85 protein-coding genes and 1 pseudogene are annotated in these 109,230 nt (G+C 70.5%); 33 read left to right on the top strand and 53 right to left on the bottom strand.

The features are described from left to right. Positions 1-906: 906 nt before the first annotated feature. From Vgi01_RS23310 to Vgi01_RS23295, 4 genes are all read left to right on the top strand, one after another. The gene (locus Vgi01_RS23310; protein WP_233197097.1) at positions 907-1,368 is read left to right on the top strand and encodes a hypothetical protein; all 462 of its coding nucleotides are present in this window, start codon (positions 907-909) and stop codon (positions 1,366-1,368) included. A 155-nt stretch (positions 1,369-1,523) separates the two neighbouring features. Next, positions 1,524-2,138, top strand: a complete 615-nt coding sequence (locus Vgi01_RS23305) for a class F sortase (RefSeq protein WP_204292367.1) — start codon at positions 1,524-1,526, stop codon at positions 2,136-2,138. 74 nt (positions 2,139-2,212) lie between these two features. Further along, positions 2,213-2,821 (top strand): histone H1, encoded by a 609-nt coding sequence (locus Vgi01_RS23300; RefSeq protein WP_204292366.1) that lies wholly within the window; start codon positions 2,213-2,215, stop codon positions 2,819-2,821. A gap of 133 nt (positions 2,822-2,954) precedes the next feature. Continuing rightward, positions 2,955-3,374 (top strand): YchJ family protein, encoded by a 420-nt coding sequence (locus tag Vgi01_RS23295; protein ID WP_204292365.1) that lies wholly within the window; start codon positions 2,955-2,957, stop codon positions 3,372-3,374. A gap of 12 nt (positions 3,375-3,386) precedes the next feature. On the opposite strand, the gene Vgi01_RS23290 is transcribed toward Vgi01_RS23295, so the two are convergent. Then, the gene (locus Vgi01_RS23290; protein WP_204292364.1) at positions 3,387-4,679 is read right to left on the bottom strand and encodes an MFS transporter; all 1,293 of its coding nucleotides are present in this window, start codon (positions 4,677-4,679) and stop codon (positions 3,387-3,389) included. A gap of 649 nt (positions 4,680-5,328) precedes the next feature. Further along, a pseudogene (locus Vgi01_RS23285) lies at positions 5,329-5,974 on the bottom strand (mechanosensitive ion channel family protein); the annotation flags it as partial. A gap of 171 nt (positions 5,975-6,145) precedes the next feature. On the opposite strand from Vgi01_RS23285, the gene Vgi01_RS23280 reads away from it, so the two are divergent. Further along, entirely contained in the window at positions 6,146-7,720 is a 1,575-nt protein-coding gene (locus Vgi01_RS23280; protein ID WP_102660901.1) for an FMN-binding glutamate synthase family protein, read from the top strand. A 117-nt stretch (positions 7,721-7,837) separates the two neighbouring features. Continuing rightward, positions 7,838-9,025, top strand: a complete 1,188-nt coding sequence (gene dinB, locus Vgi01_RS23275) for a DNA polymerase IV (protein WP_102660900.1) — start codon at positions 7,838-7,840, stop codon at positions 9,023-9,025. A gap of 66 nt (positions 9,026-9,091) precedes the next feature. Here dinB and Vgi01_RS23270 read toward each other — a convergent pair whose 3' ends face one another. The 12 genes from Vgi01_RS23270 to Vgi01_RS23215 form a co-directional block, all read right to left on the bottom strand. Beyond that, positions 9,092-9,757, bottom strand: coding sequence for a hypothetical protein (locus Vgi01_RS23270; RefSeq protein WP_204292362.1), 666 nt, complete (start codon positions 9,755-9,757; stop codon positions 9,092-9,094). A gap of 172 nt (positions 9,758-9,929) precedes the next feature. Next, positions 9,930-10,523 carry a hypothetical protein gene (locus tag Vgi01_RS23265; RefSeq protein WP_204292361.1) on the bottom strand — a complete coding sequence of 198 codons (594 nt, stop codon included), beginning with the start codon at positions 10,521-10,523 and terminating at the stop codon, positions 9,930-9,932. Positions 10,524-10,677: 154 nt separating this feature from the next. Then, positions 10,678-12,516 carry an AMP-dependent synthetase/ligase gene (locus tag Vgi01_RS23260; RefSeq protein WP_204292360.1) on the bottom strand — a complete coding sequence of 613 codons (1,839 nt, stop codon included), beginning with the start codon at positions 12,514-12,516 and terminating at the stop codon, positions 10,678-10,680. A gap of 332 nt (positions 12,517-12,848) precedes the next feature. After that, positions 12,849-14,075, bottom strand: coding sequence for a M50 family metallopeptidase (locus tag Vgi01_RS31180; RefSeq protein ID WP_204292359.1), 1,227 nt, complete (start codon positions 14,073-14,075; stop codon positions 12,849-12,851). Further along, positions 14,072-15,121, bottom strand: a complete 1,050-nt coding sequence (locus tag Vgi01_RS23250) for a thiopeptide-type bacteriocin biosynthesis protein (protein WP_239089123.1) — start codon at positions 15,119-15,121, stop codon at positions 14,072-14,074. Before Vgi01_RS23250 ends, Vgi01_RS31180 begins: the two co-directional genes overlap by 4 nt. Next, positions 15,114-17,957 carry a lantibiotic dehydratase gene (locus Vgi01_RS23245; protein WP_204292357.1) on the bottom strand — a complete coding sequence of 948 codons (2,844 nt, stop codon included), beginning with the start codon at positions 17,955-17,957 and terminating at the stop codon, positions 15,114-15,116. The genes Vgi01_RS23250 and Vgi01_RS23245 overlap by 8 nt, the downstream gene beginning before the upstream one ends. Then, on the bottom strand, positions 17,954-19,582 hold the full coding sequence (locus Vgi01_RS23240; protein ID WP_204292356.1) for a SagB family peptide dehydrogenase: 1,629 nt from the start codon (positions 19,580-19,582) through the stop codon (positions 17,954-17,956). The genes Vgi01_RS23245 and Vgi01_RS23240 overlap by 4 nt, the downstream gene beginning before the upstream one ends. A 10-nt stretch (positions 19,583-19,592) precedes the next feature. After that, positions 19,593-21,551 (bottom strand): TOMM precursor leader peptide-binding protein, encoded by a 1,959-nt coding sequence (locus tag Vgi01_RS23235; protein WP_204292355.1) that lies wholly within the window; start codon positions 21,549-21,551, stop codon positions 19,593-19,595. An 89-nt stretch (positions 21,552-21,640) separates the two neighbouring features. Continuing rightward, the gene (locus Vgi01_RS31470) at positions 21,641-21,826 is read right to left on the bottom strand and encodes a thiazolylpeptide-type bacteriocin (protein ID WP_102658261.1); all 186 of its coding nucleotides are present in this window, start codon (positions 21,824-21,826) and stop codon (positions 21,641-21,643) included. Positions 21,827-21,903: 77 nt separating this feature from the next. Next, a complete protein-coding gene (locus tag Vgi01_RS23225) occupies positions 21,904-22,122 on the bottom strand; it encodes a thiazolylpeptide-type bacteriocin (RefSeq protein WP_102658262.1) in 219 nt (72 codons plus the stop codon). Between the two features lie 181 nt (positions 22,123-22,303). Continuing rightward, positions 22,304-22,486, bottom strand: coding sequence for a hypothetical protein (locus tag Vgi01_RS23220; protein WP_102658263.1), 183 nt, complete (start codon positions 22,484-22,486; stop codon positions 22,304-22,306). Positions 22,487-22,541: 55 nt separating this feature from the next. Next, entirely contained in the window at positions 22,542-24,683 is a 2,142-nt protein-coding gene (locus tag Vgi01_RS23215; protein WP_204292354.1) for a TOMM precursor leader peptide-binding protein, read from the bottom strand. Positions 24,684-25,130: 447 nt separating this feature from the next. Here Vgi01_RS23215 and Vgi01_RS23210 point away from each other — a divergent pair, with 447 nt between their 5' ends. From Vgi01_RS23210 to Vgi01_RS23200, 3 genes are read left to right on the top strand one after another with little or no spacing between them, the layout of a single operon-like run. Next, positions 25,131-26,087: an ABC transporter ATP-binding protein gene (locus Vgi01_RS23210; RefSeq protein WP_204292353.1), complete on the top strand. Its 957-nt coding sequence runs from the start codon at positions 25,131-25,133 to the stop codon at positions 26,085-26,087. Further along, positions 26,084-26,926 carry a DUF2705 family protein gene (locus Vgi01_RS23205; RefSeq protein WP_204292352.1) on the top strand — a complete coding sequence of 281 codons (843 nt, stop codon included), beginning with the start codon at positions 26,084-26,086 and terminating at the stop codon, positions 26,924-26,926. The genes Vgi01_RS23210 and Vgi01_RS23205 overlap by 4 nt, the downstream gene beginning before the upstream one ends. A 22-nt stretch (positions 26,927-26,948) precedes the next feature. Next, positions 26,949-27,170: a hypothetical protein gene (locus Vgi01_RS23200; protein WP_204292351.1), complete on the top strand. Its 222-nt coding sequence runs from the start codon at positions 26,949-26,951 to the stop codon at positions 27,168-27,170. Between the two features lie 39 nt (positions 27,171-27,209). Here Vgi01_RS23200 and Vgi01_RS23195 read toward each other — a convergent pair whose 3' ends face one another. The 8 genes from Vgi01_RS23195 to Vgi01_RS23160 all read right to left on the bottom strand — a co-directional run bounded on the left by Vgi01_RS23195 (position 27,210) and on the right by Vgi01_RS23160 (position 34,993). Next, positions 27,210-27,920: a gluconokinase gene (locus tag Vgi01_RS23195; RefSeq protein ID WP_204292350.1), complete on the bottom strand. Its 711-nt coding sequence runs from the start codon at positions 27,918-27,920 to the stop codon at positions 27,210-27,212. Then, the gene (gene manD / locus Vgi01_RS23190) at positions 27,910-29,139 is read right to left on the bottom strand and encodes a D-mannonate dehydratase ManD (RefSeq protein ID WP_203221015.1); all 1,230 of its coding nucleotides are present in this window, start codon (positions 29,137-29,139) and stop codon (positions 27,910-27,912) included. Before manD ends, Vgi01_RS23195 begins: the two co-directional genes overlap by 11 nt. Positions 29,140-29,161: 22 nt before the next feature. Then, positions 29,162-30,121 carry a sugar kinase gene (locus Vgi01_RS23185; protein WP_239089120.1) on the bottom strand — a complete coding sequence of 320 codons (960 nt, stop codon included), beginning with the start codon at positions 30,119-30,121 and terminating at the stop codon, positions 29,162-29,164. Next, a complete protein-coding gene (locus tag Vgi01_RS23180) occupies positions 30,118-30,756 on the bottom strand; it encodes a bifunctional 4-hydroxy-2-oxoglutarate aldolase/2-dehydro-3-deoxy-phosphogluconate aldolase (RefSeq protein ID WP_239089119.1) in 639 nt (212 codons plus the stop codon). Before Vgi01_RS23180 ends, Vgi01_RS23185 begins: the two co-directional genes overlap by 4 nt. A gap of 2 nt (positions 30,757-30,758) precedes the next feature. Continuing rightward, the gene (gene dgoD, locus Vgi01_RS23175; RefSeq protein WP_102658272.1) at positions 30,759-31,907 is read right to left on the bottom strand and encodes a galactonate dehydratase; all 1,149 of its coding nucleotides are present in this window, start codon (positions 31,905-31,907) and stop codon (positions 30,759-30,761) included. Positions 31,908-31,912: 5 nt separating this feature from the next. After that, positions 31,913-32,728, bottom strand: a complete 816-nt coding sequence (locus tag Vgi01_RS23170) for a carbohydrate ABC transporter permease (protein WP_102658273.1) — start codon at positions 32,726-32,728, stop codon at positions 31,913-31,915. Continuing rightward, positions 32,725-33,627, bottom strand: coding sequence for a carbohydrate ABC transporter permease (locus Vgi01_RS23165; RefSeq protein ID WP_199180204.1), 903 nt, complete (start codon positions 33,625-33,627; stop codon positions 32,725-32,727). The genes Vgi01_RS23170 and Vgi01_RS23165 overlap by 4 nt, the downstream gene beginning before the upstream one ends. 118 nt (positions 33,628-33,745) lie before the next feature. After that, the gene (locus tag Vgi01_RS23160) at positions 33,746-34,993 is read right to left on the bottom strand and encodes an ABC transporter substrate-binding protein (protein ID WP_233196827.1); all 1,248 of its coding nucleotides are present in this window, start codon (positions 34,991-34,993) and stop codon (positions 33,746-33,748) included. 179 nt (positions 34,994-35,172) lie between these two features. Here Vgi01_RS23160 and Vgi01_RS23155 point away from each other — a divergent pair, with 179 nt between their 5' ends. Further along, positions 35,173-35,937, top strand: a complete 765-nt coding sequence (locus Vgi01_RS23155) for a FadR/GntR family transcriptional regulator (RefSeq protein WP_223165704.1) — start codon at positions 35,173-35,175, stop codon at positions 35,935-35,937. Between the two features lie 6 nt (positions 35,938-35,943). Here the strand turns inward: Vgi01_RS23155 and Vgi01_RS23150 are convergent, their stop codons facing one another. Then, on the bottom strand, positions 35,944-36,291 hold the full coding sequence (locus Vgi01_RS23150; RefSeq protein WP_204292348.1) for a hypothetical protein: 348 nt from the start codon (positions 36,289-36,291) through the stop codon (positions 35,944-35,946). Between the two features lie 126 nt (positions 36,292-36,417). Here Vgi01_RS23150 and Vgi01_RS23145 point away from each other — a divergent pair, with 126 nt between their 5' ends. Together Vgi01_RS23145 and Vgi01_RS23140 are read left to right on the top strand one after the other, a co-directional pair. Continuing rightward, positions 36,418-37,056: a CG0192-related protein gene (locus Vgi01_RS23145; protein WP_204292347.1), complete on the top strand. Its 639-nt coding sequence runs from the start codon at positions 36,418-36,420 to the stop codon at positions 37,054-37,056. A 93-nt stretch (positions 37,057-37,149) separates the two neighbouring features. Beyond that, a complete protein-coding gene (locus tag Vgi01_RS23140) occupies positions 37,150-37,776 on the top strand; it encodes a DUF6518 family protein (RefSeq protein ID WP_204292346.1) in 627 nt (208 codons plus the stop codon). Positions 37,777-37,882: 106 nt separating this feature from the next. On the opposite strand, the gene sigJ is transcribed toward Vgi01_RS23140, so the two are convergent. Further along, positions 37,883-38,767 carry an RNA polymerase sigma factor SigJ gene (sigJ, locus tag Vgi01_RS23135; protein ID WP_204292345.1) on the bottom strand — a complete coding sequence of 295 codons (885 nt, stop codon included), beginning with the start codon at positions 38,765-38,767 and terminating at the stop codon, positions 37,883-37,885. A gap of 235 nt (positions 38,768-39,002) precedes the next feature. On the opposite strand from sigJ, the gene Vgi01_RS23130 reads away from it, so the two are divergent. Beyond that, a complete protein-coding gene (locus tag Vgi01_RS23130) occupies positions 39,003-39,779 on the top strand; it encodes an SDR family oxidoreductase (protein ID WP_204292344.1) in 777 nt (258 codons plus the stop codon). A gap of 66 nt (positions 39,780-39,845) precedes the next feature. Here Vgi01_RS23130 and Vgi01_RS23125 read toward each other — a convergent pair whose 3' ends face one another. Then, entirely contained in the window at positions 39,846-40,547 is a 702-nt protein-coding gene (locus Vgi01_RS23125) for a CBS domain-containing protein (protein ID WP_204292343.1), read from the bottom strand. 222 nt (positions 40,548-40,769) lie between these two features. On the opposite strand from Vgi01_RS23125, the gene Vgi01_RS23120 reads away from it, so the two are divergent. The 4 genes from Vgi01_RS23120 to Vgi01_RS23105 are packed head-to-tail and all read left to right on the top strand — an operon-like array spanning position 40,770 to position 43,281. After that, complete coding sequence (locus Vgi01_RS23120; protein WP_204292342.1) at positions 40,770-41,168, top strand: YbaB/EbfC family nucleoid-associated protein; 399 nt, start codon at positions 40,770-40,772, stop codon at positions 41,166-41,168. Continuing rightward, on the top strand, positions 41,155-41,475 hold the full coding sequence (locus Vgi01_RS23115) for a type VII secretion target (RefSeq protein ID WP_102658281.1): 321 nt from the start codon (positions 41,155-41,157) through the stop codon (positions 41,473-41,475). Before Vgi01_RS23120 ends, Vgi01_RS23115 begins: the two co-directional genes overlap by 14 nt. Then, on the top strand, positions 41,472-42,788 hold the full coding sequence (locus tag Vgi01_RS30820; protein ID WP_239089118.1) for a WXG100-like domain-containing protein: 1,317 nt from the start codon (positions 41,472-41,474) through the stop codon (positions 42,786-42,788). Before Vgi01_RS23115 ends, Vgi01_RS30820 begins: the two co-directional genes overlap by 4 nt. Before the next feature lie 4 nt (positions 42,789-42,792). Further along, complete coding sequence (locus Vgi01_RS23105) at positions 42,793-43,281, top strand: hypothetical protein (protein ID WP_102658282.1); 489 nt, start codon at positions 42,793-42,795, stop codon at positions 43,279-43,281. Positions 43,282-43,391: 110 nt separating this feature from the next. Here Vgi01_RS23105 and Vgi01_RS23100 read toward each other — a convergent pair whose 3' ends face one another. Beyond that, entirely contained in the window at positions 43,392-44,393 is a 1,002-nt protein-coding gene (locus tag Vgi01_RS23100) for a CehA/McbA family metallohydrolase (RefSeq protein ID WP_204292341.1), read from the bottom strand. A 242-nt stretch (positions 44,394-44,635) separates the two neighbouring features. Between Vgi01_RS23100 and Vgi01_RS23095 the strand changes: the two genes are divergently transcribed. The 4 genes from Vgi01_RS23095 to Vgi01_RS23080 all read left to right on the top strand — a co-directional run bounded on the left by Vgi01_RS23095 (position 44,636) and on the right by Vgi01_RS23080 (position 47,885). Next, the gene (locus Vgi01_RS23095) at positions 44,636-45,568 is read left to right on the top strand and encodes a hypothetical protein (RefSeq protein ID WP_204292340.1); all 933 of its coding nucleotides are present in this window, start codon (positions 44,636-44,638) and stop codon (positions 45,566-45,568) included. A 61-nt stretch (positions 45,569-45,629) separates the two neighbouring features. Further along, the gene (locus Vgi01_RS23090; protein ID WP_102658285.1) at positions 45,630-46,067 is read left to right on the top strand and encodes an ABA4-like family protein; all 438 of its coding nucleotides are present in this window, start codon (positions 45,630-45,632) and stop codon (positions 46,065-46,067) included. A gap of 10 nt (positions 46,068-46,077) precedes the next feature. Further along, positions 46,078-47,262, top strand: a complete 1,185-nt coding sequence (locus Vgi01_RS23085; RefSeq protein WP_204292339.1) for a sensor histidine kinase — start codon at positions 46,078-46,080, stop codon at positions 47,260-47,262. Beyond that, positions 47,259-47,885 (top strand): response regulator transcription factor, encoded by a 627-nt coding sequence (locus Vgi01_RS23080; RefSeq protein WP_204292338.1) that lies wholly within the window; start codon positions 47,259-47,261, stop codon positions 47,883-47,885. The genes Vgi01_RS23085 and Vgi01_RS23080 overlap by 4 nt, the downstream gene beginning before the upstream one ends. A 26-nt stretch (positions 47,886-47,911) precedes the next feature. On the opposite strand, the gene Vgi01_RS23075 is transcribed toward Vgi01_RS23080, so the two are convergent. Next, a complete protein-coding gene (locus Vgi01_RS23075) occupies positions 47,912-48,409 on the bottom strand; it encodes a hypothetical protein (protein ID WP_102658287.1) in 498 nt (165 codons plus the stop codon). Next, positions 48,399-50,201, bottom strand: coding sequence for a RyR domain-containing protein (locus Vgi01_RS23070; RefSeq protein ID WP_204292337.1), 1,803 nt, complete (start codon positions 50,199-50,201; stop codon positions 48,399-48,401). The genes Vgi01_RS23075 and Vgi01_RS23070 overlap by 11 nt, the downstream gene beginning before the upstream one ends. A gap of 314 nt (positions 50,202-50,515) precedes the next feature. Here Vgi01_RS23070 and Vgi01_RS23065 point away from each other — a divergent pair, with 314 nt between their 5' ends. Then, positions 50,516-52,687 (top strand): ATP-binding protein, encoded by a 2,172-nt coding sequence (locus Vgi01_RS23065; RefSeq protein WP_204292336.1) that lies wholly within the window; start codon positions 50,516-50,518, stop codon positions 52,685-52,687. Between the two features lie 69 nt (positions 52,688-52,756). Here the strand turns inward: Vgi01_RS23065 and Vgi01_RS23060 are convergent, their stop codons facing one another. The 3 genes from Vgi01_RS23060 to fxsA are packed head-to-tail and all read right to left on the bottom strand — an operon-like array spanning position 52,757 to position 57,790. After that, on the bottom strand, positions 52,757-53,746 hold the full coding sequence (locus Vgi01_RS23060) for a hypothetical protein (protein WP_204292335.1): 990 nt from the start codon (positions 53,744-53,746) through the stop codon (positions 52,757-52,759). 11 nt (positions 53,747-53,757) lie between these two features. Next, positions 53,758-57,612, bottom strand: a complete 3,855-nt coding sequence (gene fxsT / locus Vgi01_RS23055) for an FxSxx-COOH system tetratricopeptide repeat protein (RefSeq protein ID WP_204292334.1) — start codon at positions 57,610-57,612, stop codon at positions 53,758-53,760. Next, a complete protein-coding gene (gene fxsA / locus Vgi01_RS23050) occupies positions 57,599-57,790 on the bottom strand; it encodes an FxSxx-COOH cyclophane-containing RiPP peptide (RefSeq protein WP_158244897.1) in 192 nt (63 codons plus the stop codon). Before fxsA ends, fxsT begins: the two co-directional genes overlap by 14 nt. A gap of 266 nt (positions 57,791-58,056) precedes the next feature. On the opposite strand from fxsA, the gene Vgi01_RS23045 reads away from it, so the two are divergent. From Vgi01_RS23045 to Vgi01_RS23035, 3 genes are read left to right on the top strand one after another with little or no spacing between them, the layout of a single operon-like run. Further along, entirely contained in the window at positions 58,057-59,256 is a 1,200-nt protein-coding gene (locus Vgi01_RS23045; protein ID WP_204292333.1) for an FxsB family cyclophane-forming radical SAM/SPASM peptide maturase, read from the top strand. Beyond that, a complete protein-coding gene (locus tag Vgi01_RS23040) occupies positions 59,253-60,566 on the top strand; it encodes an HEXXH motif domain-containing protein (RefSeq protein ID WP_204292332.1) in 1,314 nt (437 codons plus the stop codon). The genes Vgi01_RS23045 and Vgi01_RS23040 overlap by 4 nt, the downstream gene beginning before the upstream one ends. A 35-nt stretch (positions 60,567-60,601) precedes the next feature. After that, a complete protein-coding gene (locus tag Vgi01_RS23035; protein WP_204292331.1) occupies positions 60,602-61,384 on the top strand; it encodes a hypothetical protein in 783 nt (260 codons plus the stop codon). A 32-nt stretch (positions 61,385-61,416) separates the two neighbouring features. Here the strand turns inward: Vgi01_RS23035 and Vgi01_RS23030 are convergent, their stop codons facing one another. Continuing rightward, positions 61,417-62,037 carry a CGNR zinc finger domain-containing protein gene (locus Vgi01_RS23030; RefSeq protein WP_204292330.1) on the bottom strand — a complete coding sequence of 207 codons (621 nt, stop codon included), beginning with the start codon at positions 62,035-62,037 and terminating at the stop codon, positions 61,417-61,419. A gap of 88 nt (positions 62,038-62,125) precedes the next feature. Here Vgi01_RS23030 and Vgi01_RS23025 point away from each other — a divergent pair, with 88 nt between their 5' ends. After that, positions 62,126-63,340 carry an MFS transporter gene (locus Vgi01_RS23025; RefSeq protein WP_204292329.1) on the top strand — a complete coding sequence of 405 codons (1,215 nt, stop codon included), beginning with the start codon at positions 62,126-62,128 and terminating at the stop codon, positions 63,338-63,340. Between the two features lie 12 nt (positions 63,341-63,352). Here Vgi01_RS23025 and Vgi01_RS23020 read toward each other — a convergent pair whose 3' ends face one another. Beyond that, the gene (locus Vgi01_RS23020) at positions 63,353-64,903 is read right to left on the bottom strand and encodes an NAD(P)/FAD-dependent oxidoreductase (RefSeq protein WP_204292328.1); all 1,551 of its coding nucleotides are present in this window, start codon (positions 64,901-64,903) and stop codon (positions 63,353-63,355) included. A 64-nt stretch (positions 64,904-64,967) separates the two neighbouring features. Between Vgi01_RS23020 and Vgi01_RS23015 the strand changes: the two genes are divergently transcribed. Next, positions 64,968-66,287 (top strand): hypothetical protein, encoded by a 1,320-nt coding sequence (locus Vgi01_RS23015; protein ID WP_239089117.1) that lies wholly within the window; start codon positions 64,968-64,970, stop codon positions 66,285-66,287. A 58-nt stretch (positions 66,288-66,345) separates the two neighbouring features. Here the strand turns inward: Vgi01_RS23015 and Vgi01_RS23010 are convergent, their stop codons facing one another. After that, positions 66,346-66,909, bottom strand: a complete 564-nt coding sequence (locus Vgi01_RS23010) for a dihydrofolate reductase family protein (RefSeq protein ID WP_204292327.1) — start codon at positions 66,907-66,909, stop codon at positions 66,346-66,348. 58 nt (positions 66,910-66,967) lie between these two features. Further along, positions 66,968-67,999, bottom strand: coding sequence for an RNA polymerase subunit sigma-70 (locus tag Vgi01_RS23005; RefSeq protein WP_204292326.1), 1,032 nt, complete (start codon positions 67,997-67,999; stop codon positions 66,968-66,970). Positions 68,000-68,183: 184 nt separating this feature from the next. Between Vgi01_RS23005 and Vgi01_RS23000 the strand changes: the two genes are divergently transcribed. Further along, a complete protein-coding gene (locus tag Vgi01_RS23000) occupies positions 68,184-68,699 on the top strand; it encodes a Uma2 family endonuclease (RefSeq protein WP_239089116.1) in 516 nt (171 codons plus the stop codon). Between the two features lie 37 nt (positions 68,700-68,736). Here the strand turns inward: Vgi01_RS23000 and Vgi01_RS22995 are convergent, their stop codons facing one another. Then, positions 68,737-69,222: an NAD(P)H-binding protein gene (locus Vgi01_RS22995; RefSeq protein WP_204292325.1), complete on the bottom strand. Its 486-nt coding sequence runs from the start codon at positions 69,220-69,222 to the stop codon at positions 68,737-68,739. Positions 69,223-69,342: 120 nt separating this feature from the next. On the opposite strand from Vgi01_RS22995, the gene Vgi01_RS22990 reads away from it, so the two are divergent. Both Vgi01_RS22990 and Vgi01_RS22985 read left to right on the top strand, forming a co-directional pair. Beyond that, the gene (locus tag Vgi01_RS22990) at positions 69,343-69,765 is read left to right on the top strand and encodes a MerR family transcriptional regulator (protein ID WP_204292324.1); all 423 of its coding nucleotides are present in this window, start codon (positions 69,343-69,345) and stop codon (positions 69,763-69,765) included. After that, positions 69,758-70,474, top strand: coding sequence for a hypothetical protein (locus Vgi01_RS22985; protein WP_204292323.1), 717 nt, complete (start codon positions 69,758-69,760; stop codon positions 70,472-70,474). Before Vgi01_RS22990 ends, Vgi01_RS22985 begins: the two co-directional genes overlap by 8 nt. Before the next feature lie 81 nt (positions 70,475-70,555). Here the strand turns inward: Vgi01_RS22985 and Vgi01_RS22980 are convergent, their stop codons facing one another. The 3 genes from Vgi01_RS22980 to Vgi01_RS22970 all read right to left on the bottom strand — a co-directional run bounded on the left by Vgi01_RS22980 (position 70,556) and on the right by Vgi01_RS22970 (position 73,589). Then, positions 70,556-71,845, bottom strand: coding sequence for a serpin family protein (locus Vgi01_RS22980; protein WP_204292322.1), 1,290 nt, complete (start codon positions 71,843-71,845; stop codon positions 70,556-70,558). A gap of 133 nt (positions 71,846-71,978) precedes the next feature. Further along, positions 71,979-72,872 (bottom strand): hypothetical protein, encoded by an 894-nt coding sequence (locus Vgi01_RS30815; protein WP_239089115.1) that lies wholly within the window; start codon positions 72,870-72,872, stop codon positions 71,979-71,981. Positions 72,873-73,049: 177 nt separating this feature from the next. Next, positions 73,050-73,589, bottom strand: a complete 540-nt coding sequence (locus Vgi01_RS22970) for a PadR family transcriptional regulator (RefSeq protein WP_102658304.1) — start codon at positions 73,587-73,589, stop codon at positions 73,050-73,052. Positions 73,590-73,642: 53 nt separating this feature from the next. On the opposite strand from Vgi01_RS22970, the gene Vgi01_RS22965 reads away from it, so the two are divergent. After that, positions 73,643-74,779, top strand: coding sequence for a serine hydrolase domain-containing protein (locus Vgi01_RS22965; RefSeq protein WP_204292321.1), 1,137 nt, complete (start codon positions 73,643-73,645; stop codon positions 74,777-74,779). Between the two features lie 306 nt (positions 74,780-75,085). Here the strand turns inward: Vgi01_RS22965 and Vgi01_RS22960 are convergent, their stop codons facing one another. Beyond that, positions 75,086-77,929, bottom strand: coding sequence for a DEAD/DEAH box helicase (locus Vgi01_RS22960; protein WP_204292320.1), 2,844 nt, complete (start codon positions 77,927-77,929; stop codon positions 75,086-75,088). A 133-nt stretch (positions 77,930-78,062) separates the two neighbouring features. On the opposite strand from Vgi01_RS22960, the gene Vgi01_RS22955 reads away from it, so the two are divergent. Next, positions 78,063-79,055, top strand: a complete 993-nt coding sequence (locus Vgi01_RS22955) for a metallophosphoesterase family protein (RefSeq protein WP_204292319.1) — start codon at positions 78,063-78,065, stop codon at positions 79,053-79,055. 3 nt (positions 79,056-79,058) lie between these two features. Further along, positions 79,059-83,306 carry an AAA family ATPase gene (locus Vgi01_RS22950; RefSeq protein ID WP_204292318.1) on the top strand — a complete coding sequence of 1,416 codons (4,248 nt, stop codon included), beginning with the start codon at positions 79,059-79,061 and terminating at the stop codon, positions 83,304-83,306. Positions 83,307-83,590: 284 nt separating this feature from the next. Here the strand turns inward: Vgi01_RS22950 and Vgi01_RS22945 are convergent, their stop codons facing one another. The 13 genes from Vgi01_RS22945 to Vgi01_RS22885 all read right to left on the bottom strand — a co-directional run bounded on the left by Vgi01_RS22945 (position 83,591) and on the right by Vgi01_RS22885 (position 109,145). Continuing rightward, positions 83,591-87,007, bottom strand: a complete 3,417-nt coding sequence (locus tag Vgi01_RS22945) for an ATP-dependent DNA helicase (RefSeq protein ID WP_204292317.1) — start codon at positions 87,005-87,007, stop codon at positions 83,591-83,593. A 782-nt stretch (positions 87,008-87,789) separates the two neighbouring features. Continuing rightward, complete coding sequence (locus Vgi01_RS22940) at positions 87,790-89,343, bottom strand: serine/threonine-protein kinase (RefSeq protein ID WP_204292316.1); 1,554 nt, start codon at positions 89,341-89,343, stop codon at positions 87,790-87,792. A gap of 78 nt (positions 89,344-89,421) precedes the next feature. Continuing rightward, entirely contained in the window at positions 89,422-91,041 is a 1,620-nt protein-coding gene (locus Vgi01_RS22935; protein WP_239089114.1) for a serine/threonine-protein kinase, read from the bottom strand. A 41-nt stretch (positions 91,042-91,082) separates the two neighbouring features. After that, a complete protein-coding gene (locus Vgi01_RS22930; protein ID WP_204292315.1) occupies positions 91,083-93,050 on the bottom strand; it encodes an N-6 DNA methylase in 1,968 nt (655 codons plus the stop codon). A 10-nt stretch (positions 93,051-93,060) separates the two neighbouring features. After that, the gene (gene drmC / locus Vgi01_RS22925; protein ID WP_204292314.1) at positions 93,061-93,831 is read right to left on the bottom strand and encodes a DISARM system phospholipase D-like protein DrmC; all 771 of its coding nucleotides are present in this window, start codon (positions 93,829-93,831) and stop codon (positions 93,061-93,063) included. Beyond that, the gene (gene drmB / locus Vgi01_RS22920) at positions 93,828-95,723 is read right to left on the bottom strand and encodes an MrfA Zn-binding domain-containing protein (RefSeq protein WP_204292313.1); all 1,896 of its coding nucleotides are present in this window, start codon (positions 95,721-95,723) and stop codon (positions 93,828-93,830) included. The genes drmC and drmB overlap by 4 nt, the downstream gene beginning before the upstream one ends. Continuing rightward, positions 95,723-99,544 carry a DISARM system helicase DrmA gene (gene drmA, locus Vgi01_RS22915; protein WP_204292312.1) on the bottom strand — a complete coding sequence of 1,274 codons (3,822 nt, stop codon included), beginning with the start codon at positions 99,542-99,544 and terminating at the stop codon, positions 95,723-95,725. The genes drmB and drmA overlap by 1 nt, the downstream gene beginning before the upstream one ends. Then, positions 99,544-103,542 carry an Eco57I restriction-modification methylase domain-containing protein gene (locus Vgi01_RS22910; RefSeq protein WP_204292311.1) on the bottom strand — a complete coding sequence of 1,333 codons (3,999 nt, stop codon included), beginning with the start codon at positions 103,540-103,542 and terminating at the stop codon, positions 99,544-99,546. Before Vgi01_RS22910 ends, drmA begins: the two co-directional genes overlap by 1 nt. Continuing rightward, complete coding sequence (gene drmD / locus Vgi01_RS22905) at positions 103,539-106,676, bottom strand: DISARM system SNF2-like helicase DrmD (protein ID WP_204292310.1); 3,138 nt, start codon at positions 106,674-106,676, stop codon at positions 103,539-103,541. The genes Vgi01_RS22910 and drmD overlap by 4 nt, the downstream gene beginning before the upstream one ends. Before the next feature lie 262 nt (positions 106,677-106,938). After that, the gene (locus tag Vgi01_RS22900) at positions 106,939-108,054 is read right to left on the bottom strand and encodes a tellurite resistance TerB family protein (protein ID WP_204292309.1); all 1,116 of its coding nucleotides are present in this window, start codon (positions 108,052-108,054) and stop codon (positions 106,939-106,941) included. A gap of 197 nt (positions 108,055-108,251) precedes the next feature. Further along, positions 108,252-108,425, bottom strand: coding sequence for a hypothetical protein (locus tag Vgi01_RS22895; protein WP_204292308.1), 174 nt, complete (start codon positions 108,423-108,425; stop codon positions 108,252-108,254). 82 nt (positions 108,426-108,507) lie between these two features. Next, positions 108,508-108,879, bottom strand: a complete 372-nt coding sequence (locus Vgi01_RS22890) for a hypothetical protein (RefSeq protein WP_204292307.1) — start codon at positions 108,877-108,879, stop codon at positions 108,508-108,510. Next, positions 108,876-109,145 carry a hypothetical protein gene (locus tag Vgi01_RS22885; protein WP_204292306.1) on the bottom strand — a complete coding sequence of 90 codons (270 nt, stop codon included), beginning with the start codon at positions 109,143-109,145 and terminating at the stop codon, positions 108,876-108,878. Before Vgi01_RS22885 ends, Vgi01_RS22890 begins: the two co-directional genes overlap by 4 nt. Between the last annotated feature and the right edge of the window lie 85 nt (positions 109,146-109,230).

The raw sequence follows: 109,230 nt of genomic DNA, 5'->3' as shown, positions 1-109,230 counted from the left end.
GGGGGGAAGGTTCACCGGCTCACACGCGGGACGGGGAACCCATCGCGGGGCCCCGGGGGGACCCCTTCGCGGCGGCGGGACCATGCACAACCACTGACCGAGGGCGGTGATTCCCGGAGGCCGGATCACACCCGACCACAGGCGCGTCACGGGGGCCCTGCTTGGTCAGCCACCCGATACAACGCCATCCGGCGGGCCCACATTCCGGCCCGCACCCGCCAGGCTCAGGCCCGGCGCCTTCCTCGGTCGTTCAGACGTGTTCAACGACCCGCAGGCCACGCCCATTCCCCGCCGATTCCACCGGCGAACCGGACATCACCTCCCATCGTGACCCCCACAGCCAAACCGGACCTGAGCTGATTTGCTCATTGAGCCCACACCACCTGCCCACCCTCAAACGCCGCGCGGACCGGCCCCTGGGGAAAGGCAGTGATGGGCCACGCACGGCCACGCGGCCGCCAGGCGGCCTGGTGAGCCCTAACCATTACGCCGAAATTGCGGGGTCCGGGGCGGCGGGAAACCGCCATTCCGGCGTAACGGAGTCGATCATCGCGATGAACGCGTGGGGGATCGTGCGGATCGAGGCGGACATAAGGGCATTCCCGCGCGGCAGGCGCACAGACGCGGGTGGGGTGGCTGAGGGCGTGCAGGACGGGTCGGGCGGCGCAAGCGGGCCTGCGGGGTGGGCGGGATGCGGAGTGGGCGAGGGGTGTGTCCGGGGCGGCGAGCGGAGGACTCGGGACGTTAACGGGGATTTCTCATTTTCATCGGATCGGGGGGCAAGGCCCCCTAGTGTTGGGCACACCGGTGCTAGTCGCGGAGTTGGCCACCCGAGCAGCGTCCTACGTAGTCAGCGGACGAAAAGTGAGGGAAGCGCGTATGAAGGCAACAAATGTTCTCGTACCAGTGGCGGGTGGTATCGCTCTCGGGGCGCTGCTGCTGCCGGGCACCGCACTGGCTGACACCACCGTGTCGCCGTCGACCACCCCGGTCGGGGGGACTGTCGTGCTCACCGCGACCAACTGCAACCCGAACTCCGGCGATGCGATCTTCCACGTCACCGGACCCGACCGCGACCAGAATGTCCGGTCCACCACCGCTGCGGCCGGCGGCGGGTTGAGTGCCGAACTGTTCACCGCCGGTTTCACCCTGGGGACGTACACCGTGGCTGCCACCTGCGGCGACGGTACGGCCGACGGTAGCGCGACCTTCACGGTCACCCCGATCGGCGGCGCGCAGGCCGGCGGTCGGACCGACACCGGCGGCGGGACCCTGGCCGCCGGGGCGACTCTGCTCGTCACCTCGCTCGGCGGCGCGGTCATCCTGGCCCGACGCCGTCGTCACGCGGCCGAGGCCGCGACGCTCTGAGCGATCAGACTCCGACGACGGGTGCCCGCGCCGCAAGCCCCGGCACGGGCACCCGTCCGCGTGCCAGCACCCGCGAAAGCACGGCCGAGCACCGGCCCGCCAGTGGCGATGAGCAGTGCCGCCAGGGCCAGCCCGAACACGGGAGGTACGAGACGATGCGGGGGTACCGGCTCGGTCGCCTTCTGGTGACGCTGTCGGCGGTGGCCGGGCTCGCACTGGTCGGTGTCGGTGTGGCGCGGTTGCCGCCCCGGCCGCCGCAACCCGACGCCGCAGGTGTGCTGCCCGGGGCGGTGGCCGCGCCGCGTCTGTCGCCGTTGCCGCGCGCCGACCCCGTCGAGGTCCGGATATCCCGCATCGGCGTACGCGCACCACTGATTGCGGTCGCCGCCGACCCGGCCGGGGCGCTGGAGGTGCCCCCGTTGGACCGACCCGGCGTGGCCGGTTGGTACTCCCCCGGTGTCAGCCCCGGTGAGATCGGCAACGCGGTGCTGGTGGGCCATGTCGATGCTCCGGGCGGGCCGGCTGTCTTCTTCGACCTGGGACGGTTGCGTCCCGGCGACACCGTCCACATCGCCCGGGCCGACGCCACCGTGGTCCGCTTCGCCGTCGACGGTGTCGTGGCGTACCCGAAGGACGGTTTTCCCACCGACCTGGTGTACGGCCCGGGCGCCGTCGCCGGGCTGCGCCTGATCACCTGCGGCGGCCGGTTCGACCAGGACAGCGGCGAGTATGTCGACAACGTGATCGTGTTCGCGACCCGTACGGCGTGAGGCGCTACGGTCGCGTTTGACCGGCCCGGTGTCGGGAAGACCGTGCGTCCACGGCAGATCCCGAGGAGCGACGAATGGCGGACGCAGGACGAGCCAGGAAGCACACCGCGGCGCGTAAGGTTCCACCGCCGGCCAAGGTGGCGGCGAAGAAGGTGGCGACGGCGACGAAGCGGGCCACCGGAGCCACGGCCGCGAAGTCCCCGGGCGGGAAGCCGACGCCGACGACCCCGCGCACCGCCCGCAAGAAGGCGGTCTCCGCCACGGCCACGCCGACCCGTCGGCCCACCGCCAAGGCGACGGCGGCGAAGAAGACCACCACCCCGAAGACCGGCAACGCCGCGAAGACGGCACCGGCGGTCAAGAAGGCAACGGCGGTCAAGAAAGCAACAGCGGTCGCCAAGAAGGCCTCGACAGCCACGCGCGCCCCAGCGAAGAAGACGTCGACGGCGAAGAAGACGTCGACGGCCACCCGGGCGACGGCGAAGAAGGCGCCGGCCGGTAAGGCCGCCGGCGCGACGGCACCGGCGCAGAAGACGACCACGAAGAAGGCGGCGACGCGCAAGAGCACCGCCTCCCAGGCGGCGGCGTCCCGGTCCCGTAAGGCGAGCACGACCCCGGCGAAGAAGGCCACGACGATGGAGTCGTTCGGAAGTCGGCGCGGTGCGCGTACCGGATCGCGCTGACCGAGGCCCTCGGGACCCGCGCGTACGCGAGCCTCGGTGATCTCCGGGACCCGCAGCGATCGGCACGAGCCGGCGTCGCCCGACGGCGTACCCCGGCGTGCCCCGCTGCGGCGGGCGCGGCGAGGATGGCGGCATGGCCAGACGAGACAGCAGACAGCCGCGACGGGCCGTGACGGTGGGAGTGTGTCCGTGCGGGACGGGTCTGCCGTACGGAGACTGTTGTGGGCGGTTGCATTCCGGTGAGGCGCAGGCCCCGACCGCCGAGGCGCTGATGCGATCCCGGTACGCCGCCTTCGCCGTCGGCGACGCGGACTATCTGCTGCACAGCTGGCACAGCAGCACCCGGCCGGCGCGGCTGCGCCTCGATCCCGGCCAGCGGTGGACCGGCCTCGAGATCGTCGCCACCGAGCAGGGCGGGTTGTTCGACAGCACCGGCACCGTCGAGTTCCGCGCCCACTACCGCGACGGTGTCGGTGCCGGATCGATGACCGAACGCAGCCGCTTCGTCCGTGAGGACGGCCTCTGGGTCTACCTGGACGTCGACAAGCCCTGACCGCCCGCCCCTTCACACCACGCTCGGTGCCGACGCCTCCGGCCGTGACCGACGGGACGGGGGCCGGCCACCGCCGAGCATCAGCAGGGCGATCAGCGCGTACGGCAGGGCGGCGAGCGCGAAGGCCACACCGTTGCTACTCACGGTGGCGACCACACCGAAGCCGATGTACACGACGATGGTGATCACCTCGGTGGCCATGCCGGCCAACGAGGTGACGGTGGCCCGTCGGGGGCCGCTGATCCGCGCCTGCAACCGCGCGTCGGCCAGCACCGAGGCGAGCTGAAATCCGCAGAACGCCCCTGCCAGCAGCACGAAACCGGCGGGGTGCCGCAGCAGCGCCCCGCCGGCCAGGGCCGCCGCCGACCCAGCCAGCAGCAGGGCGTACCCACGGGTGGACAGCCGCTCGCCGGCCGGGGCGAGCAGGCCGCCGATCACCTGGCCGAGCGCGAGGAGCAGAAGCAGCAGCGGCACCGTGGTCAGGGCGACGCCGGTGTCTCGGGCCAGCAGCGGGGTGTACTCCTCCAGCGCACCCCAGGTCGCCGTCACCACCGCGACCAGCAGCACCCCGGCGCGTACCCGCCGATCCCGGCGGGCCTCGGCGAGGCCGCCGCGCAGACCCTGCCACCAGCCGGGCTCGTCGGCCGGGTCGGCCGGATCACGGTGCTGCGTCGGCACGACCGGGGCAGCCGGGACAGCCGGGGCAGCGACGATGAGGGTGTCCGTGGCTGCGGCCTGGTGCTCGGGGAAGCGGGTGGCCACGGCGGCGGCGAGCAGGCAGGCCGCGACGCTGGCGAGGCCGACGGCGGGATAGCCGCCGTGCCCGAGCACCGGCCCGGCCAGCAGGATCGACGCGAGTACGCCGACCGTGCCGGCGGTGCGGGCCCGGCCGATGGTGCGGGCGTAACGCTGGGCGAGACCGAGGTGATCGAGTTCGTCGAAGACCAGCGCTTCGAGTGCCCCGGAGGCGAGCGCGCCACCGGCGCCCCAGAGCACGAACCCGAGCGCGAACGCCGGATAGGACGGCACGAACGTCCACAGCGCGAACCCGGCGGCGGTGCACAGCGGCGCGAGGCAGAGCAGCAGACGGCGGGAGGTGGCGTCGGCCCACGCGCCGGAGGGCACCTCCAGGGCGATGCCGGCCACCGACCAGATCACGAACAGCGAGGAGATCTGCCCGACCGACAGGCCGCTGTCGGCGAACAGCAGGGCGTACACCGGATAGAGCAGGACCAGGTCGGTGAGGAACGCGTACGCGTAGAGGGTGGTCGCCAGACGGCGGCCCCCGGCGATGGTGAGAATCATGAGGCCTTCCGGGTGGGACGGGACGACGGACGCCGGTGTTGCGGCGTCCGCAGGCGGCCCACGGCCTCGGCTCGGGCATCAATGTCGCCAGTTCATGGCGGCGATGGTAGCCGGTGGGAAGGTGTGTCGGTGCCCCGGTGCAGTACGCGGGACGGGGCCGTGAAGGACCCCGTCCCGCGTACGCCTCAGCGGCGTGGCTCGTCGTCGGGCCGGGGCAGCACGATTGTCGACTCGCTGTCGTCGGCGGTGCGTTGGGTCGGCACCTCGGGCGTCGACGTGGTGACCTGGGTCGTCTCCGGGTCGTCGTCCTGGCGAGGCAGCGTCGTCGTCGGGTCGCTGTCGATGCCGGCGGTGTCGACGATCTGGGTGGCCTCGGGGTCGTCTCGGCGGGGCAGGGCGGTCGTGTCGTCGTTGGTGCCGGGGGCGGTGACGATCTGGGTGGCCTCCGGGTCGTCGTAGCCGGGACGGTCACCGAAGGACGCGGCGGAGGTGGTCGCGGTCGGAGCGGTGAAGGTCGGCTCGGTGACGTTCGTGGGCTCGGTGACGATGCCGGCGGCCGGGGCGACGGGTTCGGCCGGGCGTTGCTGGGCGTCGCGGCGGGTGGCGGAGTAGGCGCGGGCATGCTCGGTGATGGTCCGCGTCTCCTGCTCGGCGCGGGACAGCCAGGACTCCCAGCGGCTCTGCATGGGCCGCACCAGCCCGCCGCCGACCCCGACGACCAGGATGCCGCCGACGGTGGCGAGCACAGCGATCAGCACCGGAGTGGTCACGGCGGTGGCGACCCCGATCTGGTTGAGGGCGGCGATGATGCCCAGACCGAGGATGAACGCCGAGGCGATGGTGGCCAGCAGCCGGCCGTACGACAGGCCGCCGAGCGCCCCCGAGATGATGTCCTTCACCGCGCTGGCGATCGCTGCCGCGACGACGACGATGACGATCGCGACGAAGGCGCGCGGCAGCCAGGCGATCACCCCGGCGATCAGGTCGGAGATCGGGTTCGGTCCCCAGATGCCGAAGGCGAGGTAGAGGGTGAGCAGCAGGACGCCGTAGTAGGCCAGTCGGGCGACGATGTCGCTGGCGTCGTACCGGGAGTTGGCCAGCGCCCGGCGGATGCCGCCACGCTCGACGGCGCGGTCGAAACCGACGCGTTCGAGCAGCCGGTCCGTGAGCTTCAGGACGGCCTTGGCGATCAGCCAACCGGCCACCAGGATCGCCACGAAGGCGACGGCTCGGGGCAGGAAGAGCAGTATCGAGCGGAGGGTCTCCCCCACCGCGTCACCGAAGTTGTCTCGCATCGGATGGTCCTCCACAGGGGGCGGGTGATACGTCCGGCCCGACCTACCCGGGTGGCATACGGGGGAAACGTTCCCCGTATCGGTGCGGAACGGACCTGCGGAACAGGCTGCGGGACCCTGCTGCGGGGACGCAGGCGTTTGGCCAGGCCGGGCGGCGGAAAGAGTGGCGGGATGAGATGGGCCCGTCACGCCGTACCCGCAGCCGTCGCCGCGCTCGCCGCCGTCGCCACCCGCGACCTGTTGCAACGCGAACACGCGTTGCGACGCAACTTCCCCCTGCTCGGTCGGGCCCGCTACCTGCTCGAAGCGATCGGGCCGGAACTGCGGCAGTACATCGTGGCCGGCAACAACGAGGAACGGCCGTTCACCCGCGACCAGCGCCGCTGGGTGTACGCCTCGGCCAAGCAGCAGAACAACTACTTCGGCTTCGGCACCGACAACGACATCGAGTTCACCCCCGGCTATCCCGTGATCAAGCACCGTACGTTCGGTCGGGCGGTACCCGCGTCCACGCCGACGCTCGGGCACGAGGTGCGGCTACCGTGCGCCAAGGTGCTCGGCGCGGCCCGGGGACGCACCCGCGCGTTCCGACCGGAGTCGGTGGTGAACCTGTCCGGGATGAGCTTCGGCTCACTGTCCGGGCCGGCCGTCGAGGCGTTGAACCGGGGCGCGGCGATCGCCGGGTGCCTGCACAACACCGGCGAGGGTGGACTGTCGCCGTACCACCGGCACGGCGGTGAGCTGATCTTCCAGCTCGGTACCGCGTACTTCGGTTGTCGTGACGACCGGGGCCGGTTCGACCTGGCCCGCCTCAAGGACGTGGTGGCCGGCGCGCCGGTACGGGCCCTGGAGATCAAGCTCAGCCAGGGTGCCAAGCCCAGCCTGGGCGGGCTGCTGCCGGCGGCCAAGGTGTCGGCGGAGATCGCCGCGACCCGAGGCATCCCGGTCGGAAAGGACTGTGTGAGTCCGTCCCGACACGCCGAGTTCTCCGACTGCGACAGCCTGCTCGACTGGGTGGAGCTGCTGGCCGCCGAGACCGGCCTGCCGGTCGGCATCAAGTCCGCTGTCGGTGACCTCGACTTCTGGACCGAACTGACCGACCTGATGCGCGACACCGGCCGGGGCGTCGACTTCGTCACCATCGACGGCGGCGAGGGCGGTACCGGCGCCGCGCCACTGATCTTCACCGACTCCGTGTCGCTGCCGTTCCAGCAGGGCTTCACCCGGGTCTACGCCACGTTCGCCGAACGTGACCTGCACGAGCAGGTGGTCTTCGTCGGCTCCGGCAAGCTGGGCCTGCCCGACAACGCGACTGTCGCCTTCGCGCTCGGCTGCGACATGGTGGCCGTCGGTCGGGAGGCGATGCTGGCGATCGGCTGCATCCAGGCCCAGAAGTGCCACGCCGACAGCTGCCCGACCGGGGTGGCCACCCAGAACGCCTGGTTGACCCGGGGTCTGGACCCGGCCTCCAAGGCGGTCCGCGCCGCGCACTACGTCAAGACGCTGCGGCGGGACCTGCTGAAGGTCGCCGAGGCGTGCGGCGTCGAACATCCCGGCCTGATCGACACCGATGCCGTGGAGATCCTCGGCGGCCGGACCACCTCCACCCCACTGCGCGAGGTGTACGGGTACCGCCCGCAATGGGGACTGCCGTCCGCGGCCGACCGCGCCGCCATCGCGGACCTGATGTCGCAGGAATCGCCGCAGGGCGGCAGCGCCACCCCGTCCCCGACCGCGCAGACCTGACCGTCATCCGCCGACGCCCGAGGGGCCGTGGAGCCTGTGAGTCGCTGACAGGTCTGGCCGGGGGTAATTCACGGCAGGTCAGCCCCGCTTTTAGTACAGGTGTGCGATGATGGCGGGGTGTCGGGCGAGGCCACCATCCTGCATGCCGACCTGGACGCGTTCTACGCCTCGGTCGAGCAGCGCGACGATCCACGACTACGCGGCCGGGCGGTGATCGTGGGCGGTGGGGTGGTGTTGGCGGCCAGCTACCAGGCCAAGGCCCGGGGCGTACGCAGCGGAATGGGCGGCGCGCAGGCGCGCCGGCTGTGCCCGGACGCGGTGGTCGTACCACCCAGGATGGCCGCCTACAGCGCCGCCAGCCGGGCGGTGTTCGAGGTCTTCCGGCAGACCACTCCGCTGGTCGAAGGGCTCTCCATCGACGAGGCGTTCCTCGACGTCGGCGGTCTGCGCCGCCTGGTCGGTCCACCCGAGACGATCGCGGCCGGGCTGCGCCGGGCGGTACGCGAGCAGGTCGGCCTACCGATCACGGTGGGCGTGGCCCGGACGAAGTTCCTGGCCAAGGTCGCCAGCGGGGTGGCCAAGCCCGACGGCCTGCTGGTCGTCGCACCGGCCGGGGAGTTGGCCTTCCTGCATCCGTTGCCGGTCGAGCGGCTGTGGGGAGTCGGGCCGGTGACCGCCGACAAGCTCCGCCAGCACCGGATCCGTACCGTCGGTGACGTGGCCCGCCTCGGCGAGGCGACGCTTGTGTCGTTGCTCGGGCCGGGTGCCGGGCGGCACCTGCACGCGCTGGCGCACAACCGCGACCCCCGGCCGGTGCAGGTCGGCCGGCGTCGCGGCTCGATGGGTGCGCAACACGCGCTGGGCCGCTCGGGGCGGCGCCCGGCCGAGCTGGAGGCGATCCTCGCCGGCCTGGTCGACCGGGTCACCCGGCGGCTACGGTCGGCCGCCCGCACCGGACGCACCATCACCCTGCGGCTGCGTTTTGCCGACTACGCCCGGGCCACCCGCTCCCACACCCTGGCCAAGGCGACCGCCGACACGCCTGTCGTGCTCGGCGCCGCCCGCGGTCTGCTGCGGGCGGCCCAGCCTGAGATCGAACGCCGCGGCGTCACGCTGATCGGTGTCGCCGTCGGCAACCTGGGCGACGGGCACGTCCAGCTCACCCTGCCCTGGGACCGCGACCCGACGGCCGAGTTGGACGCGGCCGTCGACGCGGTCCGCGAGCGTTTCGGTTCCACCGCCCTGACCCGGGCGGTGCTGCTCGGTCACGACGCCGGCCCGGAGATGCCCCTGCTCCCGGATTGAGCCGGACGCGCTTCCCGTCGATCGGGCGCAGGACCGATCACTCCGGGCCGGTTCGCGTGGCAGGTGTCAACCCGGCGTCATGGCATGGCCGGACAGCTGCTGGTCGGGGCAGGGACCGGCGGACGGCGTGGTGTTGATCCGCCTCGGTGAGGCGGGTCGCCAGAGCAGGTCGACGCGGGGCCCGTCCGGCCGTACCAGCTGGTGGTGCCTGCGGTAGCCGAGGCGTTGGTAGAGCCACCGATCGGCGTCGCTGTACAGGTCGGCGTAGATCGGCAGGCCGAAGGTGTCCATCAACCGGTGACTGCCGGCGAGCACGGCCGCAGCCTGACTCGCCCGCTCCGTGTCCGGCGGCGCCGCGAGGATCGCCAGGTGGTTGTGCGGCTCCTGCGGATGACACGCGCCGAGGGCCCGGTCCAGCCGGCGGAAGCGGTCCGCGTGCCCGCCGCAGGCGTCCTTGATGCGCTCGCCGTAGCGCGACGGCGGTGGGATCGGACGATAACGGTGGAACCAGACGGTGGCCGCCGCACCATCGGTGAGCAGGAACGCGTCGCCGAACAGCAGGGCGTGTTCGACCCAGATGCGTGCCGCGCCAGCGAGCACGGCGGGACGCCGCCGCTCGTCGGGCACCAGCCACGCACCGAGCGCGGTGGGGGCGACGGTGGCGGTCACGAGGTCGACGATCCAGTCGATGTCACGCCAACGGGCGCGTTTGACAGGCGGGGATTGGTGCATGGGAACTCCTGGTGAGACGAAAGTCCGAGTGACACGGTGGGCCGGTCCGGCCGCGCGCACCGGCGTGGCCGGACCGCCGGGGAGGCGGGGTTGCGGTTGCGCAGGCGTCAGACGCCGCGTCGGCCGACCGGCAGGGGCACGGCGGCGCAGGGGTACGCGGCGGCTGCCCCGGTCAGGCCGGTCGGCTCCTCGGGCGAGGGGATCGGGACGGCCGTCGGGTGGCCCGGACCCGACGGGTCAGTTGGCTACGCGCCGGCGGCGGCGCCCACGCGGCCGGCCCCAGGTCGGCAGCGCTGCCGTGGGAGGTTCGCCGGGAGTCGAGCCCGCTCGACGCGGGTGCCGGGGACAGCGGTGCCAGCGGCACGTACTCCGCCCCCTGGTGAGACGAATGGGCGACGCTCCGCCCACCCGCCAGCCAGTACGCGGCCACCTGATACACGGACAGGTCGCCGTCGAGACCGACGGTCAGCTGCGTGGCGATCCTGGCGACGTCAGGCTCGTCGGCGGTCACGTCCGGCACGGAGGACGGTGCCGGCTCACCCGTCTGGGCCGTCTGCAGCGGGCCGGCGGGCGGCGGCACGGGCGGCGCGCCGTCGCGCAGTGGTGGCCCGGCAACGTGGGCGAACCCCACCGCCGACATCTCGGCGACGTGGGCGACACCGACCGCCGCGACTTCGTGGACACCCCAGGCGCAGCCGACGACGACGGTCAGGAGTCCGAGCCGCAGCAGGCTGCGCCTCAGCCACCCCCGCCGTCGATCCGTCACCGACTTCTCCATGCCGCCAGCCAACAGATGCGAACGCACCTTAACCTGCCGCGACGGCCCGACCACACAGCGTCCGGCGTGTCGTCTTTGCGCAGGTCCGGATGGCGGGACATCCCGGTGGCACGCCCGTCCCGTGGGCGCATGGCCCGGTGGGTCAGTGAGGGCGGAACAGGGCGGTGACCTCGTCGGCGAAGTGGTCCTGCACCGCGTTCCGTTTGATCTTGAGGGTGGGGGTGAGTTCGCCGTCGACCTCGGTGAGATCGCGGGGCAGGATCCGGAAGGTCTTCACCTGCTCGGCGCGCGACACCGTCCGGTTGGCCCGATCGACCGCGTGTTGGATATCGGCGCGCAGGTGTGGATCGTCGCGGAGCGTGGCCAGCGCCGCGCCGGGGTGCCCGTGCTCGTCGCGCCACCGCTGCCACGCCTGCGGGTCGAGGGTGACCAGCGCGGCGACGTACGGCCGGCCGTCGGCCACCAGCATCACCTGGCTGATCAGGGGGTGCGCCCGGATGCATTCCTCGATCGGCGCCGGGGCGATGTTCTTGCCCGCCGCGGTGACCATGATCTCCTTGGTCCGGCCGGTGATGCGCAGATAGCCGTCGTCGTCGAGCCGACCCAGATCGCCGGTACGCAGCCACCCGTCGTCGGTCACCGCTTCCCGGCTGGCCTCCGGGTTGTTCCAGTAGCCGGGGAATACCAGCTCACCGCGCACGAGGACCTCGCCCTGGTCGGAGACGCGGATGCGTACCCCGGGCAGGGGGCGGCCGACCGTACCGATCCGCATCGCCGACGGCAGGTTCGCCGCCACCGCCGGGGACGTCTCGGTCAGGCCGTACCCCTCCAGCACGGTGATGCCCACGCCCCGGAAGAAATGCACGAGCCACTCCCCCGTCGGTGCCCCGCCCACGATGGCCATCCGGCACCGTCCGCCGAGCGCGGCGCGCATCCTGCGGTACGCGACCACGTCGAACAGCAGGCGCGCCAGGCGCAACGGCAGACCCGGCCCACCCGGCCGGTCGAGGGCTCGGCTGTAGCGCAGGGCCGTCCACTCGCCGAGGCTGAACAGCGTCCCCCGGTGGGAGTCCTCGGCGGTACGCCGCGCCTGGTCGTGCAGCTTCTCGAACAGCCGCGGTACGGCGAGGATGAAGGTGGGCCGGAACCGGCGCAGCTGGTCGAGTACCGCTGACATGTCGGCGCTGTGCACCATCGTGGCCCGGGTGCGCACCATGCCGACCTGGATCAGCCGGGCGAAGGCGTGTGCCAGCGGCAGGAACAGCACCGTCGACGCCCCCGGGTGCAACAGTTGCGGCAGGACGGCGGTGGCGTTGCCGATGTCGGCGGAGATGTTGCGATGGGCCAGCATGCAGCCCTTCGGCGGGCCGGTGGTGCCGCTGGTGTAGACGATGGTGGCGAGGTGGTCGCCGGTCACCGCGTGCCGACGGGCGTCGACCGCCGCGGAGTCGACCGCACGCCCGCGGGCGGCCAGCGTGATGAGGTCGCCGGTGTCGATGCGCCAGGTCTGGCGCAGCACCGGCAGCTCCGGCAGCAGCCCGTCGACCGTGGCGGCGTGATCGGCCGTCTCCACCACGCAGCCGACCGCGCCGGAGTCGGCGAGGATCCAGCGGATCTGGTCGGGGCTGGAGGTGTCGTAGATCGGTACGGTGACCGCCCCGATCGACCAGAGCGCGTAGTCGACGAGTGTCCACTCGTAGCGGGTGCGGCTGAGCAGGCCGATCCGATCACCGCCGACGATCCCGGCGGCGATGAGGCCACGGGCCAGCGCCAGCACGTCGTCGCGGAACTGCCGGCAGGTCACCGGCAGGGCGCCACCGTGGCCGGAGCGTCGTACCGGCCAGGAGCGGGGGTCCGGGTCCGGGCGGATGAACTGCACCGCGTCCGGATCCTCGGCCGCGTTGCGCCACACCTGTTCGGCCAGGCTGCCGTCCTCGCCGCTGACGATCGGCTCAACCGCTGTCTCCCGCACGCCCGCCATCACGTCCTCCGTAACGCCGCCCCCATGCTCCCCCCGCCCACCCCCACCCCACCCCACAAACCCAAAAACCCACCCCCACGCCCCCAGTCCCGCCCTCGCCCCGCCCCCGCCCCGTCCGCCCTGCTCCGCCTCGCCCCGCCCCGCCCCGCCGATCTTGCACTCTTGGTCGCTGATTCGCGGCGTTTGGAGGGGTATGCCCCGACGGAAAGTGCAAGATCGCCGAGGCGGGGGGCGGGGCGGGGCGGGGCGGGGGCGAGGGCGGGATGGGGGGCGCAAGGTCGGCGCGCCTGGGAGGGGTGGGGTGGGGTGGGTCAGGGCGGAGCGGGGGTGGGTCAAGGGGTGGGGGTGGGGCGGCGGCGGGTCAGGTGGGTGATGAGGGTGGCCAGGAGGATGGCTTCGGTGGTGAGGATGACTACCGCCCAGGTGGGGGTGAGCCAGTTGGCGAGGGTGGTGTACCAGTAGCGGATCAGGAAGGTCAGGACGGTGCCGGCCAGCAGGACGGAGGTCAGGCCGTACAGGGTGAAGGCCGCCCGGTCGCGGGGTCGGTAGCCCGCGACCGCTCGCGGGCCCTGGCGCAGCAGGCGGCCGTAGAAGCGGTACGAGTCGGCGCGCAGGTCGGCGAGGTTCAGGGTGTGACTGAGCATGTGGTAGCCGTCGAGGCGCAGGAACGGCACCAGGTTGATCGCGGCGGTGGCGGTGCCGAACAGCAGCATCGTGCCGGCCAGGTCGTACAGCACCCCGGGTGATCCCCAGAGGCGTACCGCGGCGAACGGCACCAGCGCCAGCATGCTGACGAAGACGCCGGCGAACGCGGTGGCCACCCGTCGGCGTGGGGTGAACAGCACCACGTCGTCGACCTTGCAGTACGGGGCGATCATCGGCAGCCGCCACATCACCCCGATCTCGGTGACCCGCCCACCGAAGTGTCGGCAGGTCAGACCGTGCGCGCACTCGTGCAGGAAGACGATCAGCCAGGTGACCGCCACCGCGACCACGATCGCCAGCAGCGGACGGCCACCGACCCCGCCGGCCAACTCCGGCAGGTGCCACACCACGTAGCCGGCGACGGCCAGCGCCACCGCCAGCGCCGGCACCACGAACCACCAGCTGAACACCGGCCCCAGCCAGGGCAGCACCCGGTCGAACAGCCGCTGCGGATCGAACAGCGGCAGCCGACCCGACAACAGGCCGCGTTTCGCCTTCGCCGCGCCCCCGCCCGCTGTGGCGGCGAGCGCGGCGAGGGCGTCCGGGTCCGTCGCGCCGTGCAGCAGTTGCCGCTTGTGCAGCATGCCGAACAACTGCTGCCAGTTCTCCGGCCCGAGCCGACGCTGATAGGCGGTGGCGTACTCCTCGGCCAGGTCGTCGAGGCTGCGGGTGCCGTCCATCCGCGACATCAGGAAGTGCTCGCGTGGCCCCACCCGGTAGTACCAGCCGGTTTCCGGGTCCTTGACGTGGTGCACGAGCTTGCCGTCGCGCCACATCCCCGGGCCGAGCACGATCCCGGTCCGCAGCCGGGGCCGGGCCCAGGTGGCGGCCTGGCCGGCCTCGACGGTGGTCATCGGGATCCGGCCGGCGCCGGCTCGTCGAGCAGTGCGGCCCGCATCAGGTACGACAGGTAGATCTCGTCGAGGATGCTCACGCCGAGCCGGTTGTTGGTCATGTGCAGGTACGAGCTGAGCACGATCGGTACGACCGCGTCGAGATCCTCGACCACCCGTGGCTCGGCATCGCCACGCTGGAAGACGAGTTTGCCCTGCCCGGCCAGGGCGACCACCCGGTCCCGCAGTTCCCGGCAGTGCACCGCCCAGCGACCCTCGACCCCGGTGGCCTGAGCGGACGCGGGGCCCCGTGCCGCCGTCCGGATGGCGGCCAACCGATCGCGCAGCGCGGCGTCCATCCGCCGATAGCTGGTATCGAAGCTGGCGTGGTACTCGTCGCTCGGTTCGGAGTACGAGACCTCCCAGAAACGGCGGTACTCGTCGAGGAACTCGGCGATGCGCCGGTCGTCGTCGAGGAACACCGCGCACAGCATCATGCCCAACTGCGCCGACAGGCCCAGCAGCACCGGCCGTACGTGCACGTTGGTGGTGGCCAGCAGGTCCAGCACCACGTCACTGGAGTGCTCGAAGTGCCACTCGGCCAACTCGATGCCAGCCGGGCCGCCGTAACGGCCGTACTCCCGCTCGTACGGGATGTGGTGGTAACTGTTGTTCGCCCGCATCGGCATCCGACCGGTCGCGCCGTACTCGGCGTCCCAGCGTTGCTGGCCGTACTCGGCCAGGAACATCTGCTTGTACAGGTCGCCGAGCCCTTCGCTGTCGACCTCGTACAGGGCGGGTCGGCGGCGCAGGAAGGCAGCGATCGCCTCGTCCACCCGCGTCCGCACCAGCTGCGGGTCCACGCCCGGTGCGGGCAGCACCCGCAACCGGATGTGCGGGCCCTCCATCCAGTACTTGATGAAGAAGTACCTGCTGATCAGCCCTTCCTCGCGCAACTCGTCGACAAGCGGTCGTACGCCCTCCACCAGCATCGGGTTGGCGTTGCTGGCGTAGAACACGTGGACGCTGAGCCAGCCGTGGTCCACCGGCGACGGATAGTCAGTCACGGTCCACTCCCCCTCGGACACCGTTGAGTTCAACTGTCAGTTCGGTCACGTACGAGCCGGACGGCGTGCGTACCATCTGCTCGTCACGGTCCGGCAGCATCTCCACGAGCACCAGCCGGCTGCCCGCCGACCGGCTCATCGCGTCCAGCAGTTGCAGGCACAGGTAACTGTCGAAGTCGACGTAGAGCGGCTTGTGCTCCGGCCGACCACCCGCCGCCGCGCCACCACCGGCCGCGGCACCACCGGCGGCTGCCTCACCGTCGGCGGCCGGGGCGGGGGCCAGGCGGGTGCCCTCCGGGGTGGCGAACACCCGACGCGGCAGGTTGTTCTCGCGCCGCCACCGCTGCCAGGACAGGAACCAGTCGGCGTCGTCGACCTGCGGGGTACGCGCGGGCGGCAGGTGGTCGGGGTGCAGCTTCCACATCCGCCGTTGCAGCACCAGGTCGCCGTGCACGATGCGGGGGTAGCCGATCATGCCCCGGTCGGGCAACGGCACGTCGGTGCCGGCCCACAGGTCCGGCTGGGCCATCCCGAGGTGCGCGAAGTTGAGCAGCACCTGCTGCACCTCGGGCAGCGCCATCGGCAGCAGGAAGCCCAGGTAGACCGGAATGACCTCGGCGTCGAGCCGACGGGAACGCAGCAGCAGCCGATCGGTGAGCGGATCATGTTCGACGCTGAGGTCGTCCATGTGGATCTGCTCGGCCTCCGGCCGGAAGCTGATCTCCCCGGGGCAGACCAGTTCGTACGGGGTGACCGCCGGGTGCAGGTTGAGGTTCGTGGCGTCGTACCCGCCGCGCAGTTCGGCGAGCACCGCACCGGCCGGCTGCAACCGGGCCAGCTCGGTGCGCAGCGCCCCGGCCAGGTCCTCGGCGGCGAACAGGTGGGCGAAGCGGGAGAAGAGCAGCGTCATGCCGGAGTAGACCCGGTTGACCACCACCCGCTGCCGGTCGCCCTGGTCGGCGAATTGGAGGAAGAAGGACCGCGGGTCGAGGGTACCGAGGGTGGCCGGCACCATCGCGGCCACCTCGGTCATGAACGCCTCGTCGAGCACCATCTCCTCGGCGTCGGCCGGCAGGTCGGCGTACGCCTCGTTGACCCGCCGGGCCACCTCGATGCGCGCGTCGTCCAGGGCGGTGATCTCGTCCTGCCGGAACCAGTTCTCCTGCCGGACGTAGGTGTTGTCCGCGTCGAACGCCCGGCGGCGCATCGCCCGCCCGGTGTAGTGCTCGAAGAAGTCCTGCTGGAACTCGTGGGCGAAGCTGAGCAGGTCGTCGCAGCGCCCCCCGACGCCGTAGCGGGCCTTGAAGAAACCCTTGGTGACCACTCGACGGGGCAGATTGACGTCGAAGACCGGCATGATCTGCGCGAGCGCCCGCAACCCGGGCAGCACCGTACGCTCCCACTGGTCCCGGTCGGCGGTGACCGGCGCGTCGGTGCGCAGCGTGGCGTCCTCGTACACCAGGGTCCGGGGAGCGGGCACGTCGGCGCGGCCGAGGTCGGTGTGCGCGGCGACCAGCTCGTGACGGATCTGGGCCAGCGCGGCACGCCGACCGTCGATGTCGGCGCCCGGATACCCGGTGGCCAGCCGGTTGACCGCGGCGACCCGCTCGGCGAGCCGGTCGGCCCACGGGCGGTCGATGGCGCGCAGCGCCAGCCGGTAGCCCTCCGCCGGGTCGTCGGCGTGGATGTCCAGTTGCAGGTTCGGCACCACCAGCAGACCGACCCGCAGCAGGTGGTGCAGGTACTGCTCGACCTCGTCCGCGGGACGGCCGGCGGCGGTCAGCTCGGCGGCCAGGTCGGCCAGCCGCCGCACCCGACCGCCGTCGAGCGCGGCCAGGATGTCGTGCAGGACCTGCCCGGTGGGCAGCACGAACAGCGACTCGTGGATCGACTCCAGGGTGATCGCCGCGTCGCCGTCCTCCGAGCTGGTCCGGCGTCGCCGCAGATAACGCAGCCGGCCCCGCTCGATGCGCCAGCCGGTGGTGACGGTGACCGGCAGGTCGGCGCGCAGCGTCTCGTCGGCCAGCACTATCGCCGACAGTCGGCCCAGGACGGCGAGGTTGAGTCGCGCCACCGCCGCCTTGGCCGCGTCGGCGGCGGGGCGTACGTCGAGCAGCCGGCCGCCGCCGTGGCGGAAGGTGCCGACGTTGACCGTGGTCAGCCGGCTGAACGGGCTGGTCTTGCAGGCGGTCCGCAGCGCGTACTCCAGCAGCGACCGCTCCACCCGGCGGGTCCGTTTGCCGGGCCGGGCCGCTGCGGCGAGGTATCCGGGCAGGTACTGGTCGAGTGACGGGGAGGCGAGCAGGATCCCGCCGCGCAGGTCGGGGTCGTCGGCGAGGTCCCGCAGCACGGCGCGCCGCTCGGTCAACTCCTCGGCCAGCACCGACGCGCCGTCGGTGAGACGGCCCTGGTACGCGGCGAACGTCTCCAGCCAGTCGGTCAGCGCCCGGTGGTCGGCAGCGTCGAGCACGTCGGCCCAGGCAGCCGGGTCGTCCGGACGAGGCCGGCGCAGGTTGTACACGTCACGGCGCAACCGGATCAGCCGCTGCCGCAGGCCGTCGTCGTGCAGGTGGCGGGCCACCGCCGCCTGCAGCGCGTCGGCCAGCTCCTGGCCGGTCTGCCGCAGCCGGGTCTCCAGGTCCACGACCTGTCGGGCCCAGGCGGCGCTGCGGTCGAAGGCGAGCCGGTCGGCTACCTCCAGCGGCATCCCGCCGGTGCGCAGCATGAACACCTCGGGCATCCGCCAGCACATCTCGGCGGCGGCCGGTGGGGCGGGCAGGGCCACCGTCACTGTTGTCTCCTTCGTCGGCAGGTCGGTGCGGGTCGGGGGCGTCACAGCCGGTACTCCACGGTGGCCACGGCGTCCGAGTTGCGACCGAGCAGCAGGAACAGCACGGTCCGTTCGTCGGTGTCGGACAGACCCAGCGCCTCGTCCATGGCGACGTTGTCGAAGCCGAGCACCGCGCCGCAGCCGACCCGCTGGGCGGTCGTGGCGCAGTAGACCCGCTGGGCCACCGCGCCGATCTCGGCGTTGAGGATCCGATAACCCCGGGGACCGTACGCGTCGAGCACGGCGTCGAGCCGTCCGGAGATGGCCAGCACCGCGCCGACCTGCCCCATCGTGTAGTTGGTGAGGAAGTAGTGCTGTTGCAGGAACGCCGACATCCCGACCGCGGGTTCCGGCGCGGCGGGCAGCAGCGCGTGTCGCCGGGGGCAGTAGGCGTAGCCGCCGGCAGGCAGGCCGTCGAGGTGGTTGGCGAAGACCCAGAGCCGGGTCAGGGCCGGCGCGTCGGCGGGCAGGCCGGCGTCGGCCGGGTGGGGTCGCCCGGCGGCGGCGAAGGCGAGCGTGGTGCCGAGCTCGGCGACGGTCAGCTCGGGTGGCCGCCGGAACCGGCCGAAGCTGCTGGACCGGGTGGCCAGCACCGTCGACAGCGGACGGTCGAGCAGGTCGAGTCGGGGTTCGGGCAACGCGACCGGTTCGCCGGACAGGGGCCGGGGTGCGGCGTCGACGACGGCGGCCGGGTCGACGGTGGCCGGAGGGTGGGCCGCCGCGCGGTGCACCTCGGTCACGGCCGGGAACTGTCGCACCCGCTTCGAGCGCTCGTGGGCGGCGTAGTGGATCTGCACGGGTGGCGTGACCCCGCCGTCCCCGACCCGGGTGGGTACGGCGGGGTCACGGGTTCCGGCCGCCTCGGCGCTCCACTGCAGCGGCACGACCGCGAACACGCTCTGCTGGTCGCTGTCGAAGCCGAGCAGCCGGTCCATCGGCGCCGGGTCGAAGCAGAGCAGCCGGCGCAGCGGTACGCCCAGCGCGGAGGCCAGCAGTTCCCAGGAGCCGAGCAGGGCGCCGAGGTCCTGGGTGACCACGTGGTAGCAGAAGCTGTTGTACTTGAAGGAGTTCTTCCAGAACCGCAGGCTCGCCACCAGGAAGCTGTCGGCGTCCTCGGGACCGGCCAGCCCGGCCTGGATGCTGCCGCCGGCGTCGCCGACGAGCAGCCGCTGGAGCATGTGCCGGCCGGTGTCGTAGTGATAGACGCCGGGCAGCACCGGCGCGGACGCCCCGGCCACCAGGTACACCTCCACCGGGTACATGCCGCCGCCGGAAGCGGTGCCCCGCCCCCACACGGCATGTTCGAAGTGCGCCCGTTTGGCGACGTCCTGGTTCCAGTTGACCGTCATCCGACGGTCGAGCACCCCGTACGACAGCCGGAGCAGGGTCGCCAGCCGCGCCATCGACCAGCCAGCCGAGGCCGACGGCGCCTGGGTGAACACGTCCCGCAGGGTGGCCAGGTCGGGCAGGTGCGTCGGCAGCGGCACCTGGGGCGCGCCCGGGTACGCGGTGTGGCGGGAGGGCTGGTCGACCCAGTCCACCTCGAAGTTGAGGGGTTCCATCGGAACCCGGGCCCGGCGGAAGACCGCCTCGGTGTAGTCCCGCACGATGTCGCGGGCCGGAAGCTGCATGCCGGTGCTCCTACGGGAAGGGGTGCGGGTTCAGGTTGCGACCGGTGGCACCGAGCTGGTCCGGTCCGTGCGTGCCCCGGGCCAGGTGCCGTTCCAGCCGATCGCTGTAGAGCACTCGCTGCCGCTGCCAGCCGAAGTCGATCGGCACCAGGGCGGGAGCGACCACCGCCACCGTGTGCACCCCGGCGATCTCCTGCTCCGGGCAGGTCTGGTCGACCGCGACAACGTCGCCGCCCAGCCCGGCGATCAGGCCACCCAGGTGCTGCGTGTCGGCCCACAGGTCGTCGTGGGTGGGCCGGGTGGCCAGCCAGTCGCTGTACAGGTCGGTCATCGACCGCAGCGGCGGGTTGTCGAAGAGGAACCGGGCGTGGCCGGTCATCTCCGGCAGGCCGTACAGCAGCGCGTGGTGACTGAGTTCGGTGACCTTCGTGTAGTCGCGGGTCATCTCCCGCAGCTCCGGTTCGCTCGCGGCCACCCGCTCGTCGAACCCGGGCACGTACGATGCGGTTTCGCAGACCGCCGCGCGGACCGCGTCGTCGGGGTCGAGGCTGGCCCCGGCGGCGAAGCAGAGCTGCCCGAGTCCGTCGCCACGTTTGACGGCGACCGCAGTGACCACCGGAACGGGCAGGTCGGCGCGAGTGTCGAACAGACGCATGTCGTATCCGAGCAGGTTCACCCGGTCGATCATGAAGTGCACCCGCTCGTCGCGGCAGGTGGCCGGGTCGATCTCGGCCATCCGGGCGGAGCCGTACCAGGCGAGCAGGAAGGCGTCCCGCTCGACGAGTTCGAGCATGCCGTGCAGCAGCGCCTCCTCCAGGCAGCTGCCGCTGGCGCAGCCGTTGGAACACTCCTGGACGAACTTGCGCTGGTCGGTACGGCGGTCCAGGTAGTAGACCAGCTGCTCGGGGACGAGTCGGGGCGCGCGGTCCCGCAACGAGTAGCCCCAGACCCAGTGCATCGGCTCGGTCGGCGAGTAGGGCGAGTAGTAGAGCCCGTGACCGTGGTAGAACGCCGGGTGGTAGCCCAGGCCGGCCGGGTCGAGGGCGTGCGTGGCAAGGTTGGCGTAGCTGTCGAAGACGGTCGTCGCCTTGGCGCGGGGGAACTGGCCGGCGTAGCGTTCCAGCCCTTCCAGCAGGGCGTACGTCTCGCTGCTGCCGTAGCTGTTGGCGTGCCCGCTCCACCACATCTCGTGCAGGTCGTAGCGGCTACGCACCCGGAAGTAGCCGGTCACCGGCGCGGTCGCGGTGGCGTTGTACGCGCGCAACGCGTTGCCGCCCAGCGCGCCGACGAGCGGATTGGCCAGCGCCGCCACCGGCAGGTCCAGCTCACCGGCCGACCGGAGTCGATACGACTCCGGGTCCGGTTTGGGGCGACTGGTCAGCGGCATGACCGCCGCTTCGGCGGTGTCCGGTCGGGGCCGGGCGCAGGCCGGGCATTCGGAGTCGACCATCACCGTCACGCTCGTCGTTTCCAGGGTGTCCATCCGCAGCTGCCACAATCGACCCACGCCCGGCCGGTCGGCCGACGCGGCGGCGGCGGTGAGCAGCAGCTGCCACAACGCGTCGACGGCGAACGGAGTCAGGTGCGGCAGCGCGGCCACGGTGCCGACCCGGGCGTCGTGCTCCAGGGCATGCCGTTCCTCGCGTACCCGGATGGCCTGCCAGCGGCGCTGCACGCACAGCGGGCAGGGCCCGGCGCGCTCTCCCTGCGTCGGCGGTGACCAGCGTTGACCGACGAGCGCGGTGACGCCGTGCAACCAGATCGGCAGGACGTCGCCCTCGGTCACCGTCTCCGCTGTGTCACGGTTGGCGTCGGTGAGTCCCAGCGCGGCGATGCGGACAGTCACTCCGTCCAGCGAGGTCGGACCCGGCGGGGGTGGCCGATCCTGGCGGCGCTCGTGGAGCACCTCACCGAGCTGCTTGAGGCTGCTGTCCCATCCGGTGGAGGTGGTCCGGACATCGACGATCATACGTTCACCTGTCTGCGGTCGTACGGCGGGGGCGGAGGACCGGTGCCCCGCCGACGTGGATCGCCGGCGGGGACGGTGGCGGCTGCGGTTTATCCGCCGCCGCATCCGGTGCTGGTGCTGGTGCTGCAGCAGCTGGACGTGCTGCAACTGCAACAGCTCGAGCAGGAGCAGCTGGAGCTGGACCAGTCCATGACCATGGCGTCGATCGCGTCAACGTCCTCGATCTCGAACGTCTCGGTCTCGAGCGCGCGCAGTTCCTCAGTGAGCTCCGGCATCTGGGTACACCTCCCCTCTGGTGCTTGCGGGTCACACCGACCGCCGGGCGTACGCGGAACGCACGGCGACAGGTGACCTAACTTGTGCTGCTGCAACTCGACGAGGTGCAGCTGCAACAACTGGACGTGCTGCAACTGGAGCAACTCGACGTGCTGGTGCTGCTGCTGCAGATGTCCATCAGGTCGGCGGACAGATCCGCGATGTCCTCGACCTCGAATGTCTCGGTCTGCAGGTCGCGCAGTTCGCTGCGGACCGAGTCGGCAAGCGAAGCGGATGTCGGGGGTTGTGTCGGCACGGACGTCTCCTTGAGCCGCGATCGGCGCCAGTGGTCCTGGTCGGGGACGCACCACCACGGTGGATCCAGCGGAGGCACGCAGGGTACTCGCCGGCTCACGCCGGCGGCGGTGGAGCGTTGTGTTGCGATCCCCTTGAGGACGGGAAGGTCATCGGCGTCGGGGGTAAACCCGTTCACCCGGTCAGCCGCAGCTGGAGGTGCTGGTGCTGGTGCTGCAACAGCTGGACGTGCTGCAACTGCAGCAGCTGGAGCAGGAGCAGCTGGAGCTGGTCGCTGCGAGCATCTCCTCGCCGTCGGCGACCTCCTCGATCTCGAAGGTCTCGGTCTCCAGTTCGCGCAGTTCGTCGTGCAGGGTGATCGGCATGTTTCCACCTCCTCTCACGGTGTGTGCCTCGCCGGGACCACGTGTCGTGGTGGTTTCAGGCGGCCGTACGGCCGTGGTGGCGCAGCAGGACCACACCGCTGCGGAACGCTCCGCTGGCGTGGATGTCGCGGGTGGTGGTCTCCACCAGCAGTGCGCTCATCGATCGCTGGGCCAGTGCCGCCAGCACGGCGGCGCGGTCGGTGGCGGCCGGGATGGTGGTGGGGTCGAGCGCGGCAACGTCGGCGACGAGTGTGGCCGGCTCGAAGTCCCGTAGTACCGGGTCGCCGAGGTCGGCGTCGGTCCCTTCGAAGTGCCGTACCTGAATGTGGCCGACCGCGTCTCGTACGGCGGCGAGCCGGGTGGCGACCGGGTCGAAGCCACCGGCCAGTGCCCAGTACCTGTGGTCGGTGCCGGGCAGTTCGGTGACGGCGAGCACGGCGTGGGCGGGCGCGGCGTCCGGCAGTGCCACGACCGTCAGCCGGCAACCGAACCGGTGCGCCGCCTTGACCACGAAGGCGGTGTCGTCGTAGCCGGTCAGTTCCTCGTGGCTGATCGGGCGTGGGACGGACCAGCCCCGCATCGCGCTGATCAGCGCGTGGTAGGCGAGGGCGTCGGCCAGTCCCCGGTCGATCACCTCCTCGAGGCTGGCCGCGACGGCCGCACCAGCCGTCGTCGGCTCGGCCCAACCCTCGCCGTGGTGCCCGCCGAGCGGCAGTGCCAGCGCGGCGGGCACCCAGACCTCGTCGGATCCGCCGAGCACCCGGGCGGGTAGCCACCGTCGCCGCGCGTCGTCCGGCGCCGCGCCGGCCGCGGTGTCCAGCTCCGTCCATGGCACCGGGTCGGCGCCGCGCTCCCGCAGCTCAGCGGCGCAGGTGATGAGCGCTCCGGACGGATCGGCGTACCGGCTGGTGTGGTCACGGATCGCGGTACGGTAGGCGGTCAGCCGAGCGCCCATCACAGTGTGGACGTCGAAGGCGGTCACCTCGCGCGGGGCGTCCGGGCCGGGTAGGCGCAGCCGGGCCGTCTTCAGCGGTGCCTGTTCCAGCGGATCGTCGACGAACCGGGTGAAGACGCCGGCGTTCGGTGCCACCAGCACCTCGGCCCGCTGGTACGTCGTCTCGTCGTCGATGTCGGCGGGCGCCTCGGGGGTAGGCACCTCGACGTGCCGGCAGACCGGGCACGCCGGGTGGGGCAGCACCCGTTCCCGGGCGGACTCCAGCGTGGTCGAGTCGAGCAGCAGCACCCCGGTGGCGGTGTCCGCCGCGAGCGCACCGGTGAGTACCCGGAACAGTTCGAACGCGGCGGCGTTGCCCACCATCTGTCCGGTCACCTCGGGCAGCGCCGCCGGTGCGCCGACCGCGACGGCGAGTTGACGCCAGAACCGTGCCGACGTCGCCGGGTCGGCTGCGGCGGTGAGCCGAAGCTGGGCGCAGAGCCAACAGGGAGTCTGTCCGGACGCCACGATCGGCCCGATGGCCGTGCGTTGGGCGTCCCAGTGCACCGGTACCAGCAGCGGGCCGTCGCGGTGGCAGGTGCGGGCGAGGTCGGCCAGACGGGACAACCCGTCCGGACCGGTGCAGTAGATCACCGCGTCCGCGGCGGCGACCGTCAGCGCCCCGGAATGCACGGCCGCCTCGGCCGTGATCCCGTCGGCACGCAGCTCGGCCAGGTCGTCGCGGAGCGCCTCGACGTACCCGTGGGGATCGTCCTCGGGGTACAGGTCCAGGGTTACGCAGCCGTTGCGCAGCAGACCGCGGGCGGCCGCGAGCAGCGGTGCGCCACTACCACCCAGCGTCACCTGGGCCTGGTGGAAGCGCAGGAATCGGCCGGTGGGGTCGTCGGCGAAGTGGTCGACGAACTCGACCTGCGCGGCGAACCGCCGGGCCAGCGGCGCGGGCAGGTCCGTGCGGTCCCCCGCGTCCTTGGCGAAGCCCCGGGCGACCAACGCTCGGACCAGGGTGAGCACGGTCTGCCGCTGCCCCGGGTCGAGGGTGTCGGTGAGCTGCGCGAGAGTGTGTTCGCCGGTGAGGTACGGACTCAGCGACGTCAACCAGCGGAAGGCCGTCTTACCCTTGATCAGGAAGGCGGTGTCCGGTCCGCGCAGGTACGCGCCGGCCGGGGCGTCGAGGAAGACCACGTCGTGCCGCAGCTTCGGCCGCATTGCCAGCGTCTTCCCGGCGTCCGGCGACTCGCTCATCCACCGCTCCCATGCATCGACTTCGACCATCCAAAAGTGACTATATGCTGCCCATGATCTACTCGCCCGTCAACAAACTCTTTCGAAAAACGTAATGCACAAGGCAAATACCCGGCCGTGAGCTGCGGCTGAGAAAAAACGTGCGTTCAGCGCGCCGAAGGATCTTCCGTGCGTCGATGGACTCCGCTACCCTGTGGTGCGTCCGCGACTGCGGAGCGCAGGTCACGGGTGTCGAACTCCATCCAACCTGGATGCCGGACCGCGCGCCTTTCCGATGCCCGCCCCCCGCCGGATGCCCCCACTCAACTAAGCGAAGGAAAGATAATTGGCGATGTGCAAGCAACCCTGCGTGGCGGCACAGGAAATCGTCCCACCAGATTTGACCCTTCGAGGAAATCGACGCAACCGGTCCTCATTGCCCGATTTTCCGGTTACGGCGTCCCGTTGATGGGTGCTCGTTTCGCCGCCGAACTGCATGAGGTCAGCAAGCGCTATCCCGGTGGGGTCACTGCGGTCGACGGGCTCAGCCTGCGGGTTCACGAGGGTGAGGTGCTCGGCTTTCTCGGGCCCAACGGCGCCGGCAAGACGACCACGATGCGGATGCTGGTCGGGCTCGTGCGCCCGAGCGCCGGACGCATCCGCGTGCTGGGGCAACCCCCCGGACGGCAACTGGCACGCATCGGGGCCCTGATCGAGTCACCCACCTTCTACCCGCACCTGACCGGGCGGGACAACCTGCGCCTGGCCGCCCGGTACGCGGGCGTGCCCGACGCCGCCGTCGACCGGGTGCTCGACCAGGTCGGCCTGAGCGCCCGGGCCGGCTCACCGTTTCGCACCTACTCACTGGGCATGAAGCAACGGCTCGGAGTGGCCGCCGCGCTGCTCAAGGACCCGAGCCTGCTGATCCTCGACGAGCCGACCAACGGCCTCGACCCGGCCGGCGTGGCGGAGATGCGGGAGCTGCTGCGCTCGCTCGGCCAGCACGGGCAGACGGTGCTGCTCTCCAGCCACGTGCTCGCCGAGGTCGAGCAGGTCTGCGACCGGATCGCGGTCATCGACCGGGGTCGGCTGGTCGCCGAGGGTACGCCGGACGAGCTGCGGGGCGCGCTGGGCACCGGTGTCCTGCTGATCGACGCCGACCCGATCGACACGGCGATCACCTGCCTGCGCGCCGACGACCGGGTCCGGGCGGTGGACCAGGTCGACGGGATGTTGCGGGTCAGCACCGATCCCGCCCTGGCCGCCGCGCTCAACCGCCGACTCGTCACCGCCGGTGTCGACGTCCGCGAGCTGCGGGCGCTGCGTCACTCGCTGGAGGAGGCGTTCCTGGAACTGACCGCGCCGGCCGCAGCCACGCCCGAGCAGGCCGAACAGGCAGCAGTGACGACGGGAGCCAGCCGATGATCGCCTCGGTACGCGCCGCCTGGTTCGCCGACCGTCGCCGTCCCGCAGTGTGGACAGTCAGCGGTACCTGGACCCTGCTCGCCCTCGCGTTCGGCATCGGCATCCCGTACCTGGTGCACCTGTCGTTGGCCGGCGACCCGGAGCAGGCCGAAGCGGCCGAGACCCTGCTGGCCACCGTCCTGCCCGGCCAGCTGGTCACCACCGGCATCGGGCTGTTCCCGCTCTTCGGCGGGGCCATCGTGGTCATCCTCGGCGCTCTGGTCGTCGGCAACGAGTACCGCTGGGGCACGTTCAACCTGATCTTCACGCAGCGTCCCCGGCGGGAGCAGGTTCTGGCCGGTCATGCTGTCGTCCTGTGTGGCCTGACCCTGCTGGTCGCCGTGGTCACCTTCGCCGCGTTGGCGCTTGTCACCGCAGTGCTGGCGATGGTGGAGGGGCGCAGCGCGGACTGGCCGCCGATCACGGACCTGGCCGGGGCAGTGGCCGCCGCCTGGCTGATCTGCACCGCGCACGCCAGCGTCGGCTGGTTCCTCGCGATCGTCTTCCGCAGCACCGCCACCGCGATCGCGATCGGTCTGGTCTGGACCCTGGTCCTGGAGAACGCGATAAGTGGACTGGCCCTGGTGCTGAGCCCGCTGGAGGTGCTGCAGAAGCTGCTGCTGGCACCGAGTTCCGGCGCGCTCGCCGGCGCGCTGGGTGCCCGGTCACAGTTCGACGGCGGTACCCCCGGCGTGCTGGAATCGTCAAGTGCGGTGCTGCCGGCCGCGGTCCTGCTCGGATACACCGTGCTGATGTTCGGGCTCGGCAGTTGGCTGGCGGCGCGTCGCGACGTCAGCTGACCCGCCGGAAACGGAGGAACAGATGGAGTTCCTGCTCGCGTTCGCGTTGACCGGCCTGCTCGCCACCGGGGGCTGGATCGCCTACGCCGGGGTGCGCGGCTGGTCCCGGTTCCGGGACCGTCGACACGAGGTACGGCTGGCCCGCGCCCAAGCCGCCGCGGAGATCCGCCAGGCCGAACTGCGTCAGGCCGAACTGGCCAACGAGACCTACCAGGACTTCGTCCGCCGCCATCCGCAGCGGTGACAACGGTGGCGACCCCGCCCGGGGTCGCCACCGTTGTTCTCACGCGCGTCCGGACAGGTCCGGTCGCTCCTCGGCCACCGCCACCACCTCGGCGTCGACCACCACCTCGGTCACCGCCACCACCTCGGTCACGGCCACCACCTCGGCGTCGACCACCACCTCGGTCACCGCCACCGCCTCGGCGTCGGCCGGCACCTCGGTCGCGGCCGGCGCCGCTGGCGACTCGTCGGGCACCGGCAGGCCGAGCCGCCGTACCGCCTCGTCGACAAGCGCCTCGCTTGTCGACCGCAGGTCGATGACGATGCCCGGCTCGTCCGGCCAGAGTGGTTCGAGTGTCGCGGTCTGCGAGTTGAGCAGGCTGGGCGGCATGTACTCGTGGGTACGCACCGACATCCGTTCCCGGATCACCTCGGTCGGGCCATGAAGGTGCACGAAGAACACCCCCGGCGGCCCCTGCCGCAGCAGGTCCCGGTAGGAGCGCTTGAGCGCCGAGCAGGTCAGCACGGTGGAGACGCCCTCCCGGTGCCGGGCGGTCATCCAATCGGCCAGGGCCTGCAACCACGGCCAGCGGTCGTCGTCGTCCAGCGGTATCCCGGCCCGCATCCGCGCCACATTGGCCTCGGAGTGGAACTCGTCGGCCTCGGCGAAGGCCAAACCGGTCCGCGCGGCGATCCCCCGGGCCACAGTGGTCTTGCCCGCGCCGGAGACCCCCATCACCACGATGTGCCGGGTCGACGGCTCACCAGTCATGGACCGTGCCGTCCTTGAGCCGGTTGAACGGCAGGTACGCGGGCTGGTAAGGGAACCGGGCGGCGGCCTCCTCGTCCAACTCGACCCCGATACCGGGCTGCTCCCCCGGGTGCAGGTAACCGTCGGTGAAGGTGAACGACTGACGGAACACCTCGTTGGTCAGCGGACCGTGGCGCATGTACTCCTGGATGCCGAAGTTGTGGATGGCCAGGTCCAGGTGCAGCGCGGCGGCCATGCCCACCGGGGAGATGTCGGTCGGGCCGTGGATGCCGGACTTGATCTGGTACTGGGCGGCGAAGTCGAGCAGCTTGCGCATGGCGGTGATGCCGCCGGTGTGGGTGACCGCGGACCGCACGTAGTCGATCAGCTGTTCGCGGATCAGGGTCTGGTAGTCCCACACCGTGTTGAACACCTCGCCGATGGCCAGCGGCGTGGTGGTGTGCTGGCGGACCAGCCGCAGCGCCTCCTGGTTCTCCGCCGGGGTGCAGTCCTCCAGCCAGAACAGGTCGTACGGCTCCAGGGCCTTGCCGAGCTTGGCGGCCTGGATCGGGGTCATCCGGTGGTGGCCGTCGTGCAGCAGCGGCAGCTCCGGGCCGAACTCGGCCCGCACCGCCTCGAAGACCCCGGGCAGGTGCCGCAGGTAGGCGCGGGTGTCCCAGTCCTCCTCGGCGGGCAGCGGGGTGCGCTGGGCCGGCTCGTAGTCGTAGCGCTTGCCGCCGGTGCTGGGCTGGGCGGCCACCCCGTACACGGCGTTGATGCCGGGCACCGAAGTCTGCACCCGGATCGAGCGGTAGCCCTGCTCCAGGTGCGCACGGATGGAGTCGAACAGCTCCGGCACGTCTCGGCCGGAGGCGTGGCCGTACGCCATGATGCCGTTGCGCGACGCACCGCCCAGCAGCTGGTAGAGCGGCATGCCGGCGGCCTTGGCCTTGATGTCCCAGAGCGCGACGTCCACCGCGGCGATGGCGGCCATGGTGACCGGGCCACGCCGCCAGTACGCCGAGCGGTAGAGGAACTGCCAGGCGTCCTCGATGCGGTGCGCGTCACGCCCGATGAGCAGCGGCACCACGTGGTCGCGCAGGTACGAGGCGACGGAGAGTTCCCGGCCGTTGAGCGTGCCGTCACCCAGGCCGGTGATGCCGTCCGCTGTGGTGATCTTCAGTGTGACGAAGTTGCGGTCAGGGCTGGAAACGATGACGTCGGCAGCGACGATCTTCACGAGGGGTGCCTTTCTCGCAGTGTCAGCGGAGGGTGGTGCCGGCGGCGTTGCCGGTCAGCAGGGAAAGCTCGTCACGGCGGGGCAGACCCTCCCAGTCACCGTGTGCGGTGACCGCGAAGGCGCCGAGCGCCACCGCGCGCCGCAGCCGGTCGCGCAGGTCCAGTCCGTCGAGGTGGCCGGAGAGGTAGCCGGCGGTGAACGCGTCGCCGGCGCCGACGGTGTCCACCGCGGTGACCGGCACCGCGGCGAGGTGCTGCGCGCCGTCGCGGGTGTACCCGCGGGCCCCGTCGGCGCCGAGCTTGACCAGCACGGTCTGCACGCCCCGGCCCAGCAGTTCGGCGACGACGCCGGCCTCGTCGGTGCCGGGTTCGGCGACCAGGTCCAGTTCGTCGACGGAGGCGATGACGATCGACGCGTACCCGGCCAGTGGGGTCAGCACGGCGCGGGCGGCGTCCCGGGACCAGAGCCGGGCCCGGTAGTTGACGTCCAGCGACACGGTGATGCCGGCGGCGGCCGCCTGCCGGGCCGCGAACACCGTCGCCTCCCGGGCGCTGTCGGACACCGCCGGGGTGATGCCGCTCAGGTGCAGCACCCGGGCACCGGCGGCGAGCGGTCCGGCGACGTCGTCGCAGGTCAGCGCCGAGCCGGCCGAGCCGGTGCGCTGGTACTGCACCCGGCTCAGGTCGGCGGTGCGCCGTTCCAGGAACATCAGGCCGGCGGGCCGGTCGGGGTCGCGGCGTACGCCGTCGGTGCCCACCCCCTCGGCCCGCAGTTGGCGCAGCACGAACTCGCCGAGTTCGTCGTCGCTGACCCGACCCACCCAGGCGGCCCGGTGGCCGAGTCGGGCCAGCCCGATCGCCACGTTCGTCTCCGCGCCGGCCAGGTGCATGGTCAGCGGACCGCCGAGCGCCAGCGGGCCGGACGAGCGCAGCGACACCAGCGCCTCGCCGAGGGTGAGCACCTCCACGTCGGATGCGGTCACCGTGGCCCCGCTTCGCGGACCGCCGCCCGGTACGCGCGAGCCCGCCCCCGCAGCGCGTCGAGGTCGCCGCCGGAGGCGGCGTCGCCCACCAGCGGGCCGCCGACGCCGACCGCGATCGCGCCGACCGCCAGGTAGCCCGGCAGCTCGGCCAGACCCACCCCGCCGACGGCGACGAACGGGATGTCCGGGAACGGGTCGCGCACCGCCTTCAGGTACGCCGTGCCGCCCACCGACGCCGGGAAGAGCTTGACCACGCTGGCACCCCACCGGACGGCGGTGTACGCCTCGGTCGGGGTGAGCGCGCCGGCGGCGACCGGCAGTCCCCGGCGGACCGCCTCGGGGATCGAGTCGACCACGGCCGGCGTCACCACGAACTGGGCGCCGGCCGCCGCCACGTCGGCCACGGCCGCCGGGGTGAGCACCGTGCCGGCACCGACCAGGGTGCCGGCGGGCGCGTCCGCCCGGATCGCCGCGATGGCGTCGAGCGCGCCCGGGGTGGTCAGCGCCACCTCGATGATCGACACTCCCTCGGCCAGCAGGGCGGTGCCGGTGGCGATCGCGGCGGCGGTGTCGGTGCCTCGGATGATCGCCAGCAGCCGCTGCGCGGTGAGTTCGGCGGTGAGCAGGTCGGTCATGGTCACCACTCCGCGTACGAACCGTCGACGTGTCGGAACATCGGGCTACGCCAGGCGTGACCCCGCTTGTCCGCCGCGCGTACCGCCTGCTCGTCGATCTCGATGCCCAGCCCCGGTGCGGTGAGGCGCTGGACGTACCCGTCGACGAAGGTCAGCGGCTGCTGGTCGACACAGTAGTCGAGCACCTCGGCACCGAGGTTGTAGTGGATGCCGATGCTCTGCTCCTGGATCAGGTAGTTCGGCGTGGCGAAACCGACCTGCAGGCAGGCGGCCAGGGCGATCGGCCCGAGCGGGCAGTGCGGGGCCAGCTGCACGTCGAACGTCTCGGCCAGCGCGGCGATCTTGCGTACCTCGGTGATGCCGCCGGCGTGCGACAGGTCCGGCTGGGCCACCGCGATGCCGGCCTGCAGCACCGGCAGGAACTCCTGCCGGTTGTAGAGCCGTTCCCCGGTGGAGACCGGGGTGGTGGTGGAGCGGACGAACTCCCCGATGAGGTGGGAGTTCTCCGGCACCACCGGCTCCTCCAGGAAGAACGGCCGGTACGGCTCCAGCAGCGGCGCGACCCGGCGGGCGTTGGCGAGGGTGAACCGGCCGTGGAAGTCCACGGCCACGTCCCGGTGCTCGCCGAGCACCTCGCGGGCGGCGGCGACCCGCTTGACCACCTCGTCGAGTTCGGCGACGGTGGCCAGCGGGCTCATCCGCCCGGAGGCGTTCATCTTCACGGCGGTCAGTCCCGCCTCCACGCGCGCGGCGATCTGGTCGCGCACCTCGCTGGGCTCGTCACCGCCGACCCAGCCGTAGACCCGGATCCGGTCCCGGACGGGTCCGCCGAGCAGCTGGTGCACGGGGGCGCCGTACCGCTTGCCGGCGATGTCCCACAGCGCCTGGTCCAGGCCGGCGACGGCGCTGGCCAGGATCGGGCCGCCCCGGTAGAAGGAGCCCTTGGTCATCACCTGCCAGTGGTCCTCGATGCGCAGCGCGTCCTGGCCGATCAGCAGTTCGCTGAGCTGCTCGACGGCGGTGCGTACGGTCTCCGAGCGGCCCTCGCAGGTCGCCTCGCCCCAGCCGACGATGCCGTCGGTGGTCTCCACCCGGACGAACAGCCAGCGGGGTGCGACCAGGAACGTCTCGACGCGGGAGATGGTGGTCATGGTGCTCAGCCCTTCGTCGCGCCTGCGGTGAGTCCGGAGACGATGTACTTCTGCACGAACAGCGCAATGATCATGATGGGCAGGGTGACCACTGTGGTCGCCGCCATCAGGCCGCCCCAGTCGATGCTCGCGTAGCCGACGAAGTCGAAGATCGCCACCGGCAGGGTCTTCGTGTCCGCGCCGGAGAGCACCAGGGCGAACATGAAGTTGTTCCACGAGAAGATGAAGGACAGGATGCCGGCGGTCGCGATGCCCGGCACCGACAGCGGCAGGGTGACCCGACGGAACGCCCCGATCGGGGTCAGACCGTCGACCTGCGCCGCCTCCTCCAACTCGTCCGGCAGACCGTCGAAGAAGCCCATCATGATGTAGACGATCAACGGCAGCGAGACGAACATGTGGCTCAGGATCAGCACGCTGAACCCGCCGACCATGCGCAGGTTCGAGAAGACGTAGTACCAGGGCACCAGCAGCGAGACACCGGGGATGACCCGGGCCATCAGCACCACCAGCGCCGACTTGCGCATGTTGAACCGGCTCATCGAGTACGCGGCCGGCACGCCGAGCAGCAGCGACAGCACGGTCGCCGCGAAGGCCACCCAGAGGCTGTTGCCGATGAACTGGAGGTAGTTGGCCTGCTGCAGGACGGTGCCGTAGTTGTCGAGCGTGGGCGAGAAGATCAGGGCCTTGCTGGTGTCGTAGATGTCGACGTTTGTCTTGAAGGAGGCGGCCACCATCCAGACCAGCGGCGCCACCAGCGACAGCACGACGACGACCAGGGCCACCGTGCGGAAGATCCGGAATCCGAGACTCGTCTTCATCGGGCGGCCTCCTTCTTCTTGCGAGAGGTGAGGAGCCACATCACGCCGATGATGATCAGGAAGAACAGGATCAGCACCGTCGAGGAGAGGCCGTACTCGTTGTAGTCGAAGCTCAGGCCGTAGGCGTACACGTTGAGCGTCTCCACCTCGTTGAAGGAACCGCCGCCTCGCCCCTTGGTCGCGTAGAGGATGTCGAAGGTCTTCAGCGCGTCGATGCCGCGCAGCAGCACCGCGACGATCACGGTGGGCATCAGCAGCGGCAGGGTGACGTGCCGGAAGCGCTGCCAGGTGCTCGCGCCGTCGATCATCGCCGCTTCCTGCGGCTCGTCGGAGAGCGAGGTCAGACCGGCCAGCAGGATCAGCACCACCATCGGGGTCCACTGCCAGATGTCGATGAAGATCGTGGTGGGCAGCGCGCTGTTCTGCCCGGCCAGCCACGGCTGCGGGCCGATGCCGACCCAGCTGAGGATCTGGTTGGCCATACCGATGTTGGGGTCGAAGATGAGCCGCCACATCATGCCGACGGCCACCGGGGTGGCGACCAGCGGCAGCAGGATCGCGACCCGGACCCACTTCTCGCCCTTGAACGGACGCCACAGCAGCAGGGCGATCGCCATGCCGAGGACTACCTCGAAGAACAGCGCGGCACCGGTGAACGCGGCGGTCCGGCCCACGGCGGGCCAGAACCGGTCGGTGTCGGTGAGCACGTCCAGGTAGTTGCGCAGGCCGATGAACTCCGACTCGGCCCGAACCGACCCCGAGGAGTCGGTGAAGCTGAGGTAGATGGTCCAGCCCAGCGGGAAGATGATCAGCGCGGCGACGAAGGCCATGGCCGGGGCCGCGAAGAGCCACTTGCGATGGTCGTTGGCCCAACGCGCCCAGCCGGGCGTGTCAGGCATGACTCCGGCGCTGCGTGGCGTCCGGCTGGGTGCGGTTACAGCTGGCATCAGATCTCCGTGATGGGGAGGCCGGACGGGGGTGGCGGGGCTGTGCGCCCCACCACCCCCGTGCCCGGACTTAGCGGGCCTCGTCGTCCAGGAACTTCTGGAAGGCCTGGTTGGCGGCCTCGGCGGAGGCGGCGGCGTCCTTACCGGTGATGGCGTCGACGATCGGCTGACCGACGATCTCGCGGGCCTGCGCGACCCGCTCGACCACGGGCCGGTCGTGACCGACACCGTTGGCCAGGCTCACGGTGATCGCGTCGGCCATGTCCTTCGGGTAGGTGGCGATGCCCTCGGGGTTCTCCCACACGGAGGTGCGGGCGCCCGGCACGCCGGACTTCTGCTGCTCCAGGGTCTGCGCCTTACCGGCCGCCCACTCGATGAACTTCCAGGAGTTGTCCTGGTTCTTCGAGGCCTCGTTGACGGCCAGCGCCCAGGAGGGGACGTTGTACGGCTTCGAGCCGGCCGGGCCGGCCGGGAACGGCGCGAACCCGACGGTGTCGGAGACCTTCGACTTGGCCGGGTCGGTGGCGTTCTTGTAGAGCGAGTTCGCCTCGGTGTAGAAGGCGGCCTGGCCCTGGGTGAAGATCGCCATCGCCTCCGACCAGCTCATGTCGGTGCTGATGTTGGCCGGGCCGTGCTCACGCAGCAGACCGCCGTAGTACGCGTACGCCTGCTTGGCGGCGTCGGAGCTGACCGCGGACTTGCCCGCCTCGTCGACGAAGTCGCCGCCGAAGCTGAACAGGAAGCTGGAGAACTGGGTGACCGCGGCGGCCTTGCCGGTACGCGAGACGAAGCCGGCCACACCCGGGTTGTCCGCCTGGATCTTCGCGGCCTGGGCCTTGAGCTCGTCCAGGGTCTGCGGCGGGGCGCTGAAGCCGGACTTCTCCAGCAGGTCCTTGCGGTAGTAGAGCACCTGCTGCTCGGTGATGATCGGCACGCCGACCACCTTGTCCTCGTAGGTGGTGGTGCTCAGCGGCGCCGCCTGGATGTCGGCGAGGTCGAAGTCGCTGCTGCCCTTGGCCTTGTCGGTGAGGTCGGCGAGGTACTTGTTCTTGGCGAACAGCCGGCCTTCCTGCAGCGGGCGGTACATCATCACGTCGATGTCGCTGGAGCCGGCGTTCAGCTTGACGTTGTACTGGTCCGACAGCTGGTCCTCACCGAGCTGGGTGACCTCGACCTTGATGCCGGTCTCCCGCTCGAACTCCGGCAACGCCTTCCGGATGTTCTCGGTCCAGACATGGTTGACCAGGGTGACCCGCACGGTGTCGGAGGAACCGCTGTCGTCACCGCCACCGCAGGCGGACAACGTCAAGGCGGACACCATCGCCAGAGATATCCCGATTTTTGACCGACGTCCCACGTCCGTCTCTCCTTCTGTGTTGGTCGCGACCCCGGGGGGACGGGCACGACAACGGGTTTTTACATCCGCTTAACGTCCGGATGCTAGGCCGAAAAAGCAGACTTATACAAGGGGTACCTCGTACTGATATGATCCGTGACGTGATTGTGCCCTCACCGGGGGTTGCACCCGCACAGGCCGCCCCTGCCGAGGCCGGGCTGCACGGACGCGTCCTCGACCACCTCGGCACCGCCATCTGCGGCGGTGAGCTGGCGGCCGGCGCCGTGCTCAACATCGATGAACTGGTCGACCGCTACGCGGTGTCCCGCTCGGTGATCCGAGAGGTGCTGCGGGTGCTCGCGTCGATGGGGTTCATCGAGACGCGCCGCCGGGTCGGCGTCATGATCCGCTCAGCCGATCATTGGAACGTCTTCGATCCCCAGGTGATCCGCTGGCGGCTGGCCTCGGCCGGACGCATCGCCCAGATCCGCTCGATCACCGAGCTGCGTACCGCCATCGAGCCGCACGCCGCGTGGCTGGCCGCCCAGCGCGTCGACCACGACGACGCGAGCGAGCTGGTGGGGCTCGCCGCAAAGATGTGGGCCGCCGGCAAGGCCGGCGACGAGGAGCGTTTCCTGCGCCTGGACATCGAGTTCCATCAGCGGGTGCTGCGCGCCTCCGGCAACGAGATGTTCGTCAAGCTGCAGGACCTGGTCGCCGAGGTGCTCATCGGCCGGCATCACTACCACCTGATGCCGCACTACCCGCACGAGCAGGCCCTGCAACTGCACGCCGAGGTCGCCCAGGGGATCCAACGACACGACGGCGACAGCGCCCGCCGCGCCATGGTGCAGATCATGGAGCACGCGTTCGAGGAGATGTCGTCGATCTGGGAGCAGACGCTGCACGACCCGCACCTGGCCTGAACCAGGTCACTGCGGTCGGATCAGCCATTCCCAGGCCCGACGCAGGCCCAGCCGCACCGGGTCGTCGGACTCCTCCACCTGCTCGGCCGGCATGTCCGTACCCGGCTCGTGCAACTGCCCGGCCGGCACCGACAGCACCACACCCCGCTCGTGGAGTTCACCGATCTGCTCGCGGTAGGCGAAGCGGTGGGCATGGTGATCCCGGGACGGTTCGATGATCACGCCGTGGAAGATGTCCTGCGGCTCGTCGGCGACGACATGCTCGACGACCCCGACGAACGCGCCGTCGGGGGCGTAGACCGGGACACCGGTGCCGAGGGCGAGGTAGGAGACCTTTGCACCGAGATCCGTCACTGTCACGCTCCTTCGGTACGCGTCGGCGGCCGCCCGTCAGGTGAGAGGGCTGCCATACCCGCTGCCGCCCTGCGCACACGTCCACCGGGACCGCGCCGGACACCGAGCGGGCATACGATGCCGCGCATGGCGTTACTGCACCGGGCGGAGATCCGCCCCACCAAGCTCGAACTGTTGACCGCCTGGCTGCCCAGCCGTGGCTGGTACCAGGGGGACGCCGCAGCCGAGGTGGTGCGGGTGGCCGCGTACCGGTTCGACGACCCGGCCGGCGAGGTCGGCATCGAGACCCTGCTGGTACGCGCCGGGGCCGGCCCGGTGCACCAGGTGCCGCTCACCTACCGTGGTGCGCCGCTGCCGTCCGCCGACGCCTGGCTGATCGGCACCACGGAGCACTCGGTGCTGGGCACCCGCTGGGTCTACGACGCCTGCGCCGATCCGGTGTACGCCGCCGCGCTGGCCGACGCCGTCCTCGCCGGCACCGGGCAGGCCGAGGAGTACTTCGAGGTCGACGGCCACCGTGAGGTGCGCGCGCCGAACATGGAGATCACCAGCGACTCGGGCGGCATCGATGTGCCGACCGTCGGCGCGGTACGCCGGGTGGTGGACGGCACCCTGACCGTGATCGTCACCGACACGGTGGAGTTGACCCTTCTCCGCCGTCCCGACGCGGCCGCCGGCGGCCCACCGGCCGGCGTGGGCGCTGCCACGCTGACCGGCGCCTGGGACGATGTCACCATGCCCCTGGCGTACGCCTCGGTGCGCTGACGCCCTCGTCCCTGGCGTCTTTCGGCGCGATGGTGCCCCCAGCGACAGGGCAGCCTCGGGCCCATCGATGCATACCGAGTATGCTCCGATCTCATGCGACACCACCCCGACCGCCGCAGCATCGCGCTCACCGCCGTACTCGGCGGGCTGCTGCTCGGCATCCTCGACTTCGTCTGGATCAAGTTCGTCCCCTTCCCCTTCGCCGACCTGGGCAACTCCAGTGCGGTCTGGGCGGTCGCCGCGTTCGCCTTCGGCTTCTGGGTCCGGACCGGCTGGGTACGCGCGGCCATCGGCGCCGCCGTCGCGCTCGTCGTCGCGGTCCCCGGCTACTACGCCGCGGCGGCGGTCATCCAGGGCGACGACTGGTCGGTGCTGTGGGCACCCACCTCGCTGCTCTGGATGAGCTTCGGGGTCCTCGCCGGAGTGGTCTTCGGCATCGGCGGTGTCTGGGCGCACGAGCGAGGATGGCGACAACCGGTCGGCATCGCCCTGCCCGGCGCGGTCCTGTTCGCCGAGGCCCTGATCGACGCCAGCCGGATCAACCACCCGAACTACGGCATCGACCCGCTCTGGAACGTTCTGATCAAGACCACGCTGGGCGTCCTGGTCGTGGTCGTCGTCGCTCGCGGCACCCGGGCGCGACTGCTCGCGCTGGCCACCGTACTCCCCCTGGCTCTGGTCGGCTTCGTGGCCTTCCGACTGGCCGGCTTCGGCGCCTGACCCGAGACCACACCCACCGCATCGACTCGCCCCGCTCAACCGATCACGACCGGACGGTCTCGGTGGCGGGCTGCGACGCCGGCCACCCTGCTGTCCGGTGCGGTCGTCAGTCGGTGAACGAGGTGAGATCCAGTCGGGCCAGGCGATCCGGGTCGACGATCACGTCGATCTGGGCGATCAGTTCGGCCGAGATGGTGAAGGCCATCACCGACAACGGCCGCCCGGCTGCGGTGACCACCACACCGGCGCTGCCGTTGATCACGGCGGGCCGGGCGAACGGGGAGAACCGGCCGAAGGTGACGGCCTGGGCGGCGACGTCCCGGGCCCCGGTGAGCACGGTGGTGTGCCGGGTACGGGCCACGCCACCGTCGGAACGCAGCACCACGTCCGGATGCAGGACTCCCACCAGCGCGTCGAGGTCACCGTGGCGGGCGGCGGCGAGGAAGGCGTCGACCACCTGCCGCTGCCGGGCCAGATCGGCGTCCGGTCGGGGGACCTGGCCGCGTACCCGTCGGCGGGCCCGGCTGGCCAGTTGCCGGGCCGCCGTCGGTGACCGGTCGATCATCGGCGCGATCTCGTCGAACGGTACGGCGAACATGTCGTGCAGCACGAAGGCGAGCCGTTCCGCCGGAGTGAGGGTGTCCAGGACCACCAGCAACGCCAGCCCCACCGAGTCGGCGAGCACGGCGGCGTACTCGGGATCGTCCGGGCCGGCCGGTGCGACCACCGGGTCGGGTACCCGCACGTCCAGTGGCTCCTCGCGACGACGCCGACGGCCGCGCAGCGTGTTCAGGCTGACCCGGGCGACCACCGTGGTCAGCCAGGCGGCGAGGTTGTCCACCCCGCCAACGTCGGTACGGGACAGCCGCAGCCAGGTCTCCTGCACCGCGTCGTCGGCCTCGCCGAGCGAGCCCAGCATCCGGTAGGCCACCGCGTGCAGGTGCGGCCGATGCTCCTCGAACCGCTCGGCCAGCCCGGTGCGCCCGTCCATGTCGTTCCTTTCGGCTGGACCGACTGGTCGTTAACAAGGGGCCCTTCCTCTACCGCAGGCGTTAGGAAGGGGCCCTTCCTAACGCTTCGACCCCACCGCGCGCCCCGACGTGACCGCTGGGTGATCCAGCTCACCCGGCGGTCACGTCGACCGGTGGGGCGGGGTCGAGCCGGTGAAGCAACGAACGGTAATCGACCGCGAGCGCACTGCCCGGTCCTGGCGCAGGGAGAACGTCGTGCATCCACCGATTCTCGTCACCGGCGGCACCGGCACCCTCGGCCGTCTGGTCGTCCCACTGCTGCACGAGGCCGGCCACCGGGTTCGGGTCCTCAGCCGTCACGGCGGGCAGCCCTCCCCCGGCGTCACCCACGTCACCGGAGACCTGGCCACCGGGGAGGGCGTCGACGCGGCGGTCCGCGACGTGCAGATCGTGCTGCACCTGGCCGGCGGCCAGAAGGGCGACGACCGGCTGGCGCGCACCCTGGCGCGGGCCGCGCGGCAGGCCGACGTACGCCATCTGGTGTTCGTCTCGGTGATCGGAGCCGACCGGGTGCCGCTGGCCTGGCTGCGGACGAAACTCGCCGCCGAGCAGGCTGTCTCCGACTCCGGCGTGCCGTGGACGACGCTGCGCGCCGCCCAGTTCCACGAGCTGACCCTCACCCTGGTCCGCAAGATGTCCGCACTGCCGGTGATCCCGGCACCCGGCGGGGTGCGGCTGGAACCGGTGGACGGCCGGGAGGTCGCCGCCCGGCTCGCCGCGCTGGCCCTGGCCGCGCCGGCCGGCCTGGTGCCCGACCTGGCCGGCCCGCAGGTGTACGCGCTGGGCGAGCTGATCCGCAGCTACCTGCGGGCCACCGGCCGACGTCGGCTGCTGATGCCGGTACGGATGCCCCGCAGCGCAGGTCGCGCCTACCGGCAGGGGGCGAACCTGAGCCTGCCCGGCGCGACGAGAGGCACCCGCGCCTGGGGGCAGTTCCTCACCGACCAGGTCGGACACCCGGCGTCGGCCTAGAAAGGGCCGGGCCCGGTCGGGATACGGGGGTCTCCCGGCCGGGCCCGGCCGCGTGCGCCACCGGCTCTACAGGCGGGTCGGCTGCACCGGGAACGACGCGTAACGGGGCAGGTCGGTGTCGTCGAAGTCGAAGGCCAACTCGTTGACCACCTCGACGACGCCGCTCACCCGGGCGGCGAGCCGTCCCGCGATGTCGACCGCGGAGCGCCGGTCCAGCCGACCGGTCATGGTCACCACGCCGTCGCGTACCTCGACCCGGACGGCGCCCTCGCGTACCGCCAGCACCCGCCGCAGCACCTCCTGCACCACGTCGTGGCGGATGTCCGCGTCCGGGCGCAGGTGCACCCGCAACAGGTCGGAACGGGTCACGATGCCGACGACCCGACCCAGGTCGTCCACCACCGGCAGGCGTTTGACCTGCTCACGGTCCATCAGCTTGGCCGCGGCGACCAGGGAGGTGTGCGGGGACGTGGTCACCGCCGGGGTCGTCATCAGCTCCCGGGCGTTGTCCGCCTCACCCTTGCGGCGCGACCTGCGCTGCCGGGCGCTCTCGAAGACCCGCCGCTCGTGCGGCTCACCCATCCACTCCACCTTGTGCAGCAGGTCCGCCTCGGACACGACGCCCAGCACGTGCCCGAAATCGTCCACCACCGGCACGGCGCTGACCCGCCGCTCGGCAAGCAGATCGACGATCTGCCGGTACGGCGTCTGCTCCACCACCGTGGCGACGTCCCTGGTCATCACGTCTTCCACCTGCCAGGCCCGCATCACGACCTCCTCTGTAAGTCTTGCGAATCCACGCTATGCCGGGGACGGTCGGGCAGGTCAGTGCTGCCCGACCCGCCTCGACAGGACCTCTGGCCCACCCCACCCAGGCCCACCGGGCGAGCAGCTGGGGTGGGCCGTGCGCGGGGCAGCACCCAGCGCGACCGGTTGATAACGTGACGGCGACCTCGCCTCTGGCGACCGGCGATGTCCCGGGAGGTTCGCATGTGGGCGGACGAGGCCGCGCTGGACGCGACGCAACGCCGGCTCGACGAGTGGGAGGCGTCGATAGCCGACCGGGTGCAGCGGGCGCGGGCCCTGTCGGCACGCGTCAGCACCCTCACCGGCACCGCCCACAACGCCGACCGCAGCGTCGAGGTCACCGTCGACTCGGCAGGCCAACTGGTCGACCTGCGTCTGGACGAACGGATCCGCCAGCAGTCCGCGGCACGCACCGCGCGGCAGGTGCTGGCCACCACCCGAGCCGCGCAGGCCGACCTGCTGCGCCGCATCACCACGGCGACCACCGAGACCCTGGGCGACGACGACCCGGCCGGGCCGGCGCTGCTGCACTCCTACCGCCGCCGCCTGACCGGGCAGGACGCACCGGATGCCGACCGGTGAGCACATCCAGGTCGACCCCGACGACCTGGTGACCCATGCCGCACGCCTCGACCGGCACGCCGACACCCTCGACACCGCCCGACAGGCCGGGCAGCACGTCCGGCTCAGCGCCGACGCGTACGGTCAACTCTGCGCGATCATGCCCACGCTGCTCGACGGCCTGCAACGAATCCTGGTCGACGGCATCGGCACCGCCGCCACCTCGGTCCGCGACACCGCCGGCCGGTTACGCACCAGCGCCGAGAACTACCGGGCCACCGACACTCGTGCCCAGCACAGCCTCGATCGGGTACGGAACGCCAGGTGACCGGCAACCCGCTCGTCGCCGCCCCGGTGCACACCGGGCCGAGCGCCTGGGCGGGGGTCTGGATCCTCGAGGACATCGAACTGATCCACCAGGGTGTCACCACCGGCAGTTGGATCGACGGCACCCTCGGCGTGGTCAGCGCCGGCCTGGACGCCCTCGCGTTCGTCTCCGACCCGGTCGGCGCGCTGCTCCAGTACGGCATCGCCTGGCTCGTCGAACACGTCAAACCTCTCAGCGAAGCCCTCGACTGGCTCGCCGGTGACCCGGCCCAGATCACCGCACACGCCCAGACCTGGCGCAACGTGGCATCGTCGCTGCGCGACGAGGCCGCCACGCTGGCCCGCGACGTCACCACCGACATCGCGGCCTGGCAGGGCGAGGCCGCCCGCGCCTACCGTGCCTGGTCCACCGAACAACGCCGGGCCCTCACCGGCCTCGCCCAGGGCGCCGACGCGATGGCCGCCATCACCGAAGGCACCGCCGGCCTGGTCGCCGCCGTCCGACTGCTGGTCCGCGACGCCATCGCCACCTGCGTCTCCCGCCTCATCGTGTACGCCACCGAACTCATCGCCACCGCCGGCCTGGCCACTCCCCTGGTCGTCGAACAGGTCACCACGCTGGTCGCCGCATGGGCTGCCCGCATAGCCCGACTGCTGCGCGGACTACTCAACAGCCTCCGCCACCTCATTCCCACCATCCGCCGCCTCGGCACCCTCATCGACCAGCTCAAACAAGCCCTCGCCCGACTCCGCAACGCGCCACCTGGAGGCCGACGATCGCCGGAGGAGAGCCCGCGCGGACAACGCCAGCCCGACAGCGAGCCGAGGCCTCCCGATTTCGACCCAGGCAAGCATCGGGGTGCGCTCGGAGACGATTTCCGTCCAGGCACACAGGATCCTCACGGCCTGTTCGCCGCCAAGGAGCGGCACGTCGCCGACCGGCTCGGCGCCGAGGGCATCATGGTGCATCCGCGGGAGCGCATCGACGACATCGAGTTCCAGAAGAACCCTGATGCGATGACCCGTGCCGGTCCTGATGACCCGGGTGTGGTGACCGAGCTCAAGAGCCTCAATCAGGCCAGCAGTGAAGCCGTCCGACGTAACATCCTGACTGCCGGCAAACAGCTGGAACAAGAAGGTGGCGGCGACGTGGTGATAGATGGTCGGGCGGTGGGTCTCACCGAAGATGAGGCGCGCAGAGGGTACGCCCGAGCGGTTGGACATCACCGGCAGCACGGCACTCCGCTACCGGATCGCGTCCAGATCATCCTCGGCGAGGATCGGATCCTCACTCTGCCCGACGGGCCACGGTGACGCCGTGTCGGTCCAGGAGCAGATCTTCATCAACGCGGACTCCTCGCCGGATGAGGTCGCCGAACAGCTTGCCGCCTCGCTGAGCATGCGCAAGTTCGCCGGCAGCAAGGGTGGCGTCTACGTGAGCCGTCCGGCCCGGTGGGGTGTTTCCGGCGGCAAGGAGGTTGGCGGCGAGGTCGCGGACAACTACCTGGCAGACGCACAGGCGAGCCAGGCGGAACAGTCACTGTTGGACGGCTATCAGATCCTGTGGGACTTCGGGTATACCGGCCGGGACCGCGACATCCAGTTGGCGGAGGCCCGGCTGGCGTTCACCGAACTGGCCGCGTCGGCGTTGTGGCCGGCGGCGCTCATTGCCGGCCTCGACACCCTGATCGCGGCCTGGGATCCCGTACTCGGCCTCACCTGGTTCCCGCCCGGCACGACACCAGACGCCGATAGTCGACAGCTCTGGTACCGCTACTTCGAGCGCTTAGCCCAGCCGCACACGTGACCACGCCAGGCCGATAGTCCGGGTGACAATGATCGACTCCGTTTCGCCGTAGTGGCGGCTTCCGGCTGGGGCGTACCCCGCCGTTTCGGCGATACGGCGACGCGGGTTCCTCAGCTCAGGATGATGGGGTTGCTGAGGGCGGCCATCTGCCGGTCGGGATGGCGTACCTCGACGCGGACGAAAGACGTTTCGTCCGCGCTCGTCCGCCACTGCGTGACACCCGTGCCGTCGTCGGGCAGCGAATGGCGGTGCACGACGCCATGCTCGGTGTGCAGGGTGATCGTGCCGGACGGCACACCACAGACCTGCACCCGTACCGCGATGGGCTCGCCGTCGGTGACCAGGTGCTCGCCCACTCCCCCTGACCGGTTCGCGGCGGTCGCGGTGACGTCGAGGGTGACGGCGGCCGACTCGGCGATCCAGCTTCGACCCGCGCGGACACCGGCCAGCACCGCATCGCAGCTCAACTCCTCGGCATGGACCACTGTGTGCGGCGTACCGAGCTGACCGGCGAGGTGGGCGTCGCTGTTGCCCACGACCGGTAGCCACTGTCCTTGACGGATATCGCTGGCCAGGCTGCGTCCCCATTCGGCCAGGGCCGCCTCGTTGTCGGCGTTCCACGGCAGGTCCGATGCCCAGCGCCCGTTCCACACCTCCACCGCGTCGAACCAGTCGTACGGGTACATCAGCGTTCCCGAGAGATACGGCGCGTGCGGGTGCGCCGCCACACACAGTCCACCGCTGCGGCGTACCTGATCCAGGTGTTGGCCGATCACCTCGTCCCGGACGCCGTACCGCCACTCGATCGCCTGCTCGGGGGCGAGGCCCAGGGCGAGCCAGTGGCCGGTGCGGGTGGTGACCTCCTGACCCAGGATCACCAGCAGGTCGTCATCGGCGTACGGCCCCCACTCGGCATGCCCGGCGGCCGTGTTGTGCTCGGTGGTGGCGATGAAGTCGAGCCCGAGCGTACGGGCTGCGGCGGCAAGGTGAGCGGGAGTCAGGTCGGCACCCTGCGACAGCAGCGAGTGCACGTGCAGGTCACCCCGGTACCAACCGGGCCCTCGGCCCGCCGCCCGCCGAGGCGGATAACGCGACTGCGCGACGTCGGACATCGACGCCCACACTATCCGTATCGCTGAATCGCGTCCGGCTCCCCCTGAGCCGACGCGCATCCTCGCGGTGATCGACTCCGTTTCGCCGGCATGGCGGTGTCCCGCCGCTGCGCACCACGCCGTTTCGGCGATACGGCGGAGAGCCACCTCCTACCCGGGTAGGAGGGGCGGCCAGACCTGCGGTCGCGGTTGGGGCCTGTGGTCGGGCGCGCTGGAGCACGCCGCCGAACAGCATCGACAGCATGACTGCTACCTATCGACGCCAGGGAACGTCCTGGCACCGTCCACTGTTGATATTCGTCTGGGCGATGGCGGGTCTCGCCGTCGTCTCCGTCGTCGGCGTCGTCGTCGACGGGCGGGTCCTGACCGGTGTGCCGATCTGGCTCAAGCCGTTGAAGTTCGCGGTGTCCTTCGTGCTGTACGGCGTGACGCTGGCCTGGCTGCTCTCCCTGCTGCGCCGACGCAGCAGGGTCGCGGAGTGGACGGCCACCCTCATCGTGGCGCTGGGGGTGGTGGAGATGGCCATCATCGTCGGTCAGGTGTTGCGGGGTACGACCAGCCACTACAACGTGAGCAGCCCGTTGAACGCGATGCTGTGGATGCTGATGGGTGTGGCGATCATGGTGCTGTCCGTGGCGCACCTCGTCCTCGCGGTGGTGGTGCTGCGGCAACCGATCGCCGACCGGGCCGGCCGGTACGCGATCGGGCTGGGGTTGGGGTTGGCGCTGCTCGGCATGCTGGTGGCGACCCCGATGGTGATGGCCGGTGACGGTTCGGCCGCCGAGGGGATCGCCGGGGCGCACAGCGTGGGGGTGGTCGACGGTGGGCCTGGCCTGCCGCTGGTCGGTTGGAGCAGCACCGGCGGGGACCTGCGGATCGGCCACTTCGTGGGGCTGCACGCGATGCAGGTGTTGCCGATCGTGGCGGTGCTGCTCGGCCGGTTCGGCGGTGGCCGTCTCAACGGGCGGACACGAGCGCGGCTGCTGGTCGTCGCGGGTGGCGCGTACGGCGGGTTGACGCTGCTGTTGACCTGGCAGGCGTTGCGCGGGCAGCCGCTGCTGCGGCCCGACGCGCTGACCCTGGGCGTCGCGGCGGCACTGCTCGTCGCCACCGTGGCGGCCGCCGGCCTGGTGGTGGCTCGTGGTCGCAAACCCGAAGTGGCGTTGGCGGCGTGAGCGGGCGCAGCATCAGGTGCGGCGGGCGCCGGGACGGCGTCCGGGAGGAAGGGGCGCAGACATGACCGAGGTGCTGTTCACGCTGACGTTCGCGGTGGCCGCGCCGTTCTGGGCGTTGATGATCCTGGCACCGAAGTGGTCGGTGACCGCTCGGATCATCGCCTCACCGTGGATCGTGCTTCCCGGCCTGGTGATCTACGCGGTGCTGGTGCTGCCCGCGCTCGGTGAGGTGCTGCCGGCGGTGGCGTCGCCGTCCCTGGATGGGGTACGCGACCTGCTGGGTGAGGCGGACGGCGCGGCGGCGGGCTGGGCTCACATGATCGTGTTCGATCTGTTCGTCGGTCGGTGGGCGTGGCTGGACAGTCGGGAGCGTGGGGTGCCGTCGCTGGTGATGGCACCGGTGCTGCTGTTGACGATCCTGCTCGGGCCGCTCGGCCTGGCCGCGTACCTGATCATTCGGGGCAGGTGGACGCCACGCCCGGCCGGCGCGGAGGGCTAGGGTGACCCCCGTGGGGTGGGTGGGACGGCTGTTCGACGCGCGGGACAGCTTCGCGCGGATGCTCCTGCTCGACCTCGCGGGCCTCGGCTACCTGATCTTCGGTCCGCTGGGTGGCGACCGACCGGGGATCACCCAGTGGGTCCTCGCGGTGATCGCGTTCTCTCTCGGTCTGGTGTTGCACCGCCGGCCCCTGGTCAATCTGGTGGTGCAGACCGCGCTGCTGGCCGTGGCGATCCCACTGCTCGACGACGTCACGATCAACCAGGTCGGGGCCAGTTGGGCGTTGCTCGAACTGACCATGCGCGCCACGAGCACCCGCACCGTCTGGTTGGCCGCGACGGGGGTGGCGGCGGTCGCCCTGACCAACTCGATCGGCGAGCCGCTGCCCCGTTTCCTCTCCGGCGTGGTCGGGCTGCTGCTGGAGGTCGGCGTTCCGCTGCTGCTCGGCCTGGTGGTGCGCACGACCCGTGAGTTGACCGCGCAGGCGCAGCAGCGGGCGGCGGAGGAGCAGCGCCGCCGGGAGTCGGAGGCCCGGGCCGCCCGCGCCGACGAGCGCAGCGCCATCGCCCGCGAACTGCACGACGTGGTCGCGCATCACGTGGCGTCGATGGTGCTGCGGGTCGGCGTGGCCCGGCACGTCATCACCGACCTGGATCCGCGGGTGGACGCGGTCTTCGGTGACGTGCATGCCACCGGCACTGCGGCCCTGGCCGACCTGCGCCGGCTGGTCGCGGTGCTGCGCGACCCCGATGCGGTACGCGGCGACGCGGCGCTGACCGCGATCGAGCCGTCGGCGCTGCCCGCTGCTCTGAGTGCGGCGGTGGACCGGGCTCGGCAGGCGGGGATCACCGTGGAGGCCGACATCGACCCGGCGATCGGCGCGATCGACGCGGTGCGGGGCCTGGCGGTGCTGCGCCTGACCCAGGAGGCGCTGACCAACGTGGCCCGGCACGCCGGCCCGTCGGCCGTGGCCCGGCTGACCGTACGGATGCGTGACGGGGCCGTCCACTGGGAGGTGGTGGACGACGGGCGTGGCCCGGTCCCGGCTCCGGTGCCGGCCGGCGGCGGCCACGGCATCCCGGGGATGCGGGAGCGGGTCGAGGTGCTCGGCGGCCGGTTGGCGGCCGGACCGGTCGAGGGTACGGGCTGGCGGGTGCGGACCGTCCTGCCCGCCGCGTCGGAAGAGGTGTCATGATCCGGGTCCTGCTCGTCGACGACCAGCATCTCATCCGCGCCGGCCTGCGGATGCTCTGTGAGTCCACGCCGGACATCGAGGTGGTCGGCGAGGCCGACAACGGCCGCGAGGCGATCTCCCTGGCCACCCGGCTGCGCCCGGACGTGGTGGTGATGGATCTGCGGATGCCGGGCGTGGACGGGATCACCGCGACCAGCCGCATCCTCGCCGACCGGCCCGCCACCCGGGTGCTGGTGTTGACCACCTTCGGCGACGACGACCACCTTTATCCGGCGTTGACCGCCGGTGCCTGCGGTTTCCTGCTCAAGGACGCACCCCCCACCGACCTGCTCGACGGCATCCGTCGGGCCGCGGCCGGGGACAGTCCGTTCAGCCAGGAGGTGCTGCGCCGGCTGGTGCACCGGGCGGTGCACGCCCGCGCCGCGTCACCGGAGCCGGTCGGTGGGCTCTCTGCCCGCGAGCAGGAGGTGCTGAGGTTGGTCGCCGAAGGGCTGTCCAACGCGGAGATCGCCGAGCGGCTCCACATCGGCGTCACCACCGTCAAGACGCACATCACCAGCCTGATGACCAAGACCGGCAGCCCGAACCGGGTACGCCTGGCGTTGTTCGCCCACGGCGTGTGAGCAGCGTTGCGGAATCCTGACGGCGGTCAGGCGCGGCGGGCCTGGGCGGGCCACAGGACGGTGGTGGGGATGCCGCGCTGCCGGGCTGCGGCGACGGTCCGGTCCGTGGCGGCCGCGTGGCAGCCCGGTGAGCCGTCCCAGACCGCCACCAGACACTGCACCCGACTCAACAGTTCCTGGTTGGCGGCCAGGTAGGCGGCGGTGCCGGAGTGCTGGTGCCCGGTGTGGATGACCGTGCTGGCCCGCGCCAGCAGTTCGTCGAACTCGGCGCGGCGGGCGGCGGTGATCGTGTCCCGGTAGTCGGCGGCGGGCAGGATCACCTCGTACGTGCCGCCGGTGGCCAGGACCACCCGCGCGAAGATCTGGTCGGTGCCGTCGGCCAGGCAGGTGACGCCGTGCACCGGCCGGTCGCTGAGCCGGTGCAGTTCGGCCCGCAGCGCGTCGGCGATCGGCCGTACGCTGCCGGGGGTCAGGTGGATGTGGCCCGCGACGCCGACGCGCAGCGGGCCGTGCTCACCGGCCATCGGCTGCTCCCGGCCGTGGGGCGGGCACCGGAGTGGTCAGCCGGATCAGCTCGAATCCACTGTCGGACAGCACATCCGGCAGGGCCCGGATCTCCTCGCGGTTCTGTTCCTGCACGGCGGGGCTCAACTCGTCCCACGGTCGAAGTTCGGGATGCCGTTGGCGCAGATCGTCACGGGGCTCACCGTACGTCCAGCCTTCCGTGCGCCGTTCCTGGCACCACCGTTCGTGTTCGAGACGCGCCAACTGTTCCACGCGTTCGGCGATGGCCTGCCCGGCGGCCGAGGCGTCGCCTGTGTGTCCGTGCCGGGGCGCGACGACGCAGCCGAGGTTGAGCAGCTTGGCGGCGATGTCCTGGACGTGGCTGCGGTTGGCGCGGCGCAGCGACTCGGGCAGCCGGGACCAGTGCACCATCGCGGGGGCGTCGCCGAGGCGTACGCCGGCCCGCTGCCGGGCGTGCAGGTAGCGCTCGTGGATCTGCTGGGCCAGTCGTTCGGTGAGGTCCTCGGCGATGAGTTCGGCCTCGCAGGCGTGGGTGAGCACCGGGTAGAGGCACAGTTTGCCGTGCACCTCGTCGAGCAGGTCGTGCCGGGAGTCGCCGTGGAAGGCGGCAGCGAGCGCGGCCTGCCGGTAGACCGGCACGAAGACGGTGCTGCGGGTGCCCTGCCAGAGCGCGGGAGTGTCGAGTGCGAACTGCAGGCCGCTGTCCTCGTCCGGCAGGCAGATGTAGATGCGGTCGTAGCCGCCGGCGGTGAACTGGGCCAATCCGGTCAGCTCGTCGACCTCCCGGTCGTACGTCGACACCTGGCAGACGGTCCGCAGGAACGGGTAGCGGGCGGCCACGAGCGCGAACTCGGCGCGGGCGTCCGGGGCCACCAGGTCCACCCGCAGCGGCGCGGCGGCCAGGTTCGAGCGGGTGTGCTGGGCCCGCCAGTGCCGGGCCGTCTCCACCAGCAGGGCGCGACGGAAGCTGCCGTTGCCGGCGATGAGGACCGTGGCGGTGCGGTCCCGGGTCGGACGCAGCGGATGGTGTCGGTGCAGCGCCCGGGCGGCGATGTCGTCGACGTGGAAGTAGTCCAGTCGCAGCCGGCTGGAACCGGCGGCACCGAGCCGCCGGGCCTGCAACGACAGGCACATTTCCGGATCGTGGACCTGGACGTAGACCCGGGGCGGGTTGCGCCGGTCCTGGATCAGCCGGCTGGCGGCGTTGGCGATCGCGTGGTTGAGGTCGTCGTCGTCGGTGCAGGCGTAGATGGTGTGTGCCCGGGGCAGACCGGCGCCGCGCAGCACCTCGACGCTCGTGGGGTCGCCGATCACCCCGAGGTAGCGGCGTCGGCGGTATTCCAGCGGCCCGAACGCTTCGGAGCGCACCACGACCACCCGCTCACCGTCGGCGTAGAGCCGGTCGGCGAGCATGTGGGCGAACTGGGAGTCACCGCAGACCAGGGCGTGCCCGCTGGCCCGGCGGGCCCGCAGCCGGCGGATCTCGGCGGCCAGCAGCAGCCGGGCCGCCTCGGCGACGGCGAGCAGGGTGAACAGCGGGGCGATGAAGCGGGCCACCTGCAACTGCCACGGGTAGGGGCCGGAGTTCTCGAAGGGCTCGGCACTGAGGACGAACAGTTGCAGCGTGTAGTAGAGCACGTCGTAGGAATCGTGGATGGTGTCCGGGCGTTCTGTGCGCAGCCGGTCGAACCCGATCCCGCCGAGGACCAGGGCGACCACGCCGATGATTCCGAACACGACCCGCAGCCACCAGGCGGAGGGGCGGGCGAAACCGGCGGACGGGTACGTCATCGCAGGGTGCCCTCCTCAGGAGGGCCGTACGTGCCGGAACCGGTGGGGTGGGGCGGCCACGGTCGGCATCCCGACCAGCGGACTGAGCCCATGGGCCAATGGTATTTGACGTAGTCGATCGCCAGAGCGTTCGGCAGACCCGCCGATCGGCTCTTTTTTGCAGGTGAGCCCGTTCTGAGCTCGTTCGAGGGTCCGCCTGGATGGCTACCGAGGGCTACGATTTGAGGACGTTCCGGTGGCGGTGTACGGGGAAATCCGACCTCCGGCGTGAGACTGCCTGGTGCCCAGAGCAGAGCTACCGGAGGATCAGGGCAATGGACGCAATCGAGGATCCGCCGGCGGTCGACCCGGTCAATCCGTTCTCCCCGACGGCAGTGGCCCGAGTGACCGAGGGCGGTGCGCTCGCCACCACCGTGGTCACGGTGGCCATCCGCGACGCCCTCGCCCACCTGGACAACTACCTGACCACCGGTAACGGTGGGACGGTGGCGGTGGTGGGTGACTACGGCACCGGCAAGACACACCTCGCGGCCGAGTTGCTGGCCCACGCCCGGCGCGGCACCACCGGGACGGTGCAGGCCGTGTACCTCGACGCGCCCGCCGACACCTTCCTGTCGCTGAGCCGACGGTTCCTGGGTCGACTGTCCCGTGAGGCGGTACGCGCCCTGGTCGACGACTACCGAGCGGAGTCGGCCGACGTACCGACAACAGCCGGTGAGCGTACGCAGCTGCTCGCCGAGCGGCTGCGGGTCGAACTGGCCGAGGTCACCGCCGACCACTCCGTCGGCACGGTGCTGGCGATGCTTGTCGATCCGGCCACCGAGGCGGCGGCCTGGGACTGGCTGATGGGTTACCCGCCGGGGCCGGCACTTGTCAGCGCCGGCGTCACCGCGCGTACGGATGTGGAGTCCGGCGCGGTGGAGACGATGGGCGTGCTGGCGCTGCTGCTCGCGCGCCGACACGACCGCTATGTCCTGGTGCTTGACGAACTGGACAAGATCCTGTCCACCGCCGGACGGCCGGGCGACGAGACGTCGGCCCGGTTCTCCCGTCTGATCGGCGTCTTCACCTCGGCGGGCGCGCTGCTGGTGATCGCCGGGCTGCCCGAGTTGCTGCACCTGCTGACCCCGCAGGTGCGCCAGCGGATCGGGCCGATCGTGCGGATGTCCGCGCTCACCGCGCAGGACGTCCGCGACTTCATCCGGCAGAGTCAGCTGCGGGCCTTCGGCCAGGCCAGACTGGCGCCCTTCACGGTGGAGACCACCGAATACCTGACCAACCTGACCGACGGGGTGCCGCGTCGACTGATCCGGCTGTGCTACCACCTCTACCAGCGGGCGATGCAGGACGGCACGCAGGTCACCCACCGCATGGTCCGGGAGGCGGTACGGGTCCAGTTCGATCTGGCCAGCCGGCAGGACGTCGCCGCCGACGTGCGGCGGGTGCTGACCCAGGAGGGCTGGTCGTACCAGCGGGACCACCTGATCGGTTCGCTGCGGGACCTGCCGGTCGACTTCTGGGTGCCGCTGGACGAGCAGGGCGGCGGCTGCTGCGTGCTGCTGACCGAGTCGGTGCTCAAGGCCGAGGAGGTCGACGAGCTCAACCGTCGGGTGGTGGCGATCCGGACGGCCGTGCCGGACAGCGAGGTGATCCTGGTCGTCGTCGGGCATCTGCCGGCGGAGTTCGCCGCGGACCTCACCGAGACGTTCAGTGTGGAACCGATCGTCCATGATCCGCAGACCTTCGCCGAAGACCTGTCCGGCAGCGTCAAGGCGTCGATGCGTCGGCTGGAGCAGACCCTCGGCGCGGACGCGTTGACCTCGGTACGGCAGCGGGTCGAGCGGATCCAGCGTCAACAGACAAACGCCCAGCGCTCGCTGGAACGGCTGTCGTACCAGCTGGACGAGATCCGGGGCGACCTGCGCCCGGATGCGCGGGCATCGACCCGACGCGACACCGTGTCGTCGACGCACCAGGCCGAGACCGGGCTCGCCACTGCCCTGCCGGGCCGGGTGGCCCGGGTCTTCGTCGAGGCGGTGCAGGCGCTGGACCAGCTCACCGGCTTCGAACGCCACCTGCGTGACGCGTTCACCCCGTCCCGACCGGAGCCCGCCCGCCGGTCCGGTGAGGCGGCGCCGCTGCTGCGCTCGGGCCTGCGTTCGCGTGACGTGCAGCGGGCGCTGGGCACCGCCCTGGTGCTGCGCCGGCTGATCGAGGCGTTCCGCGAAGGCGTCGAGCAGTGGTACGTCAACCACCGTCACGCCCCCCATCCGGCCGACCTGCAACGGCTGGACCGGCTCTGTGAGACCTACGACGGGATCGCCGAATACCTGCCGCTGTTCCAACTGGACCTGCTCGACGACCTGGCCCTGCCTGACGGCGGCACCCCGGCCGAGCCGGTCGACCGGTCGCTGAGCTGGTCGGAGGCGCGGTCGATGTTCGACGGGCTCAGTGGCCAGGTACGCCGACAGGTGATCGACAGCTGACCGGCGGTTCCGCAGGTGGACGTGCGGGTTCCGCCCGGATCTGCGGGGCCCCGGCCAGCGTGTGAGGTGCTAGGGCCGGGTGCGGGACAGTTCCCCACCCACCTTCCAGATGGCCTGGTCGGCGTGGCTGACCCAGTCCTGGTCGAGACACACCCCGAAGAGGTACTCGTCCGGCGCGAGAAGGTAGTAGTAGACGGCACCGATCTCCAGGTCGAGCACCAACCGCTCGACCTCGCCCGTGATCGCCCGGCGGAGGTCCCGGCTGACCTGGAGCGCCAGCAGGGACAGGTCCCGGGCCAACCGCTGGTAGCCGATACGCCTGTCGACCACGGTGGCACCCCGGTTGAAGAACTGTTCGAGATCCGGGTGCGCCAGGATGTCGACCGCCGTGACCTGCTCCCCCAGCCGGTGATGACTGAGGTAGTGCAGGCCCGAGGGGCGCAGTGCCCGGGTGAGGATCGCCTCGCTGTCGCCGACCTCGGTCAGGTGGGACGTGATGTCGCCGTCCGAGGACGACGGGTCGTACGCCTCGGTCTGCCAGCCGCCGGGATTCTGTGACGGCTGTCGGACCAGACCGCGCAGGTCGGTGGCGAGTTTCGCAGCCCTCTGGTCGATCTGACTGGCCGCCGCCGGGTCGACCACGGAGTCGGTGGCCGGGGCGGTGCGCGCGAACCCCACCACGTGTTCCCCGCCGACTGTGGTGTTGCAGAAGACGTAGTCGACCCGGGTCTGCGCGGCCAGCCGCACCAGCCCGCCACACTGCAGGTGCCAGACCCGGCGGCTGAGTTCGGCGGCCCGGTACACCAGCTGGGCGCCCACCCGGCGGTACGCCTCACGACGCTGGGTCGGGTCGGTGTCGGGTCGACCGGCCGGTGCGGAAATGTGGGCCAGCAGGTCCAGCGAGAAGTCGAGCACGCCGCCGGTGTAGTGCGCGATGTGGTAGACCGCCGGGTCGTCGAGGAGCAACTGTCGGCACAGGTTCCGCTTCTTCCGGAACCCCGGCACGTCCTGCTCGGCGGACTCCTCCACCACCGCATCGATCAGCTGCGGGTCGCTCACCTGGTCACTCCTCAGCTTCTCGGCACGTCGATGTCGGTGTCGGTCAACGCCGCCACACCGCCGTCGTCCGTGCCGTCGCGCCGGGCGACGATCGCGGCGAGGTTGGCGGCGGCGTCGCCGGTGCAGGGGTGCCGCCCGCCGAGGAAACGCAGACTGGTCAGGTGCGTCTCCTGCTGCAGGCGTACGGCGTCGGCCAGGTCACCGCGGGCGGCCAGGTGACCGGCCTGGGCCGTCGCCGCGGTCAGCGTCCACGGGTGGGCGTCGCCGAGCCGGGCCCGCAGGGTGCGCATGCCCCGCTCTCCGTCGCGGATGGCATGGTCGTACTCGCCGGTGCCGCGGTGGCAGATGCCGAGGTTGACCGAGCAGACCGCGGTGAACGGGTGACCGGTCTCCAGCGTCCGCTCGTAGCCCCGCAGACAGCGCATGGCATGTTCGACGGCGGCCCCGGCGTCTCCGGCCCGGTAGTAGTCGACGGCCATGCTGAGCAAGCTGGAACGGGTCAGCGGATGGTCTTCGCCGAAGCGGTCCCGGTAGCCACGAAAGGTCTCGATGCTGCGCTTCTTCGCGGCAAGGGTCAGCCCCAGACGGCGCTCGGTGACCGCGAGGCTGCGGTTGACCTGTAGTTCGTCAAGTTGGGAGGACGACCGCAGCTCGTGCACCCGCTCCAGGGTGCCCCGCAGGGTGGCCAGTGACAGCTCGTACTCGCCGACCTCCCGCTCGAGGGTGCCGACCAGGCATGCTGCTCGCCAGGTCGCCGGCTCGTCCGGGCCGAACAGGCTCATCCACCTGTCGAACAGTTGGTGAGCCAGGCGCAGTGCTTCCCGAGCGTCGCCGGTCAGCTGGAAGGAGATGGCGAGGTTGTTGATCGCCATCCGGGTGTTCGGATGGTCGCCGCCGAGCACTTCGTGGTAGCCGGCGAGGGTGGCCTGGTCCTCCACCAGGGCGTCCTCGAATCGGCCGAGGCCACGCAGGTCACCGCCCCTGCCCCGGCCCGCGATGAGGGTCCGGAAGTGCCGCAGCCCGTAGCGGCGGCGTTGCTCGCTGAGCACCTGTTCGTCGAGGCGCAGCGCCTCCTGCGGCCGGCCCAGCACCCGGTGCAGGTTCGCGGTCTGCACGAACAGGCGCATGGTGAGCTGGTCGAAGTCACCGCCGGCCGCCCACTGGTCACAGGCCTGCTGCGCCAGGCGTACCGCGGACTGCCAGGCGTCACTGTCGCCGAAGTAGAACAGGTAACGGACCTGTTTGACCACCCAGTGTCGCACCCGGGCGTCGTCGGCGGTCAATGCCCCGGACGGCACGAGATGACGCTGCAGCTCCTCGAAGATCGGCAGGTAGCGGCGGTCGTCGGCCTCCGGGTCCGACGGCGCGTAGCCGGCCAGTCCGTGCAGGACCTGACGGTGTCGTTCGCTCCGCTGCGGCTCGGGTATCGACTCACGGATCAGGAACTGGATGGCCCGGTGCATCCGCAGCGCCGCACCCCGCCCCCAGTCGATGTCGAACAGGGCGAAGCGCGCGCCCACGGCCAGCACCAGGTCGATCTCTCCGGCGGCGAGCAGCAACTCCTCCGGATCGGTGTCGGCTGCCGCGGCGAGTTGGACCAGCATCGGCGTCGAGCGCAGCAGTGGTAGGCCGATGCCCTCCGGGGAGAGGAACGCGGCGATCTCGGCCACCCGGATGGCCAACGCCCCGAACTCGGTGTCCCGCAGGGTGGCCAGGGTGTTGTCCAGCACCCGGGCGACCGTGGAGGTACGCGATCCGGGGATGCGTTCGGTCGGCTCCTCCACCCCCGGTTGGCGCAGGCTGGACAGCAGTTCCTCGACGGACCGGCTGACCGCCACCAGGTTGGGTACGCCCTCGCGTTCCAGCGTCCGGGTGCGCTCCCGGATCCAGGCGGTGGCCAGCCGCAGGGCCAACGGCAGGTGGTCGACCGCAGCAGCGATGGACCGGGCGTCGGCAGAGCTGATGCCGAGCATGCGGCGCAGCATGGTGACGCTCTCGTCGCCGCTGAACGCCGCCACTTCCAGTGGGGAGGGCAGGTTCGAGGAGCCGTCGTCGCGGGAGGTGAACAGGATGTGCCCGGTGCCGGGGCGGGGCAGCAGGCCGGCCAGCACCTCGGCGTCGTCGGCGTTGTCGTAGATCAACAGCCAGCGGGCGATGGTGCTCCTCGGCTCCGACAGGGCGGCCACGGCCGCCTCCGCCGCACCGACGCTGTCCACCACGTTGATCTCCTGAGCCAGCTCGCCCAGGGCTGTCTGCACCGTCTCCCGGTCCTGTGCCGGTATCCACCAGACCACGTCGTAGTCGTAGGCGAAGCGGTGGGCGAACTCCCGGGCGATCTCGCTCTTGCCGACGCCGGCCCCGCCACTGAGAGTCACCGGTCCGCCGCCGTTGGTCAGCTGGTCGCGCAGTCGTTCCAGGTAATCGCTGCGGCCGACGAAGGACCCGTTGCGGGTCGGCAGGTTCGAGCGCAGACGACGTTCTGTCTCGGCCGGGTAGCGCGGGGCCGAGCGCAGGTCGCCGGTGGGTTGGGTGGGTGCGATGAGACCCAACTGGCTCAGCAGCAGAGGCTGGGCGCGGGCGGCGTCGACCTCGCGCAGGTCGATGATCCGGCTGGGATCCAGTTGCTTCGGTGGCTGACCGCCGGTCAGTACCCCGAACACCTCGATGTCGGTGCCGGGCCCGGCCGTCAGGCCGACACCGAGCGCTTTGACCACCCCTGGGGAGAGCAGGGCCAGCACGGTGGCGTCCGCCTCGAACGTCGGTGCGGCGCCACCGCGCAGGGCGTGCGGGTGAACGTGGACGTCGGCCCGTCGCAGCTGCCCTGCGATCCAGTCGGCGTACGGCCGCTCGGGCGGCTCGTACAGCACATGGATTTCGTCCGCGCTCTCCGCCCGTTCCAGCAACACACCCCGGCGGTAGCGGCGGCGGATCCGCTCGGGCACCTCGGCCACCCGGGTCACCGCGCCACCGCTGATCCAGGAGGCCATCTGTTCGTACGCCGACAGCAGGCTGCTCTGGTCGCCAGGGCTGTCGGCCAGCACCGCCAACACGTCGTCGTAGGTGTCGTAGGTCGGCTCGGGCACCTCCACGATCTCGACGGAGGAGTTCGGTGCGTTGCCGGACTCGTCGAGCAGCTTCGCGAACGCCTTGCGGACCGGGTCGCGGGCCTCGCCGTACCACGGTTGGCTGACGTCGCGCAGGGTGGGAGCGGCGAGGATGCGGATGCCGCCGGTGGCCTGCCGATGCAACTGCTCGGCGAGGTCGGCGGCCTGTTGCACGGCGGGACGGCGAGGCGGGATCGAGACCACCGCGACGTCGCTGAGCATGGCGGCGTAGCTGACCCCCGGCATGGTGAGATCCACCGGGGTGTCGATCAGGACGTAGTCGTAGCCGGCCCGACGCAGCAGCAGCCGGGTCTGTACCGGGTCGACCTTGGGCAGGCCGTCGACCTCCAGGCTCACCCCGACCAGGGCGAAACCGAAGCTCGTGCCGGGGATGGCGTACCGGTAGAGGAGGCCCTGCTCCGGCGCGGACGGGCCACTCAGCGCCGAGGTGCGGTGGGCCGGCGCGTCCGGGTGCGGACTGGTCAACGCGGCCAGCTCCGCGCCGAGCACCCCGGCGCTGACGAGGGCGTCGACCCGGAAGGAACGCAGGTAGTCGTAGACCCGGGGGGTCTTGGTGCACCAGTCGACCGCGAGGACCCGCTTGCCGTTCGAGGCCAGGATCCAGGCGATGTTGGCCACCGCGCTGCTGCGCCCGGAGTTGCCGCTGGTGGGCGACACGAAGGACACGATGGTGCAGTGGGCCGCCGGCTCCCCCGCGCCCACGGCGGCGGTCAGGCCGCCCTGCTGCTCAGTCGTCGCCATCGATCGCACTGTTCCAGCCTGCGTACTGGTCGCCTGCGGCGGCGCTGCGACGTTGCAGGCGATGCAGCGCGGCCAGCAGCACCTGAGAGGGCACGCCCTCCAGCGCGGCCAGGTCCACATCGGTGAGATCGATCAGATCGGAGCGCAACACGTCCTCCCCGGTGTCCAACCCGATCACCGCCTGTCTGCGTATCGCACAATGATCGTGTCGCCTCGAAGCCGGACATAGATCGTTGGCCAGATCCGCTGCGTACGCCCATGATAACGGTACGGCGTCGAGACCAGGGGTGACCGCTGCGCCACCCGAGGCCGGCGGCGGACCGTCTCGGACGACATCCTTCACCGTCCGTCGATCCGCTGGCAACCCGGCCAGCGCCGCCCATCGATGTATGCTGGTGGCATCGACGGCGGCCCTCCGGCCGCCGCCCGCTTTGGAGCCCTCTGATGCCCGAATCAGTCGACGGGCACCGGCCAGCCGGTGATTCGGCGGTCCGCCGCGCCCCGCCGGTGGCCTTCCACCAGTTCGTGCTCAAGTTGCACAGTCGCTGCGACCTGGCCTGCGACCACTGCTACGTCTACACGATGGCCGACCAGCGGTGGCGGGATCTGCCCCGGATCATGTCGCCCGGGGTGCTCGACGCGACCGCGCGCCGCATCGGCGAACATGCCCGCGCGCACCGGCTCGACACCGTCTCGGTGATCCTGCACGGTGGCGAACCGCTGCTGGCCGGGCCGGCGCGGATCGAGAGCGCCGTGTCGGCCATCCGACAGGGCGTCGCGCCGGTGCCGACCCGGATGACGGTGCAGACCAACGGCACCCGGCTGGACGAGGCGTACCTGCGGCTGTTCGACCGGCTCGACGTGCGAATCAGCCTCAGTCTCGACGGTGACCAGGCCGCCCACGACCGGCACCGGCGCGGGCACGACGGGCGCGGCAGCCACGACCGGGTCGAGGCGGCGATCCGCCGGCTCACCACCGGCTATCCGCACCTGTTCAACGGTCTGCTGTGCACCGTCGACCTGCGCAACGATCCGGTGACCACGTACCGCAGCCTGCTGGCGCACCGGCCACCGACGATGGACTTCCTGCTGCCGCACGGCACCTGGAGCACTCCCCCACCCGGGCGGGTTCCGCAGCCGCGCCCGACCCCGTACGCGGACTGGCTGATCACGGTCTTCGAGCAGTGGTACCACGCGGACGGGCCACCGGTACGAATCCGTCTCTTCGACGAGATCATCCAGGTGCTGCTCGGTGGCACCTCCCGACTCGCCGGGGTGGGCACCAGCCCCGCCGCGGTGGCGGTGGTGCAGACCGACGGTGCCATCGAGATGGACGACACGCTCGCCGCCGCGCACAGCGGTGCCGCCCGCACCGGGCTGCACGTGCTGCGGGACCAGTTCGACGACGCGCTGGACCTGCCGGCGGTCCGCGCGCAGCAGGCCGGGGCGGCGACCCTCTGTGCCACCTGCCAGGCCTGCGAGCTGCGTCAGGTGTGCGGCGGCGGGTTGCGCACCCACCGTTGGCGAGCCGACACCGGCTTCGACAATCCGTCGGTCTACTGCCCCGACCTGTACGCCCTGATCGACCACATCGGGCGCACGATTCGACGGGACCTCGCGGTGCTGTCCGGGGCGGCCCGGTGATCCCCGGCGAGCATCGGCTGCCCCGGACGGTCCTCGACGAGTTGGCCGCCGGGCGCGGCGGCGCGGACGCGGCGGCCCGGTTGCGGGCCGCCCAGCACAGCAAGTCGATGCTGCTGGTCCGGGCGATCATCGCGCTGCTGCGCGAGCGAGGGCATCCCGACCGGGCCGCGATCGAGGCGGCCTATCGGCTGCTGGCCGGGCTGCGGCCCGAGCAGCGGGCCGCGGCACTCGGGCATCCACCGGTCGCCGCCTGGGCGTTCGGCACCGCGGCGCTGCTCGACGGGGACGGCGCGGCGCAGGCGTACCCCGGGCTGCTGGCGGCGGTGGCGGCCACCGCCGCCGTACGCGCGGGAATGGAGGCCGACCTCGACGTGCCGCTCGCGGACGGCGCGGCCGGCCGGTTGGATCTGCCAGGCCTGGGCACGGCGACGTTGCCGGACGCCGCCACCCGCGCCCGGATCCGGGTCAGCCGTGGACACGCCTGGGCGTACGGCGCGGGCGAGCGGGTCGAGATCGGTGCCGGCTCGACCGACAGGTGCTGGCGGCCGGTGCCCCGGCTGGATCTGGCCCACCACGGGCTGCGGTTGTCCCTGCTGCTGGACACCCGCAGTTGGCGGCATGTGCCGGGGATCGGCACCGGTCACCGCATCGGCGGCGGGTTGACCGACGCGTGGCGGGCGCGCCTGGACGAGGCGTGGCGGCTGCTGGTCGAGCACCATCGACCGGTCGCCGAGGAACTGTCCGGCGCGTTACGCGCGCTGGTGCCGGTCCCCTCGCCCGGCGCCGGCAGCCGCAGCGGCACCTTCCATCACGCCTTCGGGGCGGTGGCCATGTCGCTGCCACCGGACGCCCCGTCCGCCGCCGTCGTGCTGGCCCACGAGATCCAGCACGCCAAACTGGCCGCGCTCAACGACATGTTCGCCCTGGTGGAACCAGGCCCGCCAGAGCTGTTCTACGCGCCGTGGCGCACCGACCCCCGGCCGTTGGAGGGCCTGCTGCACGGGGTGTACGCCCATCTGGGGGTGGCGGGTTTCTGGCGTCGGCAGGTGCGGGTGAGCGTCGACGGTGCGGCCCGGTACCGCGCCGAGGTCGAGTTCGCCAGGTGGAGTCGGGCCGCCGACGACACCGTACGGGCGCTGGCCGCGCAGCGGCGACTGACCCCGGTGGGCCGGCACCTGGTCGACGGGATGGCCGCCGTGCTGGCCGATTGGGTGGCGGAGCCGGTCAGCCCGCCGGCCGCGCAGCGGGCCCACCGGCTGCTCGCCGAACATCGCGAGCGGTGGGGCCGACGTCGTGCACCGACCGGCTGACAACGCGTATCGCTGAACTCCACTACGCTGTGTCCATGGGGGAGGGTAACGACAGGCCGGCGAGCCGTGAGTGCTTCGTGATCGCACCGATCGGCCCGGAGGGCTCGGACACTCGCAAACGCAGCGACCAGATCCTCAATCACGTCATCCGCCCGGTGGTCGAGGAGCGCGGCTACGTCGCGGTACGTGGCGACGAGATCGAACGCTCCGGCATGATCACCTCGCAGGTGCTCGACCGGATCATCCTGAACGACCTGGTCATCGCCGACCTCACCGACCAGAATGCCAACGTCTTCTACGAGTTGGCCGTCCGGCACGCGCTGCGCAAGCCGTTCGTGCAGTTGCTGGCGAAGGACCAACAGCTGCCCTTCGACGTGCACGGCATGCGGGTGATCAGCGTCGACCACACCGACCTGGACAGCGTGCACCAGGCCAAGAAGCAGCTCGGTCGGGCCATCGACGCCTTCGGCGAGGGCGACGACATCGTCACCCCGATATCGATCGCCCTCGCCCTTCAGGAGTTGCGCGGCTCGACCAGCCCACGTGAGGCCGGCCTGTCGCAGATCGTCGAGACGTTGCCGCAGATGATGGACATCCTCCAGGACGTGCAGCGCCACCTGGGCACCGGCGGTTTCAGCGAGGGGCCGGCCGACGACGACAACCGCCGGCTGCGCATCCTGGTCGATTCGCTGGCCACCCGGGGCGCGGTGACCGCCGACGAGCTGAGCGGGCTGCTCGGCGGCGGCAACGGCCGCTTCGAACGCTGGGTCGAGGCCCTCATCCAGCGGGTCGGCCGGGCCAGTGGGTCAGCCCGGTAACGCGGGCATCACCGGCCGACCGGTCGGCGATCTCACCGGGCGGCGCGACTGCGGCGGGCGGTGACGTAGCGGCGGATCTTCTCCGCGGTGCCGCAGTCGTCCATGCTGCACCAACGGCGGCTGCGGTTCTTGCTCTCGTCATAGAAGAGGAACCGGCAGCCGCCGCAGCCCTTGATCCGGCCCAGTTGGCCCGCGGTGAGCAGGCCGACGGCCGCGTGTACGACCGGTCGCAAGGGCCGGGCGAGGGTGTCGTCGGCGTGCCAGGTCCACCCGTAGGCGCGGTCACGTTCGAGTCGCGCGTGGCGCAGCGCGTCCGCTTCGTCGTCTCGCAGCCGGGCCAGCGCGGACACGCTCGGGTCCCGGCCGGTGGCCAGTGCCCGGAACACCTGGTCGAGGTCGTCGCGGATGCGCAGCGCCTGCCCGAAGGCGGCCTCTGCGCCGTCCGGATCGTCACGAGAGCGTCGGCGTAGCGCTGCGGCCTGCGCCGGGGTGAGCGCGCCCGCGTACCCGCCCCAGGCGACCAGGTCGGGGTAGCCGGTGAGGGTGTCGTCGTCCGGCGCTCCGGCAGGTGGACCGGAGCGGGTGTTGACGAAGTCCAGGGCGAGGTTGCCGCCCACCAGGCGCATCCGCGTGACGTCCTCGGGTGTTTCCATCGAAGTCGACTTTACCAGTTGACCCATCGACGAGCGGCGCTTAGTTTCCTCCATAACAGGTTTAGGAAGTAACAACGGGGAGGGTCGGATGAGGCGCAGTCGGGCAGTGGGAGCGTTGATCGGCCTGTCCGGGGGGACGTTCCTCTACACCACCGCTGAGGCGCTGCCCATCGGACTGTTACTGCCCATGGCCGCCGACCTGGCCGTCACACCGCCACAGGTCGGCCTGCTCGTCACCGCGTACGGCGCGGTGGTGATGGTCGCCTCGGTCCCGTTGACGGCGCTGGTCCGCACGGTCCCCCGCCGACGGCTGCTGTCGGCCCTGCTGGCCGGCTTCGTCCTCAGCACCGCCATCACGGTGGTGGCGGACGATCTCACGCTGCTCCTGGCGGCCAGGATGGCCACCGCCGCCACGCACGCGCTGTTCTGGGCGGTCGTGGTGCCGGCAGCGGCCGAACTGTTCCCACCTCGACTACGCGGGCGGGTCGTCGCGGTCGTCTTCGCCGGCGGCACCGTCGCGCTGGCGCTCGGCGTACCCGCGGGAACCTGGCTGGGTGAACGGGCCGGCTGGCGGATCTCGTTCCTGGCGGTCGCCGCGCTCGGTGCGGTCGTGCTCGCCACGGTGGCCGCGCTGCTGCCCTCGACGCGGCCCGACCAGGGGCATGCCGCTCGCGGCGCGACGCCCGACGCCCGCCGCTTCTGGTTGTTGGTGGCGGTGGCCGTCCTCGCGACCGCCGGTGCCATCGCCGCCTACACCTATGTCGCCCTCTTCGTCACCGAGGTGGCCGGCTTCTCCGCCGCATCCATCGGGGCCATCCTGCTGGTACGGGGAATCGCCAGCGTCCTCGGCATCCTCGCCGTCGCCGCGGTGGTGGACCGTGGCCCGTGGTCGGTGCTGGCCGCGACCGTCGCGTTGCAGTCGGGGGCACTGCTCGCCCTCTACACCTTCGGTCACCGACCGGCGGTGGCCGTCGGCCTGATCGCGGTGGCCGGGCTCGCTTTCGCCGCGTTCACCGCCGCCCTCGGCGGCCTGGTGCTCCAGGTGGCGCCCGGGCGGTCCGACCTGGCCGCCGCCACCGTCTCCGCCGCGGTCAACGTCGGCATCACCGCCGGCGCCCTGATCGGCGGTCTCGCCCTGCCGGGCCACGGCGTACGCAGCACGGTGCTGATCGGCGCCCTGCTCGGCGTCGTCGCTGCGGTGCTGGCCGTCGGCGAACGACGCCTCCGCTCCGGCGCCACGACAGCGCACCGGCACGACGAGAAGGCCTCCGACGCCCCGGCGGGATCCGAGCGCGTGTCCTGACGCCCCCTCAGGTCAGCGCGGCACACCCGTGTTGCGGTTGACGTCCGCGGGGATCTCGACAGCGAGGGTGGTCGCGGCGGGCAGCGGCGGGGCCGGCATCAGTGGCGCGTCGCGGCCGGTGCCGTGCCGCCCGTCGCCGTGCGAGGTCTCCTCGTGGTAGTCCTGCTCCACGTTCACCGACCAGACGTCGTGGCCGGCGTCGCGCACGATGTTCTCGACTGTCAGCATCGCCGTCAGCATCGAGTGGTCCTGGTTGTTGTAGCGGTGCATGCCGTTGCGCCCGACGGGGTGCACATTCGGCACCTCGCGGGCCAGCCACTGCCGGATCACGTCGACGTTGCGCTGATAGCGCTCGTCGTAGACCGGGTACGCCTTCGGCATCCGCACCACGTAGCCGGCCTCGACCACCCCGGGCCGGACCAGTCCCAGTGTCTCCAACTCCCGGGTCGCGGCGACGATCAGGTCGGCGTCGGGCGTACGCCAGGTCTCGTCGTCCACCGACACGAAGTACTCCAGACCGAGGCAGGTACGACCGTCCTTGACCAGGTACGGCGACCAGGAGCCGAAGTTCTGGATGCGGCCCGCCTTCACGTCCGGGTCGTGCACGTAGATCCAGTTGTCGGGGAAGGAGAACTCCGCCGGCACGACAAGCGCCACGGTGAGGAAGTCCCGGTAGCGCAGATCCTCGGCGGCGGCGAGAACCTGTGCCGGCGGGGCCGGACGCAGCGCCGCCACCAGTTCCGAGATGGGCATCGAGGAGATGACGTGGTCGGCCGGCTCGGTGCGTCGGCCGTCCACGCCGTCGACGGTCACCGAGGTCGCCCGCCGCTGCTGCGGGTCGCGGTGCACGGCGGTGACCCAGGTGCCGGTCTGCACCGTGCCGCCGTGTCGCCGTACCTGCTCGGCGCAGCGTTCCCACATCATGCCCGGCCCCAGCTTCGGGTACTGGAACTCCTCGATCAGGCTTGTCACGTCGGTGCGGTTGCGTTTCGGCAGCACCGCGTTGCGGACCGCCTTGGCCAGCGACAGGTTCTTGATCCGCTGCGCCGCCCAGTCCGCCTGCAGCTGGTCGGCAGGCATACCCCAGACCTTCTCGGTGTACGTCTTGAAGAAGATCGAATACAGCCGCCAACCGAATCGGGCCGACACCCACCCCTCGAAGTGCGACTGGTCCCTCGGTGGCCGCACCCGGGCCCGGGCGTACGACGCCATGCACCGGGCCGCTTCCCACAGGCCGAGGTTGCGCAGCGCATTGCCAGCGTTGAGCGGATAGTCGTAGAGCGCCCCCCGGTAGTAGATCCGGCTCATCCGGGGGCGCAGCAGGAAGTCCTCGTCCGGCAGGATCTCGTGCCAGAAGTCCTCGACCCGGGACACCTTCGTGAAGAACCGGTGCCCGCCGATGTCGAAGCGCCAGCCGTCGCGTTCCACGGTCCGGCTGATGCCACCGACCACCCCGTCGGCCTCGAAGACCCGCACCGGCGCGCCGTGGCGCAGCAGTTCGTACGCCGCGGTCAGTCCCGCCGGACCCGCACCGATCACCACGGTGCCGTGCTCGTCACCCATGACCCTCGCCACCTCACGTCCCCCGACCGACCCGGCCGGTTACCCGCCTTCGCGGCGATGTCACATGCGTGCTGCGGGTGTGGTCGCCGCCGCAGCGGGTACGCCGGCCCGATTCGTGACGGTCGGGGGACGGATGGTCGGGACGGGCCGGGTGGGCCGGGCGCTCGCGCGGGTGCCGGCACCCTGGCCGTACGTGCTCGGGGTCTTCCTCGGCACGAAGATCGTCTTCACGCTGGTCGGGGTGCTCACGCTCGCCGCCTTCGACGGCACCGCGTGGGCGCCCCCGCCCGACGAGGCGCAGATGCGCCAGCAGCAGCGGGAGGTCTCACCGCACGGGTGGCTGTCGCTCTGGTTCGCCTGGGACTCGTTCCTCTACGACCACCTGGCCCGGCTGCCGCTCGACCAACCGTGGACGGATTTCGCCTTCCCGCTGCTGTATCCGTTCCTCGCCCGGCCGCTGGCCCCACTGCTGGGCGGCGACACCGCGCTGGCCCTGCTGGTCATCGCCAACGTGGCCTACGTGGGTGTGCTCTACTACGGCGTCCGCCTCGGCGAGCGCCTGCTGACCGACGACCGGAGCGCTGCCACCGGCCGCGCCGACGAGCCGGGCGCAGCCACCGCCGGCGGGCCGGGCGACGGTGGCCGGGCGGCGCGGCGGTTCGTGCGGTACCTGGTGCTGCTGCCCACCGCATTCCTGTTCCACGCGGCGCTGACCGAATCCCTCTTCCTCTGCCTGACGCTTGCCACCTTCTACTACGCGGAGAAACGACGCTGGCTGCTGGTCGGCGTCATCGGCTTCTTCCTCGCGTTGAGCCGGTCGGCCGGGTTCTTCGTGGCGCTACCACTGGTCCTGCTGTTGCTGCGCCAGGGCGGCTACCGGCTGCGCCCGCGCGCCCTGTGGCGATATCTCCGAGCCGGGTGGCCGCTGCTGCTGTTGCCCGCAGGCTGGCTCAGCTTCATGGCGTTCTGCTGGTGGCAGAGCGGCGACTGGTTCGCCTACAAGCACGCCCAGGAGCAGGGCTGGAACATCCGCGTGCAGAACCCGCTCGGCGTCCTCTGGCACGGCCTGACCGGAGCGGCACCCGACGCCGTACGGGTCTGGATCGCCGTGCTGTTCCTGGCCGTCCTCGTCGCCGGCGCCCGCCGCCTGGGCCTGCCCTACCTGGTGTACGGGGTGATGATGGTGCTGGTGCCGCTGTCGATGGGCACCCCCGTCTACAAGAGCCTGCTGCGCTATCTGCTCGCGGTGTTCCCGGTGGCCCTGGTGCTGGCCGGCTGGGCACGACGACCCCAACTCGACGTCTGGCTGACCGCCACCCTCGCGGTGTTGCAGGGTGCCCTGTTCGTCATCTGGCTCGCCTACTGGACCCACTTCATCATCTGAGACAGCGGGGCTGGTCGAGGCCCGGACCAGCGTGCGGGCTGGTCCGGACCTCGGACCGCTAGGCTGCCGCCGGCCGGTAGCGGACGTCCACCTCGGCTGTCGGGTCGTCGACGCCGACGCGGTGCAGGTAGATCGGACGGCCACCGAGGTGTTCGTAGAGCCGGATGCCGTCACCCAGCAACACCGGTGCGATGTGCAGATCGATCTCGTCGATCAGGCCACGTTCGAGGAGCTGGCGGCCGATGTCCGGCGACAGCACCTCCACGTTCCTGCCGTCGGCGGCCGCCAACGCGATCCGCACGGCCTCCGCCACGTCGCAGTTGAGGAACGTCACCCGGTCGGCGGGTGTCGCGTCCTCGGGATGGTGGGTCAACACGAAGACCGGGCCGGTCCAGTCGCCGCCGTAGACACTGCCGGCGTCGGGGAACATGTCCCAGCCACGTCGGCCGCCGAGGACGGCGCCTGTCGTCTCGACGTACTGCTTGGCGAAGCCGGGTCGCTCGGAGATGCCGGTCTCCATCCACGTCATGTCGTGATCCGGTCCCGCCACGAACCCGTCAAGTGACATGGTGAAATGCCACAGAACCTTGCCGTCGGCGGTCTGCGGTGCGAAGTCGCTCATGCTGTCCTCCTGGTGCGATCGGTCGTACCGAAGAGGAGACGGCAGCCGCGACGAAAACTCATCGGTTCAGCGTCGGCGGGAGGCCGAACGCCCGGAAGAGCGCCGGCTCGTGGAACGCGACGATCTCGGTGATCAGGCCGTCGCGTACCTGCAGCACCCCGATCCCGAACGGCTCGAAGACCTGCTGGCCCGGCGGTCGGCGGTAGCTCGCCGCGGCGAGTTGCCCGTTGGCGCTGGTGGGAATCATCCGCAACGCGCCGATGTAATCGGCAGAGGTCGGGTCCCAGGTAGCAGCCAGCGCCGCGAGGACGGACTCGCGATCGGCGAACCACTCCGGCAACGGCGGCATGGTCGCCCGCACGTCCTTGGCCAGCAGTTCCGCCACCTCGTCGAGATCGCCGCGCGCGACCGCGTCCAGGTATCGCCGCAGTACCTGCCGCTGCGGTTCGGTCGGTGGCGCGGCCGGGGCCCAGTCCGACCGGCCCGGCGGGAGGTGCTCCCGCAACGTCGCGCGGCCCCGCTGCAAAGCGCTGTTGACCGAGGCGACGCTGCCGTCGAGCACCTGGGCGGTCTGCCGCGCCGGCCAGCCCAGCACGTCGCAGAGGATCACCGCGGCGCGCTGCCGGGGTGGCAGGTGCTGCATCGCCGCCAGGAACGCCAGCTCCAGGGTCTCCCGCGCCACGAACGCCACCTCCGGCTCGTCCTGGCGCGGCGCGACCGGCTCGCGCAGCGCGCGTGCTTCCCGCAGGGCGTACGGCTCGCGCAGCGCGTCGGGGAACGGTTGCAGCCACGGGCCGGTGACCAGGGTCGCCACGGGCTGCCCCGGCAGGTAGTCCGGGTTGGCCTGATCGGGCAGCAACCGCCGCTTGCGCCCGTCGAGGGCATCGAGGCAGACGTTCGTGGCGATGCGGTAGAGCCAGCTGCGCAGCGACGACCGGCCTTCGAACCCGTCGCGCGCCCGCCACGCCTTCAGGAAGACCTCCTGCACGAGGTCCTCCGCCTCGTCGAAGGAACCGACCATCCGGTAGCAGTGGACGCGCAGCTCACGCCGGTGCTGCTCGATCCGGGAGGCGAAGTCGTCGTCGCTCACCGGGCGACCGTACCGAACGCACGGCTGTCGCTCGACGCTGTCGGCCACTGGCGCTTCCGCATCTGCCTCCCTCCACTGCCGAGGGTCAACCAGGTGCGAAGGTGTCACCGTCCCTGGTCCGGTCCTCGGCCGGTAGGATCTGCGCATGAGCTCAGAGGCGGTTGGCAGATACATGCCCCCGGTCGTGACGCTCGATGACCTCACCGCGATGATGGCTGAGGACGAACACCACCGGTACGAGATCAGCCCGGAGGGAGTCCTCTCGATCATGCCGCCGCCGGGGTACGCCCATGCCATCATCGCGACCCGGCTCATGGTGTGGTTCGCCCAGGGCGGAGTGCCGGCGGAACGTGTCGCTCAGACCGTGGGTCTACGCATTCCCGGCCGGGACGGCAGCGTCGGCGGACGGATCCCCGACCTGGTCGTCTGGAGTAAGGCTCAGGCTGACGGCGTCTGGCTGCCGGTTGCCGATGTGCTCCTCGTCGTCGAGATCATCTCACCCGGCTCCGAGGGCATCGACACCGTGACGAAGCGCAACGAGTACGCCGCCGCCGGCATCGGCCAGTACTGGGTGGTCGACCAGGATGCCGCCCAGACCGTCACCATGCACCACCTGGACGGCGATAACTACACCGTCCGCGCGACCATGCCGCTGGCCTGGGTCCTCAACACCAGCCCGACTGAACACGACCTCGACTGACTGCGCCACCACGACGACGGCCAGCCCTCGACGTCGCTCAGCTGGCGCCGAGCAGTTCGGTGATCTGGGTGTAGAACGGGGCGGGGTCGCCGGCGAGCGAGGCCTTCACCATGGCCGTCCAGTCGTCGACGATCACCTCGATCGATCCGGCTGCCAGGCCGTCGAGCGACAGCCGTGGGACGTCATGGGGGTCGATCTTGGGTCCGTCGTAGCCGGCCATGAGGTCCGTGTCGGCCGCGCCGAGCAGGACGCCCCGGACCGGGGTGCCCTGGGCGGCGAGTTCGAGGCGTACGCCGTTCGTCATGTTCCATTCGGCGGCCTTCGCGGCGGCGACGACGGAATCGTGGTCGAGCAGGTCGAGGCGCAGCGGCACCACCCGGCTGTCGGTGAAGTCGAGGCTCTCGGGGCGGCGGGCCGTCGCGTACACCTTGCTCGCCCCGCGGTCGAGCAGTTCGAGCACGAACTGGCGGCCGATGCCGCGGTTGGCTCCGGTGACGAGGGCGATCTGGTCAGCGGTGTTCATGGGTTCTCGCTCCCTGGGTGGGCTTCGGTGGGGGCCGTGTTCCGGCCCGGCGTCGACTACCGTAGGAGTTGACGTTGACGTCAAGGGCAAGTCGGACGAGGCAACCAGAGGGGGACGCCGATGCGCATCGGTGACATCGCGCGACAGGCGGGCGTCAGCACCAGAGCTCTGCGGTACTACGAAGAGCAGGGCCTGCTCACCTCGCAACGCTCCCCCAGCGGCCAGCGCATCTACCCCGAGTCAGCTGTCGAACGCGTCCGGTTGATTCAGCAACTCTTCACCGCCGGCCTGCCCAGCCGCACCATCGTGCAGCTGATGCCCTACATCGACACCGGGCACGGTCCGCCGGAGGTCTTCGAGCTGATGGCCGCCGAGCGTGACCGCATCAGCGCCGCCATGGCCGACCTCGCTGCCGCACGCGACGCCCTCGACCGCATGATCGAAATCGCGCACCATCCGACCCCCGAGCACTGCCCGGCCCTGCGCGAACCTCCCTGGACGCCACACCACGACGCCGAGGCGGCCACGGCGGCGGTTGTCTGAGGACTTGCTCAAGGAGTGCGCCGCTCGATCGACCAGGCGCGACCCGGACCGGACGTTGAACATCCGGCACCGGGCCGTACGCGCCTTCGACTTCGTGCTCGACGCGACGGTGGCGTACTTCGCCGCCAACAGCGCCGACATCACTGCCGCCATCGCGCATTCGACCGCCGAGGCGCAGGCCGGTCGGGGCACCGTCTACCTCGACGAGGAGGGGACGCTGCCGGTGGAGGCCGACACCTGCGGCTACCTGATCCCGGCGCAGCAGTACGACGGGCAGCTCGCGGAGCTGTTGCGCCGACACCAGATCGACGCGCAGGTACGCCCGGACGGGGTCGGCGTTTCCATGGCACAGGCACACCGGCGGATGATCCCGCTGCTGCTCGACGCCCGCGCCGAGACCGCGATCGCCGACGCGCAGCGGCGCTCGTACTGCGCGTCCGGTGACCCGCGGTTGGCACCGACGCGCGAACTCCTCGCCGAGCTGCTCGACGCCGAACGGCTGGCGCAGCAGACGGCATCGCAGGTGACGTCCCGACTGGCCGTGATCGACAACCTGCTCAGCAAGGACGGTCCGGCGCACGCCGCGAAGCCGGTGCTCACCGCGTTGATCCGTCAGGTGGAGAACGCCAAGCGCGACGGCTCCGAACCGGCGGCACGCACGGCGCTGACCGCCGAGCTGCAACACCTGCTCGACACCCTCCAGGGCTGACCGCGCCAGCCCTGACGGTCCCGCCCGGCCCTGTGGTGCCGGGCGGGACCGTCACTGTTGTTGAGGCGACCCGCCTGCTGCCTACGGGGTGCTGACAAGTGGGTCGTGGACCCGGCCGAGGAACAGCGGCACGCCGGTGTACCAGTCGTGGATGACGTACAGGAACGGCCGGTTCACGAAGAACTGCGGTCCCTGCGGAATCGACGGCGGCGGGATGATGACGGCCGACGCGGCTGCCGCCTCGGTGCCCTTCTCGTCCACCGCGATGAACGTCTCGTGCAGCACGTCGTTGATGTACAGGGACGAATCGGTGCTCATGCCACTGAGATCGGCCTGCGGCGTGAACGCCGTGGGCATGCCGAGGTTGCTCAGCGCGACAGCCAACTGCACTGGCAGCCGGAACGTCCACCGGGGCAGCCGCAACTGGACGGTGGCGCCGCCGAACCCGGTCAGCAACGCGCTCAGCCACGCCCCGTCGAGGTTCGCCTCGATCGCGGCGAGATCGTTCCCGGTCGGCATGACGATGGCCATGCCCAGCCGGTCCCCCGCGAACGGCACGTCGACCGCCTGCCACCCGTCGCCGACCTGGTAGCCCATCCCGGCGAACGGCCCCCGCATCATCGGTACGCCGACCACGCTGCCGTCGTCCCGGGTGAACGACTCGGTCGCGGTCAACGCCGGAACGAACTGGTATCTCCACGCCGCCTTGAGGTAGGTCGTGTTGGTGAGAATCAGGCTGGTGCCGGGGCTCACCGCATTGGACGGCAACAGCTCGGGGATCTTCGCGTTGGTCCGGTCGGACACCCAGGTGTTGATCTCCTGGCGGGCCGCTTCCGGCGCGCCGGCGAAGTCGACCGGGTGCGGCGCGGCACCGTAGTAGCCGGTCAGCGTGTCCTGGAAGCCGGGTCGCAGGCCCAGGCCGAGCCGGGTCCACAGGGCGTTGGCCGTCCTCAGCAGGGGCCGGGCTGTCCCGTCGCCGTCCTGGTAGCGGATGGCGAGGGTCTGTTCGATGGTGTTGAGGCCGCTGTCGAGCGCGCCGGGTCGGGGATGCGGCGCGTGCAGCACGGCGTCCATCTCGGCCGCCGTGGTCGAGCCGGCACCCGCCCTGGTCATCGCCAGCGCGAGCCCGACCGAGTACGGCGCACAGACCACGTTGTCGCCGGGACGGGTCGAGGCCAGTTCGCGGTAGAGGTCGGCCGAGAAGCCGCGCACGGCGGTCGCGGCGGCGGCCAGCGTGGCAGGATCGGGGGGTACGCGTATCGGATCGGTCGATGTGGACGATTCGTCGGGACGGCGGAGTTGACCTGGGGTGGCGGTGAATGCGGCGGCCGCGAGGGGCACGGTCCGCAATACCGATCGACGCGAGACCATATCTCGACGGTAATGCAGCCCCACGCCGGAACACCAGGTCAACACCGAAAATACATCGAAGTTCTGCGATATAAGCCCATCGCTTGTCGGTCGGGCACCGGAACCGCGTGGTGACGAGGCGTCACCGTCTGCTTCACCGGCGGCGCTTGTTGATGCTCGGCAGGCCGCCGGAGACGGTCCGTACGCTGCCGTCCGGGTTGCTCCGACCCGGTTTCTGCATGGCCCCGGTCACTCGCCGCCCCGCCAGGTCGGAAGCGCTCAAGTTGACCACGACCCGATTCGCCCGCCAGCTCCTGATCCGGGCCAACGCCTGATCACGGTCGGCGACGCCGGTCAACGCACGGATCGCCGGCATCGCCTTGTACGGCTCGGCGAGCAGCAGCTCGGCCACATCGGCAGCACTCAGCTGGCGCGCAGTGGCGTTGCCCACCGGAACGAGCGAGCCGTGAACCTGCCCGCCCTCGGACCACAACCACACAGACCGTTTGCCGTCGCCGGCCCGCATCACCGGAGCTGTCGACGCGGTCGCTTTCCGGCTCGGATCAGCAGTTTTCCGAGTCAGGTCGGGAGCTTTCCGACTCGGGTCAGCAGTTTTCCGAGTCGGGTCGGCAGCCTTTCGAGTCGGGTCGGCAGCGGTCGGTGCCGTCGGGGGTGTGGCCGCGACGTGGGCTTGCAGGGCGGCTGGCGGTTGCGCCCGTCGCTGCGCGGGCACGTCGGCGGCCGGGCGGGGCGGGGCCTGTTGCGGTCGTTGCGTCGGCGCCCCTCGCCGCTCCCTGACGAACCAGGCGGCCACCTCCCACTGCTCGGGCGTGAACCGGACCGGGATGACCTCGGGCAGATGCGGTGCCGAGGGGTTCTGCACGGTGACCTGCGCGCGCCGCTTGGCCAGGTCGGACAGGGTGAGCGACCCGATGTCCACGACCGTGGCCAACGGGATCCGTCGGACGTGCGCCTTCAGCCACGGCAACCACCGTCCACGCCGGACGACCAGCTGCCCGTTCTCGAACGAGGCCTTCCACCGAGCCATACCGACCACCTCCCGCGCTACGCACGTTAGCGGCCTGAGGATCACCACCACACTCGTCGTGTCGGGCAGTTAGGGATGACGGATCGACGGGCCCGCGGCATGGTCAGCTGCGCACCCAGGAAGCAGGTCAGAGCGCGGCGGCGTTGTCTTGAGGGAACCCCCCGGTCGCAGCGGACCTCACCGGGCCTGCGGTTCACCCCGATCGGCGAGATCACCGAACCAGGTCAGGGCGTGCTGTCCCGAGGAGATCCCGTAGTCCAGGGTCGCGCGCTGATACACCGCCACGTCGCGGAACTCCGCCGGCACCTCGATCGTGTCGATGCGCTTCTTGAGCGCGGTGAGCTGGGCGAGATGAGCTGCGGTCCGCTCCTGGATGCGCCGCAGCACCGCTACGCGATCCGTCGGGTCGAGCAGGCCCAGGAAGTACAGCCGGGACAGCGCCGCCGTCTCCAGGTCCGCGCCGCTGAGTTCACCCGTCATCCAACGGTGGAACTCCTGCCGGCCCGCCTCGGTGACTCGGTAGATCTTCTTGCCGCGTCCGCCGGGTTCGGTGCTCGCGACCTCGATCAGCCCTTTGTCGAGCAACCCGTCGAGGGCGCGTTTGATGCTGCCTGAGCTGGCGCTGTAGAAGAGCGCGACGCCTGCTTCGAAGCTCTTGATCAGGTCGTACAGGCTCTGCGGGGCGAGCAGCAGCAGGCCCAGGATCACGTGTGCCACATCGCGATCCTACCCGGTTGACTCTCTTAGACATGTCTAGTAGACATATTGCCATGCCAAGCATCTCCCAGCAGCAGTCCGGCAATCAGGTGACCAGCGAGGTCGACGCCGGCCTGACCCGGCTCGTGCAGAAGCTGAGCGCCAAGCGCGGGCTGCACCACGTCAGCCTCGCCGTGTCCAGCGCCGACGGGCAGCGCCACTGGGCCGGCGCATCGGGTCCGGAGGACACCACCGAGCCGCAGGTACGCCCCGAGGCGCCGTTCTTCATCGCCTCGATCACCAAGCGGTTCATCGTCACGCTGGTCCTACAGGCCCATGAGCGCGGCGAACTCGACCTGGACGCCCCGATCTCCACCTACCTGCCCGCGTCCGTCACCACCGGGCTGCACGTACGGCGCGGCGTGGACCGGACGGCACAGATCACCGTACGCCACCTGGCCAGCCACACCTCCGGGCTGCCGGACTTCCTCGAACGACGCCGCGGCGAGCCCAGCCTCTACCGGCAGATACGTGCCGGACAGGACATCGCCTGGACCTTCGACGACGTCCTCGACATCACCCGCAACCAGCAGCGCCCCCACTTCGACCCGCAGGACCTCAATGCCCCCAGGCAGCGGGCACGCTACTCCGACACGGGCTACCAGTTGCTGCTCCGGATCCTGGAGGCGGTCACCGGCCGCACCTTCCCCGACCTGCTCGCCGACCGCATCACCGGCCCGCTCGGCCTCACCGGCACCTGGCATCCCGCCGCCCAGCCCGCCGACCCGGCTCTCCCCGCGCCCCTGCCCCTGCACATCCGTCGGCGCCGCGTGGAGGTGGACAAGGTCATCGCTTCGGCCGACGACCTGTTCAGCACCACCAGGGATCTCCTCGCCTTCGAGCGGGCACTCGTGGCCGGTGAGCCCTTCGCCGATCCGAATACGCGGCACCTGCTGACCGAACGCCGCAACCGACTGAGCAACGCCCCGGTGCTGCGCTACGGCCTGGGCACCATGTTCTTCAAGGTCAATCGGCTGATGTCGCCACTACCCAAGCCGGTGACGCTGGTCGGGCACTCAGGATCGACCGGCACCTGGCTGTTCACCTGCCCGGAACTCGACCTGCACCTGGCCGGCACCGTCGACCAGACCGAGGCCCGCAGCCTGCCATTCCGCATCATGACCGCCTGCCTGCGCATCTGGGCCCGCTGAGCCGTCCCAGGACGGACCAGCCCCGCCCTGCAGGTGCTGCCGGGCGGGACCGGCCGACGCACCCGCCGTCTCGGTGTCTTCTCGTCCACCACCCGAGACGACCCAGGGCCGCCTGGTGTTGGTGGTGGTCCAGTTCGATGAGTTCACGCTCGCCGCAGCAGGCCAGGCGACCCGGAGCCCGATCGGCAGGCGTTCGCGCAGGCGCTGGAGGCGATGGCTCGGCCCGCCCGACGCGACGGAGGCGGCGCCCACCTCCCATCAGGTCAGGCCCCCGGATGGCGGCCGCCGCAGGAGCACGCGCGACCGCTACGTCTGGATGATGCGCAGTGTGTATTGGGCTGCGCCGACGTTCGCCGCTGCGTGTCGCTCGGAGCGGCGGCGTTGGGCCTGGCTCGATGCAGGGACCGCCGCCCAGAAATTGATCTTGTCGTCGCCGGTCATGAAATCCCACCCCTGGCCGGGCAGGGCATCGACCGGCACCTCGCCGAAGGCGATCAACTCATCGCGTAGTCGTCGGCGTGCCGTACGCCAGGCTTCGCCTGTCCGCGCATCTGCCGTGCCCCGCACGTAGGCGACTGCGGCGACACGGGCGCCGGTGAGATGTGGCTCAAGAGCGGCGATCGCCTCCTGCGCTGCGGCGACCTCGTCTGGCGCGCCGGGTCGGTCCACCTGGAGGTCGGTGTAGAGCGCGAGGTTCGCGGCCTGCTGGGTGCCGTCAGCGTAGATCTTGTATGTGGAGACGGAGTCAGGCGCCACGAAAGTCAGCAACGTGTAGTCGTCGTCTTCGCGGTCGTCCTCGAGAACGATCCCCTGTGTCAGGGCGTTCCCATGCTCCTGGTCGGTGGCCTGTATCAGCGCGCCCAGCAGGGGATGCCCTGGCGAGATGAGCTCCGGAGGTTCGAGCCTCATGATGGGGCCCTCGGCGCGGTCGAACGTGACCGCGTTGTAGCGAGTCGAGAGCGAGGAGCCGAACAGCGTGCGTAGCCGTTCGGGTACGTGGGCGACCCGCCACACCGAGCCGAGGTGAGTGATGTCGCCGTGGAAGGTGGCGAACGAGCGGAGGGTGAAGTCACGCACGACATCGGGCTGAAAGCTGGAAGCCCTGGCCTGTTCCATGGCCTTGCGTAGTGCGGTGAGTTCCGTCGGTGTGAGGGTGCTCGTCGTGGCGGCCCGCTGCCGCACGGCCGCTTCCAGGCCGCTGGACACCTGGTCGAGGGCCGACTCGATCTCGCCATGAGTCGTCCCCGTCAACGCCCGGGAGAGCAGTTGGCCGAGGTTGGCGTCGGTGAGCACCTGGCCGAGCACGTCGAACACCTGGTCGCCCAGGGCCTCCCGTTGGACTTCCAGCTTGGCGAGCAGGGTCTCGAACACGTCACCCTCGCGGGTGTCGACCGCGACCAGATTCCAGAGGTGGCAGGTGTGACGCTGGCCGATGCGGTGGATCCGGCCGAACCGCTGCTCGAGTCGGTTGGGATTCCACGGGATGTCGTAGTTGACCATCAGGTGGGCAACCTGGAGATTGACGCCTTCACCTGCGGCATCGGTCGCGATCAGGATGGAGCTGTTGGCCTCCTGGGTGAAACGGACCTGGGCAACCCGCCGGTCGGCTCGCGAGATCAGGCCGTGGATTACCTGGATGTCGGTGTCTGCGGGCAGGAGCTCGAACAGACGCTGCTCGAGGTATTCCAGTGTGTCGCGATGTTCGGTGAAGATGACGATCTTGCGGCGCTGGCTGGCCGCGTCGTACATCTCGTCGCTTGTGAGCAGGTCGGCCAGCGCCTCCCATTTGGCGTCGACGCCCATCTCGCGCACGGTCTGCGCCCTCTGGACGAGTCGTTCGAGGATCAGGATCTCGGTCTCGAGTTCGCCGAGCGTACGCGCAGCGGTGGCCACCGAGACCACGTCGTCCTCGTACTTCTCGGCCTCCTCGGCGCTCAGTTCGTCCGGATCCTCCGGCTGCAGGCCCAGGCTTGCGGCGAGAGACTCGGCGAGCCGGCGGTCGGCGGCCTGCACGCGGGCAGCCTCGCTCTGTAGCCGGGCGTGACGCCGCTCGAGCGACCGAAGGATGGCCTCGGGTGAGGAGGCCAGCCGGCGCTGAAGGATGAGCAGTGCGAAGCCGACGCTGCGCTTCGTATCGTCGCCCGAGACTTTGTTCATCTCCTCGCGGACGTAGTCGCTGACCTCCTCGTAGAGGTCGCGCTCCGGCGGTGTGAGCCGGTACGCCACGGTGCTGGCTCGGCGCTCCGGGAACAGCCGCGACCCGTCCAGGTGGACCAACTGCTCCTTGACCAGGCGGCGCATGAGTCCGTCGCGTGCCGCGTCGGCGATGTAGCGGTCCTGGCCCGCGGGCCGCAACAGGGACAGAAAATGCTGGTATTCGGCGTCCTTGCCGTTGTGCGGGGTGGCCGTCATGAGCAGTGTGGCCGCTGTCGCCTCCCGAACGGCCTCGGCGAACTGGAACCGCTTGGATTTGTCGACCCTTCTGCCCCACGCCTGCACCGACAGCTTGTGCGCCTCGTCAAAGATCGCCAAGTCGTAGCGCGACTTGTTCGAGTTGGTGACCAGTTCGATAAGTCGCGGATTGCGGGAGAACTGGTCCAAGCGGGCGATAAGGAAAGGATGCTCCCGCAAAGGATCGTCGTCGGGCCGCCGGCCACCGATGAGGGACGTTTCGAAGATTTCGAAGTGGAGCGCGAACTTGTCGGTCAACTCCTCCTGCCACTGCTCGGCGAGGCCGCCAGGAACCACGATCAGACAACGACGTACCCAGTCACGCGCCAACGCCTCCTTGATGAACAGCCCGGCCATGATCGTTTTGCCGGCCCCTGGGTCATCCGCGAGGAGGAAACGCTGCGGATGCTTGCGCAGCAGATGATCATAGACGGCCTGCACCTGGTGAGGTAGCGCCTCGACGTGCGACGAGGACACTGCGAGCAGCGGATTGAGCAGGTGCGCGTGCCGCAGTCGCAGTGCCTCGACGGCGAGCCAGAAGGCATCGGGCGCGGCGTCCAGAGTGGGCCCCCTGCTTCCCTCCGGCACGATGGCGGCCAGGTCCTCCTCGGAAAGCATGCGCGTCGACTCAAGACCGAGATCGTCACGGAATCGTACGAATACCCCAGAGCCGACCGGAGTCCATTCGACGATTTCCACCAATTCGCCCGCCACGAGTCCGTGCACTCGGGTCTGAGAAGATAGTCGAAGGCCCGCCATGATCCTCCGCACATCGCCCTGTCATGATTTCGGCAAGAGCATACAAACACCGTCGGGGTGAAGGAGACGCTCCTTGGATCTCATGATCGTCGCGGGAGTGCATCTGGACCGAGCCTGGAGTCAGCTGGGCGGCCCGTACGGCGTCACACTACGACAGTGGTCGCGCGAGGTCCTGGCCCGTGTCGTCGATGAGGCCCACCGCCGCAACGTCGGCACCCTTGTGATCGCTGGGGATCTGCTGGACCGGGCCACGGCGGTGCCGGCGACTGTCGACTATGCCGCCAAGGTTCTCGGCGCCTTCCGCGGCGATATCCTGATCGCACCAGGACGCTCCGACTGGATCGGGGGTCCCGGACCGTACGGCTTCCAGGACTGGTCCCCCAATACCTACATCTGGTCGGCGGCGGAGTACGAGCCCAGCCCGACGGTTCCGTTGGTCTGGGCGAGCGCATGGACCTCCCCGGTCGGCTACTCACCACGAGTTCCCGATGCGGCTGGCCCGCGCATGCTCGTCCGGGCGGAAATGGGTGAGGCGGACCTCCACCGGCTGAGCACCCGCCACGACGATCTGCATGTCACGACTGGCACGGTGATGACGGAAAAGATCCTGACGATCCCGGACCTCGTCCATGACCCGCGCGCTGCCGGTGGCTACGCGTTGATCGTCGACGGCGACGACCCCAACCGGCCTGCGGAGCGGGTGGATCTGCCCGCCCAGCCGGGCCGGCTGGTGGAGATCGACGTGACCCGGCTGCAGACCACCGACGCGCTCGCCGCGAGCATCGACAGTGCGCTGAAAGCCGAAGGCCCGCTGCTGCTGCGGCTCACCGGAACGCTCGCGCCCCCGGTGCTGTTGCCCGGTTTCGGCGGTCCCGAACTACCTCCGGGGGTCGTCGTCGACCTGGACCCGCTGATCTACGGCCGCACAACGCCGGATTCGAGCGATCGCGGCGCCCGGGCGGAGTTCCTGCGGGCGATGGCCGACATTCGTACGAACGAGTTGGAGCGCCACCAGAGCACTGCCCTGGGGTTGGCCGCCCTCGACGCGAACACCCAGGGAGCCTGACCTGTGCGTATCGATTCTGTGCGGGCCGTCGCGTTCGGTCCGTTCCGCAGTGAGACCCTCGACTTGGCGCCGGGGCTGAACGTTGTCCATGGCCCCAACGAGGCGGGCAAGTCGTCCTGGTTCGCCGCGACGTACGCGGGCCTCGCCGGACGCCGCCGCATGCGTGGCCGTGGCACCGCCACTCAGGCGGAGTTCGCCAAGCGGCACAAGCCGTGGGCGGGATCGCGATGGAGCGCTGGCGTCACCGTGACGCTCGACAACGGCCTGACGCTGGCCTTGGAGCACGACCTGGTCAAGGGCGAGGCACGCATCGTCGACGCCTCGACCCGTCGGCCAGTCACGCTGAGCGAGTTGCAGCGGCGTCTCGGCATCGAACTCACCACGGAGGGGACGCTCGACGGCACCCGGCTGCTCGGCCTCAACCGCGACTCGGCGCGGGCCACCATCTTCACCGGCCAGGCGGACATCCTGAGGGTCTGCAACGATGCGGGCGAGCTGCAGGAGTTACTCGAGCGGGCGGCCACGACGCAGGCGGCCGACGCCACCGCCGACAGTGCCCTCACCTGGCTGGCCAGCCACCGCCGCGACTGGGTCGGGTCCGACTCCGTCGGCAACCGGCCGTTGCGGGCCAGGCGCATGGAACTCGAGAAGGCCCGCGCCGTCACCGCCACCCGCCGCGACGACCTGATCCGCTTGACGGAGGTGATCGTCGAACGGCAGCGCATCGGCGTCCCACTCCGCCGGGCACGCGAGGATCTGGAGCTCGCTGACCGTCTCCTACGCTGGCAGAACGTCTACGTGCTGCGGGCACGGGTGGAGCAGGCCGTAGACCACCTGACCGAACTCGCTCGATCGTCCGAGGCGGACCTCACCGTCGACGAGGACAAGGTCCGGTCCACCGCCGCGGTTCTCGGCGCGTTCGAGGCCGGCATCGACGTCGCGCCGCTGCCCCCGGGACCGTCGGCAGCGGACCTGCAGGCCGAGATCGAAGCGCTGCCCGATCACCCGGAGGGCGACCTGGAGCCGCGCCCCGAGGTGCAGGCGGCGCACCGCGAGCTGTCCCAGGCCCAGATCGCCCTGACCACCCACCTGCGCAACGCCCCGACGGACACCCCGGTGGAGGCAGCGACACGGCTATCCCCGGACGAACTGCGCGCCCTCGCCGACGTGCTCGCCGCGCCGCTGCCCGTGATCGACCCCGCCCTGCCGATGCGGTTGGCGACGCTGCGCCAGGAGGCGCAGGATGCGGCGGCGGCCTATGCGAACGCGCAGGCGGAGTACCAGGCCGCGACGGCTCGCAACGACGAGCGGCTGCGGGCGCATGCGGAGGTGGTCGACGGGCACGACCGGGTGCTCGCGGAGTTCGAGCGCGCCAAGGCAAGACTGACCGTCGAGTTCGAGGCCCTGCGGCAGGTGGCCGAAGAGGCGGCCGTGGCGTACGCGAGCGCCAAGGCTGCGTACGACTCCGTCGTCCGGCAGAAAGAGGAGAAACAGCGCACCTACGACGAAGCAGTCGAGCTGCACACGGAAGCCTTGGCTGACTTCGAGCGCGTCCGGGCGGAGCGGGCCGCCGAGTATGCCGCCCTGCAGGCCCAAGCCGAGGAGGCCGATGCCGCCTTCGTGCGCGCCCAGGCGGCATACGACGCGGCGATTCGTCGCAATGAGGAGAAGCGCCGCTCCCACGCCGAGGCTGTCGAGGCACACCAGCTCGCGGTCGCCGAGTTCGAGCGCGTCAAGGCCGAACAGACCGCGGAGTACGAGGCCCTGCGGCGGGAAGCCGAGGAGGCGGCGGTCGCGTACGCGGGCGCGAAGGCGGCCTTTGACGCCGTGGTCCGCCAGAACGACGAAAAGCAGCGCGCCCACCAGACGGCGGTGCAGGCACACGCGCAGGCGCTGGCGGCATTCGAGCGGACACGCAACGAGCGGACCGCCGAGTTCGAGTCACTCCAGAGGCAGGCGCAGGACGCTGCGGCCACCTACGCACAGGCGCAGTCCGCGTACGAGGCCGCAGCCCGGCGCAACGATGAGAAGGTACGGGCGCATGCCGCTGCGGTCGACGCGCACATGCGGGCCACGGCCACCTTTGAACACGCGCAGGCCGGGCGTGCAGCCCGAGGCCAGGCGCAGCAGCGGCAGGCCGAACAATCCGCCGCGGCGGCCAGGAGACGATCGCCGGGTCTCCTCTCGGCGGGAGCGGCCCTGCTCGCTGCCGGCATCGTGCTGTCCGTTGCCAACGTCGTGCTGCCCGGCAGTCTCCTGGCGATCGTCGGCGGTGCCGTTCTGGTCATGGGCTTCCTGACCGGACGGACGCCAGCCGCGACGGCGCACCCAGCCGATGACTCCGACCCCGGGCCGACCGCACCGGTTCCGCCGGCACCTCCTCGGCTGGAGGAGGTCACCAGGCCCGTTCCTCCCACGTCCGACCCCCGGCTGGTGGAGCTGCAGATCGAGCTGACGGTCCCGGCTCCGGTCGCGCCGACGCCGCCCACGATCGAGCAGGTTGAGCCGCCTGCGGTTCCCGTACCCAATCCGCGCCTGGCGGAGCTGCAACGCCTGCTGACGGCGCAGGCCCCGACACCACCGGTGCCGCCGGTGCCCGACGAAGTCGAGCCGCCCGTGGCACCGGTCGTCAACCCCAGACTCACGGAGCTTCAGGTCGAGTTGAAGGCACAGGCTCCGGTCGCGCCCGTGCCGCCCGTGCTCGAGGACGTCGAGCCGCCGGTGGCTGCCACCCCAGACCCCAGACTGGCCGAGCTGCAGGACCTGCTCAAGAAACAGGCACCCGCGCCGCCACCTGCGCCCGTGCTCGAGGTCGTGCAGCCGCCGGTGGCACCGAAGCCGGATCCACGCCTCACGGAGGTCCAGGCCGAACTCATGGCGCAGGAGACCGCACTGCGTCAGCACCAGGAACGGGTGGCGGACGCGCGGTCGCGGCTGGTGGCCGCGCAACTCGACCCTGATCCGGTGACGCTACGGCAGCTCGCGCGGGCGATCGACGATGCCGACGCGGCACGGGAGCGGGCACGGATGCACGCTGAGAAGGCAGCGGATTCGCGCGCGATGCGCGACGACGCGCTACGCCTGCTCGCGGAAGCCCTGGGTCGGGAGATCCCGCCCGAGGTCACCGACGACGTGGTCGATGAGGTGATGCAGGACTTCGAGACCTACCTGGCCGCCTGTCGGCAACGCGCGGCCGTCGCACAACGCGCCGCTCGGCGGCCGGACCTGATCGCCGCCCACGAACAACGCCAGCAGGTGGAGTCTGCCCACGCGACGGCCGTTGCCGAGCGGAAGCGCCAGAGCGTCGCCGTGTGCGAACTCGCCGACGAACTCGGGGTTGGCGCCACCTCCGTCACGCAGGCGATCAGGCAGTTGCGACTGTGGGAACGTGACCAGGAAGCCAAGCGCGAGGCGCTGGCCGAGCGGCGCTCACTCGCCGCCCGTCTCGACCAGGTGCTGGCCGGACGGGATCTCGCCGACTGGCAGGCGGAGCTTGCCTCGCTCGTCGAAAACGCCGGGCCGGAGCCGGAGACGCGGCCGGCCGACCTCGACCAGTTCCGGGCCGAAGCCGCCCGCCGGCACCAGATGGTGATCGGCCGGGCCGGACAACTCGAGGGGCAGCAACAGCAGCTCAGCCAGGCACTGGGTTCCGTGGCCGAGGCGATCGAGCATGAGGCGGACGCCGAGCGCGCCGCCGATCAGGTCGCCACACTCGCGGCGTGCATCGACGCGGCGACCGCGCAACTCAAACTCGCCAAGGAGCGGGCGCACGCCAGCATCGCCCCGGCGTTGGAGGCGAGGATGCGCCCCTGGCTGCCCCGCGTGACCAGCGGGCGCTACCTGGATGTGGCCGTGGAGCCGAGCACCCTGACGATGCAGGTCACGGAGGCCAACGGCGCGATCCGCCAAGCGACCCTGCTGTCCCAGGGCACGACCGAGCAGCTGTTTCTGCTACTGCGGGTGACCCTCTCGCAGGTGCTCTCCGGCGGCACGGAAAGCGCTCCGCTGATTCTCGACGACGTCACGACGCAGTCGGACCGGGACCGCAAGCTGGCCATCATGGAACTTCTGCACGAGATCAGCGCCGAGCACCAGGTCGTCATGTTCACGCAGGAGCGCGAAGTCATCACCTGGGCCGAGACGCATCTTGAGGTCGAACGGGACAAACTCACAGCGTTGCCCGCTCCAGGGCAGCGCGAGGATCTCGGCGCCTACACCGCCCGGACGCGGCCCCGGGCGGTCACCAACTGACGGCGGCGAGGGCAGCGCGGCGACTCGAACCAGCAACGGCTGCCACTGGCCGTCCTGGCCGCCCGGCGTGATCTCGACGCCTTCGAACCAGATCCACTGCCCCTCGTACCACTGGCTGATGTCCAGCCGGACCCGGACGATACGCAGCCGCAACGGACCCGTGGCGTCATGATGTCGCGCGCAGCGGCAGCCAGCCATCGGTCATTACGCTTCCCCCACCGCGACCCGGTGTCGAATCCCCTTGAGCGTGACCACGTCACCCGCCACCGCATCTTGCGCCTGTATCACAGCAGGTCACGGATATGGTCGACCTGCTGTTTAAGGGCTACGGAGTCGATACCGTCGCCGGACTCCTCCGAGACGAACAGGTTCTGGCCCTCCTCGAACCCGTTCGCGGCATACCAGTCACGGCGTCGCTCCCACGCTGCGCGGTACCCGGGTCGGTCCAGCATGCCGAGGTGCTCCCAGACGATCGGGTCGCCGCCGGCGTCGATGAACGTGAAGTCCGGGTGGACGGTCCCCACCACATGCTCGCCGTGCAACGGTCGCTCGTAGTGGTAGTCCAAGCCCTCCGCGTGCAGCAGGTTGGCGATCACCACCTCACTCTTGGAGCGGACCAGTTCACCCCGTACGGTTCGATGGATCAGGTGCTCTGCGAACGGCACCCCCAGGTGGGTGAGTCGTACGCCGCCGGTGAACAGGTTGGTGTTGCGTCGAGCGGTCTCGCTGTGCTCCGGCCGAGCCAGCTCACGCAACTGACCGGTGTCACTGCCCTGCACCAGCAGAACGAGCCGTTGGCGTGCCCGGGTCAAGCTGGTGTAGAGCAGTTCCCGGGTCAGCAGCTTGCTCTCCGCCGGCACCACCACGAACACGGTCCTGAACTCGCTTCCCTGCGCCTTGTGCACTGTGAGGGCGTACGCCAACTCCAGGTCGACGCGTTCCGCGCTGCCGGGTACGGCCTTGAAGTCGAAATGGCGCCTTTCACGGCCTGCGAGTGCGATCTTGAACCAGCCGTTGGTCTCCCGCGCGACGAGACCGACCTCTCCGTTGGCGAGGTAGTCCTTCACCTTGCTCTTCGCGCCGTGGTCGTAGCCGCTGCGGGTGCCGTTACGTACCAGCATGACCTTGTCCAGCCGGACGATCTCCTCCGGTCCGTAGCTGCGGCCCCGGCCGCTTCGCACCCGTCGCAGCTCCACCCCTCGGAAATGGCCCTGCAGGAACCGGTTGAGTTCAAACGTGCCCCAGTCCCGCATCCGCACAGGTGAGAGCACCTGGAACCGTTCCGCGCCGGCGTGGTTGTCGAAGGGCACCCAGCCTTCGGAGGTCAGCCCGAGTGCCTGGCGGTAGCCCTGCGAGTCGTCCGGGTCCGTCATGTCGAGGGCGGCGGCCAGTTCAGCGAGCAGCTTGGCGCGTAGCTGCTCGGTCGTCTCCCAGAACACCAGCCGCAGGTCGGAGGCGGCCCCTCCCGCACCGTCGCTGTCACTCTGCTTGTCGGCGTTGAGCGTCAACTCCCCGAGTACGGAATCCGCGTCGACCGGCTGGGTCCCGTTCGTGTAGAGGGCCGCCAGGCGCAGGATGTCGGACGGGCGGTCGCTCCCCTGGGTGCGTAGCTCCACCGAGAGCCGGGCAAGCGCGTCAGCCCGGTCGGCGACCGCGGGGTCGGCGGAGCCCCGCGCGCCGGCGAGGTGGGCCACCAGGTCGGCGAACGGGCGGCCCACGCCGATCGGCGGCAGCTGGCTCGGGTCGCCGACGAGGATCAGGCGCCTCACGTGCCCCAGATCGAGCGCCTTGAGCAGCGCGACCAGATGATCCTCGGTGAGCATGGAGGACTCGTCCACCACCACCGTGCGTTCCTGGCAGTAGAGCGAGTCGCCGGTGAACAGCACCCGCTGGCGTCGGCCGTCGTAGCGCTTGAGGCTGTGCAGGAACTGGGCGATGTTGCGGGCGCGGGCGTTCGTCTTCTGAGCCAGCAGGACGGTTGCCTTACCGGTCGGTGCGAGTAGCAGCACGCCCTCCGCTGCCAGCTTGCTGGAGGCCAGCAGCGCACCGACCACACTCGTCTTGCCGGTACCGGCCGGGCCGACCAGGACCGAGAGCTTGCGGGTGGTGATCTGCTCCAGCGCCGTGGCCTGTTCCTTCAGGGCGGTGGTGTGCCGCTCGTTGTTTTCGTCCACCTGGCCACCGCTGTCGGTGATCGCCTTTCGCAGCAGCGCCTGCCAGTCCTCGCCGAGGCTGGTCAAAGTACGCACAGCGCGGGTGGAGAGCGTCCTGGTGAGGAACCTTCCCCGATCGGTGAGATCAGCCAACTGAAGGCAACGTACGGGTTCCGTCTGGTTCCCGGTGGGTAGGTCGACCAGGCGGAGGACCCGGTGATCCGCGCCGATGTTGCCGCTGATCCAGTCGGTGGAGACGACGAGCGGTGGGCTGAGCTTGAGTTGGGCGATCCGGTTGAGCGCTTCGTCGACCGAGAGCAGTGCATCGCCCTCGTCAGCGGCAGCACGCAGAACGGTCACCAGGGCCGCTTCCACCCGGCGGGTGTCGCCTGTCGAGTCGACCCGGCTCGGGGCTGGCAGTGGTGCCGCGACCGCGATCGTCGGGTCAGGGAGCAGGCCGCGATCCACCACGGCAAGGGAGACCGGCGGATCATCCCAGTCGCCGAGGTCGACCTCGGTGACCAGGTAGGGATTTTCGATCACGTCGAGGTCGGAGACCGGCCGCTCGGTGCCGGCTGCGCGTAGGGCGGGTTCGAGCCATCGGCGTGCGGCGGAGGTGGTGAGGGCGAACCGGCTCAACAACATCACGAAGTCGCGCCGTGCCTGAGGCATCCCCATCCAGGTGTTGCACGCCGCAGCGAGATCCGCTTCGTACACCTGGTTCGGGGCGGGACGCTGTCCGCGCAGCAGAGCGTCGAGCAGCGGCCACGGGTCCTCGGCCGGGCGCAGGGTCCCGTTTCGACTCAGCTCCAGCAGTAGCGATGTCGCCAGCCGCAGCCCGATCGCCTCAAGCACCGCACCCGCCCCGGGGAAGGCGCCCCGGTCGGCCCACGTCTCGGCGATTCGGGCGTTGAGCCACTCCTCCCGTTCGACCCAGGGCCCTGGCGCGATGCCGTGCCGGATGACTGCCCGTACGGCAGCCAGCGACTGCTCCAGAACGGACAGGAGGACGTCGGAGGAGACCACCTCGCTGCCGTAGGAGAAGTTGGCGATCTGGGCACGATCGGGAGCGACCGTGATCTCGGTCAGCAGTTCCCGGCGGCGGGCGTCCTCGGTGGGGTCACCGGTCGGTTCGAGGTAGGCGTGATACGGCAGCAGGAAACCCTCGGTGCCGTCCGGCCGGATCGAGTGGCTGATGAGCCGATCCCACAACGGGTAGGTGGGTGCTCCGGCGGCGGCGTCGTACTCGATGATCCCGCGCATCGCATCGATCCGGCCGATGCCGACGACCAGCCGGTTGATGTGATCGCCCAACGGGTGTCCCGACTTGGTGTAGAAGACAGCAAGCGAGCTGCCGGGCGTGATCCGTTGGAAGCACGCGTTGAGCAACTCTCGCTGACGTGCGGCCGGAAACACCCACGGCGACGGGAACGGCGGCTCTTCATCCGGGGAGAACGGCTCGGGGAGCCGGCTTTCGATCTCCGCCGATCGCGCTCGGAGCATCCAGGCGAACGGGACGGCGAACGTGGAGAACTCCGGGACCTTCACAGACGTCGGACGTAGGTGACCATGCGTGGCTGCGGTCGGTCTCAGTTTCGCGTAGGGGTGGTTGAACTGTCGCGCCCATGGCACCGGATTCATGAACGCTCCTGACTCGGCGGCGCATGGCGGCCTCATGTTCAGGTCGAGTTCAGCGAAGGAGCGTCCGGCCGCCGCTTCTTCCTGAGCGTCTTTACGCTCGGCGCGAATCCGATCAAGGTCAAGGCAGTACGGGTTGCCCAGCGGGTCACGGCACACCGTCCCGTTCCATTCGCTGTCATGCCACGCCACACGAACCGTCAGGTGATGCATCGTTGCTCCGCACGCCGAAGAGAGCCACCGGGTGGCTGTTGAGACCGCAAGCATCAGGACCGCCATGCGTCGGCGCCGATCGTAGCCAACAGCAGATGGCGGGTCACGCGAGCAGAACTTCACCCGGCACGAACCGGTTGGGCACGGACGTCGATGGATTTACTGCGTGCGATTCCAGTCTTCGCAGGTCGAGCGGGCACCACAAACAGCCACGTGAAGTGGGCGGCAGGCATGCTGACCCCGCACATTTCAGCCGGGCTGGCATCTGTCCGGAGTCCGACAGCGGCACAAATCCTGAAACCTGTGGCTCACACAGATTCATTGCACAGAGACATCAACGCTATGCAATTCACCATGCACCCTGGGTGTCGGAGGTAAAGGTGCGCACGACCCTCGTCGCGGCACTGCTTGGACCGCATTCACCCGCCGTGAGGAGTTCGGCGGCGGTGGCCACTGATGCTGATGGTGGAGCGCTGCCGTCAATGCGCGCGTGGCAGGCGGAGCGTCTCCATCAGGTCGATGATCTCGGTGGCGGTGGCGTCACCCGGGCCGTGCAGGCGGGTCAGATCGTTCGACAACTCTTCGAGGGTGCGGGCGGCGGCGTTGCGGTCTCCGGTGCCCAGTTGCAGCAGGCCGACCTGGCGGCGGATCTGCACGGTTCGTGCATCGGTTGCCCCGAAGACCTTGGTGTTGTCCTGCGTCAGCTCGATCAGGGCATCGAGGGCCTGGGTGGTCCGGCCGACGAGGGCGTGACACGTTGCCAGCTTCAGTCGACAGGCCAGCGTGTGTTCTGAGAGCGCACCGTACCGAATGGTCACGTCGTCCACGAGCCTTTCGTAGGTGCCGGCGGCTCGGTGGTAGTCGCCTTCCTCGAAGATCGCTTCGGCCTGCTCGAGACGGACGGTGAGTACGTCGTCGTCGCGAGGGCCCAACGTCTCAGCCGCAGCGGCGACCATCCGGGTGAGTAGTTCCGCGGCCTGGTCGTACCGGGACTGGCGGACGAGTTCTGCGGCTTCGCTGCGGGCCCGTTGCAGGTCCAGCCGGGTCACCGCCAGAGTGGGCGCGGCCGCCGTGGGCGTACTGCGGCGGGGTTGCGGCGCACAGCTGCGGGCGGTGGTGAAGATGCGGCTCACCACCTGGGCGTAGAGGCGTACCGCGCTGGGTTCGGCGGGCAGCTTGGTCGCGCCGGTGATCGGCCCCAGGTCGTCGGCGAAGGGCAGCAGGCGTTCGTAGACGAGGTCGGCGTCGGAGGGGCGGTCTTCGGGCTTTTTCCGCAACATCTCCAACACCAGGGTCTCCAACCCCGCCGGTACGTCCTTGCGAAGGCTCCGAGTCGGCACCGGGTCCGTGCGTACCTGTTTGTTCATGATGTCGAAGACGGTGGAACCGGTGAAGGTCTGCCTGCCGGTGAGCAGTTCGTGGATGGTGCAGCCGAGCGCGTAGATGTCGCAGGCCGGTCCGCTGATGTTGGCCTCGATGCGCTCGGGAGCCATGTAGGACGGTGTCCCGAGCAGAATCCCGGATCTGGTGATGGTCGCGAAGTCCGCGACGGTGGGAGCGACGGCGAGCCCGAAGTCGAGCACCTTCACCGTGCCGTCCCGCTCCATCATCAGGTTGCTGGGCTTGAGGTCCCGGTGCACCAGTGACGCCCGATGCGCCGCGGACAACACGGCGCAGACCTGCGCGGCCACCGCCGCCACCCAGCCGACCGGCAGTGGCCCCTGCTCGGTGAGGAGTTCCTTCAGACTGATGCCCTGGATGCGCTGCATCACCAGGTACGGACGTCGCTCGTGCGTGCCCACGTCGTAGACGGCGGGTACGCCGGGATGTTCGAGGCGTGCGGTGATCCGGGACTCCCGGACGAAACGCCGGACGTAGTCGTCCGGGTCTTCCGGCGGTAATCGGACGAATTTGACGGCGATCGGACGGTCTAGCCTGATGTCGCGCCCGAACCAGACGTCACTCATCCCGCCCTGGCCGGCAGAGCGTTCGTCGAGCTCGTAGCGGCCGTTGACCAGCGTTCCACCTGCCACAACCGCTCCAATCAGCTATGTCGATCGGTGCCGAAAGGCTAACGGAGTGTGGATCCACTGCGGTCGGTGGGCGGTGGGTCACCGCGTTCTCGACCGCCGCAGGCCGGCGAGCAGGTCGGAGACTTCCCGGACGGAGGGATGTTGCGGGCCGTGCAGTCGAGTCAGGTCGTCGAGTAGCTGGCCCAACGTCTGGGCGGCGTCGTCCGGCTGGCCGGAGCCGAGCTGCAGCAGACCGATCTGCCGGCGTAGTTCCGTCGTACGAGGATCGTCCTCGCCGTACGTGCGGCGGTGTTCCACCAGCAATCCTTCGAGTTGCCGCAGTGCCTGCCCGGTCTGGCCGGTCAACGCCTGGCAGGTTGCCTCCTTCAACCGGCACTGCAACGCCAGTTCGTCCTCGCTTCCGCCGGTGAGTTCCTCGGCGAGTTGCTGGAACACCGGAGCGGCTGCCCGGTAGTCGCCGCCGTCGAACAACGCGTTGGCGTACTCGAAGCGCAAGCGCAGCACATCCGGGTCGCTGGCGCCGTACGCCGTGACGGCGACGTCGACGGCGGCAGCGAGCACGTCTGCCGCCTGGCTGTAGCGCGCCTGGCCGAGCAGTCGGCGGGCTTCGTCGCGCGCTCGACGTACGTCGGCTCGACCAGCCTGCGCGTCAGGGCGACCAGCCCTACGAGCCCTGGGAGGCGCGGGTGCCGCAGGCGGGGCGGGCGGTGCCACGTCCGTCGGGTCCGGCCGGTACGGCGACGGCTCTCGGCTACCGCGGTCCGCGTCAGGCACGGTGGAGCCGCCGAAGACTCGGCTGAGCATGGCGGCGTACATCCGGGTCGGGCTGGGCTCGGACGGCGGATGCAGCACACCCGGCAGCGGACCCAACGCGGTGGCCAGAGGCATCAGGCGGCGGTAGACGGCGTGGGCGTCGGCGGGTCGGTCCTCGGGCTTCTTCTCCAGCAGGTCGAGAATGAGCCGCTCCAGCTCGGCGGGTACGTCGGCGCGCACGCCGCGAATCGGGGTCGGTGCGTGGGAGACCTGCTTGCTCATCACGTCGTACGAGGTCGAGCCGGTGAACAGTCGGTCACCGGTGAGCATCTCGTGCAGAGTGCAGCCGAGCGCGTAGAGGTCGGTGGCGGGGCCGCTGATGTTGGCCTGGATCTGCTCGGGTGCCATGTAGGCGGGGGTGCCGAGCGGCTGCCCGGTGATCGTGATTTTGGAGAAGTCGGGTCGGTCGGGTGCGACAGCCAAACCGAAGTCCAGCACCTTGACGCCCCCGTCGGGTTCAAGCATCAGGTTGGCGGGTTTGAGGTCTCGGTGCACGAGCGACGCCTGGTGGGCCACCGCCAGCACCGCGCAGACCTGGGCGGCGATCGCGCTCGCCCAGCCGACGGGCAGCGGACCCTGCTCCGCCACCAGGTCGGCGAGGCTGATGCCACGGATGCGCTGCATCACCAGGAAGGGCCGGCCCTGGTGGGTGCCGACGTCGTACACGGCGGGCACACCGGGGTGTTCCAGGCGGGCGGTGATCCGTGATTCGCGGACGAAGCGTCGGACGTAGTCCTGGTCGGGCTCCCCGTCCGGGAAGCGGATGAACTTGACGGCTATCTCACGGTCGAGTCGGGTGTCCCGCCCCAGGTAGACCTCGCCCATGCCGCCCCGGCCGACCGGCAGGTCCTCCAACTCGTACCGGCCGTTGATTGAGGTTGCCACCCCGACCGCTCCTCCCGTCGTCGGTGTCCACGCATCGCAGGCTAGTCATGGCGTACCGCCGGCCGGAGGTCGCCGTCGGCCAAGCCTTGCAGGCCCTGCTCGACGAGGTCCTCCCCCCACGCGCGCAGCTCCCGCAGTCCCGTCTCGAAGGCCATGAGCCGGCGGACGGCCGCGCCGTGGGCCTGCTGCTCGGTCAGCGGCAGGCGGGGCAACCGGGTCCGGCGGATGTCCCACCGGACACCGGAGGAGATGCCGTCGGAGATGGCGGCCCGCTGGGCGCTGCGCAGGAATCCGGCCACGAACCAGGGGTCCAGGTGCTCCGGGTCGACCCGCAGCAGGTACAGCCGGGGTCCGAGCAACGCACCCCGCTCGGTGACCACTCGCACGACCGGGGTGCGCGGTGCCAGCGGCGTGACCACGTCGCCGACCTCGACGGTGACGGCCTCGGCGAGCCGCTCGGCCCGGCCGGAGGCGGGGCGGGCCAGCCGTACGTCGCGGGCCGTCAGCACCGGATGCCCCCCGTCGTCGGCGACGGCCAGGCCGGGTGGTGCCTGACGAATGTGCAGCGCCCCCGCCCGAAGCAGTTCACCGACGGTGATCGTGGCGGTGGCGTCCGGGGGTGGGTGGACGGTGAGATCCGGCAGCAGGGGCAACAGGTCGGCGACCGCGCTGCTCCACCTGTCGAGGGCGGGCGGGTAGTCGGTCTTCGGGTCGCCGGCGGGCAGATGTCGGCCAGGGCTGAGGCACACCTGGTCACCGATCAGGTCCACGACCGGTAGGGCGCGGCTGCCGTCCGGCAGCGCCCCGACCTGGTCGGTGTGGAAGGCGGCCCACGCTCGGGTGGCCCGTGCGAGGTCGGTGCTGGCGTCGACCACCAGCAGGTGCGTGGGTGGCCGGTGCTGGTCGGGGCGTTGCAGCACCCACAGGTCGCAGGCTGCGGCGGCCGGCAGACTGACCACCGCCCGCAGCGCACCGGCACGCAGCAGGTTCGCCCGGATCCGCCGCCCGGCCCGCCGGTCGGCCGCGCCGGGCGGCATCAGGATGACGACCCGGCCGCCGGGCCGCACCTGGGCCAGGCAGTGCTGGGCCCAGGCCAGCTCGGGTTCACCACGCGGTGGCAGCCCGTACTCCCACCGGTCGACGTCGGCGGACGGATCCTGCGTCCACGAACGTTCCCCGAAGGGTGGGTCGCACAGCACCACGTCGAACTGACCGGGCGTACGCTCCACGGGATGTAGTGCGTCACCGGCCACCACCACGGCCGACGCGCCGTCCAGCAACAATCGCACGGCCGCCAGTCGGGCCGCGGACACGCTGATGTCCTGCCCGCGCACCTCGGCAGCGCCGGCCCGGCAGGCCGTAGCCAGCAGTTCGCCGATGCCGCACGCCGGATCGAGCACCCGGCCGCCGGCCACCCCGGCCAACTCGGTCATCAGTCTCGCGTACTCCGGCGGGGTGTCACTGCGCCGTCGCGAGTGGACCTCGCGGTAACGCTGGCAGAGGAACTCGAAGACGTCGAGGTGCCCGTCCCGTTCGGCGGCCTCGATGGCGAGCCGGACGATGGCCAGTTCATCCGTGGTCGGCTCGTCGATGATCAGGTGGGCGATCTCCGGAAGGGTGTCGCGCAACGCGGCCGGAAGCTGTTGGATCAGCTCCGGGTCGGCCTGCTCCGCCAGCCGCCGCCAGCGGTCGGGATCGCGATCGAGCATCGCCAGGACGGCACCGAGGTAGCCGATGCGGTCGCCGAGCAGCAGGTCACCGGTGGCACCCCGCAACGACTGCCACACCTTGTCCACCGGGCGCAGCGCGAAGGGTTTGCCGTGCCGGGCGAACCACGCCTGCACCTCCGTCAGGGCGTACTGCGGGCTGGCGGAGCTGCCGCCCACCGGGGCGGGGAAGTCGGCGAAGCGGCGACGCCAGTTGCTGACCGCCGCCCTACCCACGTTGGCCAGTCGGGCGATGTCGCCGGTGGCGACGGTCGCCCGGGAGGCAGTGGTGGCGGCGTCCACTACTGTCACCTCACCCGGTGCCGAGCCGGGTCAGGACACCCCGGGTCTGCAGCTCAGCAATGTGCTCGGCGGCCCGCTGCGGCGCGGAACCGCCACGGATCAGCAGTCCCGCCTCGATGTTGCGGTTGACCCCGGACTGGGTGAGGTTCGCGCTGGACAGCAACAACGCCCGCCGGTCCGCTACGGCGATCTTGGCGTGCATCCTGGCCGGTTTCTCCGCCCGGCGTCCGATCGGCCAGTGCCACAGCTCCACGCCGGGCACGCCGGTGAAGGCGGCGGCCGGTTCGGTCCCCCGCAGTGCCCCGGCAGCGCCCGCCAGGGTCTCCACCACCACGGTCACCGCCACACCGCGTGCCGTCGCCGCCGACAGCTCCGCCAACAACGGCTGGTAGGGGGTGGCCGAGTAGGTCATCAGCAGCAGTTCACTGCGGGCGTCCCGGACCAGGTCGACGAGGACCTGCGCGGTGGCGCGGACCGGGACGGGATGGCTGCTCGGGCCGCTCCACACCGACTCGACCCGCACCGCCGCCGACCGTTGCGCGTGCCCGGCAGCGAGCCCGCGCAGATAGGCGGCGGCCTCCCGGTCCGACAACCCGGACGCCTGCTGTGCGGCCAGCACCGCCCCGGCGGTCTCGGCGAAGCCGGACACCGGCACGGCGTGCCGGACCGCCTGCTCCGGCCAACCACCGCCGAGCCGGTCGGCCAGCACCCGCAGATGCGCCGGCCCGAGCCGGGACACCGCCGCCTCGGCTGCCGCTTCGAAGGCCGGTTCCCAGGTCACGGCAGCTCGGGGAAGAGGGCCAGCTCCGGCTCGTCGATCGGTACGACGAACCGGCGGTCCAGGAACCGGTTGCCGCGTTCGCAGGTGGTCTCGGAGACGAACAGGCAGACGTGGCAGGCGGCGCCGTGCAGGAACTCCGCCGGGTCGTGCGGCAGCCGTTCGGCACACAGCGGGTCGGAGGAACAGTGCAGGGCGTCGTTGAGCGCCCGCCGGGTGAGCCGGACCAGCGCGTCCGGCTCGGCCAGCGACACCAGGCCACCGAGGGTTCCCTCGGCGTCGGGCACGGCGGTGTAGATGAGGATGCCGGCGCGGTGCGGGTCCTGTTCGGTGCCGGAGTAGATCCGCTCGGACAGGCTCGCGGAGCTGTAACCGCATTCCAGGGCGATGGTGCGGATCAGCAGATGCGACAGGGTGTGCAGGGCGATGAACCGTTCCCCCGGCCAGTGCCGCATCGGCTCGAAGCCGCCCCGGATCCGCCCGGAGTAGCGGCTTCGCCGGAACCGCCCGTACGCCTCCCGGTGGGTCTGCATGGCCTCGGTGTCGGCGACTCGGGCTTCCCAGTCGGCAAGCAGATCCTCCGGCAGCCGCAGGAAGATTCCCTCGCCGCGTACCTCGCTGGCCGGCACCCACTCCAGCCTGCCTCGGCTCAGCGGGGCCCGTTGCACCAGGTCCGGGTCCATGGGGTCGGGGGCGTCCAGGCGGGTGAACCCGACAAGCGCCCGCACCTCACGCAGCCGTTCAGCCTGGATGACGTCGGCGTAGATCTCCTTCAGCTGCGCTGGGACCCCGTCCGGGTCGCGGCGCAGGGTGAAGTCGTCGCTGGCCTCGGGCAACTCGGCGGCGGAGAAGATCTCCCACTCCGGGGTGTGCAGATCCGGGTAGCCGCTCTCGTCCTCATCACCCTTCGCGCCAGCGCGGTGCCGTTCGACGGCCGTCCAGAGCTGCGCGTCGGTCCATCGCTCGAACTCCCGTAGTACCGGGGCAACGGTCCGCAGGTAGGGCAGCATGGCGATGCCAGGCATGTCTTTCAAGGAATCCCAGTGCTGCACCACCTTCGCCTGCAACTCGCTGGCCCCGGTGGGTGGCACGGCGAGGGCGGAGAGTGTCTGCGCGAACCACTGGTTGGACGCGCCCACCACCAGCAGCTTCAGTTCACCCTTACACTCGCCCGACTCGAAGTCGCCAAGGTGGGCCTGACGGCCCCGGCAGCGGGGCAGCTTCTGCGCGCCCCGCGGACCGAGGACCTCCTTCATGTTGCGCCGCGCCCCGCACGGCACGCACCGGATCTCGACGTTGGCACCGAGGTTGCCGCCCCGGTCGTTCATCCGCAGCTTCGGGTGGGACACCTCCGGACAGGCGCCGCCCTGGTGCACGAACGGGGTGTACGGGAAGTCGTCGAGGTGCCCGTACGTGCAGGCCAGCACGAACCGGGCCGCCACCGCCATCGGCGGACGTCCCTTCTTTTTCCGGCCGCAGACGGAGTGGAAGAAGCGCGCCTCGTGCGGCTTGCGGGCCTTGGTGTTCTCGAAGCCGAACACGCCACCCTCGATCGGGGCCAGTTCGTCGCAGGCGGTGCAGCGCAGCCATCCCGGGAACGGGGTGATCGGCACGCCGACCTTCGAGGCGGGACTGTTCGGCTCGTCTCCGCCGTCCATCCACGGCGCGGGCCGCAGCTCCTTGATCGACTTGTCCCTGAGCAGCGTACGGACGGCGGCGAGCAGCCGGGGCTCGGCGATCGGCTCCCAGTCGGGCACCGCGTTGTGGTTCCAGTCGTCGAGGCCGCGGACCAGCACGGAGAAGTTCGGCAGGTCGACAATGGCACCGACGCCGGTGGTGAACATCAGGTGGCTGGGACGGACCGCACCGACCCGCCGGAAATGCCGGCCTGCCATCACTTCCCCTTCCCGGTGAGCGTCGACTCGCCCATCTCGTCCCCGGCGGGTCGATCCTCGTCCCGCACGTCGTCGGTCGGCGGCCCGAACGACCACTCCGGCGCGTTGTACAGCGAGTCGAAGAGCTTGTCCCCGGCGGGCAGCAACAGGTTGATCTCGTTCTCCGTCTCCCGCATCGACTGTCCGACCGTCAGGTCGGTCCACCGCCCGGCACCGGCCCGTTCCAGCAGGCCGGCGAGCCGCTGCTGTTTGAAGCTGCCCTGGTCGTAGCCGAGCCTCGTCTCACCGGTCTTGCGTTTGTTCCACTCGTCCCGCAGCCGGCTGATCCGCTCCAGCAGGTAGTCGCGGCCACGTTCCCCGGCGATGTCCTCGGCCCGCTGCAACAGCCGGTCCACGATCCGCTGCACCTGCGCGCCGTCCAACGGCACGTCGTGCGCGTCGGTGTTGCGGGAGAACCCCTCCTCCGCGTTACGCACGGCCGCGACCAGGGTCGCGGTGGTCCCCCGGTCCAGCGACCGCCGGGTGTACGGAGTGACCGACAGCGCCTCCACCTGCCGGTAGAAGGTCGCGTGGTAGTACTCGAAGTCCTCGTAGTGGGCCAGGTCCCGGGGCCGGGTCCAGTTGTAGAGGGTGACCACCAGTCCGGGACGGCGGGCGTCTCGACCGACCCGGGAGGAGGCCTGGATGTACTCGGCGGTGTTCTTCGGCTGCCCGGTGACCACCATCAGGCCGAAGCGGGACACGTCCACGCCCACCTGGAGCATCGAGGTGGCCAGCACCACGTCCACCGGCAGTTGACTATCGCCCCGCTGCCGAAAACGCTCTGCTAACGGATGGTGCTGAGGTCGCGCATTGGATGTCGCCTTCGCCCTCGCTTCACGGAAGTTGTCCATGATCGCGCGGTATCGGACCGAGGTATCGAGCTCTGGATCGAACCCGACTTCCAGGCGCTTGAGGACCTCGCTGATGTCGCCGGAGGAGACCCGAGATGTCAATTCCTGGATGTTCAACATCTTCCCACCGAAGAGCCGGTCGGACAGGCCCTTGCGCCGGCCGTGGGTGCGGACCCGGGTGGTCACGTCGTCGTCCAGGAGCCGCCGCATACCGGCCAGCTCGCGGGTGGCGCTGAAGTAACCCACTAGAGTCTGGTACGGGTCGGCGGGCGCACCGTACCGGTCGAACAGGGTCTGCCCGGCCAGCAGCAGGATCTCCGCCAGCCGGATCTCGGCCGACTTGAGCCGCACCCCGTGGGCGCAGACCCCCAGGTAGCGGCGGCCCGGATTGTCCACAGTCACCGGCACCTGGCGGCTGAAGAAGGTGTCGGTGATGTCGATGACCGGCGGCGGGAAGACCGCCAGGTCCCGACCGAAGACACCGAGCACCTGGGACCGGGCCCGCTTGGTGGTGGCCGTCGAGGCCACGATCTTCGGCCCGGCCGAGCCACCGCCGGGCAGCGGCCAGGTGCAGAGCTGGTCGACGGCCGCCTCGAAGAGACCGACAGTGGTGCCGAGGGCACCGGAGATCAGGTGCAGCTCGTCCTGGATGATCAGATCCGGTGGGCGCAGCCGGATCACCGGTTGGCTGGTGACCGCCTCCAGGCTGCCCTTCTTGTTGTGCCGGGAACCGCAGCCGGTGCGGGTGTCCAGGTCGTCGTGCCGGTAGCCGTGCCGGGGGCAGTATTCCCGCACCCGGCCGAAGAGCAGCCCGGCGAAGCCCCGCCAGGGCAACTGGGCCAGCTTGTCGACGGTGGCGATGACCAGGCTCGGGGCGTACCGGTAGATCTCCTCGTCGACGGTGAGGATGGGCAGTCCTTCGGTGCTGCGAGTGCGGGAGAACGGGCAGGCGTCGACGCCTTCGCCCTCCGCGCAGAACAGCAGCACCCGCCGCAGGTCATCCTTGGGGTCGAGGTCATGCTCGGCACGCAGCTTCGCCCCGCACCACGGGCACCTCAGGGTCTGCAGCACGTTCGTGAACTTGCCGTTGCCAGCCTCGCGCGCCTCGGCGATCTGCGCCGCCGCCTCGTCATACCAGTTCGGCGACACTCCCCCGCCGACCCAGAGGCCGATCCGGAACGGCTCGCCGCCCCAGGTGCGTTCGTCGCGCTGCCGCAGCACCTCGGCGGCGCAGATCAGCGCGGCGGCCCGCTGGAACTGCTGGGCGGTCAGCAGCCGCAACGTGTACCGCATCAGCACCGAGACCCCGGCGTTGCCGCTGCGCGCCTCCGCACCGGTGCCGATCACACCCTGGAGGCGGCGGATGGCGAAGGTGAACGCGGTGAGGCCCAGGTACGCCTCGGTCTTGCCACCACCGGTGGGGAAGAACAGCAGGTCCACCACCGCGTCCCGGTTCGCGGCCCGCTCCGGGTGGGCGGGGTCGGTCAGCGAGGGCAGATTCAGCAGTACGAACGCGAGCTGGAAGGGCCGCCAGGAAGCGGCGGCGGCGCCACGCGCGTCGACGGCAGCCTTGGCGTCGGCGTACGGCAGGCCCTGTTCCTCCCGCAGCCGGGCCACCTCGCTGTGCCGCCGCTGCAACGCCATCGCCTGGTTGGCGAAGCGGAACGCGGCAAGCGCCTCGGCGTGCCGGGGTGCCTCCGGGTCGGTCAACAGTGCGATTCCGGCCCGGATGCGCTTGGCGGCCTGGCCGGCGGTGAACACGGCCCGCTCGGCGGTCGCCCGCAACGGCTCCGGCAGCTCCGGGATCTTCGCTTCCTCGTCGTCGAGCCACGACTCGTACCCGTCGGCGAGGATCGCCAGCCCGGTCCGCAGCCGGTCGATGTCGACAGTGGCGAGGTTGTCCATGGACAGCTCGACCCCGGCCAACGGGGTGCCCTTGCCCACCGGCGCGACAGTCGCCGGCACGTTGTAGGTCGGCAGCCAGGTGGTGAACAGCTTGTGGGCGCGGCGTTCCCCGGACCGCACCCAGGGATGCACGGCCACGTTACGACCGGCGGCGTAGCGGCGCTGCGACCGGTAGAGCAGCCGCAGGTGGGTCTCCTCGTCGTCGTCGCTGATCCCCTTGACCCCGTCCAGCGGGTCGTCGATCGGCAGGAACACCGCCGACTGCCCGTCCAACGCGGTCACCGTCAACGCCGACTGGAACAGCCAGGCGGTGTCCGCGTTGCTCTCCGGCTCGAGCTGCGAGTTGATCAGCGCGAGCTGCACCACCCGCCGCCCGTCACGCGGCCGGACCTCCACCGCCAGGTGCACCCCCGGCGCGTCCTGGTCGGCCACCGTCAGCGGAATCCGGTACGAGGTGTCCCCGTCGAGCCGGACCTCCTTGGCGTACGACACCGGCTCCCGATACCAGACGCGGCTCTTCTTACCTTTCTCGTCCTCGGACTCGCGCAGGTCGTAACGTCCCCACTCGACGGTCACCGACAGCACGTCCGTGTCGCCGGCCACCGCGAACGACAACCCCATCGAGGAGGCCCACATCTTGCCCAGGTTCAGCGGGGTGACCACCTCCGGCAACTCCGCCTCGCTACCGTCGCCCTGCACCGCCGCGTCCACGTCCTGCACCTCGGCGGAATCCCGCTTGTCGGTGCGTGGCCGCTGCTTCGGCCCGAGCATCCCCACCAGGTACCGCTCGCGCGGCCCCATCGCCCCCGGCCGAAACTCCTCCTGCTCGCCGTCCCACGGCCCGAGCAGGTCCCGCCCGATGAGATCCTCCAACTCGTCGCGCACCTGATAGGAGGTGACGTCAGGAAAGCTCTGCGGCAGGTCGAGCGGCGGGGTCGGGTCGGCGTCGCCCTCCCCGGACAGCGCCAGCGCCTGCTGCTCGCCTCGGGGATGCGGGAAGAGACCGCCCTGTACGTCGGTCATCACCAGAGCCCTTCCGCAGCGGTGGTCTTCGCCTTACGCCCGGACTTCTTGTCGTGCAGACCCTGGGCGACCTCTTCGGCGTAGCGCTTGTGGTTCAACTCCAGCAGCCGGTCGAGGATCTCCCGCTGCACGCCCGGACCGACGGTGTAGCGGATGTAGGCACCAGCCTTATGAAACCCGTGATCAAGCCCCTGCTCGACCAGGTCATCCCACCCGTAGGCCCGACACACCGCCACATCAATGTCCCGGTGAATCCGCCGCAACTCCACAATGTCGTCGTCCTGGCACACCGGATCAAATACCAGTTTGTACGTCGCGGTCAGCCCTGCCTGCCGGCTGAGCATCAAACCGCGTCGGTTCCCGTCAAGCCGATCTCCCAAAGCCCGCATCTCCGCAGTCAACTCCGGCAGCGCCAGCGTCTCGAACACATCGGACGGGGTGTAGCGCAGATCTGCCTTCATGGACGACGCGCGGCTGGCCGCCCACCAGTAGTGCGGCGAACTCGATAGCAAGGCCAGCATCGCCGTGTCATCCGTCGCAAACACGCCGAGCATGTGCGAGAAGACCTGACCGGTCGGCACCATAACCGGCATGACCGTCTTACTCACCAGCGTGATGGCAACTACCCTGTCAAGCTTTGCAATTGCGGAACGAAGTCCTGGAGCGAGCTTCTCGTACTGCCACCACTTCTCGCGGGTAGCTCGCTTAGAATCAGGAAGCCGATCCCGCGAAGGTTTGACAAGCGCTCGAACTCGCTGCAAGCAAGCCGAGTAAAGAGAGGCACGCTCATAGGGCCAGTCTCGGAAGTCAATGATCCAACGGCTTGCAGAAAGATGAGGGCTGGAATTTAAATCCTGGCCATTCAAGTACCGAAAGAGAACTTGCTCATTCAGCCCGTCAACTGCCACCATCTTCGCAGCTTCATCCTCGGACATTACAAACCCGATGCCGTTCACGAAGTTGCCCACATAGGCAATTCCAGAACTGGCAACCAGCCGCTCCGCGTTGCCTGAGACGCGGGTAACAGGTTCAAGCATGGCACTAATTCCTGGAACACGAATACCGTCGGCAAGGCAGGTGGCATCACGAGCGGGAGCTTTTCGGCTAGTCCAAACCGCACAGTATTCAAGCGCAGCAGAACTCGATGGCCAAGGCTTGCTCTTGACCGATCGACGGATCGACACGCCACTCGACACAAGTTGGTCTAGACCAACCTCCCGGGTATCGCCTTGAGCGAGGGTGTTGGTCGCAATCAGACCGGCACTTCCACCCGGATTCAGCAAATCATGCGCTCGGAGAGCAAAATAGGCAACGAGGTCGGCGTTTCCCTTCACACCTCGCCCTGGAACCGCGACAAGGTACTCCCGATAAACCGAACCCATAGGACCACTGATCTTCTTCCCGCCGAGGAACGGCGGGTTGCCGATGATGGCGTCGAAGCCGCCTCGGTCGAAGACCTCCGGAAACTCCAAAGGCCAGTGCAGCGGATTCCGCTCGAAACTGCCGATCGGCTGATCGATGGCTAGCCAGGTGCGTGCCTGCTCTTCGAACGGCTCCATGTTACCGCCACCGGCCAGGTGTGTGGCCAGCGCGCCGACCTTTTCGGCGATGACGACTGAGTCCTGGCCGCGCTTGACCGACGCGAGTTGGGCACCCACCACCAGGTCGGCGTAGGCGTCGGCACGCTTGCGAACCTCGCGTACCTGGTCGAGGAGTCGCCGCTTCTCGGCGAGGGCGTCCAGGCGGTCGGGCAGCTCGGCGAGTTGGCGGCGCAGGTCGCGGGCCTCGGAGAGGTCGCGTTCCAGCCGGAGGTCGCGGGCGGCCTTGCCGGGCAGGGTCGCCGTGTTGCCGATGCCGAGCAGCGCGTCACCGGCGACGAGGCGGTCGTCGAGGAAGGTGAAGGGGCGTTGGGGGTCCATGGAGACCAGCCAGAGGGAGAGCTTGGCCATCTCCACGGCCATCGGGTTGATGTCGACCCCGTACAGGCAGTGTTCGATGATCTGGCGGCGGGCCTCGATGACGAGGGGGTCGTCGTCGGCGTCCACGGTGCGGTCGACGCCGCGCTGTTCGTACGCGAGGGCGTGTTCGTTGCCTTCGCGGGCCCAGGCGGAGATGAGGTGGCCGGCGAGGTAGCGGGCCGCCGCGACCAGGAACGCCGCCGAGCCCATGGCGATGTCGGCGACCTTGAGGGCGAGGATCTCCTCGACGGACTTCGGCTTCCACTGTGACTTGTCGGCGGTTTGCAGCGGGCCGGGCTCGTAGACGAGGGGCTCCAGTGCGCCTTCGACCACCTCTTCGGCAAGGAAGCGTGGGGTGTAGTGGGTGCCGGTGTTGCGGCGTAGCGCGGACTCGGTGACGAAGAGTGCGCCGGGCAGGATGACCACGGGCAGGTGTCGCAGGTCTTCGCGGATCAGGCCGTGGAAGGGCAGCAGGCGTTCGGAGAGCGGGTAGTCGCCGCCGGTGACGGCGAGGAGCTTTTTGCGGGCCTCTTCGCGGTCGGGGCCGTCGAGCGGGGCGAGCTTCTTGGTCAGCGTCGCCACCGACCCGATCTTGGAGTCCTTGTACTTCTCGGCGAGCGCCTTGGCCAGGGCCGGCACCTCGGGGTGCTGGTCGCGCAGCGACTCCAGGTCGGTGAGGAGGACTTCCTCTTCGAGCCCTTCCTTGCCGATCAGGCCGACTGTGACATCGTCGGCGCGGAAGCCTTCGAAGGAGAGCAGGCCCTCGTAGACGTACCCGATCTGCTCGACGTCGAGGGTGCGGAAGCTGACCGTGCGGCGTTCCCGGGAGCGGCCGGTGCCGACCTGGACGTACTGCACCGCGCGGAGCATGTGCAGGACGGTCCGGTCGTCGACGGTCAGCGGCAGCCAGTCGTACCGCTCGGGGTCGAAGAGTGAGCCGTCGTGGCCGTGCAGGGTCAGGCGGGGGTGGTCGATGCCGTGGTAGACGGCGTGGAACAGGGCCAGCAGCCGGTGCCACGCTGCGGTGCTGTGCTCCAGGTCCTCCTCGCTGCCCTCGGTGACCCGCTGTTCCAGCTCGGCGCAGAGCCGCCCGGCGGAGTACGCCGTCGCGTACAGCTCGTTGTCGGCGGGCAGCAGGCGGCGTTCCTCGGCGAAGAGGAGGAAGACGATCCGCATCATCACCGCGACCGAGCCCCGGTAGACCTCGTGCGCCTCGACGTGGGCCAGGCCGGTCCCGCCGGCTTCCCGGTCGCGTACGTCGATCCGGCCGATGGCGGCGACGAGCAGCTCGACGGCCCGGCGGACCTGGACGCCGAGCGCTTCGGTGATCTCCTCCTGGCTGCCGAGGCTGTCGCGCAGCAGCGGCACCAGCCGCTCGGCGTCGGGGACACCGAAGAAGCGGTGCCGGGACAGCAGCGACACGAAGGCGCGGACGACGTCCCGTTCGGCGGCCTCCGGCCAGGAGACCGCGTCGAAGGTGGCGGTGGTGGTGACCCCACCGCGCGGCGCCCAGACCAGGGTCCACCAGCGTCCGTCGGTGGCCAGGCCCAGCTCGATGTCGTGGTGCCGGCACAGCAGTGCCAGCCGGTCGGCGGGGGTCGCCGCCCAGGTGGAGTCCTTGACCCGGGCGGTGGGTTGCTGACCGGGCGGGCAGACCAGCCCGAGCAGCCGTACGCTGTCCGGCTTGACCTCCTCCCCCGGCTCGACCAGGACGAACGACGGGCGCAGCTCGGTGTCGTGTTCGACGACGGTGTGCGCCAGCGCGTCCAGGTTGTCGGTGTGTCGGGTGTCGCGCCAGTCGAGCAGCTCACTCAGCACGTACCCGATCCAGTCCTGCTGGCCCGCGACGGTGTCGGCCTGCCAGGTGGTGTGTTCCTGGCGCAGCCGTTCGCGGCTGCGCTTGTCCAGGCTGTCGAGGGTGGGCCAGGTGCGGCGCAGCACCGGCAGGCTGAGGAAGGGGCCGCTGACCTCGACCAGGCTCAGCCAGTTGCGGTGCTGCTCGACGCCGTCGGGGGCGGCGCGGCGGAAATTGCGGCTCATCGGGTGGCCTCCCGCTTCGGTACGACGAAGACCACGGCCACCGGGAAGCTGTGGTCCTGCGGGTTGCGGTAGCGGGCGTCGACCGCTTCGAGTTCCCGGTCGCGTTCGGTGTGCAGGGCCTTCAAGCGGTCGTCCCAGGATTGGCGGTCCTTGCGGTACTGGGCCAGTTCTTCCTTGCTCTTGCTGGCCTCGGCGCGGCTGATCAGCGCCTGTTCGGTCTCGCTGTCGTCGGCGTCGAGCGCGCCGCGTAGGGTGGCGGCGAACTGGTCGAGGTTGTGGATGATGCGCTGCCGTTCGGCCTCCTGCCGTTGGGCGAGCTTGCGTTCCAGCGACTCCTGCCGGGCCCTGGTCCGCCACTCGATGGCCGAGATCAGGCCGTCGCGGACCCGGGGCCAGCGTTCGGCCAGCCGGTCCTGCACGACCGGGGCGGCGGGGGTACCGGTGGCCAGTGCGCGGTCCAGGACGCTCTTGAGCGTGGTCAGGTTCTCCAGACGGCGGAACCGGCCCTGCTCGGGTGCCCAACCACCGGCGTGGAGGACCTCCTCGTGCAGCCGGACCCCGTCCGCGCCGACCAGCACGAACCGGGAGTGCGCCCCGACCAGCACGTCCTCCAGCCCCGGATCGTCACTGACCACGGCGGTGACCCGGTGCAGACCGACGCCGGGGTTGGAGACGGCGGCGCGCAGCAGCCGGGTCGACATGGCCACCAGGGGATGGTTGAGGTGGGCCAGGACGATGCCGTCCCGGTCTTCCTTGGCGACCTGCGGGTCGAAGGTGATCGGCAGTTGGCGGGGCGGCTCGTCACCGTCGGTGAGCTTGGCGGTGAGGCCGACACCGGCCCGCTGCCAGGAGCCGGTCAGCGGCGGCACGGAGTAGAGGCCGTCGAGCAGGTGCTTGTCGTCGACGTGCCGGGCGAGGCGCTGCTGACGGGCCAACTCCAGGGCGGTGTCCACGACCCGCTTGACCGCGGGCGGGGTGATGCCGAGTTCCTCGACGGTCTTGTCCAGGTCGGCGCGCAGCCGGCGGACCTGCTCGCGCAGGTTGGCCTCGGCAGGCAGGTTGGGCTTGCCCTTGGCGGGCCGGTCCACGTCGATGGCGACCTGCTCGCCGAGCATCCGGCGCTGCACCGCCTCGGAGAGCACGGCGTTTACCGAGCCGAGGTCCTCCTCCATCCGGGCTACCTTCGTGGCGACCCGGGACAGGAACTCCAGGTCCGCCTCGAAGGCGTCGACCGGCTTGCCGAAGCCGGTGCCGACGAAGTGCTGGATCTCCGGGTTGGTCGTCTGCCCGTACCGGTCGATGCGGCCGATGCGCTGTTCCAGCTTGTTCGGGTTGAACGGGATGTCGTAGTTGACCAGCCGGTGGCAGTGGTTCTGCAGGTCGATGCCCTCGCTGGCGGCGTCGGTGGCGAGCAGCACCCGCACCGGCCGGTCGCTCGGGTGGGCCTGGAACGCCAGCCGGATCTGCTCCCGCTCGTCGGAGGGGGTGCCGCCGTGCAGCAGGGCGAGGCCCTCCCCGCCGAGGCCCTCCTGCCGGAGCAGGTCGGCCAGCCAGGTCTGGGTGTCGCGGTACTCGGTGAAGACGACGACCCGCTCGTTGGTCCAGTGCCGGCCGTCGGGGCGGCAGATCGCGGTCAGATAGTTGATCAGCTCGCGGGCCTTGGCGTCGGGTTGGGCTTCCTTGCGCTCGGCCCAGTCGAGCATCTTCTCCAGCAGGGCCGTCTCGTCGTCGGTGGGGTCGGGCTGCATCGGGCGGACCCGGTTGAGCGCGTCGTCCTCGGCCTCGGCGAGCTGCTCGTCGTCGTAGGTGGCCATGTCGTCCATCAGTTCGTCCAGCCACTCGGGCACGTCGTCGCCGACGGTCAGGCTGGGCGAGCCCTTTCGGCTGGCCAGGGTGTCCAGGTAGACGCGGACGGTGTGGGCGAACGCGGCCGGGCTGGAGAAGAGGCGCTTCTTGAGCAGCAGGGTCACCAGGTCGGTGGCTTTGCGTCCGCGCTGGGAGTGCAGTCGCTTGCGGCGCAGCTCGGCGAACTGGGTGAGCAGGGCGTGGATCTGCCGCTCGTCCTCCGGGTAGCTGACCGGGATCGCGGACGCCTTCCGTTCCACGAATCGGGGCGTACCGTCGGGGTTTTCGATGTCGCGCTTGAGCCGGCGTACGACGGTGTCCTTGACCGCGGCCGGGTCTGGTTTGACGCCGCGGGCGAAGCGCTGGTTGTCCAGGATCTCCAGCAGGGCGGTGAAGGAGGCCTGGTAGCCGTTGTGCGGGGTGGCGGAGAGGAACAGCCGGTGGGTGAAGTGCGGGGCGAGTCGGCGGATCAGCTTGGTCTGCTGCGAGTCGACCGCGTAGATCTGCTTGGGCGCGGCCGGGGCGACATGGTGCGCCTCGTCCAGGACGAGCAGGTCGAAGGTACGCGGATAGCTGGGGCCGTCGACGGGCAGCACCTCGTCGAGCAGCCGCTGGGCCTTCTGGCCGCGCAGCCAGGGCAGGCTGACGATGCTCAGCGGGTACACCAGGAAGGGGTTAGCGGCGGAGCCGTGGCTGCGGCGGACGGCGGCGCAGCGCTCGGAGTCGATGATGGTGAAGTCGAAACCGAACTTCTCGGCCATCTCGTCGCGCCACTTCAGGGTCAGCCCGGCCGGGCAGACGATCATGATGCGCCGGGCCCGGTGCCGCAGCAGCAGCTCCTGGGCGACCAGCCCGGCCTCGATGGTCTTGCCGAGGCCCACGTCGTCGGCGAGCAGCAGGTTGACCCGGGGCGCGTCGACCGCGCGGGCGACCGGTTCCAGCTGGTAGTCCTCGATCGCCACCCCGGAGCGGAACGGCGCCTGGAGGGTCTTGACGTCCGCCGAGGTGACAGCCCCCCAGCGGACCGCGTCCAGGAAGGCGGCCAGTCGCTGCGGGGAGTCGAAGCGGCCCGCCCCGACATCCGGGAGGGAGCCGCTGGGCAGGACCTGCCGGCCCGGCTCGACCTCCCAGATCACCTCCAGGGTGTGGCCGTAGCGGCCGTCCTCGACGCTCTGCAGTGTGACAAGGGTGTTCTGCCCGGCCGGCTCGATGTTGCTGACCACCCAGCGCTGGCCGCGTACCGCGACCAGGTTGCTGGGTGCCGGAACGTTCGCCGTGTCCGACGTCATACTCGGCATGGCGCTCCCATGTTCACGTCGCTCCCAGTGGTTCCCAGCGACCGTACGCCCGACATAACGGGCGCGGGTCCCCCGAATGGCTTGTGTGTCCGGTTCACAGCCCTAGACAAGGTAGCCAGGAGACCAGCCGCCGACGGCCCGGTCAAACCGATCGACTGTCCGGTACATGACAGCCGATCATGGCGACAGCAGAAGCCACCACCTGCACACACTCAAGCACCATGAGTCACCGGGAAACGGTTCGCCACGAGCCTCAGGCTCGACGGCAGCGGCCCTGAAGCTCAGCGATGACCGCCTTCTCGGCTGCGTTGGGGTCGCCGTCGACCGCGGCCACCTGGCTGGCGACGTCAACGAGTTCGGTCAGGTCCCCCGGTTCTGCTTCCAGGCGCTTCCACACATCTTCCGGGTAGACGTCGACAACGTTGGCCAGTTGATCATCGACTATCCCGTGCGCCTCGCGGACGATTCGCGTCAGGTGCTTCATCAGCAGGGTCTCATCGTCGCCGATCTTGCCGTCCGCCGCGATGACGAGCCATGCGACCCAGAGCATCAGCTGCGGATACCGACTCCGGCTGCTCAGCCGCTCAGCGATTTCGATCACCCGTGCCTCGTTCCGGAACACGGTACGTGCGTGCCGGCCCGCGACAAGCGTCGTGTAGCGGTTCAGCACGACCGCGAGGGGAATTCCGACCAAGGGAATCCCGACCTTGATGACGTTGCGCTGCAGGAGGTGCTTCCCGACGACCGGAAGCCCCTTCGCCGCGGTCAGGACGCTCCCGGAATAGAACTTCTTGACCAGCGGACGCACCACGAACGGGACGGACTTGGTGACACCCTCCCGCGCAACTTCCCCGCTCTTGATCGTGAAGGCCACTCGAATGAGCTTCCACATGTCATCCGGATCGGACACGTCGAGCGGCACCCGATACAGCACGGAGATGTCGTACGCCAGGCGCAGCTGAAGCTGCGTTATGTACGCGAGGTCGACCATGAAGGTCACACCAGCGGCCGGCAGCGCAAGCGGCGAGGCACCACCCGCGCTGCCGATGGTCGCGGCGACCGCCGCCGAGTACGCCCCGGCCGAGAGTCCTCCTTCGAGCGCGGCATACCGCGATGCCATCGTGATCCGCTGCTCGACGATGCCATCCGCCGGCACGCCCTTGTACTTCTCCTGGAAGTACCGCCAGTCGACCTTCTCCGTGTAGGAACTCAGGGCCTGCGCGATGAGTTTCGAGAACCAGTTGCCTGACTTGACGTCGCCCGGGTTCAACCCCTTGATGAACTCCCGCAGCTCGGCCCGCTCGCGCTCGACCGCATGCCGGGCGGCATCATCGTCAGAGTCCGGCTTTTCGATCGGAGCGTCGGTCATGACGTGTCCTCTCCCAGGGGGTTCAAGGAAGGCCAGCTCACTTCGATCAAGTCCGCCGGCGTGAGGGCTCGGCGCAGAGTGTCGCCGGCGATGGCCGGGCCATGAGCGTGTAACCCGCGGAATGCTACGCCAATATCCACTGTGGTTGACCCGTCAACCAGGCAATGCGAGGCTTCGGTCGGATACGCGACAACCCTTCACGAACGGCCTGCGAGCCCGGGGAGCTGGCCGCCACACGGATACCACCGAATGTCTCGCATGGGCTCGGGCAATGATGGCGCGGACAGCAGCCAGGACGACGTGCGCGAGCGGCCCAGGCCGAACCACTCGGAATAGTCGGAGAAGCTCAGATCCTTCAGCAACTGCCGCACCCCACCAACCTTCGCCCCAGGTTCACAGGGCTCACCGCGGAGCGGCCGTCGAGAGTGGCCATAGCTTCTGTCGGCACAAAATTCAGGTAACCGGGCGCAGCGCCGCGACCCGGGCCAGGACCGGGCGGAACGTGCCGGGTCGGCCGTCCGGCCCGATCTCGACACCTTCGAGCCACACCCACTCGCCGTCGTACCACTGGCTGACATCGAGCCGTACCCGGAGGATCCGCAGGCGCAGCACGCAGGTGGCGTACCGGTAATCGGTTTCGGCCAGTTGGACCACCTGCCCGGCGGTGACGGACACGCGGGGCACGACCGGCGGCCGGGTCCGCGTCGCTTGGACCCGGCCGCGCGGCCAGGCAGGCTGCCGTCCGATGGCGGCCAGCGCCGCCTGCCGGGCGCGCAGGATCAGCCGATTGCGGATCTGGGCAGGCGAGAGGTCGAAGGCGTTCATCGTCGGTACGCCCGCAGCAGGCGCCGCAGCACTCCCGGGCGGTGGTCATCCGCGCGCTGACCGTGGTCGGTGGCCACCGGCCGTTCCTCGGGCCGTTCGTAGACGACCGCGTCGTCGCAGCGCGAGGTCAGCCGCAGCTCTGGTACGACATCCTCGACCACCAGCCGCCGGAACCGCCCCGGCACGTCGCCGTCCGGCACCGCCTGCCTGGTCAGATCCACCGCGACCTTTCCGGGCCGCAGGAACCACTTCCATCGCCTGCCCATGCCCCGCACCTCTCGTTGCCGGAGAAACGCGGCGGCCGGCTCGGGGGAAGAACCGGCCGCCGCGCTGCGGCAATCAAATGACAGT

The sequence above is a fragment of the Micromonospora gifhornensis genome (assembly GCF_016863515.1).
GTDB lineage: Bacteria > Actinomycetota > Actinomycetes > Mycobacteriales > Micromonosporaceae > Micromonospora > Micromonospora gifhornensis.
This window is presented reverse-complemented; position numbering and strand designations above follow the sequence as displayed.

Excerpts from the sequence above, each read along its gene's own strand:
- Vgi01_RS23305 (WP_204292367.1), top strand. The coding sequence starts at position 1,524 with ATGCGGGGGTACCGGCTCGGTCGCCTTCTGGTGACGCTGTCGGCGGTG.
- Vgi01_RS23300 (WP_204292366.1), top strand. The coding sequence starts at position 2,213 with ATGGCGGACGCAGGACGAGCCAGGAAGCACACCGCGGCGCGTAAGGTT.
- Vgi01_RS23295 (WP_204292365.1), top strand. The coding sequence starts at position 2,955 with ATGGCCAGACGAGACAGCAGACAGCCGCGACGGGCCGTGACGGTGGGA.
- Vgi01_RS23290 (WP_204292364.1), bottom strand. The coding sequence starts at position 4,679 with ATGATTCTCACCATCGCCGGGGGCCGCCGTCTGGCGACCACCCTCTAC.
- Vgi01_RS23280 (WP_102660901.1), top strand. The coding sequence starts at position 6,146 with ATGAGATGGGCCCGTCACGCCGTACCCGCAGCCGTCGCCGCGCTCGCC.
- Vgi01_RS23270 (WP_204292362.1), bottom strand. The coding sequence starts at position 9,757 with ATGCACCAATCCCCGCCTGTCAAACGCGCCCGTTGGCGTGACATCGAC.
- Vgi01_RS23260 (WP_204292360.1), bottom strand. The coding sequence starts at position 12,516 with ATGGCGGGCGTGCGGGAGACAGCGGTTGAGCCGATCGTCAGCGGCGAG.
- Vgi01_RS31180 (WP_204292359.1), bottom strand. The coding sequence starts at position 14,075 with ATGACCACCGTCGAGGCCGGCCAGGCCGCCACCTGGGCCCGGCCCCGG.
- Vgi01_RS23240 (WP_204292356.1), bottom strand. The coding sequence starts at position 19,582 with ATGCAGCTTCCGGCCCGCGACATCGTGCGGGACTACACCGAGGCGGTC.
- Vgi01_RS23235 (WP_204292355.1), bottom strand. The coding sequence starts at position 21,551 with ATGATCGTCGATGTCCGGACCACCTCCACCGGATGGGACAGCAGCCTC.
- Vgi01_RS31470 (WP_102658261.1), bottom strand. The coding sequence starts at position 21,826 with ATGCCGGAGCTCACTGAGGAACTGCGCGCGCTCGAGACCGAGACGTTC.
- Vgi01_RS23220 (WP_102658263.1), bottom strand. The coding sequence starts at position 22,486 with ATGCCGATCACCCTGCACGACGAACTGCGCGAACTGGAGACCGAGACC.
- Vgi01_RS23215 (WP_204292354.1), bottom strand. The coding sequence starts at position 24,683 with ATGAGCGAGTCGCCGGACGCCGGGAAGACGCTGGCAATGCGGCCGAAG.
- Vgi01_RS23210 (WP_204292353.1), top strand. The coding sequence starts at position 25,131 with ATGGGTGCTCGTTTCGCCGCCGAACTGCATGAGGTCAGCAAGCGCTAT.
- Vgi01_RS23205 (WP_204292352.1), top strand. The coding sequence starts at position 26,084 with ATGATCGCCTCGGTACGCGCCGCCTGGTTCGCCGACCGTCGCCGTCCC.
- Vgi01_RS23200 (WP_204292351.1), top strand. The coding sequence starts at position 26,949 with ATGGAGTTCCTGCTCGCGTTCGCGTTGACCGGCCTGCTCGCCACCGGG.
- Vgi01_RS23195 (WP_204292350.1), bottom strand. The coding sequence starts at position 27,920 with ATGACTGGTGAGCCGTCGACCCGGCACATCGTGGTGATGGGGGTCTCC.
- Vgi01_RS23180 (WP_239089119.1), bottom strand. The coding sequence starts at position 30,756 with ATGACCGACCTGCTCACCGCCGAACTCACCGCGCAGCGGCTGCTGGCG.
- dgoD (WP_102658272.1), bottom strand. The coding sequence starts at position 31,907 with ATGACCACCATCTCCCGCGTCGAGACGTTCCTGGTCGCACCCCGCTGG.
- Vgi01_RS23170 (WP_102658273.1), bottom strand. The coding sequence starts at position 32,728 with ATGAAGACGAGTCTCGGATTCCGGATCTTCCGCACGGTGGCCCTGGTC.
- Vgi01_RS23165 (WP_199180204.1), bottom strand. The coding sequence starts at position 33,627 with ATGCCTGACACGCCCGGCTGGGCGCGTTGGGCCAACGACCATCGCAAG.
- Vgi01_RS23145 (WP_204292347.1), top strand. The coding sequence starts at position 36,418 with ATGGCGTTACTGCACCGGGCGGAGATCCGCCCCACCAAGCTCGAACTG.
- Vgi01_RS23140 (WP_204292346.1), top strand. The coding sequence starts at position 37,150 with ATGCGACACCACCCCGACCGCCGCAGCATCGCGCTCACCGCCGTACTC.
- sigJ (WP_204292345.1), bottom strand. The coding sequence starts at position 38,767 with ATGGACGGGCGCACCGGGCTGGCCGAGCGGTTCGAGGAGCATCGGCCG.
- Vgi01_RS23125 (WP_204292343.1), bottom strand. The coding sequence starts at position 40,547 with ATGCGGGCCTGGCAGGTGGAAGACGTGATGACCAGGGACGTCGCCACG.
- Vgi01_RS23120 (WP_204292342.1), top strand. The coding sequence starts at position 40,770 with ATGTGGGCGGACGAGGCCGCGCTGGACGCGACGCAACGCCGGCTCGAC.
- Vgi01_RS23115 (WP_102658281.1), top strand. The coding sequence starts at position 41,155 with ATGCCGACCGGTGAGCACATCCAGGTCGACCCCGACGACCTGGTGACC.
- Vgi01_RS23100 (WP_204292341.1), bottom strand. The coding sequence starts at position 44,393 with ATGTCCGACGTCGCGCAGTCGCGTTATCCGCCTCGGCGGGCGGCGGGC.
- Vgi01_RS23095 (WP_204292340.1), top strand. The coding sequence starts at position 44,636 with ATGACTGCTACCTATCGACGCCAGGGAACGTCCTGGCACCGTCCACTG.
- Vgi01_RS23090 (WP_102658285.1), top strand. The coding sequence starts at position 45,630 with ATGACCGAGGTGCTGTTCACGCTGACGTTCGCGGTGGCCGCGCCGTTC.
- Vgi01_RS23080 (WP_204292338.1), top strand. The coding sequence starts at position 47,259 with ATGATCCGGGTCCTGCTCGTCGACGACCAGCATCTCATCCGCGCCGGC.
- Vgi01_RS23075 (WP_102658287.1), bottom strand. The coding sequence starts at position 48,409 with ATGGCCGGTGAGCACGGCCCGCTGCGCGTCGGCGTCGCGGGCCACATC.
- Vgi01_RS23070 (WP_204292337.1), bottom strand. The coding sequence starts at position 50,201 with ATGACGTACCCGTCCGCCGGTTTCGCCCGCCCCTCCGCCTGGTGGCTG.
- Vgi01_RS23065 (WP_204292336.1), top strand. The coding sequence starts at position 50,516 with ATGGACGCAATCGAGGATCCGCCGGCGGTCGACCCGGTCAATCCGTTC.
- fxsT (WP_204292334.1), bottom strand. The coding sequence starts at position 57,612 with ATGGCGACGACTGAGCAGCAGGGCGGCCTGACCGCCGCCGTGGGCGCG.
- Vgi01_RS23045 (WP_204292333.1), top strand. The coding sequence starts at position 58,057 with ATGCCCGAATCAGTCGACGGGCACCGGCCAGCCGGTGATTCGGCGGTC.
- Vgi01_RS23035 (WP_204292331.1), top strand. The coding sequence starts at position 60,602 with ATGGGGGAGGGTAACGACAGGCCGGCGAGCCGTGAGTGCTTCGTGATC.
- Vgi01_RS23030 (WP_204292330.1), bottom strand. The coding sequence starts at position 62,037 with ATGGAAACACCCGAGGACGTCACGCGGATGCGCCTGGTGGGCGGCAAC.
- Vgi01_RS23025 (WP_204292329.1), top strand. The coding sequence starts at position 62,126 with ATGAGGCGCAGTCGGGCAGTGGGAGCGTTGATCGGCCTGTCCGGGGGG.
- Vgi01_RS23020 (WP_204292328.1), bottom strand. The coding sequence starts at position 64,903 with ATGGGTGACGAGCACGGCACCGTGGTGATCGGTGCGGGTCCGGCGGGA.
- Vgi01_RS23015 (WP_239089117.1), top strand. The coding sequence starts at position 64,968 with ATGCGTGCTGCGGGTGTGGTCGCCGCCGCAGCGGGTACGCCGGCCCGA.
- Vgi01_RS23010 (WP_204292327.1), bottom strand. The coding sequence starts at position 66,909 with ATGAGCGACTTCGCACCGCAGACCGCCGACGGCAAGGTTCTGTGGCAT.
- Vgi01_RS22995 (WP_204292325.1), bottom strand. The coding sequence starts at position 69,222 with ATGAACACCGCTGACCAGATCGCCCTCGTCACCGGAGCCAACCGCGGC.
- Vgi01_RS22990 (WP_204292324.1), top strand. The coding sequence starts at position 69,343 with ATGCGCATCGGTGACATCGCGCGACAGGCGGGCGTCAGCACCAGAGCT.
- Vgi01_RS22980 (WP_204292322.1), bottom strand. The coding sequence starts at position 71,845 with ATGGTCTCGCGTCGATCGGTATTGCGGACCGTGCCCCTCGCGGCCGCC.
- Vgi01_RS30815 (WP_239089115.1), bottom strand. The coding sequence starts at position 72,872 with ATGGCTCGGTGGAAGGCCTCGTTCGAGAACGGGCAGCTGGTCGTCCGG.
- Vgi01_RS22965 (WP_204292321.1), top strand. The coding sequence starts at position 73,643 with ATGCCAAGCATCTCCCAGCAGCAGTCCGGCAATCAGGTGACCAGCGAG.
- drmB (WP_204292313.1), bottom strand. The coding sequence starts at position 95,723 with ATGGCAGGCCGGCATTTCCGGCGGGTCGGTGCGGTCCGTCCCAGCCAC.
- drmA (WP_204292312.1), bottom strand. The coding sequence starts at position 99,544 with ATGACCGACGTACAGGGCGGTCTCTTCCCGCATCCCCGAGGCGAGCAG.
- Vgi01_RS22910 (WP_204292311.1), bottom strand. The coding sequence starts at position 103,542 with ATGAGCCGCAATTTCCGCCGCGCCGCCCCCGACGGCGTCGAGCAGCAC.
- drmD (WP_204292310.1), bottom strand. The coding sequence starts at position 106,676 with ATGACGTCGGACACGGCGAACGTTCCGGCACCCAGCAACCTGGTCGCG.
- Vgi01_RS22900 (WP_204292309.1), bottom strand. The coding sequence starts at position 108,054 with ATGACCGACGCTCCGATCGAAAAGCCGGACTCTGACGATGATGCCGCC.
- Vgi01_RS22890 (WP_204292307.1), bottom strand. The coding sequence starts at position 108,879 with ATGAACGCCTTCGACCTCTCGCCTGCCCAGATCCGCAATCGGCTGATC.
- Vgi01_RS22885 (WP_204292306.1), bottom strand. The coding sequence starts at position 109,145 with ATGGGCAGGCGATGGAAGTGGTTCCTGCGGCCCGGAAAGGTCGCGGTG.